This is a genomic window from Arthrobacter sp. Y3221087 (assembly GCF_059089905.1).
On the sequence record NZ_JBNHFE010000003.1, the window covers coordinates 110,627 to 225,095 of the forward strand.

General features: G+C 65.0%; 104 protein-coding genes and 3 tRNA genes (2 of these 107 cut by a window edge). 62 read left to right on the top strand and 45 right to left on the bottom strand.

Going from position 1 to position 114,469, the window contains the following annotated elements; genetic code table 11:
- Positions 1-7, top strand: partial view of a DUF6919 domain-containing protein gene (locus AC5RUO_RS12350; protein WP_494011369.1) — the 3' portion only. The gene continues 596 nt to the left of window position 1, outside the view; the window shows 7 of its 603 coding nt (coding positions 597-603); the start codon falls outside the window, past its left edge; the stop codon is at positions 5-7.
- Between the two features lie 53 nt (positions 8-60).
- Here AC5RUO_RS12350 and AC5RUO_RS12355 read toward each other — a convergent pair whose 3' ends face one another.
- A complete protein-coding gene (locus AC5RUO_RS12355) occupies positions 61-543 on the bottom strand; it encodes a pyridoxamine 5'-phosphate oxidase family protein (protein WP_494103671.1) in 483 nt (160 codons plus the stop codon).
- 69 nt (positions 544-612) lie between these two features.
- Positions 613-2,001, bottom strand: a complete 1,389-nt coding sequence (locus AC5RUO_RS12360) for a flavin monoamine oxidase family protein (protein WP_494103672.1) — start codon at positions 1,999-2,001, stop codon at positions 613-615.
- A 139-nt stretch (positions 2,002-2,140) separates the two neighbouring features.
- On the opposite strand from AC5RUO_RS12360, the gene AC5RUO_RS12365 reads away from it, so the two are divergent.
- Positions 2,141-2,836, top strand: a complete 696-nt coding sequence (locus AC5RUO_RS12365; protein WP_494103673.1) for a TetR/AcrR family transcriptional regulator — start codon at positions 2,141-2,143, stop codon at positions 2,834-2,836.
- A gap of 1 nt (position 2,837) precedes the next feature.
- Here the strand turns inward: AC5RUO_RS12365 and AC5RUO_RS12370 are convergent, their stop codons facing one another.
- On the bottom strand, positions 2,838-3,530 hold the full coding sequence (locus AC5RUO_RS12370) for a hypothetical protein (protein ID WP_494103674.1): 693 nt from the start codon (positions 3,528-3,530) through the stop codon (positions 2,838-2,840).
- 285 nt (positions 3,531-3,815) lie between these two features.
- Between AC5RUO_RS12370 and AC5RUO_RS12375 the strand changes: the two genes are divergently transcribed.
- A complete protein-coding gene (locus tag AC5RUO_RS12375; RefSeq protein WP_494011374.1) occupies positions 3,816-4,943 on the top strand; it encodes an L-talarate/galactarate dehydratase in 1,128 nt (375 codons plus the stop codon).
- Positions 4,944-4,953: 10 nt separating this feature from the next.
- Complete coding sequence (locus AC5RUO_RS12380) at positions 4,954-5,658, top strand: FadR/GntR family transcriptional regulator (RefSeq protein ID WP_494103675.1); 705 nt, start codon at positions 4,954-4,956, stop codon at positions 5,656-5,658.
- 192 nt (positions 5,659-5,850) lie between these two features.
- On the opposite strand, the gene AC5RUO_RS12385 is transcribed toward AC5RUO_RS12380, so the two are convergent.
- Positions 5,851-5,933: transfer RNA gene (locus tag AC5RUO_RS12385), tRNA-Leu, on the bottom strand.
- Between the two features lie 375 nt (positions 5,934-6,308).
- Here AC5RUO_RS12385 and AC5RUO_RS12390 point away from each other — a divergent pair.
- Genes AC5RUO_RS12390 through pknB form a run of 7 tightly spaced genes read left to right on the top strand, consistent with a single transcriptional unit; the run spans position 6,309 to position 15,761 of the window.
- Entirely contained in the window at positions 6,309-7,052 is a 744-nt protein-coding gene (locus tag AC5RUO_RS12390) for an FHA domain-containing protein (RefSeq protein WP_494051995.1), read from the top strand.
- Positions 7,049-7,531, top strand: a complete 483-nt coding sequence (locus AC5RUO_RS12395; RefSeq protein ID WP_494011377.1) for an FHA domain-containing protein FhaB/FipA — start codon at positions 7,049-7,051, stop codon at positions 7,529-7,531. Before AC5RUO_RS12390 ends, AC5RUO_RS12395 begins: the two co-directional genes overlap by 4 nt.
- A gap of 2 nt (positions 7,532-7,533) precedes the next feature.
- The gene (locus AC5RUO_RS12400) at positions 7,534-9,237 is read left to right on the top strand and encodes a PP2C family protein-serine/threonine phosphatase (RefSeq protein WP_494103676.1); all 1,704 of its coding nucleotides are present in this window, start codon (positions 7,534-7,536) and stop codon (positions 9,235-9,237) included.
- The gene (locus tag AC5RUO_RS12405; RefSeq protein ID WP_494051993.1) at positions 9,234-10,631 is read left to right on the top strand and encodes an FtsW/RodA/SpoVE family cell cycle protein; all 1,398 of its coding nucleotides are present in this window, start codon (positions 9,234-9,236) and stop codon (positions 10,629-10,631) included. Before AC5RUO_RS12400 ends, AC5RUO_RS12405 begins: the two co-directional genes overlap by 4 nt.
- Complete coding sequence (locus AC5RUO_RS12410; RefSeq protein WP_494103677.1) at positions 10,628-12,088, top strand: peptidoglycan D,D-transpeptidase FtsI family protein; 1,461 nt, start codon at positions 10,628-10,630, stop codon at positions 12,086-12,088. Before AC5RUO_RS12405 ends, AC5RUO_RS12410 begins: the two co-directional genes overlap by 4 nt.
- Positions 12,085-13,794 carry a protein kinase domain-containing protein gene (locus AC5RUO_RS12415; protein ID WP_494011381.1) on the top strand — a complete coding sequence of 570 codons (1,710 nt, stop codon included), beginning with the start codon at positions 12,085-12,087 and terminating at the stop codon, positions 13,792-13,794. The genes AC5RUO_RS12410 and AC5RUO_RS12415 overlap by 4 nt, the downstream gene beginning before the upstream one ends.
- Positions 13,795-13,832: 38 nt before the next feature.
- Entirely contained in the window at positions 13,833-15,761 is a 1,929-nt protein-coding gene (gene pknB / locus AC5RUO_RS12420) for a Stk1 family PASTA domain-containing Ser/Thr kinase (protein WP_494103787.1), read from the top strand.
- A 16-nt stretch (positions 15,762-15,777) separates the two neighbouring features.
- Here the strand turns inward: pknB and AC5RUO_RS12425 are convergent, their stop codons facing one another.
- The 3 genes from AC5RUO_RS12425 to AC5RUO_RS12435 are packed head-to-tail and all read right to left on the bottom strand — an operon-like array spanning position 15,778 to position 17,380.
- On the bottom strand, positions 15,778-16,419 hold the full coding sequence (locus tag AC5RUO_RS12425) for an aminodeoxychorismate/anthranilate synthase component II (protein WP_494103678.1): 642 nt from the start codon (positions 16,417-16,419) through the stop codon (positions 15,778-15,780).
- Positions 16,416-16,586, bottom strand: coding sequence for a hypothetical protein (locus AC5RUO_RS12430; protein WP_494011383.1), 171 nt, complete (start codon positions 16,584-16,586; stop codon positions 16,416-16,418). Before AC5RUO_RS12430 ends, AC5RUO_RS12425 begins: the two co-directional genes overlap by 4 nt.
- A 2-nt stretch (positions 16,587-16,588) precedes the next feature.
- A complete protein-coding gene (locus AC5RUO_RS12435) occupies positions 16,589-17,380 on the bottom strand; it encodes a class E sortase (RefSeq protein ID WP_494011384.1) in 792 nt (263 codons plus the stop codon).
- A gap of 172 nt (positions 17,381-17,552) precedes the next feature.
- Between AC5RUO_RS12435 and AC5RUO_RS12440 the strand changes: the two genes are divergently transcribed.
- Together AC5RUO_RS12440 and AC5RUO_RS12445 are read left to right on the top strand one after the other, a co-directional pair.
- Entirely contained in the window at positions 17,553-17,804 is a 252-nt protein-coding gene (locus AC5RUO_RS12440; protein WP_494011385.1) for a cell division protein CrgA, read from the top strand.
- A 42-nt stretch (positions 17,805-17,846) separates the two neighbouring features.
- The gene (locus tag AC5RUO_RS12445) at positions 17,847-18,464 is read left to right on the top strand and encodes a DNA-3-methyladenine glycosylase I (RefSeq protein WP_494103679.1); all 618 of its coding nucleotides are present in this window, start codon (positions 17,847-17,849) and stop codon (positions 18,462-18,464) included.
- Positions 18,465-18,642: 178 nt separating this feature from the next.
- Here the strand turns inward: AC5RUO_RS12445 and AC5RUO_RS12450 are convergent, their stop codons facing one another.
- The 3 genes from AC5RUO_RS12450 to AC5RUO_RS12460 form a co-directional block, all read right to left on the bottom strand.
- Positions 18,643-19,116, bottom strand: a complete 474-nt coding sequence (locus AC5RUO_RS12450) for a carboxymuconolactone decarboxylase family protein (protein WP_494103680.1) — start codon at positions 19,114-19,116, stop codon at positions 18,643-18,645.
- Between the two features lie 525 nt (positions 19,117-19,641).
- Entirely contained in the window at positions 19,642-20,520 is an 879-nt protein-coding gene (locus tag AC5RUO_RS12455) for a rhomboid family intramembrane serine protease (protein ID WP_494103681.1), read from the bottom strand.
- A gap of 9 nt (positions 20,521-20,529) precedes the next feature.
- A complete protein-coding gene (locus AC5RUO_RS12460; RefSeq protein ID WP_494103682.1) occupies positions 20,530-21,075 on the bottom strand; it encodes a peptidylprolyl isomerase in 546 nt (181 codons plus the stop codon).
- A gap of 154 nt (positions 21,076-21,229) precedes the next feature.
- Here AC5RUO_RS12460 and AC5RUO_RS12465 point away from each other — a divergent pair, with 154 nt between their 5' ends.
- Together AC5RUO_RS12465 and AC5RUO_RS12470 are read left to right on the top strand one after the other, a co-directional pair.
- Positions 21,230-22,222 carry a hypothetical protein gene (locus AC5RUO_RS12465; protein WP_494103683.1) on the top strand — a complete coding sequence of 331 codons (993 nt, stop codon included), beginning with the start codon at positions 21,230-21,232 and terminating at the stop codon, positions 22,220-22,222.
- Between the two features lie 128 nt (positions 22,223-22,350).
- The gene (locus AC5RUO_RS12470; RefSeq protein ID WP_494103684.1) at positions 22,351-23,226 is read left to right on the top strand and encodes a glycosyltransferase family 2 protein; all 876 of its coding nucleotides are present in this window, start codon (positions 22,351-22,353) and stop codon (positions 23,224-23,226) included.
- Here the strand turns inward: AC5RUO_RS12470 and AC5RUO_RS12475 are convergent, their stop codons facing one another.
- The 12 genes from AC5RUO_RS12475 to dnaA all read right to left on the bottom strand — a co-directional run bounded on the left by AC5RUO_RS12475 (position 23,227) and on the right by dnaA (position 36,579).
- A complete protein-coding gene (locus tag AC5RUO_RS12475) occupies positions 23,227-24,165 on the bottom strand; it encodes a DMT family transporter (protein WP_494103685.1) in 939 nt (312 codons plus the stop codon).
- A 119-nt stretch (positions 24,166-24,284) separates the two neighbouring features.
- Positions 24,285-24,360, bottom strand: a tRNA-Ala gene (locus AC5RUO_RS12480).
- Between the two features lie 72 nt (positions 24,361-24,432).
- Positions 24,433-24,549 carry a DLW-39 family protein gene (locus AC5RUO_RS12485; protein ID WP_235047105.1) on the bottom strand — a complete coding sequence of 39 codons (117 nt, stop codon included), beginning with the start codon at positions 24,547-24,549 and terminating at the stop codon, positions 24,433-24,435.
- Positions 24,550-24,619: 70 nt separating this feature from the next.
- A tRNA-Ile gene (locus tag AC5RUO_RS12490) sits at positions 24,620-24,693 on the bottom strand.
- A 96-nt stretch (positions 24,694-24,789) separates the two neighbouring features.
- Positions 24,790-25,458 (bottom strand): DUF3566 domain-containing protein, encoded by a 669-nt coding sequence (locus AC5RUO_RS12495; RefSeq protein ID WP_494011393.1) that lies wholly within the window; start codon positions 25,456-25,458, stop codon positions 24,790-24,792.
- Positions 25,451-28,129, bottom strand: coding sequence for a DNA gyrase subunit A (gene gyrA / locus AC5RUO_RS12500; protein ID WP_494103686.1), 2,679 nt, complete (start codon positions 28,127-28,129; stop codon positions 25,451-25,453). The genes AC5RUO_RS12495 and gyrA overlap by 8 nt, the downstream gene beginning before the upstream one ends.
- Positions 28,130-28,183: 54 nt before the next feature.
- On the bottom strand, positions 28,184-30,268 hold the full coding sequence (gene gyrB, locus AC5RUO_RS12505; RefSeq protein WP_494051987.1) for a DNA topoisomerase (ATP-hydrolyzing) subunit B: 2,085 nt from the start codon (positions 30,266-30,268) through the stop codon (positions 28,184-28,186).
- Between the two features lie 377 nt (positions 30,269-30,645).
- A complete protein-coding gene (locus AC5RUO_RS12510; RefSeq protein WP_494011396.1) occupies positions 30,646-31,206 on the bottom strand; it encodes a DciA family protein in 561 nt (186 codons plus the stop codon).
- Entirely contained in the window at positions 31,190-32,398 is a 1,209-nt protein-coding gene (recF, locus tag AC5RUO_RS12515) for a DNA replication/repair protein RecF (RefSeq protein WP_494011397.1), read from the bottom strand. The genes AC5RUO_RS12510 and recF overlap by 17 nt, the downstream gene beginning before the upstream one ends.
- Positions 32,399-32,443: 45 nt before the next feature.
- Positions 32,444-33,328, bottom strand: a complete 885-nt coding sequence (gene gnd, locus AC5RUO_RS12520) for a phosphogluconate dehydrogenase (NAD(+)-dependent, decarboxylating) (RefSeq protein WP_494103687.1) — start codon at positions 33,326-33,328, stop codon at positions 32,444-32,446.
- Positions 33,329-33,508: 180 nt separating this feature from the next.
- Positions 33,509-34,633 (bottom strand): DNA polymerase III subunit beta, encoded by a 1,125-nt coding sequence (gene dnaN / locus AC5RUO_RS12525; protein ID WP_009357111.1) that lies wholly within the window; start codon positions 34,631-34,633, stop codon positions 33,509-33,511.
- A 524-nt stretch (positions 34,634-35,157) separates the two neighbouring features.
- Positions 35,158-36,579 carry a chromosomal replication initiator protein DnaA gene (dnaA, locus tag AC5RUO_RS12530; RefSeq protein ID WP_009357110.1) on the bottom strand — a complete coding sequence of 474 codons (1,422 nt, stop codon included), beginning with the start codon at positions 36,577-36,579 and terminating at the stop codon, positions 35,158-35,160.
- Positions 36,580-37,047: 468 nt separating this feature from the next.
- On the opposite strand from dnaA, the gene rpmH reads away from it, so the two are divergent.
- The 8 genes from rpmH (at position 37,048) to AC5RUO_RS12570 (ending at position 42,773) form a co-directional block, all read left to right on the top strand.
- Positions 37,048-37,185, top strand: coding sequence for a 50S ribosomal protein L34 (gene rpmH / locus AC5RUO_RS12535; protein WP_003800212.1), 138 nt, complete (start codon positions 37,048-37,050; stop codon positions 37,183-37,185).
- A 41-nt stretch (positions 37,186-37,226) separates the two neighbouring features.
- Positions 37,227-37,637, top strand: a complete 411-nt coding sequence (gene rnpA / locus AC5RUO_RS12540; protein WP_494011400.1) for a ribonuclease P protein component — start codon at positions 37,227-37,229, stop codon at positions 37,635-37,637.
- On the top strand, positions 37,630-38,022 hold the full coding sequence (gene yidD / locus AC5RUO_RS12545; protein ID WP_494103688.1) for a membrane protein insertion efficiency factor YidD: 393 nt from the start codon (positions 37,630-37,632) through the stop codon (positions 38,020-38,022). The genes rnpA and yidD overlap by 8 nt, the downstream gene beginning before the upstream one ends.
- A gap of 15 nt (positions 38,023-38,037) precedes the next feature.
- Entirely contained in the window at positions 38,038-39,012 is a 975-nt protein-coding gene (yidC, locus tag AC5RUO_RS12550; RefSeq protein ID WP_494103689.1) for a membrane protein insertase YidC, read from the top strand.
- Positions 39,012-39,578, top strand: coding sequence for a Jag family protein (locus tag AC5RUO_RS12555; RefSeq protein WP_494103690.1), 567 nt, complete (start codon positions 39,012-39,014; stop codon positions 39,576-39,578). Before yidC ends, AC5RUO_RS12555 begins: the two co-directional genes overlap by 1 nt.
- A gap of 21 nt (positions 39,579-39,599) precedes the next feature.
- A complete protein-coding gene (rsmG, locus tag AC5RUO_RS12560; protein ID WP_494103691.1) occupies positions 39,600-40,250 on the top strand; it encodes a 16S rRNA (guanine(527)-N(7))-methyltransferase RsmG in 651 nt (216 codons plus the stop codon).
- Positions 40,251-40,339: 89 nt separating this feature from the next.
- Positions 40,340-41,407 carry a ParA family protein gene (locus tag AC5RUO_RS12565; protein ID WP_494103692.1) on the top strand — a complete coding sequence of 356 codons (1,068 nt, stop codon included), beginning with the start codon at positions 40,340-40,342 and terminating at the stop codon, positions 41,405-41,407.
- Positions 41,408-41,471: 64 nt separating this feature from the next.
- Positions 41,472-42,773, top strand: a complete 1,302-nt coding sequence (locus AC5RUO_RS12570; RefSeq protein WP_494103693.1) for a ParB/RepB/Spo0J family partition protein — start codon at positions 41,472-41,474, stop codon at positions 42,771-42,773.
- 4,526 nt (positions 42,774-47,299) lie between these two features.
- Here the strand turns inward: AC5RUO_RS12570 and trxA are convergent.
- The 5 genes from trxA to AC5RUO_RS12595 form a co-directional block, all read right to left on the bottom strand.
- Complete coding sequence (gene trxA, locus AC5RUO_RS12575; protein WP_138137210.1) at positions 47,300-47,626, bottom strand: thioredoxin; 327 nt, start codon at positions 47,624-47,626, stop codon at positions 47,300-47,302.
- Positions 47,627-47,661: 35 nt separating this feature from the next.
- Positions 47,662-48,618 carry a thioredoxin-disulfide reductase gene (gene trxB / locus AC5RUO_RS12580; protein WP_494103694.1) on the bottom strand — a complete coding sequence of 319 codons (957 nt, stop codon included), beginning with the start codon at positions 48,616-48,618 and terminating at the stop codon, positions 47,662-47,664.
- Between the two features lie 318 nt (positions 48,619-48,936).
- Positions 48,937-50,514, bottom strand: a complete 1,578-nt coding sequence (locus AC5RUO_RS12585) for an ABC transporter substrate-binding protein (RefSeq protein ID WP_494103695.1) — start codon at positions 50,512-50,514, stop codon at positions 48,937-48,939.
- 166 nt (positions 50,515-50,680) lie between these two features.
- Positions 50,681-52,867 carry a murein biosynthesis integral membrane protein MurJ gene (murJ, locus tag AC5RUO_RS12590; protein WP_494103696.1) on the bottom strand — a complete coding sequence of 729 codons (2,187 nt, stop codon included), beginning with the start codon at positions 52,865-52,867 and terminating at the stop codon, positions 50,681-50,683.
- Positions 52,868-52,958: 91 nt separating this feature from the next.
- Positions 52,959-53,459, bottom strand: coding sequence for an NUDIX hydrolase (locus tag AC5RUO_RS12595; protein ID WP_058269716.1), 501 nt, complete (start codon positions 53,457-53,459; stop codon positions 52,959-52,961).
- Between the two features lie 207 nt (positions 53,460-53,666).
- Here AC5RUO_RS12595 and AC5RUO_RS12600 point away from each other — a divergent pair, with 207 nt between their 5' ends.
- From AC5RUO_RS12600 to AC5RUO_RS12610, 3 genes are all read left to right on the top strand, one after another.
- The gene (locus tag AC5RUO_RS12600; protein ID WP_494103697.1) at positions 53,667-55,175 is read left to right on the top strand and encodes a CCA tRNA nucleotidyltransferase; all 1,509 of its coding nucleotides are present in this window, start codon (positions 53,667-53,669) and stop codon (positions 55,173-55,175) included.
- A complete protein-coding gene (locus AC5RUO_RS12605) occupies positions 55,172-55,756 on the top strand; it encodes a histidine phosphatase family protein (RefSeq protein WP_009357099.1) in 585 nt (194 codons plus the stop codon). Before AC5RUO_RS12600 ends, AC5RUO_RS12605 begins: the two co-directional genes overlap by 4 nt.
- Before the next feature lie 591 nt (positions 55,757-56,347).
- The gene (locus tag AC5RUO_RS12610) at positions 56,348-56,482 is read left to right on the top strand and encodes a hypothetical protein (RefSeq protein WP_494103698.1); all 135 of its coding nucleotides are present in this window, start codon (positions 56,348-56,350) and stop codon (positions 56,480-56,482) included.
- Between the two features lie 23 nt (positions 56,483-56,505).
- Here AC5RUO_RS12610 and AC5RUO_RS12615 read toward each other — a convergent pair whose 3' ends face one another.
- Positions 56,506-57,936, bottom strand: coding sequence for a glycosyltransferase family 39 protein (locus tag AC5RUO_RS12615; RefSeq protein WP_494103699.1), 1,431 nt, complete (start codon positions 57,934-57,936; stop codon positions 56,506-56,508).
- Between the two features lie 264 nt (positions 57,937-58,200).
- Between AC5RUO_RS12615 and AC5RUO_RS12620 the strand changes: the two genes are divergently transcribed.
- From AC5RUO_RS12620 to AC5RUO_RS12680, 13 genes are all read left to right on the top strand, one after another.
- A complete protein-coding gene (locus AC5RUO_RS12620; RefSeq protein ID WP_494103700.1) occupies positions 58,201-59,661 on the top strand; it encodes a glycosyltransferase family 87 protein in 1,461 nt (486 codons plus the stop codon).
- Positions 59,654-61,111: a phytoene desaturase family protein gene (locus AC5RUO_RS12625; RefSeq protein WP_494103701.1), complete on the top strand. Its 1,458-nt coding sequence runs from the start codon at positions 59,654-59,656 to the stop codon at positions 61,109-61,111. The genes AC5RUO_RS12620 and AC5RUO_RS12625 overlap by 8 nt, the downstream gene beginning before the upstream one ends.
- A 60-nt stretch (positions 61,112-61,171) precedes the next feature.
- Positions 61,172-63,160, top strand: coding sequence for a penicillin-binding transpeptidase domain-containing protein (locus tag AC5RUO_RS12630; protein WP_494103702.1), 1,989 nt, complete (start codon positions 61,172-61,174; stop codon positions 63,158-63,160).
- 91 nt (positions 63,161-63,251) lie between these two features.
- Positions 63,252-64,934 (top strand): ABC-F family ATP-binding cassette domain-containing protein, encoded by a 1,683-nt coding sequence (locus tag AC5RUO_RS12635; RefSeq protein WP_494103788.1) that lies wholly within the window; start codon positions 63,252-63,254, stop codon positions 64,932-64,934.
- Positions 64,935-64,990: 56 nt separating this feature from the next.
- Positions 64,991-65,764, top strand: coding sequence for a DeoR/GlpR family DNA-binding transcription regulator (locus tag AC5RUO_RS12640; RefSeq protein WP_494103703.1), 774 nt, complete (start codon positions 64,991-64,993; stop codon positions 65,762-65,764).
- Positions 65,761-66,966: an MFS transporter gene (locus AC5RUO_RS12645; protein ID WP_494103704.1), complete on the top strand. Its 1,206-nt coding sequence runs from the start codon at positions 65,761-65,763 to the stop codon at positions 66,964-66,966. Before AC5RUO_RS12640 ends, AC5RUO_RS12645 begins: the two co-directional genes overlap by 4 nt.
- A 48-nt stretch (positions 66,967-67,014) precedes the next feature.
- Positions 67,015-68,511 carry a bifunctional phosphatase PAP2/diacylglycerol kinase family protein gene (locus tag AC5RUO_RS12650; protein WP_494103705.1) on the top strand — a complete coding sequence of 499 codons (1,497 nt, stop codon included), beginning with the start codon at positions 67,015-67,017 and terminating at the stop codon, positions 68,509-68,511.
- Positions 68,512-68,676: 165 nt separating this feature from the next.
- Positions 68,677-69,624 (top strand): ABC transporter ATP-binding protein, encoded by a 948-nt coding sequence (locus AC5RUO_RS12655; protein WP_494103706.1) that lies wholly within the window; start codon positions 68,677-68,679, stop codon positions 69,622-69,624.
- Between the two features lie 5 nt (positions 69,625-69,629).
- The gene (locus tag AC5RUO_RS12660; protein ID WP_494103707.1) at positions 69,630-70,526 is read left to right on the top strand and encodes an ABC transporter permease; all 897 of its coding nucleotides are present in this window, start codon (positions 69,630-69,632) and stop codon (positions 70,524-70,526) included.
- A gap of 13 nt (positions 70,527-70,539) precedes the next feature.
- Positions 70,540-71,889 (top strand): sensor histidine kinase, encoded by a 1,350-nt coding sequence (locus tag AC5RUO_RS12665; RefSeq protein ID WP_494103708.1) that lies wholly within the window; start codon positions 70,540-70,542, stop codon positions 71,887-71,889.
- Positions 71,886-72,578 carry a response regulator gene (locus tag AC5RUO_RS12670; protein ID WP_494051972.1) on the top strand — a complete coding sequence of 231 codons (693 nt, stop codon included), beginning with the start codon at positions 71,886-71,888 and terminating at the stop codon, positions 72,576-72,578. The genes AC5RUO_RS12665 and AC5RUO_RS12670 overlap by 4 nt, the downstream gene beginning before the upstream one ends.
- A gap of 38 nt (positions 72,579-72,616) precedes the next feature.
- Positions 72,617-73,537 (top strand): intradiol ring-cleavage dioxygenase, encoded by a 921-nt coding sequence (locus AC5RUO_RS12675; protein WP_494103709.1) that lies wholly within the window; start codon positions 72,617-72,619, stop codon positions 73,535-73,537.
- Between the two features lie 10 nt (positions 73,538-73,547).
- The gene (locus tag AC5RUO_RS12680; protein ID WP_494103710.1) at positions 73,548-74,852 is read left to right on the top strand and encodes a M18 family aminopeptidase; all 1,305 of its coding nucleotides are present in this window, start codon (positions 73,548-73,550) and stop codon (positions 74,850-74,852) included.
- A gap of 28 nt (positions 74,853-74,880) precedes the next feature.
- On the opposite strand, the gene AC5RUO_RS12685 is transcribed toward AC5RUO_RS12680, so the two are convergent.
- Positions 74,881-77,574 (bottom strand): AAA family ATPase, encoded by a 2,694-nt coding sequence (locus AC5RUO_RS12685; RefSeq protein WP_494103711.1) that lies wholly within the window; start codon positions 77,572-77,574, stop codon positions 74,881-74,883.
- Positions 77,575-78,046: 472 nt separating this feature from the next.
- Between AC5RUO_RS12685 and AC5RUO_RS12690 the strand changes: the two genes are divergently transcribed.
- The 8 genes from AC5RUO_RS12690 (at position 78,047) to AC5RUO_RS12725 (ending at position 83,638) form a co-directional block, all read left to right on the top strand.
- Entirely contained in the window at positions 78,047-79,465 is a 1,419-nt protein-coding gene (locus AC5RUO_RS12690; protein WP_494051968.1) for an amino acid permease, read from the top strand.
- 280 nt (positions 79,466-79,745) lie between these two features.
- Positions 79,746-80,051, top strand: a complete 306-nt coding sequence (gene rpsF / locus AC5RUO_RS12695; RefSeq protein ID WP_015939036.1) for a 30S ribosomal protein S6 — start codon at positions 79,746-79,748, stop codon at positions 80,049-80,051.
- Positions 80,052-80,125: 74 nt separating this feature from the next.
- Positions 80,126-80,698, top strand: a complete 573-nt coding sequence (locus AC5RUO_RS12700) for a single-stranded DNA-binding protein (RefSeq protein WP_009357084.1) — start codon at positions 80,126-80,128, stop codon at positions 80,696-80,698.
- Positions 80,699-80,823: 125 nt separating this feature from the next.
- The gene (gene rpsR / locus AC5RUO_RS12705; RefSeq protein ID WP_003800144.1) at positions 80,824-81,063 is read left to right on the top strand and encodes a 30S ribosomal protein S18; all 240 of its coding nucleotides are present in this window, start codon (positions 80,824-80,826) and stop codon (positions 81,061-81,063) included.
- 17 nt (positions 81,064-81,080) lie between these two features.
- Positions 81,081-81,533 (top strand): 50S ribosomal protein L9, encoded by a 453-nt coding sequence (rplI, locus tag AC5RUO_RS12710; RefSeq protein WP_009357083.1) that lies wholly within the window; start codon positions 81,081-81,083, stop codon positions 81,531-81,533.
- 137 nt (positions 81,534-81,670) lie between these two features.
- Positions 81,671-82,522, top strand: coding sequence for a PhzF family phenazine biosynthesis protein (locus AC5RUO_RS12715; protein ID WP_494103712.1), 852 nt, complete (start codon positions 81,671-81,673; stop codon positions 82,520-82,522).
- Positions 82,523-82,628: 106 nt separating this feature from the next.
- Positions 82,629-83,255 carry an FMN reductase gene (locus tag AC5RUO_RS12720; protein ID WP_494103713.1) on the top strand — a complete coding sequence of 209 codons (627 nt, stop codon included), beginning with the start codon at positions 82,629-82,631 and terminating at the stop codon, positions 83,253-83,255.
- Positions 83,256-83,314: 59 nt separating this feature from the next.
- Complete coding sequence (locus AC5RUO_RS12725; RefSeq protein WP_494103714.1) at positions 83,315-83,638, top strand: TFIIB-type zinc ribbon-containing protein; 324 nt, start codon at positions 83,315-83,317, stop codon at positions 83,636-83,638.
- 9 nt (positions 83,639-83,647) lie between these two features.
- Here the strand turns inward: AC5RUO_RS12725 and AC5RUO_RS12730 are convergent, their stop codons facing one another.
- Positions 83,648-84,220, bottom strand: coding sequence for a hypothetical protein (locus AC5RUO_RS12730; protein ID WP_494103715.1), 573 nt, complete (start codon positions 84,218-84,220; stop codon positions 83,648-83,650).
- Between the two features lie 14 nt (positions 84,221-84,234).
- Positions 84,235-84,507 carry a hypothetical protein gene (locus AC5RUO_RS12735; protein WP_494011442.1) on the bottom strand — a complete coding sequence of 91 codons (273 nt, stop codon included), beginning with the start codon at positions 84,505-84,507 and terminating at the stop codon, positions 84,235-84,237.
- 658 nt (positions 84,508-85,165) lie between these two features.
- On the opposite strand from AC5RUO_RS12735, the gene dnaB reads away from it, so the two are divergent.
- Positions 85,166-86,548 (top strand): replicative DNA helicase, encoded by a 1,383-nt coding sequence (gene dnaB / locus AC5RUO_RS12740; protein WP_494103716.1) that lies wholly within the window; start codon positions 85,166-85,168, stop codon positions 86,546-86,548.
- 8 nt (positions 86,549-86,556) lie between these two features.
- On the opposite strand, the gene AC5RUO_RS12745 is transcribed toward dnaB, so the two are convergent.
- The 3 genes from AC5RUO_RS12745 to AC5RUO_RS12755 form a co-directional block, all read right to left on the bottom strand.
- Complete coding sequence (locus AC5RUO_RS12745; RefSeq protein ID WP_494103717.1) at positions 86,557-87,576, bottom strand: acyl-CoA thioesterase; 1,020 nt, start codon at positions 87,574-87,576, stop codon at positions 86,557-86,559.
- A 101-nt stretch (positions 87,577-87,677) separates the two neighbouring features.
- Positions 87,678-92,072 (bottom strand): rhamnogalacturonan lyase family protein, encoded by a 4,395-nt coding sequence (locus AC5RUO_RS12750; RefSeq protein WP_494103718.1) that lies wholly within the window; start codon positions 92,070-92,072, stop codon positions 87,678-87,680.
- A 354-nt stretch (positions 92,073-92,426) separates the two neighbouring features.
- A complete protein-coding gene (locus AC5RUO_RS12755; protein WP_494103719.1) occupies positions 92,427-92,861 on the bottom strand; it encodes a DoxX family protein in 435 nt (144 codons plus the stop codon).
- 117 nt (positions 92,862-92,978) lie between these two features.
- Between AC5RUO_RS12755 and AC5RUO_RS12760 the strand changes: the two genes are divergently transcribed.
- The 3 genes from AC5RUO_RS12760 (at position 92,979) to AC5RUO_RS12770 (ending at position 95,440) form a co-directional block, all read left to right on the top strand.
- Complete coding sequence (locus tag AC5RUO_RS12760; protein ID WP_494103720.1) at positions 92,979-94,331, top strand: MATE family efflux transporter; 1,353 nt, start codon at positions 92,979-92,981, stop codon at positions 94,329-94,331.
- A 54-nt stretch (positions 94,332-94,385) separates the two neighbouring features.
- Positions 94,386-94,976: a DUF308 domain-containing protein gene (locus AC5RUO_RS12765; RefSeq protein WP_494011447.1), complete on the top strand. Its 591-nt coding sequence runs from the start codon at positions 94,386-94,388 to the stop codon at positions 94,974-94,976.
- A 104-nt stretch (positions 94,977-95,080) separates the two neighbouring features.
- Positions 95,081-95,440, top strand: coding sequence for a hypothetical protein (locus AC5RUO_RS12770; protein WP_494011448.1), 360 nt, complete (start codon positions 95,081-95,083; stop codon positions 95,438-95,440).
- A gap of 28 nt (positions 95,441-95,468) precedes the next feature.
- On the opposite strand, the gene AC5RUO_RS12775 is transcribed toward AC5RUO_RS12770, so the two are convergent.
- The gene (locus AC5RUO_RS12775) at positions 95,469-96,014 is read right to left on the bottom strand and encodes a CGNR zinc finger domain-containing protein (protein ID WP_494011449.1); all 546 of its coding nucleotides are present in this window, start codon (positions 96,012-96,014) and stop codon (positions 95,469-95,471) included.
- 71 nt (positions 96,015-96,085) lie between these two features.
- On the opposite strand from AC5RUO_RS12775, the gene AC5RUO_RS12780 reads away from it, so the two are divergent.
- Entirely contained in the window at positions 96,086-97,135 is a 1,050-nt protein-coding gene (locus tag AC5RUO_RS12780; protein ID WP_494103721.1) for an EamA family transporter, read from the top strand.
- A 97-nt stretch (positions 97,136-97,232) separates the two neighbouring features.
- On the opposite strand, the gene AC5RUO_RS12785 is transcribed toward AC5RUO_RS12780, so the two are convergent.
- Complete coding sequence (locus AC5RUO_RS12785; RefSeq protein WP_494011451.1) at positions 97,233-97,496, bottom strand: WXG100 family type VII secretion target; 264 nt, start codon at positions 97,494-97,496, stop codon at positions 97,233-97,235.
- Between the two features lie 211 nt (positions 97,497-97,707).
- Between AC5RUO_RS12785 and AC5RUO_RS12790 the strand changes: the two genes are divergently transcribed.
- The gene (locus tag AC5RUO_RS12790) at positions 97,708-97,980 is read left to right on the top strand and encodes a DUF2277 domain-containing protein (protein ID WP_494011452.1); all 273 of its coding nucleotides are present in this window, start codon (positions 97,708-97,710) and stop codon (positions 97,978-97,980) included.
- A gap of 35 nt (positions 97,981-98,015) precedes the next feature.
- Here AC5RUO_RS12790 and AC5RUO_RS12795 read toward each other — a convergent pair whose 3' ends face one another.
- The 6 genes from AC5RUO_RS12795 to AC5RUO_RS12820 all read right to left on the bottom strand — a co-directional run bounded on the left by AC5RUO_RS12795 (position 98,016) and on the right by AC5RUO_RS12820 (position 103,525).
- Positions 98,016-100,337 (bottom strand): heavy metal translocating P-type ATPase, encoded by a 2,322-nt coding sequence (locus AC5RUO_RS12795; RefSeq protein ID WP_494103722.1) that lies wholly within the window; start codon positions 100,335-100,337, stop codon positions 98,016-98,018.
- A 20-nt stretch (positions 100,338-100,357) separates the two neighbouring features.
- Entirely contained in the window at positions 100,358-100,597 is a 240-nt protein-coding gene (locus AC5RUO_RS12800) for a heavy-metal-associated domain-containing protein (RefSeq protein WP_494011454.1), read from the bottom strand.
- A 54-nt stretch (positions 100,598-100,651) separates the two neighbouring features.
- A complete protein-coding gene (locus AC5RUO_RS12805) occupies positions 100,652-100,996 on the bottom strand; it encodes a metal-sensitive transcriptional regulator (protein WP_494011455.1) in 345 nt (114 codons plus the stop codon).
- A 276-nt stretch (positions 100,997-101,272) separates the two neighbouring features.
- Complete coding sequence (locus AC5RUO_RS12810) at positions 101,273-101,791, bottom strand: universal stress protein (RefSeq protein WP_494011456.1); 519 nt, start codon at positions 101,789-101,791, stop codon at positions 101,273-101,275.
- 46 nt (positions 101,792-101,837) lie between these two features.
- Positions 101,838-102,566, bottom strand: coding sequence for a class F sortase (locus tag AC5RUO_RS12815; protein ID WP_494011457.1), 729 nt, complete (start codon positions 102,564-102,566; stop codon positions 101,838-101,840).
- Between the two features lie 107 nt (positions 102,567-102,673).
- The gene (locus AC5RUO_RS12820) at positions 102,674-103,525 is read right to left on the bottom strand and encodes a hypothetical protein (protein ID WP_494103723.1); all 852 of its coding nucleotides are present in this window, start codon (positions 103,523-103,525) and stop codon (positions 102,674-102,676) included.
- A gap of 296 nt (positions 103,526-103,821) precedes the next feature.
- Here AC5RUO_RS12820 and AC5RUO_RS12825 point away from each other — a divergent pair, with 296 nt between their 5' ends.
- The 9 genes from AC5RUO_RS12825 (at position 103,822) to AC5RUO_RS12865 (ending at position 111,689) form a co-directional block, all read left to right on the top strand.
- Positions 103,822-104,022 carry a hypothetical protein gene (locus AC5RUO_RS12825; protein WP_009357062.1) on the top strand — a complete coding sequence of 67 codons (201 nt, stop codon included), beginning with the start codon at positions 103,822-103,824 and terminating at the stop codon, positions 104,020-104,022.
- 63 nt (positions 104,023-104,085) lie between these two features.
- Positions 104,086-105,192 carry a WD40/YVTN/BNR-like repeat-containing protein gene (locus AC5RUO_RS12830; protein WP_494103724.1) on the top strand — a complete coding sequence of 369 codons (1,107 nt, stop codon included), beginning with the start codon at positions 104,086-104,088 and terminating at the stop codon, positions 105,190-105,192.
- Complete coding sequence (locus AC5RUO_RS12835) at positions 105,185-105,472, top strand: MoaD/ThiS family protein (protein ID WP_494103725.1); 288 nt, start codon at positions 105,185-105,187, stop codon at positions 105,470-105,472. Before AC5RUO_RS12830 ends, AC5RUO_RS12835 begins: the two co-directional genes overlap by 8 nt.
- 39 nt (positions 105,473-105,511) lie before the next feature.
- The gene (locus AC5RUO_RS12840; protein ID WP_494103726.1) at positions 105,512-106,867 is read left to right on the top strand and encodes an aminomethyl transferase family protein; all 1,356 of its coding nucleotides are present in this window, start codon (positions 105,512-105,514) and stop codon (positions 106,865-106,867) included.
- A gap of 123 nt (positions 106,868-106,990) precedes the next feature.
- Entirely contained in the window at positions 106,991-107,773 is a 783-nt protein-coding gene (locus tag AC5RUO_RS12845) for an ABC transporter ATP-binding protein (protein WP_494011462.1), read from the top strand.
- A complete protein-coding gene (locus AC5RUO_RS12850; RefSeq protein ID WP_494103727.1) occupies positions 107,760-108,470 on the top strand; it encodes an ABC transporter ATP-binding protein in 711 nt (236 codons plus the stop codon). Before AC5RUO_RS12845 ends, AC5RUO_RS12850 begins: the two co-directional genes overlap by 14 nt.
- A gap of 5 nt (positions 108,471-108,475) precedes the next feature.
- Positions 108,476-109,357 (top strand): branched-chain amino acid ABC transporter permease, encoded by an 882-nt coding sequence (locus AC5RUO_RS12855; protein WP_494103728.1) that lies wholly within the window; start codon positions 108,476-108,478, stop codon positions 109,355-109,357.
- Positions 109,357-110,436 carry a branched-chain amino acid ABC transporter permease gene (locus AC5RUO_RS12860; RefSeq protein WP_494011465.1) on the top strand — a complete coding sequence of 360 codons (1,080 nt, stop codon included), beginning with the start codon at positions 109,357-109,359 and terminating at the stop codon, positions 110,434-110,436. Before AC5RUO_RS12855 ends, AC5RUO_RS12860 begins: the two co-directional genes overlap by 1 nt.
- 11 nt (positions 110,437-110,447) lie before the next feature.
- Positions 110,448-111,689, top strand: a complete 1,242-nt coding sequence (locus tag AC5RUO_RS12865; RefSeq protein ID WP_494011466.1) for an ABC transporter substrate-binding protein — start codon at positions 110,448-110,450, stop codon at positions 111,687-111,689.
- A gap of 62 nt (positions 111,690-111,751) precedes the next feature.
- Here AC5RUO_RS12865 and AC5RUO_RS12870 read toward each other — a convergent pair whose 3' ends face one another.
- The 3 genes from AC5RUO_RS12870 to purU all read right to left on the bottom strand — a co-directional run.
- Positions 111,752-112,360, bottom strand: a complete 609-nt coding sequence (locus AC5RUO_RS12870; RefSeq protein ID WP_494011467.1) for a PadR family transcriptional regulator — start codon at positions 112,358-112,360, stop codon at positions 111,752-111,754.
- Positions 112,361-112,430: 70 nt separating this feature from the next.
- The gene (gene ligM, locus AC5RUO_RS12875) at positions 112,431-113,843 is read right to left on the bottom strand and encodes a vanillate/3-O-methylgallate O-demethylase (RefSeq protein WP_494011468.1); all 1,413 of its coding nucleotides are present in this window, start codon (positions 113,841-113,843) and stop codon (positions 112,431-112,433) included.
- Between the two features lie 36 nt (positions 113,844-113,879).
- Positions 113,880-114,469: the 3' portion of a formyltetrahydrofolate deformylase gene (purU, locus tag AC5RUO_RS12880; protein WP_494103729.1), read on the bottom strand. It continues 283 nt past the right edge of the window; 590 of the gene's 873 nt are visible here — the last part of the coding sequence; its start codon lies beyond the right edge, outside the window; it ends in the stop codon at positions 113,880-113,882.

A 114,469-nucleotide genomic window follows, 5' to 3' on the forward strand; every position in this document is an offset into this window, starting at 1 on the left:
GGACTAACGGGGGAAAAGAAAAGGCGGGGCTGCCGCCCCGCCTTTACCGTTTCAGGAAACTTACAGTTCCACTGTGTCGCTTTCGCCGACGCTCATGCGGCTGTTGGTGACCTTGGACTTCACCCACTGCAGCGCCGTGGCGGCAGTGCCGCCCGGGCTGGTCCAGTACTCCGCGGAGTCTGAATCGACGTGCAGCAGGCATACCTCCGGGGTGTCCGGCCCGTCCGGGAACCAGGCCTCGACCGCCTCGTTCCACAGCTCGTGGATCTTGGCCCGGTCGGTCACAACCTGGGCGGTCCCGGCCACAGAAACCCACTCGGTGTTCTTGCCGAAGGCGACGTTGACGCGCGCGTCGGCCCGGACGTGGGCGACCTGCGACGTGCCCAGGCCGGTGAAGAACCACATGTCGCCGTCGTCCTTAACCTCCTGGACGGCCAACGGCCGGCTCACAAGGGCGCCCTTTTCGTTGATGGTGGTCAACATCCCGATCTTGGAATCGTTGATGATGTCCGTAACCTTGCTGATGCCCTGGGCGTCAGTCATGTCTCACCTCGCTTGTCTGCATAGGGGACGCTCCCCACTGGCAAGCCTATTAGTAAGCATGCTTATTGGCTATCCGACGGCGACGGCCACCCTTGCCACTTCGGCGATCCGGGCGGCGGTCTGGCGGCCGATCCGGATGGCGCCGTCCACGTGCTGGTAGCCTTCGGCGGCGAGGTCGGAGGAGGCCCAGTAGATGGGGCCGACGGGGGTCAGCTGGTCCTTGCCGTAGCGGTGCAGGCCGCCCAGGTCGTAGCTGGCGGCGTAGGCGCCGCGGGTCCATTCCTCGGATCCCCAGTCGGACTCGTAGTAGACCTCGGGCGTGAGTGCCTCGTCGCCGAGGAAACCGGCGATGGAGGCCAGGATTGCCTTCTTGCGGTCCTCGGCATCAAGTTCGAAGACGGCATCGGCCTTCTCGTCCGAGACGAAGCCCACCAGGGTGCCGCGGGTGTCGCCGTGGTTGGTGTTGTCGTAGACCTCCTGCACCAGGGCGTTGGCGCCGAAGCCGGTACCTGACAGGCCCTTGTCCCGCCAGAAGGGGCGGTCGTAGACGGCGTGGACCTTGATGACCAGGCCCAGGGACTGGTGCTGGTGCATCTGGTGCTGCCGGCGGGGCAGCGGCGGGTTGAAGGAGACGCGCGAGTACAGGTTGGGCGGGACGGCCATGATCACGAAGCGGGCGTTGACTGTGGCGCGGTCGGATTCGACGGTGACGCAGTGGCCGCCGTCGGCGTCCGGCTCCCAGTTGATGGTGCGCACCGGGGTGTTGAGGACGACGTCGTCGCCCAGCTCCTGCGCGAGCAGCAGCGATACCTGCTGCATGCCGCCCACTACGCGGCGGTCGAGGATGAAGTCCTCGTCCGTCAGGTGGGTGAATGAGCCGGCCGAGGCGGCCATCAGCACGGCCTGCAAGGCGGAGAAGGCGTGGGCGGGCTTGGTGAGCATGCCGCCGGCGATGAAGAGGCCGATGTTCTTGCAGGCTTCCTCATTGGCGGAGTTTTGCCGCAACCAGTGGTGGAAGGAGATGGTGTCCAACTCCCGCGCTTTGGGGTGGGCCCAGGGCTCGGTGGCGCCGATTTCCGCGGCGAGCCCGTCCAGCAATGCGACCAGGCGGTCCATTTCGGCTTTGGTGTTGGGATCCACCGGGAAGGTGTCGCCCGTGTAGCGGACGGGAATGCCGTCGGAGCCGATGTAGACGGATTCGCCCTGGCGGTAGCGGGAGTAGGTCTGCAGGCCGAGCTCGCCGAGGAGGTCCAGGAGCACGGTCTGGTCCGGGGAGACCCACTGGCCGCCGATTTCGAGCATGGCGCCGTCCACGGTATCGGTCCAGGTGCGGCCGCCCACGCGGTCGCGGGCCTCGAGCACGGCGACAGATAGCCCCGCCTTTTTCAGCTCCCGGGCTGCGGTGAGCCCGGAGGGACCGGCCCCAACGACGACGACGTCGCGGTTCAGGTTCAGCATGATGTCCTCTCTGCCTCCCGCGAAGTGACCGGGAGCACTAAATGAATGCCGTTCATTTATTAGAACTATAGCTGCTTGTGGCCGGGACGGGAAGTGCCCGGGTGGAATAATGCTGGGGACCACCAAAGAAAGGGCAGGAATGCCGGCAGTATCAGCCGAAGAAGGACACACCACGGGAACCGGGGCGGGGACGGGGCGCCGGCGGGCCGGCCGGCCATCGGCGGCGGTGCTGGACAAGGCAGGCATCACGACGGCGGCCCTGGACCTGGTCAGCCGGAAGGGCTATGACGGGCTCACCATGGCAGCGCTGGCGAAGCAGCTGGAGGTGGCGCCGTCGGCCCTGTATAACCACGTGGCGTCCAAGCGCGACGTGCTGCTGCTGGTGGAGGACCACCTGACGTCACTGGTGGACGTCTCGGCGTTCGGCTCGAAGTCCTGGGAGGATGCCGTGCGCACCTGGGCTTGGAGCTACCGGGACGTCTTTGCCGAGCACACGCCCCTGATTCCCGTCATCGCCGTGCTGCCGGTCACGGACGCCCCGCAGACCCTGGCGATGTACGAGACGGTGAGCAAGGGGTTCCTGGACGCAGGCTTCCCGGAGGAGCGGATTGTGTCCGCGATCGTAGCCCTGGAGTCCTTTATCTTCGGGTCCGCCTATGACGTGACCGCCCCCGGGGACATTTTCGAGCCAGGGTCCATGGCGGAGGCGAACCCGCATTTCACCGCCGCCGTGCGCAGTTCCGCCGGCCCCGGACGCCCCGCCGACACGGCGTTCGGCCTGGGGCTGGAGGCGCTCATCTCGGGGCTGGGGGCGCTGCGGGGGCATGCGGGCTGACCTAGCGCCCGGCGGTCCCGCTGCCATCCGTGATGTTGCAGCTGACGTCCCCGAGGAGACCCGCATCCGGATCAGCGTTTTCATCCAACAGGCCACCGATCACCGCTCCAACCTCCGTCAGGGCTTGGAGGCACGTGGCGTCGCCCGTTCCTGCGTCCTGCCCGGCGGATCCTGTGCCGGTCGGCTGCGTGGCGCTAGTGCCCGCTGCCGGTGCACTCCGGGGGGTGGGCGCGGGGGACGGCGCAGCCGGCTGGCCGGTCGCCACCGGCGCCGCTGATACCGGAGCAGGGGAAGCGGCGGCCGCTTCGCCGCCGGCACCGGGAGGTGTCCCCTCGACGTGGGGTACCTGCCCGGCTGCAGCCGCTTCCTGCGCCTGACCGGCGGCGGCCTGCGCCTTGGCCGCGGCTTCTGCCCTCGCCTCAGCTTCGGCCTTCGCCTCAGCTTCTGCTTTCGCTTCGGCTTCTGCTTTCGCTTTGGCGGCAGCCTCTTCCGCAGCCTTCCTATCGGCCGCAGCCCTGGCCCTCTCGGCCGCCGCCAATTGGCTAGTGCCCACCGCAGCGGAAGGGGCGGCGGTGCTGGCTGTGGCCTTGGCTTGAGCCGGGTCTGCGGTTGCCATGGGGTCGGGGGCGGTGCACGCGGTTGTCACGAACAAAGCAACAAGCGTACCGGTGGCCAGCAGATGATTCCTGCGCATGGAAAACGAAGCCTCTTCATGGGAGTGCGGAGCGGCAGACCTCGAGAGGTTCCCTGCCTGGAACGGTTTCCGGCCTGGGAACGCAGGGGCACCCCCGTGGGGGACATAGCACGCAGAAGCAGCATGGATGCTTCGCCGGGCGTGTGCTCCGACCGGTGACCTAAACGTTACATTGCACTGCCGGACGTGGCCAATCGACCCACGGCTATACTTGTAGTACAAGTTAGTTACTTGTATCCTAGGAAGGTGGGCGATGGCGCCCAGCAACCCCCACTAGGAGAATCCATGAGCACTATCGACCTGATCCGGCACGTCAAACTGTCCACCGCCCGCCTTCCGCTCGCTGTGCCCATCAGCGATGCCAAAGTGTTCACCGGCCGCCAAAAGCCGATGACGGAAGTGGTCTTCCTCTTCGCCGAAATCACCACCGAACAGGGCCACACCGGCCTCGGCTTCAGCTACTCCAAGCGGGCAGGCGGCCCGGCCCAGTACGCCCACGCCAAGGAAGTCGCCGAGGGCATCGTCGGCGAGGACCCCAACGACATCGGCAAGCTCTACACCAAGCTCCTGTGGGCCGGCGCCTCGGTGGGCCGGTCCGGCGTCGCCACCCAGGCCCTCGCCGCCATCGACATCGCCCTGTACGACCTCAAGGCCAAGCGCGCCGGGCTTCCCCTGGCCAAGCTCCTCGGCTCCTACCGCGACTCCGTCCAGACCTACAACACCTCCGGCGGCTTCCTGAACGCCACCCTCGAGGAGGTAAAAGCCCGCGCCACCCAGTCCATCGAGGAAGGCATCGGCGGCATCAAGATCAAGGTGGGCCTGCCGGACAGCAAGGAGGACCTCCGCCGCGTGGCGGGCATCCGCGAACACATCGGCTGGGACGTCCCCCTCATGGTGGACGCCAACCAGCAGTGGGACCGCGCCACCGCACTGCGCCTGGGCCGCCAGCTTGAGGAATTCAACCTCGTCTGGATCGAGGAACCCCTGGACGCCTACGATTTCGAAGGCCACGCCCACCTCGCGCAGGTGCTGGACACGCCCATCGCCACCGGCGAGATGCTCGCCTCCGTGGCCGAGCACAAGGGCCTGATCGCCGCTAACGGCTGCGACATCATCCAGCCCGACGCCCCGCGCGTCGGCGGCATCACCCAATTCCTGCGCCTCGCCGCCCTCGCGGACGAACGCGGACTGGGGCTCGCCCCGCACTTCGCCATGGAGATCCACCTGCACCTGGCTGCGGCCTACCCGCGGGAACCGTGGGTGGAGCACTTCGACTGGCTGGACCCGCTGTTCAACGAACGCCTGGAAACCAAGGACGGCCGGATGATTGTTCCAGACCGCCCGGGACTCGGCGTCACCCTCAGCGACCAGGCCCGCGCCTGGACCACCGAATCCGTGGAGTTCGGCGCGTAACCTTGAAGCCATGAGCCGGAACCTCACCGCGGACCTTGCCGCCGACCTTCGCAACCGCATCGTTGACGGCATCATCCAGCCCGGTGAGAAGCTCCCCAGCGAAAACACGCTCATCAGCGATTTCGGCGTCAGCCGCACGGTAGTGCGTGCCGCCCTCACCCGGCTCCAGGCGGAGGGGCTGGTGGAAACCGAGCGCGGCCGCGGCAGCTTCGCCCTTACTCCGCCCTCGGACGGGCCCGCGGCCGCGCCGGGGGCCCGTCCGGTGGCCACCACCGAGGACCGGCTGCACCTGCTGGCGTTCCGCATGGGGGTCGAATCGGAAGCGGCCGCCCTAGCTGCACGGAACCATACCGGCCGCCAGCTCCGGGCTGTCCAGGCGGCACTCGAGGAGTTCACCGCCAGCGCCGGGCACCCGGCCCACGCCATGAAATCAGACTTCGAATTCCACCGGGCGGTGGCCGCCGCCTCCGGAAACCCGTACTACTCCGACTGCCTCGCTGCCCTGGGGCAGACCATGATCGCGATGCCGCGCACCCGCCTGATGACCGGCGTCGAGCATTACGCCCGCGATCATTTCGACCAAGTGGTGCAGGAGCACCGTTCCATCGCCGACGCCATCGGCGATGGCGACGAGGCCGCGGCCGCCGCCGCCATGCGCAGCCACCTGGCCAACTCACGACGCCGGTTCAAGGCTTCCGCACGCGCGTCCGGCTAAGCCGGGGCAGCGCCTGAGCGGGCGCAGGCACCGTGGAGGCCTCCCGTCGTCGCGCCGCCCTATCACCGCCGCACCTAAGCGTGTTCGCGCATCGGAATCCGAAGGTACTGATGCGCGAACAAGCACGGGTATCAACACCAGAAGACAACGCAAAAGAACCCCGGTCCTAAGACCGGGGCTCTTCCATTTGCGTGCGCGAGGGGGGATTTGAACCCCCACGCCCTTTCGGACACTGGCACCTGAAGCCAGCGCGTCTGCCGTTCCGCCACTCGCGCGCAACTTCTTCCACCGGACCACTCCGGTTTCCCGGATTCGCAGTCTTGTAAAAGCAGCGAGATCAAGCATAACGGACAGATGCCGCAAAACACCAATTGGCCTGCCGGAGGCTGTGTGGAACCCCATACGGACAGCCGGGATTCCCTGTCCTGCCGCAGGTGAAACGACCGTCAGGAACGGCTTCCGGGATCCCGGGGCACGAACTTTTCCGGGCGGCGGGCCGTTGTGGATTAAGGTCATTCACAGGCCTGCCCAGTAGTATCGGATGTAGAGGCGGCTGCGTCCTGCAGGTGCACTGCCGGGTTGTGAACTGCACGCAAAGAGAAGTTCCGGAACTAGGACTGCCCCGTATCCGGGGGGAAAGGAGAAGAACCATGGGCCTGCTGGACAAAGTTGAACGCGGCATTGAAAAGGCTGTCCGGGGCGTCTTCTCCACCGGATCCAAAGCCCAGGTTGAGCCAGTGGAAATCGCCAGCCGGCTGCGCCGGGAAGTGGACCACAGGTCCCTGACCGTCACCGCCGGGAGGACACTGGCACCCAACGTCTTCGACGTGCAGCTCAGCGACGATGACTTCCGGCGGGCCCAGGAATGGGGCACCCCGCTAGCAGAGGAACTCTGTGACGTTGTCATCAACCATGTCCGCGGCCAGGGCTACACACTGCAGGGCCCGGTGCGGATCTCCTTCCGCCGGGACACGGAACTTCGGGCCGGAGACTTCGAGATCGTCTCCTCCACGGAGAAATCAGGCGCCGCTCCGGCCGCTCCTCCCGCGCGGCCCAACGTTCCGGCCGCGCCCAGCCGCCAGCCGGTCCGGCTCCAGCCCGTCCTGGACATCGACGGCCAGCGCTATTCCCTCAATGCCCCGTCCATCGTGCTCGGCAGGTCGTCCGATGCCGATATCCATGTAGAGGACACGGGCGTCTCGCGCCGCCACCTCGAGATCCGCACCGCGAACGGCGTCTCCACGGCGGTGGACATGGGCTCCACCAACGGAAGCTACGTCAACGGCCAAAAGGTTTCCGGAAGCACCGAACTCACCGACGGCTCCACCATCACGATGGGACGGACAAAGATTATCTTCCGCCTGCTTCCAGCCAGCCCGGGTGGCCCCGCATGAGCGACCTCACCATCACCGCGCTGCGGTTTGGCTTCCTCCTGCTCCTGTGGGTGCTCATTTTCAGCATCGTCTCTGCCATGCGCCGTGACCTTATGGTGGGGCGCAAGGCAGCGTCCGGGGCGCCCACTGCCCGGCAGGTCCGCAAAAACCCGGATCTTGCCGATACCCCGCCGGCACCCGCCAAGCAGCAGGCCCGGCAGCTGGTGGTAGTCGAGGGACCGCTGAAGGGGACCTCGGTGCCGCTTGCCGCCAGCCCCATCCTCTTGGGACGCGCCCAGGAGGCAACACTGGTCCTCGAGGACGACTATGCCTCGGGCCGTCACGCCAGGCTGTTCCCCCAGGGCAGCCGCTGGTTCATCGAGGACCTGGGTTCCACCAACGGAACCTACCTCGCGGACCAGCAACTGACCCGTGCCCTCCCCGTTGAGCCAGGCGTACCTGTGAGAATCGGCAAGACGGTCATCGAATTGAGGCCATAGCCGTGGCCGTCCCAGAGAACACCGCAGACGGGCAGAAGCCCGCGGAGCGGCCCCTCATCATGCGCTTCGCCGCGCGCTCCGATGTGGGCCGGATCCGGTCTAAGAACGACGACTCGGCGTACGCGGGACGCCACCTGGCTGTCGTGGCTGACGGCATGGGCGGCCATGCGGGCGGCGACGTCGCCTCTGCCGCCACCGTCCTGGACATGATCCACCTGGACCGCTCGGACTACGACGGCGATGCGGGCACCATCCTCGCGGACGAGATCCAGACCGCGAACTCCCTGCTCTCCGAGCTGGTGCACATCAACCCGAAGCTGGCCGGGATGGGCACCACGGTCACGGCATTGCTGCTCGCCGAGGGCAAGCTGCACTTCGCCCACATCGGCGACTCCCGCGCCTACCGCCTCCGCGACGGCGAGTTCAAGCAGGTCAGCGTGGACCACACGTTCGTCCAGCGGCTCATCGACGAAGGCCGGCTCAAGCCCGAGGAAGCGGAAAGCCATCCGCACAAGAACGTGCTCATGCGGGTCCTTGGCGACGTGGACGCGAGCCCCGAACTGGACCTTGGCACTCTCGATGTTAAGGCTGGCGACCGCTGGCTGCTCTGCTCCGACGGCCTTAACTACGTGGCGGGACATGCCGTGGAGCGCACGGTCAAGGAAACCAGGGACCTCCGCGAGTGCGTGGAAACCCTCGTTGATTTGACCCTCGAGGCGGGCTCCCCGGACAACGTCACCGTTGTGATGGTGGAGATCGTGGAAGAAACGCCCGACGACGTCAGCACCGCCGCCGTCGACGTCATCCCTCCCGTTGTGGGCACCAAGCCCGCTGCCGCCACGGATGACCCTGGTGCGCCTACCGGCAAAACCCCTCCGCCAAAGGGGTCCGGCATCCCTGGAACCGGAGCCAGGCGTTCGGACGCCGGCAAGGATGACGATTCCCAAGGAGAGGGCGAAGATAAGCCCGACGGCGAACATTCCGGGTCGGGCGTGGTGGAGCCCGGTTCCACGGATCCGCACCTCGGCGAGCACCTGACCGCCGAGGTTCTCCGCGAAGAACTTTCCAGCAGGCCGCATGAGCTTGTCGGCGCCGCAGCGGCTGCCGCGGAGTCCGGTTCCATCCCCACTATCGGCGGACGGACTGTCGCCCGGCGCGCCGCAACCCTCCTCACCCACAAGGCAGAGCCGCTCACAGGCGACGAGGACGAAACCCTCGTTCCGCTGAAGCCGCGCCGATGGGTCACGTGGACCATCGCGGCCGCCCTCCTGGTGGTCCTGACCGTGGGCTTATGGCTGGGCTATGCCTGGACTCAGACCCGCTACTACATCGGCGAGCACGATTCCCGGGTCGCGATCTTCAACGGGGTTTCCCAGCGGCTGGGGCCCATCCAGCTGTCCAGCCTCGAAACGGTCACTGAGATCCGGATGGACTCACTACCGCCCTTCTCCCAGCAACGGGTCCGCCAGACGGTGCCCGCCAACGACCTCTACGACGCACAGCGCATCGTTAAGAACCTCGAGCTGACGGGCAGCACGTCCCCCGAAGACGAGTGCCCGTCCCCTTCGGCCAGCGCCGCGCCCTCAACACCCGCACCGGCACCCACGGCTTCCGCGTCGCCGGCCGCCACCGAGCCCGCCGCGCCGGCTCCGGCCAGCCCGTCCCCCTCACCCACACCCACTGTTACCTGCGAGGTGGGCCAATGAGCCAGCTCAGCACCACTCCCAAACCGCGCCGCAACGTTGAACTCGCCCTGCTTCTGCTGGCCCTGGCCGTAGGCATCGGCGCCAACATGCTGGTCGGCGTTGACCAGGAAAAGGCCTTCGACTCCGACTTCTGGTTCCAGTCCAGCCTCCTGGCAGTGGCGGCCCTGGTTTTCCATGGCGTCCTTCGATTCCGCGCCAAATATGCCGATCCGGTAATACTTCCGATCGTGGTCGCCCTGAACGGGATCGGCCTGGCAATGATCCACCGCCTGGACGCACCGGGCGAGGACACCGGGAACAACCAGTTGCGCTGGACCCTGATTGCCATGGCCGTAGCCATCGCCGTGATCTGGTTCCTCAAGGACCACCGGATCCTCCGCCGCTTTACGTTCATCTCCCTGGCAGCCAGTGCACTCCTGCTGATCCTGCCCCTAGTGCCCGGCATCAGCGCCGGCGAGATCCTTGGCGCCCGGGTATGGATCCGGCTCGGCCCCATGACATTCCAGCCAGGCGAGGTTGCCAAGATCACCCTTGCCATATTCTTCGCCGGTTATCTGTCCTCCAACCGTGACCTCATCCTGCTGGCAGGCCGTAAGGTTGGCCCGCTGCAGTTCCCGCGGTTCAAGGACATGGGCCCAATGATCACTGCCTGGCTGGTCAGCATCGGCGTGCTCATTTTCCAGCGCGACCTGGGCTCCTCGATCCTCTTCTTCGGCCTGTTCATCGTGATGATCTACGTGGCCACCAGCCGGATCAGCTGGGTGGTGATCGGCCTGGCCCTCATCGCCGGCGGCGGGTTCGTTGCGGCCCAGGTGTTCTCCCATGTGGAGCTCCGGATCTACGGCTGGCTCAACGCCTTCACCGAGGAGGTCTACGGACGCTCCCCGGGAGGCAGCCTGCAGATCGTCCAGGGCCTCTTCGGGATGGCCAACGGCGGCCTGGTGGGCACCGGACTGGGGCAGGGACGGCCGGACCTGGTCCCGTTCGCCAACAGCGACATGATCATCGCCTCCCTGGGTGAGGAGCTGGGGCTCATCGGCCTGTTCGCCGTCGTCCTGATGTACCTCCTGCTGTTCACCCGCGGCTTCCGTGCCGCACTAGGCACCAGGGACGCGTTCGGAAAGCTCCTCGCCTGCGGCCTGTCCTTCGCCGTGGCGCTGCAATGCTTCGTGGTGATCGGCGGCGTGACACGCCTGATCCCCCTGACCGGCCTGACCACGCCCTTCCTGGCTGCGGGCGGGTCGTCACTGCTGGCCAACTGGATCATCGTTGGCCTGCTCCTGATGATTTCGCACACCGCCCGCGGCCCCGTGGACACCACACCCCTGCCGCCGGCCAAGGGAGCCGAAGCAACCGGCATTGACACTCCTACCGAGGCGGTGAAGCACCTGTGAACCAGGCAATTCGGCATTCGTGGGTGGCGGCCGTCGCCATGTTCGCCCTTATATTCGGCGCTATCAGCTACGTCCAGGTGATCGGCGCTGACGAACTCAAGGCAAACCCTTGGAACCAGCGCGCTGTCCTGCAAAGTTTCTGCAACGACCGCGGGGCCATCGTTGTTGGCGGTTCCCCGGTTGCGGAGTCCGTGGAAAGCGGCTCGGAGACCTGTGCTTTCCAGCGCACGTACCCGCAGCCGGAGCTGTACGCAGGCATCACCGGGTACTTCTCCCAGAACTTCGGCGCCACCGGCCTGGAGCAGTCCATGGGCGGCGAACTGGCGGGCAACTCGGACCAGCTGTTCCTGGACCGGGTGGGACAACTGTTCCTCGGCAACCAGCCCAAGGGGGCATCGGTGGAGCTCACCATCGATCCTGAGCTCCAGCAGCTCGCCTACAGCCTGATCCCGGACGGTCAGCGGGGATCCATCGTGGTCACCAACCCCAAGACCGGCGCCATCCTGGCCATGGTGTCCAAGCCCTCCTACAACCCCAACCTCGTGGCCACCCAGGACCTCACCGCTGCCGCTTCCAGCATGAATGAACTGGTCAAGGTGCCCGGAATCAACCTGAACCCCAACGTCAGCGGCCCCACCGGTGAACTGCTCGCCCCCGGCTCCGTGTTCAAGCTGGTGGATACCGCCGCGGCCCTGGCATCCGGGAAGTACAACAAGGACAGCGAACTTCCCAATCCGGCAGAACTGCCGTTCGAAGGTATCCAGTACCGCCTGCCCAACTATGCGGGCGGCAACTGCTACACCCGGGACACGGCCAGCTTCGCTTTCGCCCTGCAGCAGTCCTGCAACACGCCCTTCGCAAGCATCGCTTTGGATATTGGCCGGGACGCCATCGCCGAGCAGGCCGAGAAGTTCGGCTTCGGCCAGGACATGGGTGACCAGCTGAAGCTCAACTACGCGAGCGGCAACACTTTCCCGGATGACCTGGACGGCCCCGGCCTGGCACAGTCCGTCATCGGCCAGAAGGATGTCCGCGCCACGCCGCTGCAGGTGGCCATGATGACCGCGGCCATCGCAAATGACGGCGTGCAGATGCAGCCCAACCTCATTAAGGCCCTGCGCTCCCCGGACCTGCGGGTCATCGATGAACCGCAGCCGAAGCAGCTCCGCACGTCCACCACCCCCGCCATCGCCAACCAGATCACGGACTGGATGGTCAGCGCGGTCAGCGAAGGCATTGCAAACCGCGCAGGCGTCCCGGGCGTCCAGGTGGCGGGCAAGACCGGAACGGCGGAGCTCGGCAACGGAACCAACAACTCATGGTTTACGGGATTTGCCCCCGCAAACAATCCGCAGGTGGGTGTCACCATCGTCATGGAGGGCGTAGACATCAACACCGGCGCACAGCTGACCAGTCCGAACGCGAAGAGAATTTTTGAGGCGGTGTTGAATAAGTGAGGCCTACAACCGGAATCACCCTCGGCGGCAGATTCCAGCTGACCACGCGGATCGCGATTGGCGGCATGGGGGAAGTCTGGAAGGCGAAAGACCTCGTCCTGGGCCGCATCGTCGCGATCAAGGTACTCAAGGAGGAATACACCGGTGACCCCGGGTTCCTCCAGCGGTTCCGCGCGGAGGCCCGCCACACCGCACTCCTGAACCACGTAGGCATCGCCAACGTCTTCGATTACGGCGAGGAGGAGGGATCGGCCTACCTGGTCATGGAGCTCGTTCCCGGACAGCCTTTGAGCACCATCATCGAGCGCGAGCAGGTGCTCTCCCCGGACCGCACGCTGTCCATCATCGCCCAGACCGCCCGTGCCCTGGCCGTTGCCCACGCCCAGGGCCTGGTGCACCGCGACGTCAAGCCCGGAAACCTCCTGATCACCCCTGACGGGCGGGTAAAGGTCACGGACTTCGGCATTGCCCGGCTCGCGGACCAGGTTCCGCTCACACAGACCGGCCAGGTCATGGGCACGGCCCAATACCTGGCGCCGGAGCAGGCAACCGGCCAGACCGCAACCGGTTCATCGGACATCTACTCCCTGGGAGTGATCGGCTACGAGTGCCTCAGCGGGCACCGGCCCTTTTCCGGGGAGTCCCAGATCGCGATCGCCCTGGCCCAGGTCAACGACGCGCCGCCGCCCCTGCCGGAGAGCCTGCCTGCACCGGTCCGCGCACTGCTGATGTCCATGCTGGCCAAGGATCCCAAGGACCGCCCGGCCAACGCCATCAAGCTGGCGGAGGCCGCCGAGGCCATCCGCAACGGTGACATCAATGCAGCACGCGCCGCCGTACCTGGCATGCTTCTTTTCGATGCGTCAACCGGCCCCATCACCGCCCCCGTCGATACCGCTACCGCACCCACAGGCGTCATCGGCGCTTCGCGGGACTCGTCCCCGACGCCCACCTCCGCCCTACCGGTTCTTGGAGCGGCCGCGGCGGGTGCCGCCGCCGGGGCTGCCGGGGCATCCGCCGCCGATACGGAGGGCCCGCAGGGTCCGCTGGCCCGCGCCAATGCGCTGGCTGCCGAGCGCAACTGGGTGCCGGAAGAGACAACGTACGACGACGAGCCCGCCGATGAGCCCGAGCGGAAGGGCCGCAGCCCCTGGACCTGGCCCCTCATCGCCCTGATCCTGCTGGTGCTGTTCGCGTTGGTGGGGTTCTTCCTGAACCAGCGGGGGATCCTGTTCCCGTCCGACGGCGCAACGTCCAGCCCGCCGTCGTCCAGCCCACAAACCACCACCGCCAGCCCCACCCCGACAAGGGCCTCGCCCACGCCCACCGTCACGAGGAACACACCGACGCCCACCCAGGAGCCCCAGCCGGCTACTGTCAACGTGATTCCGGCGGCATACCTCGGCAAGGACTACCGCCAGGTCCAGTCGGAACTTTCCAACCTGGGCCTCGCAGTGACGGTCCAGCCGCAGCAGACCAATGAGGCCGCACCGGGAAGGGTAGTGGGACTGAACCCGACCGGACCGTTGCCGGTGGGATCGCCCATCACTGTCACCTACGCCGTCGCCCCGCCGGCCCCAACACCCACCCAGACACCCACGCCGGCTCCCACCACGTCGTCGGTGGCAGCGCCCACCGCGACATCGCTGCTGCCTGACTGCGCAGACGGTGAACTTCCGGGTGCCCCGCCAACCTGCAAGCCGTAGCCCCAGGACAGCCAGTGAATGAGTCACCGCGCACCCCGATGCACCGGGAGGACAGCCTCCCGGTGGACAACCAGCGTGTCCTGAACGGCCGCTATGAACTGGGCGGCCTGATCGGCCGCGGTGGCATGGCTGACGTCTACCGTGGCACCGATACCCGGCTGGGGCGCACAGTCGCCATCAAGCTGCTGCGCCCCGACCTGGCCCGGGACCCCCAGTTCCAGGCCCGGTTCAGGCGCGAGGCCCAGGCGGTAGCGGCGCTGAACCACTCGTCCATTGTTGCCATCTATGACACCGGGGAACACCTGGTGCCGGACGGATCCGCCGAATCCGTCCGCGTGCCCTACATCGTGATGGAATTCGTGGAGGGCAAGACCATCCGCGAGCTCATCCGCGCCAACCGCGTCACCATCGACCAGGCCATCGACTATTGCCTGGGCGTCCTGGCCGCACTGGAATACAGTCACAAGGCCGGAATTGTGCACCGTGACATCAAACCGGCCAACGTCATGTACTGCGAGGGCTCCGACTCGGTGAAGGTGATGGATTTCGGCATCGCCCGTGCCATCGCCGATTCCTCAGCCACCATGACGCAGACGCAGGCCGTGGTGGGCACGGCCCAGTATTTGTCGCCGGAGCAGGCCCGGGGCGAAACAGTGGATGCGCGCAGCGACCTGTACTCCGCTGCCTGCCTGCTCTATGAAATGCTCACGTCCCGGCCGCCCTTCATCGGCGACAGCCCGGTCTCCGTGGCCTACCAGCACGTCAGGGAGATACCGGAGCCCGCCAGCAGCGTGAACCCCGACGTGTCCGCGGCACTGGACTCCGTGCTGGCAAAGGCCCTGCAGAAAAACCGGGATGACAGGTTCCAGGACGCCGCCGCCTTCCGGCGCGCCCTTCGCGCGGCGAGGTCCGGAATTCCGGTCATGGCAGTCCCCGCCTCGGAAGCCCCCACGGACCCCAACGACTATGTGCCTGCAGCGGCGCCGGCAACCCAGGCCTTCGCTGCCACCGGTGCGAGTTTCCTGGAGGACGCTCCCACCGGCCGGCTGGCCGCCACCTCCGCATACTCCCACCGCGGCACCGCTGCCCTGCCCGCCCCTGAGGAGGAGAACCCGTCCGCCGCGCCCCTGCCGCTGGGGTTTGCCCCCGAGCGGGATCGGACCGCGCGTCAGACGTCCCGCCGTCGTGCGTGGATAGCCACCCTGGTGGTGGTCACCCTGCTGGTCCTGGCCGGCGGTAGCCTGTGGCTGTACAACACGGTGAACCGGCCCGCGCCCATCGTGCAGGTGCAAATCCCGGCGGTAGCCGGGATGACGGAGTCCGCCGCCCTGCAGGAACTTTACAAGGCCGGCCTCCCGCCCAGGATTGTCCGGCTGCAGCATGACACCGTGGCCAAGGGAACCGCCATCGGCACCGAACCGGCGTCCGGAGCCCTGAACCCGGGCACGGAGGTGGTCCTGAACATCTCGGAAGGCCCCAGCGCCGTCAAGATTCCGGAGAGCCTTCCCGGCAAGACGGAGGCTGCTGCCCGGGACATTCTGCGCCAAAGCGGGCTGGTGGGCGCCCCGTCCACCACCACCGCCAACAGCGCCACCGTCCCGGCGGGAATCGTCATCACCACCAGCCCTGCGCCCGGCCAGATGGTGGGCGTTGGAACCACTGTTGAACTGGTGGTCTCCACGGGCAAGGTGGCAGTCCCCGAACTGCGCGGCCGCACCCGGGAGGAGGCCGAGTCTGCCCTCAAGGAACTGGGCCTGGTCCCGAATGCCATCGAGGTGGAAAACGGGCAGGTGGAGGCCGGGCGCGTGACGGACCAGAGCGATCCCGTCAACGCCGCCGTGGAGCAGGGCAAGACGGTCAGCATCGTGGTGGCCAAGGCGCCGCCTCCACCCCCGCCGTCGCCCACCGCAACCCCGACGCCGACGGCGACGGCGACGGCGACGCCCAGCAAGAAGGGCCTGCTCTAGGCCAGCGGCGGGTGCGTCAGTGCTGGATGAGCGGGCTCAGCTTGGCAGCCCGTGCGGCCGCACCCTTCATGCCCAGCGACTCGAGCCAGTTGCCGAGCATCTGGTAGCCGCCCTCAGTCAGGACCGATTCCGGGTGGAACTGGACACCGCACAGCGGAGCGGTACGGTGCTGGAGTCCCATGACCACACCGGAGGCAGTTTGTGCGGTGACTTCCAGGACATCCGGAATCGTCTCCCGCACTGCAGCCAGGGAGTGGTAGCGGGTGGCCGTGACCGGGGAGGGGAGTCCCGCGAAGACGCTGGTGCCAATGTGTTCCACCTGTGACGTCTTGCCGTGCATCAACTCCGGGGCATGCGTCACCTTGCCGCCGAAGGCCTCCGCCAGGGCCTGGTGTCCCAGGCACACGCCGAACATCGGGACGCTGTTCTCCCCGCACCACCGGATCAGCTCGATGCAGACACCGGCCTCGGCCGGGTTGCCCGGACCGGGGGAGATCAGGACGCCGTCGCGCGTGCCGGCCAGTTCGATGGCCTCGGCGAGGGTGACGTCGTCGTTGCGGACCACGGTGGTCTCGGCGCCGAGTTCCTGGAGGTAGCCCACCAGGGTGTAGACGAAGCTGTCGTAGTTATCCACCACGAGGATCTTGGTTGTGGTCATGGCTGGCTTGCTGCACCAATCGTTGAGTCAGTGAACTGGGTGTACTCGGACATCCACGGAAAAAGGAACTGGACCATCAATACCAGTGCAACGGCAATGAGCACCAGCGAGGTGACCATCCGCAGCCACAAGGGCCCGGGAAGGTGGCGGAAAATCCATCCGTACATGCTCAGCCCTTTCCTATCGCTGCCGCCACCTGCGCGGCGATTTCGGCGGGCGGACCGGCGGAGGCCGGCCGCCAGCTGTCCAGCAGGGCGTAGGCGATGATGCGCTCTTCCGCCCCGAAACGCGGGTTGCAGCTGGTCATGGTGAGGTAGCTTTCCGTGGGTGTGACGCCGGGAAGGGTTGGCACCGGCTCCAGGACGTCGGTGCGGCTGGGCATCACGATCTGGTTGTTGCGGAAGACGTACACGTAGTAGCCGTCCTTGGTTTGCACATAGATCTTGTCGCCTGGAACCAGGGTATGGATGTTGTCCAGCACTGCGCCGTGCGTCTGCCGGTGGCCGGCGACGGCGAAGTTTCCCACCGCCCCGGGCATGGCCGTGGTGGCGTAATGGCCAAGGCCAAGAGTGTCCAGGACGTCGCTGGTGGTGCCCTGCACGATGGGCCGGGTGTAGCTGGTGCCGAACCGGGGGATGTACATGATGCCGATGGTTCCGGCGTGGCCGGGGGCGGCTCCCACCACCGGTGGTCCGAAATCCTCGGCGGGCGCGGGTCCGCCTGCTTCCTGCGGGGCGGGGGCCGGCGGCGGGTTGCCGAGGTCCTGGGCGAACTCCTTGATGACTTCGCTCTGCCGCGCATCCGATTCCACGTTGGTCCACCACAGCTGCCAGGCAACGAACAACAGGAGGATGATGCCTGCGGTGATGAGGAGTTCGCCGAGTACCTGGATGGTCATGCGTACTATTCCGACGCCGGCAGCCGGGGCAGCGGCGGGCCTCGCCTTCTCCTGCAATACCACGCGTTCTCCTCGGGGCGGTTCCGCTGGGCACCGGGGGCCCAGGAAGTCCGGCTAGAATTGGCTGCTAGTAAGAATCCAGATTTGTCCAAGATCGCGCAGACCGCTGGCAATTTCCTTCTTGCAGGATATCAAGCCCGGCACGCCGAGCTTGCCCAGCCGCCAAGGAGACCCAGTGCCCGAGTCAAAGCCGCGAAAGAAGACCGACAGCACCGTCCAGCCGGCTTCCCCGCAGGCGTACAAGCCGAACCCCGTATGGTTCAAGCCCGTCATGTTCGGGCTGATGATCATTGGGTTGTTCTGGATCATCACGTACTACATCAGCGAAGGTCTCTTTCCGGTCCAGGCATGGGGATCCTGGAACATCGTGGCCGGCTTCGGCATTGCCATCATTGGCTTCCTGATGACCACGCGCTGGCGCTCCTAGGCCTTCTTCTCCAACAATCCGACGGACGCCAGGAGGAACCGGATGGCTGCCGACACTGCCGGCTCGGTGATAGTCGGCGACGACGGCCTGGCCCGCCCGGCCTGGGCATCGTCGGATCCACTGCTCAGGGAGTACTACGACCAGGAGTGGGGCCTTCCCGTTACCGACGAGCAGGGCCTCTACGAACGGATCTGCCTGGAGGGTTTCCAGTCAGGGCTGTCCTGGGCAACCATCCTGCGCAAGCGGCCGGCGTTCCGTTCCGTTTTTGAGGGCTTTAATCCGGACGCGGTGGCACTGTTCACTGCCGCCGACGTGGAGCGGCTGATGCAGGATGCCGGCATCGTCAGGAACCGCATGAAGATCCTCGCCGCCATCAAGAATGCCCAGGCCACCATTGCCCTGCGGCAGGAGGGCGGCCTGGTGGACTTCGTGTGGCAGTTTCGTCCCGCTGCCACGCCGCGCCCGGTTGTGCACACCGATATTCCCACCCAGTCCGAGGAGTCGGTGGCACTCTCAAAAGCCCTCCGTAAGAAGGGCTTCGCCTTCGTGGGGCCCACCACCATGTTCGCCCTGATGGAAGCAATCGGAATGGTAGATACCCACCTCCTGGGCAGCCACCGCCGGGGTTCCTCCGGCGTATGGCCGGAACCAGGCCGCTAGGACGTTCTCCCCAGCTGTTGGGAAAGTTATCCACAATGTTGAAAAACCTGCGGATAACGCTGCCTGTTATCGACCGTCCGTCGCCCGACTGGGGGCCAGCCGGCAAAACATGCCCATGCCATGCGGTTATTAACAGTGTGGAATACCCTGTGGATAATCCCCGCTGGCGGAGGTGCAGCTAGCCTTCCTGGCGGTCACGCCGGACCGGATGGTGGCTCACGATCGAGATGCGGTTGAAGGCGTTCATGCTGACCGCCACCCAGCTGACCACCGAGAATTCCTCCTCCGTCAGGGACTTCCTGGCCGTGCCCTCCTCCTGCTCGCGGAGCTGCTGGCCGGGGAGTTCCGTAATGCTTTCCACAAGGGCAAGCGCGGCACGTTCCTTCTCGGTGAACAGCGCCGTATCGCGCCATGCCGGCAACACCGCCAAGCGCTGCGACGTTTCCCCGGCCTTGAGTGCTTCCCGGACGTGGAGGTCCAGGCAATAGGCGCAGCCGTTGATCTGGGAGATACGCACGTTGAGGAGCTCCAGGGTCCTGGCGTCTATCCCGGCCTCCTCCGCCGCTTCTTTGACCTTCAGGGCCAGCCCGTTGATAGCGCGCCAGACAGCAGGGTGCTGCTTGTCGAGGAAGATGTGCTGGGTGGCGGTCAAGGAAGGTCCTCCTAGGGCGGGATGGGCAAGCGGCACTTGAAGCTTATCCACTTACCAACACTCCAATACCCACAAGTTATCCACAGCTGTGGAAACCGATTGGGGATTATTTGCCTGCCAGGGCCTGTGTGTTGGGATCCGGGCGGTAAAGCGTCCCGAACTGCACGGGCGGAAGTTATTAACAGTGTGCATAAGACTGTTGAAAGGACCGCTTTCCGTGATCTCCCGCGCCTTGCAACCGACAGCGCGTAGCGACTTATCCACAAACCTTCGCGAATTGGACGTTTTGTCCACTTAAGCACATGCCTATCCCCAAGAGTTATCCACAAGTGTGGAGAAAGGCGTCCCGCCGACTGGAAAGATCCCGGAAAGCGGACGCTGGCGCACTAAGCGGCTATGAATGACACGCATGTAAGTTATTAACACTGTGGATAAGGGCTGTGGAAAAACAGAATCCCCGGCACCTGCGGGTGCCGGGGATCTTGGGGCTTATTCTTCGTGTGGGCGGGGCGGGGGTGGGTTTGGCTATAGCGTGACGCGTACCCAGGCCGCGAGGGCAAGGAGGACCAATACGGCTGCCAGCCCGGCCGCCTGGAGCATACCTTGGCGAGGACCGCGGGGAGTATAAGCAAGTACTGCCGCGCACAGCCCGCCTGCAACCAGGCCGCCGAGGTGGGCCTGCCAGGCGATCTGGGGGATAACGAAACCGATCACGCCGTTGATCGCGATCAGCACCCACAGCTGGCGGGTGTCACCCCCACGGTGGCGCTGTACCAGCAGCATAGCCCCGAAGAGCCCGAAGATGGCTCCCGAGGCGCCCACTACACCATAGAGAGGCCTGCCGGGTTCGTAGAGGGGGGTCAGCAGAAGGTAGCCGATCGAGCCGCCGATGGCCGAGATCAGGTACAGCGCCAGGAACCGTGCCCGTCCCAGCAGGGGCTCCAGCGCCTGCCCGAAGGCCCACAGCATGTACATATTCAGCACAATGTGCAGGATGAACCCCTGCGAGTGGAGGAACGCCGCGGTGAGCATCCGCCACGGCTCAAACTGGCCGTACCGGGGCTCGGCGTAGATGTTGGCAAAGCCAAGGGTCTGGTAAATGGCGTCATTGGGGATCAGCCACTGCAGGACGTACAGGACGGCGCACACGGCGATGATCCCGAACGTCACCCTTGGCTTGCCGGCCGCGACGGCGCCGCCGTAAACAGTCCGTACCTCCGGGGTCGTACGCTTTGCCTCGTTGACGCAGTCGACGCATTGGAATCCGACGGCGGCCGCCCTCTGGCAGTCGGGGCATGCGGGGCGCCCGCACCGCTGGCAGCGTACATAGGACGGCCGGTCAGGGTGCCGGGGGCATACCGGGACCTGGGCGGACGGCTCAGCCGACGGAATTCCGTAACTCATGGTCTGGTGTTACAGCTGCTCGATATCGATGCTGGTGATGGTTACGTCCTCCACGGGGCGGTCGCCCATGCCGGTGCGGACACCTTCGATGGCGTCGACAACCTTCTTGGATTCCTCGTCAGCCACTTCACCGAAGATGCTGTGCTTGCCCTGCAGCCAGTCGGTGGGGATGGTGGTGATGAAGAACTGGGAACCGTTGGTGCCCTTGCCCATCTGGATGCCGGCGTTCGCCATGGCCAGCTTGTAGGGCTGGTTGAAGCTGAGCTCGGGGTGGATCTCGTCGTCGAACCGGTAGCCCGGTCCGCCGGTGCCGCGGCCCAGCGGGTCGCCGGCCTGGATCATGAAGTCCTTGATGATGCGGTGGAAAATCGTCCCGTTGTACAGCGGAGTGCCGGTCTTGTCCTCACCGGTCTCCGGGTGGGTCCACGCCTGCTCGCCGGTGGCGAGGCCGATGAAGTTCTTGACGGTCTTGGGCGCGTGGTTGCCGAAGAGGTTAACAACGATGTCGCCGAGGCTCGTGTGGATGGTTGCTTTTGCGGTTGCGATTGCAGTCATAGGGCCCATTCTTCCACGCCGGTCCCTGCCGGTTGCGGCTGCTGCAGCAGTTCCGCGCTGGGTGAAATCGCCCTGAAATCCGCGGTGGGAATAGCAGGTGAAGATCAAGCCACGTAGGCTAACCACAGACCGTCACATTAATCGGGAGGTAGTTGTGAAGAAATCGGATCGTATTGCCCGTGACCTTGAGCTGTCAGTCATCGGGGCAGTTGAGAATGCCAAGGATTGGGCCGCCCCCCGCGTGGAAGCAGCTGTGGACTGGGCGGTTCCCCGCCTCCAGCACAGCCTGGATACCGCCTCTCCCAAAATCCAGGAAGGGCTGAAGACGGCGGCGCACAACCTGGCGGACGGGGTTGCCACCGTGACCCCCCGGATCCAGGACGGCCTGGCGCAGCTCGCCCCGAAAATCAACGACGCCGTCGAGGGCGCCTCACCGCGCCTGCACGAGGCACTGGACAGGGCCACCCCGGTGGTCCTGAACGCGCGCGACCGCGTTGTGGTGGAGTACCTTCCACGGCTCTCGGACCAGATCGGCCACGCGTCCGACGCCGTCCACCGCACCCTGGAGGGCACTCCGGCCCGTGTGGATGCAGTCGCCCAGAAGCTCGGTGACGTTGGAATCATCCACGCCCTGCAGGAGCAGGCCCAGGCTACCGGCACCCAGCTGAAGGCGGCCGCAACGGAAGCCGGACGTACGGTGGGAATCCAGCTGGCCCAGCCGGAACCGCCCAAGAAGCAGCGCGGCTGGCTGGTCTTCGGCGTCATCGCTGCGGCTGTGGCTGCTGGCGTTGCCGCCTGGAAGGCCTCCAAGCCCGTTGAGGACCCGTGGAAGACGCCCTCACCCGTGACTCCAGCTCCTACGCCTGCACCGGTTTCAGCCTCCACTGTCAACGAGGTCAAGGAAACCACGGCTGACGCTGCGGACAAGGCCGGCGACGCTTCGGCTTCGGTTGCCGCTGCAGGTGCGGGCACAGTGTCCGAGGGTGCGGACACCGTCAAGGACAAGTCCGGGGATGTGGCGGACAAGGCCAAGCACGTGGCGGATGATGCTGCCGAAACCACGGCCAAGATTGCCACTGACGCGAAGACGGCCACCAAGAATATCGCTGCCAACATGAACGGGGACAAGGGCGCCAGCCAGGCCTAGTCACCGCCCACACCGCGAAGGGGTTCCGTCTCATGACGGTGCCCCTTCTGCTGTTTGCGGACGCGGCGGGTCCAGGACGCTGGTTCCGGTCCCGGGCGCAGCAGCGCTGCGGTGCTAGATTTGGAGTGATGTCAGCCGATCAATCCCTTGGGGATGCCTTGAACGACGCAGCCGAGCTGCCCCGCGTGTCCATCGTCATCCCGGCGTATAACGAGGAGGGCGTCATCCGGCAGTGCCTCATCGCTGCCATTTACCAGTCCGTCCCGGCGCACGAGATCATCGTGGTGGACAACCTCTCGAAGGACCGGACCGCCGACATTGTCCGGCAAATGCAGCTTGAGTATCCGGAAAGCCCTGTCATCCTGCTGAGCCAGGACCGCGAGCAGGGTCTGATTCCCACCCGCAACTTCGGACTGGACCACGCCACCGGCGACATCCTGGGACGGATCGACGCTGACTCCGTCCTGGAACCGGACTGGGTGGAGCAGGTGCAGAAGGCGTTCCTTGACCCGTCGGTGCAGGCAGCCACAGGCCCCGTGGTCTACTACGACATGCCGATGCGCCGTTTCGGGCTGAAGGCGGACGACAAGATGCGCCAGCTGATGCTCAAGCTGGCCAAGCACCAGTACCACTTCCTGTTCGGCTCCAACATGGCGCTGCGGGCCTCCGCGTGGGAGACCATCCGGGCCGAGACGTGCAGGGACGAGAAAGACGAGATGCACGAGGACATCGACCTGTCCCTGCATCTGGCCGACCACGAGCTCAAAGTGCAGTACTGCGCCCAGATGGTGTCCGGGATGTCGGCCCGCCGGCTGGAGGATTCACCGCGGGATTACCGCTATTACGTCACCCGGTTCGACCGCACATACAAGGCACACAACGTCAAGAAAATGGCCTTGAAGGCCCCGATGGTGGTCTTCTTCTCCGTCTACTTCCCGGCCAAGCTCCTGCGCGCCATCCACACCGTGAACACGGCGCAGCCGGTCCGCCGCGGCGGCCAGTAGCTAGTCCTTCCCCAGCTCCGCCAGCCGTTCCGACGGCGGCTCCTCCCCGCGTGCCGTGGGGCGCCTGCCGGTCGTTCCGGGCTTCTGCCCCAGGACGACGACGGCGAGCCCCGCCAGGATCAGTCCCAGCCCCGCATACGTGCCGGCCGGCAAGGTCTCCCCGAGGAACAACGCCGCAAGCAGCGCAGCACCCGGTATTTCGAGAAGGATGATCATCGATACCAGGAGGGGGCTCATGGTGGCGAGCAGGTGGTTGAACGCCGTGTGCCCTACCAGCTGCGCGCAGACGGTGATGGCTGCGATGCCAAGCCAGCCCGCGGCCTCGAAGCCAGCCAGCGGCTGTCCGGCCACCAGCGCCATTAGCGCCACGAGGGCGGCGCAGACCCCATAGCACAGCGTGGTGTAGCTGCTGGTGGTCATGTTCTGCCGCGCTTTGCCGCCGGCCAGTGTGTAAAGGCCGGCCAGTGCGCCCCCGGCCACCGCGAGCAGGTCGCCCAGCAGGGCCTGCGGCGACGATCCCATGTCGAAGCCTGTGATGGCCACGACGCCAGCAAACGCACTGCCGAGCCCAGCGAGGACCTGCCAGCGATGCCGGACGCCGCGGAACAGCTGGAACACCGCGATCCAGGCCGACTGCAGGCAGACCAGGGCCGTGGCCGCGGCAACCGACGTCAGCTGGAGCGAGGTGATGAAGCAGGCGAAGTGCAGGGCCAGGGCGGCGGCCGCCACCAGGGACCAGGTGAAGTCCCGGCGGGTTATTGTGCGGAACTGGCGGGGTTCCCGGATGAGGGTGGGTGCGGCCATCACGGCGGCGGCAATGGCGTTCCGCCAGAAGGCGATGGCGAGGGCGCTGACGCTGGTGGCACCGAGGGTGGCCGCGATCAGCGGGCCGGAGGAGGCAACGCCCAGGACGCCCATGGCCGCGAGGAAGAAGGTCACTGGACAACCCTAATGGGCGCTCTGACGGTTAACTGCCGGTGCTGTCCGGACTCGTCGATATGGTTGCCGGGAGAAAGCAAAAGTCCCGGACCGCGTTTCCGCGGACCGGGACTTTCCTATGGTGGAGGCACGGGGACTCGAACCCCGAACCCCCTGCTTGCAAAGCAGGTGCGCTACCAATTGCGCCATGCCCCCATAAGAAGCAACCCGTCAATCATACCCTAGAACCGGAGAGCCATTTACCGGCTTCCATTCCAGGCTCCCTGGCTAGTCAACCGAATCGGTGGACTCGCTCCAGACAGTTTTCCGGGCTTCGGATTCCTGTGCCTTGCGGTAGACCAGAATGCCTGCGATTGCAGCTGCAAGTACCAGCAACTTCTTCACATGCTCCCCGTTCCGGTCCGGCTCCGGGCTAGCCCGAACCAAACCTCCACTTGAACCTGCACAGGTTCCGTGGGCGTACCAGGACTTGAACCTGGGACCTCTTCGTTATCAGCGAAGCGCTCTAACCGCCTGAGCTATACGCCCCGATGCCTCATCGGGCCGAGACATGACTTTACAGCACATCCCGGCCCGATCTCAAATCGGGTGTTTCCGCCGGTCCCGGACCGGCGGAAACGGGTCCTAATCGTCGGTGAGGGTGACGCCGATGCCGCCCACCAGGGTGGCCGAAATGTTGTAAAGCACGGCGGACAACATGGAGAGTGCGGTCAGCAGGACCACGTTCACCACGGCGATAATGGTGGCGAAGGACGCCACCTGGCCCAGGGAAGCGACCTTCTTCAGTTCGAAGCCGCCGCCTTCAGAGCCGGCCAGGGTGCCGAGCAGGCTGTCCACCTGGTCGAAGATGCCGGTGAGGTCCAAAACGGTCCACAGGACAATGGCAGCCACCACGGTGACAATGCCCAGGGCTACGGACAGCAGGAAGGCCATCTTCAGGACGGACCAGGGGTCAACCTTGCTGATCAGCAGCCGGGCACGCCGCACCTTGGCCTTCGGGGCGGGCTTGACCAGGCCGGGAGTGCCCTGCGCCGGAGCGCCTGCGGGACGCTGGCCCACTGTGGCAGGGCGGGCGCCTTGTGCTGGCCGCTGGCCCGGCTGGGCCGGTTGCCCCTGTGCGGGACCCTGGGCTGGACGCTGGCCGGGAACGGCCGGGCGCTGGCCTGGGGCGGCGGCAGGCGCTGCCGGCCGCTGCTGCGGACGAACCGGGGCGTTCACGCGGGGTGCCGCTGAGGGCCGGCTTCCGTCGGGAACAGTGCTGCTCGGCTTGGGAAATGAGTCGGGATTACTCACTCGTTACCTCCGTGGTGTCTTCGTTCGGCTCAGCGTCGCCCGAGGCGTCCTCTGACTCAACGGCCGGTGATTCGTCTGCCATTCCTGACCCGGCGGACTCCCCAGGAGCCCCGCCATCTTCAGCCAACGTTACGTCATCCTCAGGCGATTCCTCGCCCTCAAGGCCCCGTTCACTGTTGCGTGCCACTTCGATGATCCGGTCGTTCTTGTCCGGCTTGGCAAAGATAACGCCCATAGTGTCGCGCCCCTTGGCGGGAACACCGGCCACCGAAGACCGGACAACCTTGCCGCCCTCCATGACCACCAGCACTTCATCCTCCTCTTGGACGATGAGCGCTCCCACCAGGTCGCCGCGTTCCTCGGCAAGTTTGGCCACCTTGATGCCCAGGCCGCCGCGGCCCTGGAGCCGGTATTCCTCGACGGCGGTGCGCTTGGCATAGCCGCCCTCGGTCACGATGAAGACGAAGGAGCCGTCCGTGACCACATTGGCGGCCAGGAGTTCGTCGTCTTCACGGAACTTCATGCCGGTGACACCGGACGTTGCCCGGCCCATTGGCCGGAGCGCGTCCTCGGTGGCGGTGAACCGGATCGATTGTCCCTTTCGGGAGACCAGGAGCAGGTCGTCTGTCTCCGAGACGAGCTGCGCGGACACCAGTTCATCTTCGTCCCGCAGGTTGATGGCGATGACGCCGGCGGACCGGTTGGTGTCGTAGTCCTCGAGCCTGGTCTTCTTCACCAGGCCGCGCTTGGTGGCCAGCACCAGGTACGGCGCCTGCTGGTAGTCCTTCAGGTCCAGCACTTGGGCGATGTGTTCGTCCGGCTGGAAGGCCAGCAGGTTGGCCACATGCTGGCCCTTGGCGTCCCGGCCGGCTTCCATCAGCTCATAGGCCTTGGCGCGGTACACCCGGCCCAGGTTAGTGAAGAACAGCAGCCAGTGGTGCGTGGTGGTGACGAAGAAGTGTTCCACCACATCGTCGCCGCGGAGCTGGGCACCCTTGATGCCCTTGCCGCCCCGCTGCTGCGAGCGGTAGTTGTCGCTGCGGGTCCGCTTGACGTACCCGCCGCGGGTGATGGTGACCACCATCTCCTCTTCGGGGATGAGGTCCTCCATGGACATGTCGCCGTCGTAACCCATGAGGATCTTGGTACGGCGCTCATCGCCGTGCTTGTCCACGATCTCGCCGAGTTCGGTGCTGATGATCTCGCGCTGGCGCTGTTCGGAGCCGAGGATCTCGTTGTATTCGGCGATCAGTGCTTCGAGTTCTGCGTGCCGGTCCTGGATTTTCTGGCGTTCCAAGGCGGCGAGGCGGCGCAGCTGCATGTCCAGGATGGCTCGGGCTTGAAGCTCGTCGATGTCCAGCAGTTCCATCAGGCCGTCGCGCGCTGCTTCGGTGGTGTTGGAGGCACGGATGAGGGCGATGACCTCATCGAGCATGTCCAGTGCCTTGAGCAAAGCGCGCAGGATGTGTGCTTCCTCCTCCGCCTTCCGCAGCCGGTAGCGGGTGCGCCGGGCGATGACGTCCAGCTGGTGCGTCACCCAGTGCCGGATGAAGGCGTCCAAGCTGAGAGTGCGCGGTACACCGTCAACGATGGCAAGCATGTTGGCGGAGAAGTTGCTCTGCAGTTCGGTGTGCTTGTAGAGGTTGTTCAGCACAACCTTGGGCACGGCATCCCGCTTGAGGACAATCACCAGGCGCTGGCCGGTGCGGCCCGACGTTTCGTCGCGGAGGTCGGCGATGCCCTGGATCTTGCCGTCCTTGACCAGTTCGGCGATCTTGATGGCCAGGTTGTCCGGGTTGGCCTGGTACGGCAGTTCGGTGACCACCAGGCAGGTGCGGCCCTGTAGTTCCTCGACGTTCACCACCGCGCGCATGGTGATGGAGCCGCGGCCCGTGCGGTAGGCGTCCTCGATGCCCTTGTGGCCCAGGATGGTGGCGCCGGTGGGGAAATCGGGTCCCTTGACGCGCAGCAGGAGCTGCTCCAGCAGGTCCTCGCGGCTGGCGCCGGGGTTGGCCAGGTACCACTGGACGCCGTCGGCCACTTCGCGGAGGTTGTGCGGCGGAATGTTGGTGGCCATGCCGACGGCGATGCCGGACGAACCGTTGACCAGCAGGTTGGGGAACCGGGCCGGCAGGATGGTGGGTTCCTGGTTCTTGCCGTCGTAGTTGTCCTGGAAATCGACGGTTTCCTCGTCGATGTCGCGGACCATTTCCATAGCCAGCGGTGCCATCTTGGTTTCGGTGTAACGCGGAGCGGCCGCGCCGTCATTGCCCGGAGAACCGAAGTTTCCCTGGCCCAGCGCCAGCGGGTACCGCATGGTCCAGTCCTGGATCAGGCGGACCAGGGCGTCGTAGATCGCCGTGTCGCCATGGGGGTGGTACTGGCCCATGACCTCGCCCACCACGCGGGCGCACTTGTTGAAGGAACGGTCGGGGCGGTAGCCGCCATCGAACATTGCGTACAGGACGCGGCGGTGGACGGGCTTGAGCCCGTCACGGACATCGGGAAGGGCACGGCCCACGATGACGGCCATGGCGTAGTCCAGGTAGGACCGCTGCATTTCCGTCTGCAGGTCCACCTGCTCCACACGGTCAATCAGCACGTCGCCCTCAAGAACGGTGTCCGGGGTTCCGGCGTCAGGAGCCGGGTTCTCGGGTGTTTCGTCGCTCATCTATTAATTTCCGTTTCAGGTATATGTCGAAGTCCGAATATCTTGGGCGGTGCCCTAGATATCCAGGAACCTGACGTCCTTGGCGTTCTGCTGAATGAAGTTTCGGCGGGACTCCACGTCTTCACCCATAAGGACGGAGAAGATCTGGTCGGCGGCGAGGGCGTCATCCATGGTGACCTGCAAAAGCGTCCGGTTGTCCGGGTCCATGGTGGTGTCCCACAGCTCGGTGTAGTCCATCTCGCCGAGGCCCTTGTAGCGCTGGATGCCGTTGTCCTTGGGGATCCTGCGGCCAGCGGCCTGGCCGGCCACGAGCTTGGCGTCGCGTTCGCGGTCGCTGTACACGTAATCGTGCGCCGCGTTGGACCACTTGATGCGGTACAGCGGCGGCTGTGCCAGGTACACGTAGCCGTTCTCGATCAGGGGACGCATGTAGCGGAACAACAGCGTCATCAGGAGGGTGGTGATGTGCTGGCCGTCCACGTCGGCATCGGCCATCAGAACAATCTTGTGGTACCGGAGCTTGGAGAGGTCGAAGTCCTCGCCTATGCCGGTGCCGAAGGCTGTGATCATGGACTGTACTTCGGCGTTGCCCAGGGCTTTGTCCAGGCGTGCGCGCTCCACATTCAGGATCTTTCCGCGCAGCGGCAGGATCGCCTGGGTTTCGGGGTTGCGCCCGCGCTTGGCGGAACCGCCTGCCGAGTCACCCTCCACGATGTAGACCTCGCACTTCTCCGGATCCTTGGAGGAGCAGTCCGAGAGCTTGCCGGGCATGCCGAATGATTCCAGCGGGCTCTTCCGGCGCGCGTTGTCACGTGCCTTCCGCGCCGCCATGCGGGCCTGCGCGGCGGAAATGGCCTTCCGGATCACGTCACGGGCCGGGCCGGGGTTGCGTTCCAGCCAGTCACCCAGGCCGTCGGTGACCACGCGCTGGACGAAGCCCTTCACTTCGGAGTTGCCGAGCTTGGTCTTGGTCTGGCCTTCGAACTGGGGCTCGGACAGTTTGACGGAGATGACGGCCGTCAGGCCCTCGCGGATGTCGTCACCGGTGAGGTTGTCGTCCTTTTCCTTGATGATGCTCTTTTCGCGCGCATAGCGGTTGATCAGGGACGTCAAGGCTGCACGGAAACCCTCTTCGTGGGTTCCGCCCTCGTGGGTGTTGATGGTGTTGGCGTAGGTGTGCACGCTTTCGGAGTATGCGCTGGTCCACTGCATCGCCATTTCCACAGCGATCTTGCGCTCGGTGTCCTCGGTTTCGAAGGCGATGACATCCTCGTGGACCACGTCCACTTTCTTGCCGGAGTTCAGGTGCTTGACGTAGTCCAGCAGGCCGTCGTCGTACTGGTACACCACGGTCCTGTGCTCCGCGCTGACCTCGCCCTCGGTGGCGATGGCATCGAGGTCCAGGTCGGCGTCGGCGTCTTCAGCGGTGGGCGTGCGCTCGTCCGTCAGCGTGATGCGCAGGCCCTTGTTGAGGAAGGCCATCTGCTGGAAGCGGGCACGGAGGGTCTCAAAGTCGAACTCGGTGGACTCGAAGATTTCCGGGTCCGGGTAGAACGTCTGGCTGGTGCCGGTGACGTCCGTTTCCTCGCCCTTGACCAGGCTGCCCTGGGGCTTGCCGCCATTGGCGAAGGACATGCGCCAGACGTGGCCCTGCCGGCGGACCTCTGTATCCACCCGGCTGGACAGCGCGTTGACAACGGAAATGCCCACGCCGTGAAGACCGCCGGACACGGCGTAGCCGCCGCCGCCGAACTTGCCGCCGGCGTGCAGGATGGTCATGACAACTTCGACCGTGGGCTTGTGCTCAGTGGGGTGCATGTCCACGGGAATGCCGCGGCCGTCATCCACAACCTTGACACCGCCGTCGGCCTGCAGGACCACCTCGATGTGCGTGCAGTAGCCCGCGAGGGCTTCGTCGACGGAGTTATCCACCACTTCGTAGACCAGGTGGTGGAGACCGCGCGGCCCGGTGGAGCCGATGTACATGCCGGGACGTTTCCGGACGGCTTCCAAACCCTCAAGGACAGTGATGTCGCTGGCCCCGTATTCGCGCGGCTTCGCGGATTCCGCAGGAGTGTCAGGCGTACGGGCATCCTCGACTGCGGGTTCAACTGCCAGATCTGTATTGTCGTTAGCCACAGGCGCTGTCGACTCCTCTGTTCTCGATGATGGCCGGCTGATTCCTCCTCCATCCGGAAAAGGCACCCGCCAACAGGCACAAACTTATGGCGCGGGTGGCTTGCTGACGGTGGGGGTCCGCACCCGCGTGCCGAAAGCACCCGGAGAACGGACTCAGTCAACGTTTCACCCGCGCCCAGTTATCTACAACGATTCTACCGGGAAACAGCCCATATTCCCGCATTCCGGAGCCGTGGACGGGAAGCTGCATGGCTATGCACGGCCGCTGGCCGCGCCTAGGGCGCTCCAAAAGGACCGTGCCCGGGGGCCTATACACCCACCGGCCCTTCCAGCGCTCTACACGGCGTTGGGAGCATTTTCAATAGTCCGGCCGGAGGCTACCCGTAGGTGTCCCGTGGTCCACGGCCGTTGACGGTCCGGCCGCCCTTGCGCCAGCTGGGCGCGGAAGGGCCCAGGACCTGGATGCTGGTGACCACACCGTCGCCGAGTTCCATGCGGAATTTCTCCAGCAGGCTGGTGCTGAGCAGCCGGAGCTGGGTGGCCCACGCCGTGGAGTCACACCGGACGTGCAGGGTTGTGTCCGTAAAGCTCTCCGGGGTGCAGTGTGCGGAGATCTCCGGCCCCACCAGGGCCGGCCATTCCGCCATGACGGAGCCCACTGCCACCGGTGACGTCCAGCCGCGTTCAGCCACGAGGCGTCCCACCACCTTGCCAAGGCCCAGGGGATCACGGCCGGTGGAATGGAACTGGCTGAAGCCGCGGGTATCCCGGATTCCGCCCCTGGCTTTCTGGGAGCCAGGCCGAACGGCCTTCCTGCGGACTTCGCCCCGGGCAGCGGCGGCCTCCCGCATCCGGTTCAGTGCCGCCTGCGGCGCATCGATGTTGTCGGGATCGCGGCCGGGCTGCAGTCCGCCTCCGTTGTCACCGGCCCTGCTCATCAATACCTCCCGGGATGACCTTCACGCGCCGGCCGGACAGCTCTTCCGGGATATCGGCGTCGACGGCGGCGGTCACCAGGACCTGTTCCGCGCCGGAGACTATTGCCGCCAGTTTACGCCTGCGCTGGACGTCCAGCTCGGCAAAAACGTCGTCAAGGATCAGGATCGGCGCAGAGCCGCCGGTGCGGGCGTCGTCGAGCATCACGTAGTAGGAAGCAAGGCGCAGGGACAGGCACATGGACCAGGTTTCGCCGTGTGAGGCGTAGCCCTTGGCCGGGGCCGGCCCCAGGATGAGTTCCAGTTCATCGCGGTGCGGTCCCACCAGCGAAATGCCCCGTTCCAGTTCTTTCTTCCGGGACTCCGCAAAGGCGCGCACGTACCGTTCCGTGAGCTGTTCCACGGAAAGCCTGCGCAGGTCCTCCGTCCCGACGGCGTCCCCAGGCAGGTCGCGCGGCGCATCCGGCAGGGGGGCGCCGTCGTCGTCCATCTGGTTCTGGAGCGTGGAACGGTACGTGGCATCGGCGGGCTTGGATGCGTCAGTCAACTCCGCATAGGCGCGGGCAAGGTGGGGCCGGAGGCGTTCCACCAGCTCAAGGCGGGCGTGGAGGAGCTCGGCACCGGCCCGGGCCATGTGCTGGTCCCAGACATCCATGGTTGCCTCGTGCCCGGACGTGAACTTTCCGGACCGCGCCGATTTGAGCAGGGCGTTGCGCTGTTTCAGCACACGGTCGTAGTCGCTGCGCGTTGCGGCGTGGTGCGGAACGAGGCTGGCCAGCAGTTCGTCCAGGAACCGCCGGCGGTTAGCTGGATCGCCCTTCACCAGGGCCAGGTCTTCGGGAGCAAACAGGACCGTCTGGCAAATCCCCAGCAGGTCCCTGGCCCGGACGGGATTGCTGCGGTTGATCCGCCCGCGGTTGGCGCGGCCGGCATTGATCTCAAGTTCCAGGATGGTGGTCTGGTCCCCGCGGACCAGCCGTGCACGGACCAGCGCCCGGTCGGTTCCGAATCGCAGGAGGGGGGCGTCGGAACTGACCCGGTGGGAACTGAGCGTGGCGAGGTACCCGATGGCTTCCATCAGGTTGGTCTTGCCGATGCCGTTGTATCCCACCAGGACGGTGACGCCCGGCTCCAGGGCAAGGTCAACCTGGGCGTAACTGCGGAAATCGGTCAGTGAGAGGTGTTCCAGGTACACGCGGGCTTCGACAATTCTGGGGACGACGGCGGTCCCCGGTGGGTGCTACTTGGCGGGACGGGTTGCGTGGCCGCCGAATTGATGACGGAGGGCGGAGACCATCTTCATGGCAGGTGAACTGTCCTCCCTGGACTCAAAGCGGGCGAACAGCGCCGCGGTGATGGCCGGGGCGGGAATTGCGTTGGCAATGGCTTCCTCCACCGTCCAGCGCCCTTCCCCGGAATCCTCCACGTAGTCATCGATATTCTGCAGGCCCGGGTCTTCCTCCAGCGCCTTGACCAGCAGGTCAAGCAGCCAGGACCGTACCACAGTGCCTTTTTGCCATGCCCGGAAAGTGCCGGGCAGGTCGTTGATGATGTCCTTGGATGCAAGCAGCTGGTAGCCCTCGGCGTACGCCTGCATCAGGCCGTACTCGATTCCGTTGTGGACCATCTTGGCGTAGTGCCCGGCGCCGATCCCGCCGACGTGGACGAAGCTGTCCGCGCGTTCGCCCTCGGGACGCAGGGCATCGAATACCGGCAGTGCGCGTTCGATGTCCGCCGCATCCCCGCCGGCCATCAGGCCGTAGCCGTTCTGCAGGCCCCAGACTCCGCCGGACACTCCGCAGTCGGCGAAGCGGATGCCCTTGGCGGCAAGGAGTTCGCCGTGCTTCTGGTCCTCGGTGAAGCGGGAGTTCCCGCCGTCGATCACCAGGTCACCCTGGTCCAGCTTGTTCGAAAGCTCCGTGATGACCGCATCCGTAATCGCGCCGGCGGGGACCATCACCCAGATCAGCCTGGGAGCAGGAACTGCGGCGAGCAGCTCATCCACGGAGGCAACATCGGTGACGTCCGGGTTGCGGTCGTAGCCGGTGACGTCCAGCCCGCCCTTGCGCAGCCGCTCGCGCATGTTGAATCCCATTTTGCCAAGGCCAATCAGTCCAATGTGCATCAGGAACTCTTTTCTGCGCGAGGGGGCGGGCTTCATTATGGGCGGCCCGGAACGACAACAATTCTGGGCCCACGCCGCCAGGGTTCCCTGGCCGTGGAGCCCCATCGGCGAGGGGCCCTGCCTGAGCTTGCGAAGGCTGGGAGCCGATGGGGACTTGCGAGGCGAGGGTGGCGGTGGGGACTAGTTGGGGAGGCGGACCGGCATCACCAGGTAGCGGTAGTCGTCCTGGTCCTCGCCATCGGCGTCTGCCTGGGCCGTGATCATTGCCGGCTTCGGCGCTGAAGTGAAAGAGAAGCGGACGAACTTGGTTTCGATCACGCTCAGGCCCTCCACCAGGTAGTGCGGGTTGAAGGCAACGGTGATGTCGTCCCCGGAAAGCTGCGCTTCCAGTTCTTCCGAGGCCTGGGCGTCCTCGCCGGTGCCGGCGTCGAGGTTCAGCTGGCCTTCGGTGAAGGCAAGCCGTACCGGGGTGTTCCGCTCGGCCACGAGTGAAACACGGCGGACCGCCTCAACCAGTTCCTGGGTTTGCACGGTGGCGTGGATGGGAGTGGATTCCGGGAAAAGCGAACGGATCTTCGGGTAGTCGCCATCCACAAGCAATGAAGTGGTGGTGCGTCCGCCGCTTTCGAAGCCGATCAGGCGGCTGTCGTCGTCAGAGAGTGCGAGGTTGATGTCCCCGCTGTTGCCGAGTGTCTTGGCTACCTCGTTGAGGGTCTTTGCCTTGACCAGGGCGCTGGTGGAGATGCCGGGCGTCACAGGCTTCCACGGCACTTCGCGCATAGCCAGCCGGTACCGGTCCGTGGCCAGGAGGGTGATGAGGTCGTCCTCGATCTCCATCCGGACCCCCGTGAGGATGGGGAGGGTGTCGTCCTTGCTTGCGGCGATGATCACCTGGGAAACGGCCTGGGCGAAGGCATCGCCGGGAACCGTGCCGCTGATGGCGGGAAGTGCGGGCAGGGGCGGGTATTCGGCTTCGGGCATGGTGGCCAGGTGGAAGCTGCTTCGGCGACAGGTGAGTGTCACCTTGTTGCCGTCGGTTTCGACGTCGACCGGAGCGGAGGGAAGGCTGCGGCAGATATCCGCCAAGAGCCGGCCTGATACCAGAATGGTGCCTTCGTCCCGGATGTCCGCGGCAATTTCCAGCCGTGCGGAGGTCTCGTAGTCAAAGCTCGAGAGGCTGACGGTGCCGGCTTCGGCCTTCAGGAGGAGGCCGGACAGGACGGGTACGGGCGGCCGCGGAGACAAGGACCGGGCTGTCCAGGTGACGGCTTCTGCCAGGACGTCCCGATCGACTCTGAACTTCACGGAAGGGTGCCGCCTTTCATTGCTGCTGCGTTTGGGTTCCGGCACTCCCGCGGTAGGAGTCCCTGAAAAGTGTTGTCTCCGCCCTGTTTGGCGCATGGTTTGCACTGGGCGGACCACGCACGGACCCAGGGATGGGAGCGCTGCTGACAGCTTAGCCGGAACATCCGGGATTAACCCATCCCCCAGTCCGGCCCCAAGGGGCCCGGGCCGCCTGGCCCGCCCGGCAGAGGTGTGCGGATCGATCTTGTTGTTTGAGGGACTTCGATTTTTAGGGATTAGTAGTGTTAATAACTGCTGTGGAAACTGTGGATAACCGTGCTTCGGCCCGGGTTCGAGCGGTTAAGCCCTGTTCATGGACTGTGGGTGGAGCAGGTTTTAAACAGGGTGTGGATGGGGATAGAAATTTTCGCCATTTTCGCGATCCACAGGCGGCTTAAGGGTTTTAAGCCCATTAACCGCGGTTGTCCCCTTAACTATCCACAGGCTTATCCACATGCGCCTGTTAATAAGGTATAGGTGGCGGGTCAGGAATCGCGCTGCTGTTGCTTAATCCGGTTGGTCAGCTCTGTCACCTGGTTGTAAATCACACGGCGCTCGGCCATGAGTTCACGGATCTTGCGGTCCGCGTGGATGACCGTGGTGTGGTCGCGGCCACCGAGCTCCTGGCCGATCTTGGGCAGGGACATGTCGGTGAGCTCCCGGCACAGGTACATCGCGATCTGCCGCGCCGTCACCAGCGTGCGCGTACGCGACTTGCTGCACAGCTCTTCCATGCTGAGCTTGAAGTAGTCAGCTGTCTGCTGGAGGATCTGGCTGGACGTGATTTCCTGGGCGCCGTCGTCCGTGATGAGGTCCTTGAGGACCATTTCCGCCAGGGCCACGTCCACCGGCTGCCGGTTGAGGCTGGCGAACGCCGTGACGCGGATCAGGGCGCCTTCGAGTTCGCGGATGTTGCTGGAAATCTTGGAGGCGATGTACTCGAGGGCGTCATCCGGTGCCGAAAGTCCTTCGCTGAGGGCCTTCTTCCGGAGGATGGCGATGCGGGTTTCCAGTTCCGGCGGCTGGATGTCCGTCAGCAGGCCCCACTCAAAGCGGGATTTCATCCGGTCCTCGAAGCCCGCCAGCAGCTTGGGCGGCTGGTCCGAGGTGATGACCACCTGCTTGTTGTTGTTGTGCAGCGAGTTGAATGTGTGGAAGAACTCCTCCAGCGTCCGGTCCTTGCCGGCCAGGAACTGGATGTCGTCGATGAGCAGCACGTCCACGTTGCGGTACGTGGTCTTGAAGCTGGCGCCTTCATCGTCCCGGATGGAGTTGATGAAGTCGTTGGTGAATTCTTCCGAGTTGACGTAGCGGACGCGGATTCCGCTGTAGAGGCGCCGGGCGTAATGGCCGATCGCGTGCAGCAGGTGCGTCTTGCCCAGCCCGGAATCGCCGTAGATGAACAACGGGTTGTAGGCCTTGGCCGGCGCTTCGGCAACTGCCACTGCCGCAGCGTGCGCGAAGCGGTTGGACGAGCCGATCACGAACGTGTCGAAAACGTACTTGGGATTCAACCGGCCGAACTCGTGTGACGTACTGGGCAGCATGGGCTGCGGCTTCTGCTCCACCAGCTGGTCCGAGACGAAGGACGGTTCGACGACGGGTTCGGGCTCTTCGTGCACGGGCACCAGATCGGTGTCGACGTCGATGGCGCACCGGATATCTTCCGAGAAGACGCTGTGCAGGGCATCGTCGAGGGCATCTTTCACCTGAGTCTGGAGCACTTCGCGGGTGAGTTCGTTGGGTACGGCCACCAGGAGGGTGGAACCGATCAGGCCCTGGGCCTGGGCGAGGATGACAAAGCCGCGCTGCCGCGGGGAAACGCGGTGGTCCTGCTCCAGCAGGCTGACAACGCGGCGCCAGGAACTTCCGACAGTATTGGCGTGGTTGGCTTCATCTACTGTCATCAATGGGTTCCCTCAAAACTTGCTTTGCCTGCAATACCTGCAGCCCAAAGTCCGGAACCAGGATGCTGGCCCAGCTTAATCCACAGGGTTATGCACAGTACGTGGATAATCGGCTACTGGGCCACTCTAGGGGATGAAAAGCCTAGAAGATAGCTGGCCAGTTGCTTGTGGATAATTACACGGGTGTGGTTCCCAAATGGGGGCTGTGAGCCACTTCATCCACAGGCTTTGAGGGGTAGTTAGGAACAGCTGGGGACAGCGCCCGGGGGCGGTCCCGGTTTGACGCCAGGGCTCGAATTGCCCTAACGTTGTGAAGTCCTTTGTGTCCGCTTTTTGGCCCCATTGAATCTCCCAGACGCTCCGCGTTTGGGCAGCCGGGGGAAGCGTGCATATACAAAACTTAGCGTCGGCCAGTTCTTCCCCATACTGATCGGGTGGGCGCACCTTTGATCCACTGGAGTAACTAACGTGAGCAAGCGGACTTTTCAGCCGAATAACCGCCGTCGAGCCAAGAAGCACGGCTTCCGCCTTCGTATGCGTACCCGTGCCGGCCGTGCCATCCTGGCAGCCCGCCGTGGCAAGGGCCGCACCGAGCTGTCGGCCTAAATAACCTGACTTGTCGGTAGACATTCCTTTGCGAGTTTAAGGTGCTGGCCGCCCGCAACCGCCTGAGGACCGCTACCGATTTTTCAACAACTGTACGTTCCGGTGTCCGCAATGGGCGCCGGAACGTAGTGTTATATGCGGCAGCCATCGCTGCCGACGAACCCAGCCGGATCGGGTTCATCGTTTCCAAGAGTGTAGGGAACGCTGTGGTCAGGAACCTCGTTAAGCGGAGACTGAGGGAAGCGGGTGCCGCCTCGCTGCGCGAGCATGGCACCGGTTTCGCCATAGTGGTCCGGGCGCTTCCCGCGTCCGCCTCTGCCAGCTGGGACCAGCTGCTGAAGGACTACAACGCTGCACTGGAATCGACGCTGACCCGGCTGGCCGGCCGCCCCGCGAAGGCGGCCGCGAACGGTTCGGCTGGTACAACACAGGAGGGGACATCGCGTGCGTAACGCCACCGCCGTCGTCGCCCGTATCCGACCTGTATCCGCCGCCGTCGGAATGTTCCTGTGGAACATTCCCCGGAACATCCTCATTGTGTTGCTCAAGGCTTACCGCAAGGTGGTTTCACCCTTGTATGGGCAGGTCTGCCGTTTTTTCCCTTCATGCTCGGCCTATGCCCTTGAAGCGGTCACTGTCCATGGCGCCGTCAAGGGAAGCTGGCTCGCAGTCCGGCGCCTCGGCCGCTGCCATCCATGGAACGCCGGCGGTGTGGACCACGTCCCCGCCGGGAAGCGGGACTGGCCGGAGAGCCAGGCCCCCACAATTGTTGTGCTGAACAACCCGGACAAGTACCTGGCTGCTCGGACTGATGGAGAAGGCCGCAGTGCGGCCTGACGAATAGGGATAAGTATGGACTTCTTTGAAACAATCATGTTTCCGTTCAAGTGGCTTGTGTCCATCATCATGGTGGGCTTCCACGAGGGCCTGACTGCCATCGGCCTGCCCGAGGCATCGGGCTGGACGTGGACTCTTTCCATCATCGGGCTGGTGCTCGTGATCCGCGCCGCCCTGATTCCCGTGTTCGTGAAGCAGATCAAGGCGCAGCGCGGCATGCAGCTCCTGCAGCCGGACCTGAAGAAGCTCCAGGACAAGTACAAGGGCAAGACCGACCAGCTGTCCCGCCAGGCCATGGCGCAGGAACAGATGGCTATGTACAAGAAGCACGGCACCAACCCGTTCTCGGCCTGCCTGCCCATGCTGATCCAGATGCCGTTCTTCTTCGCGCTGTTCACCGTCCTGTCCGGCATCTCGGGTGCCCGCGACAAGGGCGAAGGCATCGGTGCCATGAGTCACGACCAGGTAGTGCAGTTTGACGACTCCACCATCTTCGGGGCACCGCTGAATGCCACGCTGCTGCACGGTGGCGGTGGCGAGAACCAGATCACTGTTGCCATCCTCTCGATCCTGATGATCCTTGCAATGACGGCGTCGCAGTTCATCACCCAGAAGCAGATCATGGCCAAGAACATGTCCGAAGAGGCTATGGCCAGCCCGTTCATGCGCCAGCAGAAGATGATGCTGTACATCCTGCCCATCGTCTTCGGTGTGGGCGGCATCAACTTCCCCATCGGTGTCCTGATCTACTGGACCACCACCAACCTGTGGACCATGGGCCAGCAGTTCTTTGTCATCCGCCGAATGCCGACGCCGGGATCCCCCGCCGCCAAGGCCCTCGCCGAGCGCCGTGCCGCCAAGGGCCTGCCGGCCCTGTCCATCCTCAGCGGCAAGAAGGAAGACGAGGCCGATGCCGCCGCGGCGGCAGCCATCGCCGAACCCAAGGGCCAGCGTGTCCAGCCACAGCGCAAGAACAGGAAGAAGAAGTAATGTCAGCCGAGAGCACCGAACACGCCCTTTCTGAAGACATGATCGAAGACCAGGACGAGTCCTTGAACGAAGAGACTTCCTCCCCGAAGGTGTCCGCTGTCAGCCGTCTCGATGAAGAGGGCGACATCGCGGCGGACTACCTTGAGGAACTGCTGGACATCGCCGACATCGACGGTGATATCGACATCGAGGTCCGCAATGGCCGCACCTACATCTCGATCGTTGCCGAGGAAGAAACCGAAGGCCTGGAGAGCCTGGTGGGCGAAGACGGCGAGGTTCTGGAAGCACTCCAGGAGCTCACACGCCTTGCGGTGCTGTCCGCAACGGAGAACCGGTCGCGGCTGGTCCTTGATATCAACGGGTACCGCCAGGAGCGCACCGGCTACCTGCAGAAGATTGCTGAGGACGCCGCTGCTGCCGTGAAGGAAAGCGGCAAGCCGGTGGCATTGGAGCCGATGAGCGCCTACGAACGGAAGATCGTCCACGACGCCGTTGCAGATCTGGGGCTTGTCAGTGAGTCCGAGGGCGAAGGCAGCGGACGCCACATTGTTGTATCCGCAGACTAGAGAATTGCTGGCCCGCTGAACATGGTTGACATCACGGCAACTGAGCTTTTGGCCGCCGAAAAAATCTTCGGCGACCGCCTTGATCTGGCCAAGCGCTACGTTGAGCATCTTGCCACCTCGGGAACTGAACGTGGCCTTATCGGCCCGCGGGAAATCCCCCGGCTGTGGAGCAGGCATGTTCTCAACTGCGCCGTCATCGAGAGTGAGATTCCGCAGGGCAGCCATGTGGCCGACGTCGGCAGCGGGGCCGGCCTGCCCGGTCTCTGCCTCGCCATTGCCCGGCCCGACCTGGAACTGACCCTTATAGAGCCCCTGGAACGCAGGGTTATATGGCTCCAGGAGGTGGTGGACGATCTCGGGCTGGACAATGTCACCGTGATGCGAACGCGTGCAGAACTGGCTGTTGGGCATGTTGACGCCGACGTGGTGACGGCAAGGGCAGTCTCCGCACTGAGCAGCCTCGCCGGGCTGACCATTCCCCTCTTGAACGGCAAGGGCGAAGTTGTTGCGATCAAGGGACGAAGTGCCGGCGAAGAAATCGAAAAAGCCGCCAAGGTGATCCGCAAACTGGGCGGCGTTGAAACGTCAGTCCTGACCGTGGGTGACAACCTGCTTGAGGAACCCACCACGGTAGTGCGCATCGTTGTAAACAAGTCCCAAAAGAAGTCCTAGTCCTGGCCCGGTAGCCGTAGTCTGCCGGGCCGAGCAGTTAGGCTAGTCAACGGCAGCAAAAATGGCTGAACGAGAGTGAGTGTGCCCCAGTGACCAGTAGTGAAGCCTCCGCACAACGGATACCGCCGTTTGTGTCATTGGGGTCAGCTCGTTCCGTCACTGGGCCGGGCCTTGCCTCAGGCCGGGGCGGTAATCATCCCCAATCGGTAGCGAATTCGGGCTCGGCCTCCCTGGTTTCACGTGAAACAACTCCAGCCGGTAGGTCCAACATTATTGATGCAATTGATGATTCCAGCCCTATCGCCCGCGAACTCGCGCACGAGACCAAGCGCCGGGAGCGCCTCATGGGCCGTAAGCTTCCCCGGCCGGAGAAAACCCGGATCTTCACAGTTTCCAACCAGAAGGGTGGGGTGGGAAAGACCACCACCACCGTAAACATTGCGGCCGCACTGGCAGCAGCCGGACTGAACGTCCTGGTGATCGATATCGACCCGCAGGGCAACGCGTCCACAGCCTTGGGCATTGAGCACCACGCGGATGTCGACAGCATTTACGACGTCCTCATCAATGACGTGCCGATGGCAGATGTGGTGGCCCAGTGCCCCGACATTGAAAAGCTCATTTGCGCGCCGGCCACCATTCACCTTGCAGGCGCAGAGATCGAACTGGTGTCGCTGGTGGCGCGCGAGCAGCGGTTGCGCCGGGCCATTGATGTTTATGCCAAGACGCGTGAAAAGAACGCTGAGGAGCGGCTCGACTACATCTTCATCGATTGCCCGCCAAGCCTTGGCCTCCTTACGGTTAACGCGTTCTGTGCTGCCAACGAGGTCCTCATCCCCATTCAGTGTGAGTACTATGCGCTCGAGGGACTCAGCCAGCTCCTGAAGAACATTGAGATGATCCAGAAGCACCTCAATGACGAACTGGAAGTTTCCACGATTCTGCTCACCATGTATGACGGCCGCACCAACCTTGCTGCCCAGGTTGCTGCCGAAGTTCGCACGCATTTTCCGCAACAGGTGCTGTCCGCTGTAGTACCCCGCTCGGTCCGCATTTCGGAGGCGCCGAGCTACCAGCAGACCGTTATGACGTATGACCCATCCTCCAGTGGCGCTCTGTCTTACCTGGAAGCCGCTGCTGAAATAGCAGAACGCTAGAAATCTTCAAACTGCAACGACCGGAACCGGCATTGCCTGGTTCTACCACTGGAGGGATTTATCCATGAGCGAGAAGCGACGGGGCCTAGGCCGCGGTCTTGGCGCGCTGATTCCAAGTTCCGCCGCGTCCAACGGGCAGGGCAACGGTGCAGCAGTATCCCGCCCGGTTGACCTCTTCTTTCCCGAGGGACGGAAGAAAACTGATTCGCCGGATGATGCTGCGGGTTCTGCGCAGTCCGTTGCAGACAAGCTGATTGCCTCCCCTGCCCCCAGGTCCACGTCGAGGCCTTCCAAGAAGCAGGATGCTGATTCGCGGGATGCAGATACTTCTTCTTCCGCTTCCGATTCTGCCGGGACCAGGAAGCAGGCCGGTTCCCCCGCCGCTGCTGCTGCATCCAAGAGTACGGCGCGCAAGGGTTCGCCTGCCAAGGCAGATGTCCAGGATCCGGTCCAAGCAGAAGCCCGCGACGACGCATCCCCGGAGGAGTCGGCAGCTGAGCCGGTAGCTTCCCCTGCGGTGATCGACGACGGTGTAGAGCTCGTTGAGGTCCCGGGCGTCCGGTTCGCTGAAATACCGGTCACGGATATCCATCCGAACCGGAAACAGCCGCGAAACGTCTTCGATGAAGACGACATGGCGGAACTGGTCCACTCTGTACGTGAGATCGGCGTTTTGCAGCCAATTGTTGTCCGAAAATCAACGGAATCCGGTAGCGAGCCCTTCGAACTCGTCATGGGCGAACGCCGGTGGCGGGCAGTCCAAGCGGCCGGGCTGGACACCATTCCCGCTATCGTCCGGGATACCACCGACGATGACCTCCTTCGCGATGCTTTGCTCGAGAACCTCCACCGGAGTCAGCTCAACCCTTTGGAAGAGGCGGCGGCCTACCAGCAGCTTCTCGAGGATTTCGGCACGACCCACGAGCAGCTGGCAGACCGGATCGGGCGTTCACGCCCGCAGGTATCCAACACACTGCGCTTGCTGAAGCTTCCTCCCCTGGTCCAGCGCCGCGTTGCCGCCGGAGTCCTTTCTGCGGGGCATGCCCGTGCCCTGCTTGCCCTTCCGGATGCTGCGGCGATGGAACGGCTGGCCCAGAAGATCGTTGCTGAAGGCATGTCCGTGCGCGCCACGGAAGAGGCTGTCACGCTGTACCAGGATCCCGCCAAGCCAGTGAAGAACAACATCCCCCGTCCTGGTGCACGTCATGAGCGGCTGGACTACCTCGCGTCCTCCCTGTCTGACCGTCTGGATACTAACGTGAAAATCTCCCTGGGTGTCCGAAAGGGGAAGGTCAGCATCGAGTTTGCGAGCGTTGAGGACCTGAACCGCATTATGGATGTGTTGGCTCCTGGTTCGACGAATTAGTCCGCACTCTGAAGGGCCCGATTCACCGTGAATTGGGCCTTTTTTGCGTCTTCTGGGGCGCGTTGAACTGTCCCGCGCATCTCCGGCTTCGGCAATATCTGCGTCACGAACCAGACTTGAATTTGGACCGTCCCATCACCTGCTTTCGGTGTGCCACATTTTTTCTCTCTTCTCGCGGTTAGAAGGGCCAATCAGGTCTGATGCGCCTTTCCCCTACCATGCGCATCTCGGGCTTCAGCGACGTTTTGAGCTTTAGACCGGTGTCCCCTTCGTCCGTGGGAAGGAACCGTTTCACGTGAAACACCCCGGTTATCGCTGTAAGACGGGGCAGAAACGAGGGCCAAAGCAATGCCCTAATGCACTGTGGCTTTTGTTGTTTAGCAGTACGCCAGGAGCTTTAGCTGTTTGCCAGCGCCGGGCGAGTGAAGGAACACCAGCAATTCCCGGGCAGTTCCGAGCAGGACTTGATGAATCGTGAGCTGATGCCGATGGCATTGGCTAGCCCTAGGAGGCCCTCAGCAGCCCCGTTCGCGTGGATAACCGCGCGGCTACAGGAAACTCAATTTGTCATGAACTTGCGGTCCCCCTTGGTGCGGTGGTGTAAGGCGTGGCGAGAGTTCATTGGAGAATTCCATCTGTGATCCCGTTTCTCCCATGGGCCCGACAGTTGTTGACCCAGGGACATGTACGTCTGTAGACGCTCGCCCGGTGAAGTGCGGCCGACCATCTGGCGGTTCCGGGCAACTTCCTTGGCGCCCCTTTGTACCTCTGAGTATGAACAATGTAGCGGTGCGGACCGTCGTGCGCGCTTTATGTGAAACTGTGCCCAACTAGTCCGGGAAAATCGACCCCCAATGAACTTCTAAAACAAGGCAGGTCCCCCACCGGGGTGATCAAGAGTGGACACGAAGTCTGGGACCAAACGGGCGAGCATTGTGAGAACCGAAATGTCCGCTGCGGGAAGTTACGGGGCGTATCGAACTCCTGCTACTAGATACATCCTTCTAGCAGTCAGGGCGCTTGCCGCGCGCTTGCACGGACTCTCTAATACGACTTGAGCGAAGCATCGCGACAAGCGCAAGGATCCATACACCAATACGCCAAGTTCGCAGCTCATGTGCCGGAGCTGCCGCTGCCGCTGGCTCACTAGTGTTTCACGTGAAACAGGTGGTTGGCTGGCTGGGCCATCACCAGAATATGTACAGTCAGGCAATAGGTACCTAAACCAGCAGCACTCCTATCCTGCGGGGGCTTACTTAGGAAGGCAGAGACCTTTCACCCCAGCGATGTGTTGTACAGACTCCTACTGACCGGTCCAATCTCGATTGTCCCCATACCGACGGACTTATCACGTTCCGGTGCGCGCGGAGCTAAAGCCTCAAACCTCTATTCGAGCTGCCCGCGGCGTCGCGCCGCAACACTGCGGCTCGCGAATCCACCAGAGGAGTCTGGCTCGTTGAACGACCACCCAGGGCTGGCACATCCATCTGGACTCAGTAATGGGGCTCAGTGGAAGACTGCTGTCCCCCGCCGCGTTGCGTTGCTCGCCGTGCAGTCCAAGGCCACGACATCGGTGCACCATTGATGTCCTCCACGCCGGCAGACCGCGGGAACGGACTACATGTGGTTCGGCCTGTCCGGAACACAATGATGGGCACCGTGTAAGCCTTGGGGTCATCCTTGCCAGCAGGAGGAGCCGCGGCCCACCATCCCGCTGGCACCATACGAGGTGCTGAATGCTGCACGTGGGTGTCTAGAATGATCGCCTGCCTGACTCCCAGGTGAACATCCCACTGACGGGTAACATGTGACGTGCACGTGTCCCACGGTCGCTCGCCTGGGCCCGGTGATGACCCTTAGTGAGTCAGGCCGTCGCTGGTGCCGGCCGTATGCAGGTCCAGAAGCATAGATTTCGTCGGTGGATATTGTTGTGGATAACTCGGTGGATACCTTGTCCCCTCTCGTTCGTTTCCGGAGGGAAACGCCGCCCGTGCCGGTCGGCATGTGCCGGTCACCCCCAGTCGACTTGCTCCATGGAGCTGTTTCGCCGTTGCCATGTGTTTCACGTGAAACACTGCCAGCCTGCTGGAAGGGGCACTAGGACCCCGATTGAACACGTCGTGCAGACGCCGCCGGTTGATTTCGCGCCTATTTAGAGCGGCTGCTGGGACACCGAAGGGCGCGCGCATCGAGCAATAACTACTCCTGGTCGAGCTGAGGGCGAGCCCAGCACGGGAAGCCCCATGAGTACGACCGCTACTGCGGCTCCCCGGACATCCACACCTCATCCCTAGGCCTGTGGATAACAGTGTGCATAAAATCGCTAGGTGGCTGTGGATAAGTTGTGGACGGTAGGGAGAGCTGATGCGAAAGAACTGCACAATAGCAGGTTCTGCACCTTAGGCGGAACACCTAAGGAGAGCACGATACGAGCGACGCAGTGGCAACCTGCGGCAACTCGGTCAGCCCTAAGCTACCGATCTCTCACACGCCGAAGCTGCAATTGATGATCAAGGCGACATCCCACTGTGCCCATGTGCTCGCAGCTAGCCAAAGGTACTGGTTGGTGGACCGGAATCCCCAATGGTTGGAGGATCGTGCCCAAGGGCTGAATCCCGGTTTTCCTTTGCAAAGGCTGGTAAGCGCAGTCCGGATTAGCACAGTCTGAGTGAGCATAGTCGCGGTGAGCTCCTTGTACCCGCGGGGCACGCCAACTGTTCCTGCAAAGGGAAGCAGAGGCAGCGGCGCTGGCCTACGTCGCCGCCGGTGATTGCATCGCACGATGCCCTGAACGGGTAACCTCACCGGCAGCCAGAGGCTGCGGGGCGGCTGCGGCTGCAAGCTCTTGGACGAATAGCACAATGGGTCTGCTGGTAATGGGGCCCCAGCGGATAGGTCCGGGGCAGGTTCCGAGGTCTGTTTCAGGAAGTGCGTGTTCCTTCCTGGTGCTGCTGGCATCCTCGTGCTCCTGCCTCCAATTACAGTGTGCATTGGATTGGCACTACTGAATGCCTTGCCTGGCTAACCTCACAGCACCGGGAATGCGGCCTGTTTCACGTGAAACAGAACATAGGCCCCCGAAGGGGACCACTAACCACTGCTGCATGTCCAGGTGTGGCCGGCCGTAGGATCCAGCGGCCAAACGATGAACGGTCACGTTGTCGGGCCTGCTATTTGAGGTGAGCGGCCCCTTTGGACGATCCTGCCAGGTGGAGCGACCGTGGCGGAACGATGCCAGCTGGTTGCACTTAAAGACACGCTAGTAGGCTCACTTAAGGGCACACCATCACACCAGTAGGCTGATGTCCCAGGCAGCCCTCGCGTTTTCAGTCATACAGCTCTCCACCTTTAGGCTGCTTGCTCGATGGTACGTTTTCGTCTGCACAGCAAGCTCTATGGTCCGGCGCAGACTCTCATTTCGCAATTGACGCCCCTTTGCTTCCGGAGCCGTTGAGGATTCGTGCTTACCGGGACAGACTACATAGGTCTAATGGACTGACCCGATAAGCATTTGGGGCCGTTGCCCATATGGTACCCGCATCCACGTGGCCCCCTGCGCTGAATGCGATCCCGCACGCTTTGTTGAGGTGGAACGCAGACCGCCGACTGGCAGAGCAGATCGGAAATTGCCGGCACACGGAACTGTCGCGAGGAATGAGCTAGCTCTTTCTGCGACTGGTCTCCGACGCGCCGCCGTCGGGGCAGGTTTGGCCCTTCAAAGCGGTCCATCCGCAAAACCCTACGCTCCGCAGCGGCGCGCCCCGTACTGCGTCGCGTCGTTTGACCAGGAGGAGCGCGGCGCTAGGCGTTGTAGCAGCACGCTGGTCCTTCTGCGCTACGATAACAACTCATTTTGTATTAGGGGAGCAGGGAGAATAGCCTGGTGACGTGCAGCTGGCCCGCCCGTGCCGTTGCTGCCTGGGTTAGGAGCGGAGGGTATTGCCTAGACGGTGTGCCCCAAGATGGACGCGATGATCTCTGTTTCACGTGAAACGCTGGACATTAGTGCTGGCGCGTTCTTGTGTCAGCTGTGGCTCTCAAGAGTGGCACGGGTCTTGCAGCCGAGCGCCAAGGGGACCGATCTTGGAACAAGACTTCGTGTTGCTGCTCAACGTTGAGTCGACATTGCGGATGACTCGTGACTGTGCTTGCATGGGCGGCGAAGCCACAGGGCTAGGAAAACATCATTTCCCGACGGGGCGAAGATCACGCAGGCAGTACCTCTGAGGCGGTCAGCATGAGTGCGTTTCACGTGAAACAAGGCTCCTGTCAAACAGGAGCGACAAGAGCAGTCGCATGAATCAGGTTGGTGGGGCAACCTGGGCTCCGGAGAAGTCTTCTATGGGTGACCATTGGCGTGCATCGAATGTGAGCCGCTTAATTGAACGTTTCACGTGAAACCGCCACCGAGGTGCTGCTGGCCGCCGGCGTCTGCAAGCACGTAGACAGCCAAATCGAGGAACACAAAAAAGTGGTCATCACCCGGAGGCGATGACCACTTCTATGCTTCGCTGCGGAGGAGCGAACTAGGACAGGACGTCCGAGAATTCCTTCTCAAAGAACTGCTTCGGCTTTGCACCGATGACCGTGCTCTTCACTTCTCCGCCCTGGAACAGGTAGACGGCGGGAATCGAGGTAATGCCGTACTCCGCAGCAATGGAGGGGTTGTCGTCGACGTTCACCTTTACGACATCGACCTTCTCGCTGTATTCCACGGAGATTTCGTCGAGGATCGGACCGAGCTTACGGCAGGGGCCGCACCATTCAGCCCAGAAATCGACAATTACCGGCTTTTCAGAGGACAGGACGTCCGTTCCAAAACTTGCGTCAGTTACATCTTTTGCGTTGCTCATTGCCTTCTCTTTCTCCTCGGTTCGTATTTGCAAACTTATGCAGGCACGTTAGCCAGGTAGTGTTCCACATCGATAGCCGCCACACATCCCGAGCCGGAAGCCGTTATGGCCTGGCGGTAGGTGGGGTCGATGACGTCTCCGGCAGCAAAAACGCCGGGAATGCTGGTTTTGGAGCTCCGGCCCTGTACGGCGATGGTTCCTTCGGGCGTCAGGTCCAGGACGCCCTTGATCAGATCAGTTCGGGGATCGTTGCCGATGGCGACGAACACCCCGGTGACAGCAAGATGCGACTCCGTACCATCAAGGGCGTTCTTCAACCTGAGGCCGGTGACTTTGTCTTCACCGAGGACATCCTCCACGGTGCTGTTCCAGATAAAGTTGATCTTCTCGCTGGCCAGCGCGCGGTCTGCCATGATCTTGGATGCCTTAAGTGAGTCACGGCGGTGCACTACCGTGACTGATTTCGCGAACTTGGTGAGGAACAGGGCCTCCTCCATCGCGGAGTCACCGCCACCAATCACGGAAATATCCTGGTCTTTGAAAAAGAAACCATCGCAGGTTGCACACCAGCTCACGCCATGGCCGGAAAGCCGCTTCTCGTTGGGCAGCCCCAACTCGCGGTAGGCGGACCCGGTGGAAAGGATGACTGCCTTCGTCCGGAAGGTCTCCCCCGTTGCAATGGTTACCCTCTTAACGGGGCCCTGAAGATCGAGCGCCGTTACATCCTCAAACTGGATTTCAGTGCCGAAACGTGCGGCCTGCTTCTCTAAGTTCTCCATGAGGTCCGGACCCATGATGCCGTCGGGGAAACCCGGGTAGTTCTCGACGTCGGTGGTGTTCATCAGTTCACCGCCTGCGGTCACCGATCCTGCCAGCAGCAGCGGCTTCAGGTTGGCGCGGGCCGTGTAGACGGCGGCTGTGTAGCCAGCCGGTCCGGAGCCGACAATGATGACATCACGCACTTCGGACGCGGTGTTTTCTGCGATGGTCACTGAACGGTGAACCTCTTCCTTACTTGACGCGCCTCGCGGTGGAGGCCGACCACATGGCACAACTGCTACTGGATGCTGAATATTCCGGCGCTGGAAATGGGATGACAGCCGGCGAACGGCAAAGTACAGCCCCTCCAGGCGTTCTTTCCAGATTACCGTCCCCCCACAGCGCGGGACGACAGGATGCCACGCCGCCGGGCCGAACATGACGCGATGCGACACCTCGGCCGGGCACCATCGGCAGTGTGGACAAAAGGAACGGCCCTCCCCCGAAGGAAAGGGCCGTTACCTGAAAACTACCGGACGCTCATGGAGCCGCTACTGGATCTTGATCTCCGCCAGGCGGATACCGTACCCATAACGGGTCTTTGGCGCCGCCAGCTTGGGAACGGAGTTAATCGACACGATGACGTACTGTGCCTCGGCAGGTTCTGCCAGCGGCATGTTGAGGTCAGTCGACGTGAAGCTGCTGGTTCCTACAGCCTTTGCCCCGTCCAGGGATGGGCGGTCATTGGTGTAGACGGTGATGTTTCCGCCGGAGCCACCCAGCTGGGACAGGGTGACGGAGGATACGGTAGCGGGCTTCTCGAGTTTGACCACGAGCGGCACACCCTGGGGTGCCAGGCCACCCCAGTTTTCGGTGGCGAATTCCATGTCTGACCAGTAGCTGGCGGCATTCCCGTCGTAGGCCTTCACCAGGTCGCCGTCGAAGGTCGCGGCAAAGTCGAAATTGCCCTGGCGCGAAACACTTTCGATTGCGGGCGGTTCGGCAGGTGGAGCAGAGTTGGGTGCCTGGGTTGCCGCGGCTGATGCTTCAGGAGCACTGGTGGTGGCCACGGGTGCGGGGTTGTTTGCCTGCGGCTGGGAGAAGAGGCTGCCCAGGCCGGTCAGCGCCCAAACGAGGCCGGCAATGAGGACGACGGCAAGCAGCCCGCCCACAAGCCAACGCATGGATCGGGGTTCCCGGTCAGGCTCGTCCCGGTCACCGTCGTAATCCCCCGGGTCCGCGAAGGAGACGCCTGCAGCCGCAGGCGCTGCAGCACGGGCGAACATGGCCGGCTTTTTGTTGACCGGCTGGGGTTCATCTTCCGGCTCTGAGTCATCGTGGTATTGCCCCTGCTGGTCCGCCTGGGCGTAATCGTCGTCGGACCAGAGCGACACCTTGGGCTTGCCGGTACCGGCATCCGTGGCATCCTTGCCCGGGGCTGTGGCGGGAGTTGGAGCCGAACCGCTGGATGCTGCCTGCACCGGCTGGGCGGCGGTGGCATCCGGATCAGCGTGGCCCGCTGCTGCTTTGCCGGCAGCGGACCCTGCGACCGCAGCTGCCCCGCCCGCAGCAGCCCCGCCCATAACCGAAGCTCCGCTTCGGCCGCTTCCCGGTGCAGCGGCGGGACGAGCGGGAGGCTTGGGCGGCACAACAGGTGCGGTCCGGTAGGGGTCCACCTGGCTCTGGTGGCTGTCGCCGTAGTTGATGTACCCGGCGTCGACGTGGTCTTCCTCGTCGTAGGGCTCAGGCTCACGGGAGCGGGGCTGGCCGAAGATCTCGCTGCCCAGCGTGTCCGTGAAGAAGGGCTCCACGTAGGGCGGGTTCGAGGCGACAACAAGGTCCAGCAGGTCCGCCGCGGATGTGTGGTTGGTAATAAGGTATGTGGCGGCATCACTCACGCCGAGGTCCAGCACCTGGACGGTGCCCGGCCGTTCACCCGTTGCTACCTCGCGGGCGCTCTGCGCAACCTGCTCCGTGTTCTGCGGACCGGCAACCAGGATGCTGACCGGCCGGTTCAGGACCTGGTCCACACCGTCCAGCACCAGATCGTGGTCGTGGGAGGCCAATACAGTGGCTGTGACCTTGTAGCGGCCGCCCAGTACTGATCCGACATCGATCGGGTTGGACACGTGTTCCTCCTAGACTGTCCGGGGTCGCCGGCATAGATGATGCAACCCCCGTTCAGGGACCCGCCGAGTGGCTTGCCCCCGAATGCAACTCCCCCTGTACCTTTCCGATCCTAGCGGATTGCGTCCGGCACGCCGTGGACAACGGCCTTCGGGAGCGGCCGGAAACTCACTTTTTACGCCGCCGCCGCTGCTTGAAGTAGGGGTTCTCGCCGGCCTTCCCCTGGAAGGTGCGGCGCCCGGGCAGCGGGATCTGCTCGCGGAGCAGCCCTCCCCGTGCGGTGCCGGGCTGGTCCTCGCCGGGCAGGTACCCGTCGTCGGACTTATCCTGGCCGCCGCCGTGACGGTCGCCGTCGTAAGTTCCCGCGCCGCCGGTCGTCCGCTCCGGCTCCGGTCCTGCTCGGAAGGAAACCGCATCAAATTCACCCGAGATCCTCGGGATTAGGCCGGTGTCCACGGACGTGGTGGCGCGCTCGGGGCGGTGCAAGGCTGCCTCGGCGGACGCGCCTTCCACGAACGGGGTCCCCTCCGGAGCGGACGACGGCGGAGCCCCGCCTTCCGCGGCAGGTGCAGCGGGGGTGCCGCGGCCCAGACGGCCCAGCAGCGGGCGGAGCAGGTCGCGCAGCTCCGCAACCCGGAACAGCTTGAGCAGGAAGAAGTAGGCCACCAGCATGACGGGGCCCACCACCACCACCGTGATCAGTGCGGTCAGGCGGTTTTGCCAGGCAAAGCCATCGGGACTGTAGCTGCCCATGAGCCAGAGTGCCCCGGCGCCGGCGATCGCCGAGCCCAGCGCCGCGTAACCCATCCGGATATACGAATTGGCAATCCGTGGCCCGTCCAGATGGCCCAAAAGCCGGCGCAGGAAGTAGGCGCTGATGACCACGGAGAGGATGTTTCCCACCATATAAAGGATGGCGATGGCATAGATGATCTGGTTCACCGGCAGGAACTGGATGGCAAACGCGCCCGCCACATAGACCACCGCCAGCAGCAGCTGGATGTAGAACGGGGTCCGGGCGTCCTCGTTGGCGTAAAACACGCGCGACATCATGAAGTTGGCGCTCATGAACGGCGTGCTGAGGGCAAGGATAGTGAGCGTCTGGGCCAGCATCACGCCGTCTTGCCGGGAGCCGCCGGAGAAGAACATGCCCAGCGGGCCGGCCAATGCGAACAGTGCCAGGGCGCCGAAGACGGTGGCGACGGCCATGGTCCGCAGTCCGTGCGAGAGGGCGTCGCGCAGCTCGTCCCGGTTGCCGTCCTGCGATGCCCGGGTCATCCGGTTGAACAGCACGGTGGCGAGGGACAAGGCGATGATGGAGTGCGGCAGCAGGTATAGCTGGCTGGCCACCTCCAGGACGGCGTTGCCGGGCAGCAGCTCCGCGGCGGGGTCGCCGGCCTGCTGCAGCCGGAGCCGCTCCGCGCCCGGGATGGTGGCAATGCGCATGACGTACAGGAAAGCGAGCTGTCCGACGGCGGCCGTCAGCAGCGTCCAAACGCTCAGCTTGGCTGCCTGGCCCAGTCCCACGCCGCGCCAGCCGAATCGCGGCCGCAGGCCCAGCCGCAGCCGGAAGACGGGAATCAGCAGGATGGCGGTCTGGGAGACGACGCCGATGGTTGAGAAGCCCGCCACGAAGAAGGTCTGCGTGTCCCCCCAGTTGGCCAGGGTGTGGGGACTGAACTCATTGGTGCCGAAGATCCAGATAAACATCCCAAGGCCGGCGATGGCCACGATGTTGTTGAGGATGGGCGCCCACATGGCCGGCCCGAACGCGCCATTGGCGTTGAGGACCTGGGTGAGGAGGGCGTAGAGGCCATAGAAGAAAATCTGCGGCAGGCACCAGAAAGCGAAGGTGACCGCCAGTGCCTTTTGCTGAGGTGAATAGCCCTGGGTGGTCAGGTCGATGACCCACGGGGCGGCCAGGGTGACCATGGCCGTCAGGCCCAGCAGGAGCAGGACAGCCAGCGTGAGCAGCCGGCTGATGTAGTCGGCTCCCCTGTCCGGCGCTTTACTGGCCTTGATGATCTGCGGTACCAGGACGGCGTTGAACACGCCGCCGGCGACCAACAGGAAGATCAGGTTGGGAAGATTGTTGGCATTGATGAACGTGTCATTGACCGTTGAGCCAAGCCCCAGGGCCGTACCGAGCATCCAGGTCTTGCCGAATCCCAGGAAACGCGAAACCAGGGTCCCGGCGGCCATGATGGCGCTGGACCGGGTTTCGCTGGCACCCGCCGCGACCTGCGGGTTATCCGGCCCGGCAAGGTCCGGTCCGCCCGCTTCCGGGGGCACGCCTTCGGGAACCGCATCGCCCGGGCGGCCGCCGTTATCGGAAGGAGAGTTGGTAGCTGACATCGAGTTCATCGTCTCACCCGCGGGGGCTTATCGCCGCAACGCCCGGGCGCCAGCGCGGCAGGCACATTGCGGGACGGCCACGCGGGCCCTCCTATAGGTGTCCGGGCAGGACCTCACGGGCGAGGTCGGCGATGCGCCGCTCGTTGGGAAAGGAGAGTTTCCGGGCCAGTTCCTGGATGGGCACCCATGCCACGTCCACGGCTTCCTGGTCGGGATCGTTTTCGATGGTGAGTTCGCCGCCCGTGGCGCGCAGGAGGTAGTGGTGCACGGTCTTGTGGACGCGGTGGCCGCTGACGGTGAACCAGTAGTCGATGCTTCCCAGCGGGGCCAGGATGCTGCCCTCGATGCCGGTTTCTTCGGCGATCTCCCGGACCGCCGCCTCTTCATTGTTTTCCTTGCCCTCCGGATGGCCCTTGGGCAGGCACCACTCGAGGCGTCCGCCCCTGTTAAGGCGGGCGATGATCGCAACCCTCAACTCGGCGTCGGACGTATCCACCACCACGCCGCCGGCCGAGACTTCCTCCACCGTGGGCAGCGAGGCCGGTGCCGAATGCTGGGCAGGGGCAACGTGCGCACCGATCGCCGACGGCAATGGTGCGTTTGTCCTCCTGCCTGGAGCGCTCGGTACTGGATGGGCCATGGAGTCCACTCTAACGACTGTTGCCCGTTCGTGATGACCGGAACATGACAACAACATGGACGGCATATGACGCAGTTTCCTGCCAGCAGGTGGAATCCTCCGGATCTTGACAGTATTTTGGCCTGCCGGGCCGCCGGTTTCTGCCAAGCTTAAGTAACTATGGCGCACGCACATCACAAGACTGAATCCCACACCGTCGACTTCAAGGTGGACCCGGTGGTCCTGGAGCTGGGCCAGCGCTTTGTGGACGCCGGGCATGAACTGTCGCTGGTGGGCGGCCCGGTGCGGGACCTGTTCCTGGGGCGGAAATCCCCCGACCTTGATTTCACCACGGACGCCACACCGGACCAGACGGTTGCCCTGATCAAGAAGTGGGCGGACAACTTCTGGGACATCGGCCGCGCCTTCGGAACCATCGGCATGCGCAAGGACGGGTTCCAGATCGAAATCACCACCTACCGGGCCGAAGCCTACGATCCGCAGTCCCGCAAGCCCGTGGTGGCGTTCGGGTCGTCGCTGACCGATGACCTGCTCCGCCGGGATTTCACCATTAACGCCATGGCGCTGAAACTGCCCTCCATGGAGCTGGTGGATCCGTTCGGGGGCGTCCGGGACCTGCACGCGTCGGTTCTGGCCACCCCCGGTGCCCCCGAGCTGTCTTTTTCCGACGACCCGCTGCGGATGATGCGGGCCGCCAGGTTCGCCGCGCAGCTGGGCGTGGCGGTGCACGACGACGTCCGCGAGGCCATGACCCGGATGGCCGAGCGCATCACCATCATTTCGGCCGAACGGGTCCGCGACGAGCTGGTCAAGCTCATCTGCGGCTCCCGCCCCCGCGTGGGGGTGGACCTGCTGGTGGATACCGGCCTGGCCGAGTACGTGCTCCCGGAAGTCTCGGCCCTGCGCCTTGAATCCGACGAGCACCACCGGCACAAGGACGTCTACCAGCACTCCCTCCAGGTGCTGGAGCAGGCGGCCGAGCTGGAAACGGATGCGGACGGCCCTGTCCCCGGCCCCGACTTTGTGCTGCGCTTCGCCGCATTGATGCACGACGTCGGCAAGCCGGCTACGCGGCGCTTCGAACCGGGCGGTGCGGTCAGCTTCCGCCATCACGACATGGTGGGTGCCAAGCTCACCGCCAAGCGGATGAAGACCCTCCGGTTCGACAAGGACACTACCAAGGCCGTTGCCCGGCTGGTGGAGCTGCACATGCGCTTCTACGGCTACGGTGACGCCGGCTGGACCGATTCAGCCGTCCGCCGGTATGTCACCGACGCCGGACCGCTGCTGGAGCGCCTGCACCGGCTGACGCGGTCCGACGTCACTACCCGGAACCAGCGCAAGGCCGAGCGGCTCGCCTTCGCCTATGACGACCTCGAAGCACGCATTGTTGCCCTGAAGGAACAGGAATCCCTGGATGCCGTGCGGCCGGACCTCGACGGGGCCCGGATCATGGCGGTGCTCGGCCTCAAGCCCGGGCCCGTCGTGGGCAGGGCCTACAAGTTCCTCCTTAACGAGCGGATGGAACACGGACCCCTTCCAACAGAGGAAGCGGAGGCCCGGTTGCTGCGCTGGTGGGCCGGGCAGCCCGAATCGGCACCTGCTGCAGCGGATCCCGCAGGGTCTCCCGCCGTCGTCGAACCTTCCCCCTCTGAGGAGACCAAGTGACATATCCCGCCCTTGCCCCCCGCCCCCAGCTCTGGATCCTGCGCCACGGCGAGACCGAATGGTCCAAGAGCGGCCAGTACACCGGACTGACGGACCTCCCGCTCACGGTTGAAGGCGAACAGCAGGCCGTAGAGGCCCGGAAGGTGCTCGACGCCGTGGACTTCGACCTGGTGCTCACCTCGCCCCTGCGGCGGGCCCGGCGCACTGCCGAACTTGCGGGCTTTCCGGACGCGCAGCACGAACCGCTGGCCGTGGAATGGAACTACGGCGACTACGAGGGCATCAGCTCCGACCTGATCCGCAAGGACAATCCCGACTACCTCATCTGGACGCACGGCGTTCCCAACGGCGAGACGCTCGACGAGGTGGCGGCAAGGGCAGACAAGATCATTGGCCGGATCCTGGAATCGGGGATGGACAACGTGCTCATTGTGGCGCACGGACACTTTTCCCGGATCCTGACCGCCCGCTGGCTCGAATTGCCGCCCACCGAGGGCCGGCATTTCATTCTTGGAACGGCGAAAGTCTGCACCCTTGGCTGGGACAAGAAGACTCCGGCAATTGTGCGCTGGGGCCTCTAGCATTCCCCTTTTCGAATTTCTTTTGCCGGTTTCCGGAATTAGGTAGTCAACTGCGGATTAGTGGTGTACTTTTATTCCTGTCCCAAGGCAATTAGCCCGGGGTCAGCGCCCCGGCTGCACGCTTTCATTGCGGCAAACAGGAGAAAAGGAGGTTGGGAGAAATGATGACTTTGACTGGCGGACGGAAGACCACCATCAATGCCGCCCCGGCCTCGGCGCATAATGCGCACCTGTCCTGGGGCTTTCCAGGCTGCTAGCGGCTAGCCGTTCCGCCGCCTGCTGATCTCCGACGGCGGCGAAGCCCGCGGGGATAAGCAGCGGCATCCGCGGCTCCCGCTTGCTCCGGTGGCTTTTCGGTATCCCGCCTTCTGCCCCCGCAGCCCTTGCCTGCCAGCACCCACTGTGGACCTGCCCCCGCCTGCGGTGCGCAGCCTGTCCGGCACTTTTCTGACGCCCGGAAATCCCTAATTACTTTCCTGGTATTTCCGGCATCAATTGTTGCCGCAATTTCCTCATTATCACCGGTCAATTTGCTGCGCCCTTCTTCGGGCTGCCTTTTGGCCGGCATACCTGTAATAGGAGGTGAAAACCATGGTCCGGAAGATCCGGAAACTCCTGTCCGCTGTACGGCGGCCCGCCAGGAAGCAGTTCAACAGGAACCTGCTGGAACAGCAGCGGGAAGACGTCTTCGTCCTGATGCACCAGCAAATTGGCGGCCTCCGCTGAGGCTTCAGGCCGGCCTTCGGTTCTCAGGAGCAGGCGAAGGAGATAAGGACCAGGCGCTGGAAGGGCTGGCTGCGGGTTTCCCTGCATTCTGCGGCAGCGAAGGCGGAAAGATCATGGAAAGTGCCTTCACCCAGCCCGACGAACAAGACGTTCCCGCGGCCTTTCAGTTCGGCGGCTGTGACGGGAGCATCCACACCCCAGAGGGTCCCCGACTCTGCCGGATTTTCCTCAAGGGACAGGTCCTCCATGCCTTCAAACCCGTCCGGATAGGCGAGGACCATGTCCCGGAGGTAGGGCTCGTCGAACACCAGGGCGGCGGGTTGCGGTTCCTGCTGGTCCAGCAGGGCAGCGATCCGCCGTTCGGTGTCCGCGGGTTCGTTGACCAGGCTCTTGAGCGTGAGTTGCGGGACCAGGCTGCACCCAACCACCGCGGCCATCGCAAGGGGCCTCAGCCACCTTCGGGCAGCCGGAAGGCGCGTGATACCCAGTCCCACCAGCAGGGCGAATGCCGGCGCTGTGAACGTCAGGTACCGTGCAACGTAGACGGGCTGGGCTATGACGCTGACCAGCAGGAGCCCCGCGACGGGCACGCCCACGCCGGCCAGGCCCAGCCAAACCAGAGGACGAAGTGCTGCGTCTCCGCGCGCCCTCCACAGGCCCCGTGCCACCAGCGCAACCTCCACAACACCCAACAGCACCACGAATGCCAGGATCCATGTGGGAGGCATGTTGCCGGTGGGCCGGTCATCGCCGTAGAAGTACTGCTTAACTGCGGCAGTCATCAGGTTTTGGGCCAGGGACCGGTTCTGGATCCAGTCCACCTGGGCCTTCTGCCCCAGGGCATAGACAAGGAACGGCAGCACGCAGATGCCCGCCGCCGATGCAGCCACCAACGTGGCCACCATGCGCCGCCGCAGGATGATGGCGGCTGCCGCGTGGGCAGCGACGGCAAGGGCAAAGAACATGAACATCCAGACACCCACCACCGCGGTGAGGGCGTACAGAGCCCAGTCAAGAACCCGGTTGGACTTCCAGGCCCGGAGCAGCAGGAGGGTGAGGGCGACGGCGATCAGGGCGGTGAAGGCTGACTGGCGCGCCTCCGTTCCCGCCCAGACCATGCGCGGAAGGACTGCCAGGACCAGGCCGGCCGCGAACCCCACCGCTTCCGATCCCAGCTTCCGTCCAATGACTGCCGTTCCAGCACAGGCAAGACCCACTGCCATAGCCGATGGCAGCCTCATGGACACCTCGGAGAAACCGAAGACGGACGTCCAGAAATGCATGATCAGGTAATAGAGCCCATGGACGGCATCCACGGACTGCAGCAGCAGCAGCAGGTCGCCGGGAGACCGTCCGGCGGCAGAAATGGTGGCGATCTCGTCATCCCAAAAGGACGGGATCCACGAGCCCAGAAACGCAGCACAGAATCCCAGCAGCCCAATAAAGGCCGGCATGCGCCACATTGGGATGGCGCCATCTGGTGCAGAGCCGAGCCCGGACCCCTGCCAGGCTGTTTGGCCGCGGACCCTCTGGCTTTCCACCTGTTACCTCCTGGAGACTGCCGGTTGCACCGAAGTCATGTCTTGCATGTCATAAGGACGGATGACGGGACGAAGCTTCGCGGCACAGCGTACGGCCTTTCCCGGCACCCCTTGCGACGATACAGGCCCGCAGGAATTGGGACATCATCCTTGAGGCATCCCGGTAACCTCGACTGCATGGAGGAAAGCCAGCCTGCGGGGAGCCGGGCACGGTCCCGGCTGGTGGTTCCCAGCCGCAGCGATGTCCTGTTGCGGAACTTCACCGAGGTAGCCGGTGGACCCATGGGGCGCAGGGCGGAGCCGGGCGTGATTTCCCCGGCTCCTTTCACCGTGGAGCGGGTCCTGGTGCTCCTGGCCGTTCTCGCAGCCTTGATCGGCGTCCTGCTCAAGGGATACTGCCGCGCCAACGGCTGGGAGCCGCCCACCCAGTTCTACGCCACTTGCTATTCGGACTTCCCGGAGCTGTTCCGGAACCGCGGCCTGGCAGACGGCGCCTTCCCCATCCTGGGCAGCCAGTTCGAGTACCCGGTACTGATAGCCCTTATTGCAGGGCTTGCCGCCTGGCTGGTGCCAGGCACGGGCGCCTCCGAAGGACGCATCCTGGCGTACTTCGACGTCAACGCAGCACTACTGGCCGCGGCGGCTGTGGTCACGGTCCTGGCAACAGCGAGGACCTCGGCCCGCCGGCCCTGGGATGCCGCGATGGTGGCCCTGGCACCGGGCATCATCCTCGCAGGAACCGTGAACTGGGACCTGTGGACGGCGTGCCTGGTGGCGGTGGGAATGTATTTTTTCGCGTCTCAGCGGCTGGTGCCCGCCGGCATCCTGCTCGGACTCGCCACCGCCACCAACCTCTATCCCCTGCTGGTCCTGGTTGCCATCCTGCTGCTGAGCCTGCGGACAAACCGGTTCCGTCCCCTGCTGGTGACCGGCGCGGCCGCAGCTGTGACCTGGACAGCGGTCAACCTGCCGTTCGCGGCGGCCAACTTCAGCGGCTGGGCCTACTATTTCCAGTTCACCGCTGACCGCGATGCGGGGTACGGGTCGCCATGGTTTGCCTACAATCTGCTGGCCGGCAGGCTCCGCTGGCCGGGTCTAAGTCCGGTGGCGGTCGACCTGCTCGCACCGGCATTCCTTGTGCTGCTTTGTGCCGGGATTGCCTATGTGGCGCTGACGGCACCCCGCCGTCCCCGCCTTGCCCAGCTGGCCTTCCTCCTGGTGGCGGCCTTCATCCTCACCAACAAGGCCTACTCCCCGCAATACGTGGTGTGGCTGATCCCGCTCCTTGCCCTTGCCCGGCCACGCTGGCGGGACTTCCTGGTGTGGCAGGGCATCGAAGGCCTCCACTGGGCCGCGGTGTGGATGTACCTTGGTCAGGTGACCAGCGCAGGCTCCTCCCAGCACAACCTGGACATGCCGTATTACGTTCTGGCGGTGGCCGCCCACCTGGTGGCCGTGGCGTATTTGATGGCGAGGGTCACCTGGGATGTCTACGACCCCACCTACGACCCCATCCGGCGCCACCATCTTGATGACCCGCATGGCGGGCCGTTCTCCGGTGCTCCGGACCGCTTCAGCTTCAGCCTGCGCCGCGCCGAACATCCTGTTCTTCCCGGAAAGGACTCCACGCATGCCTGACGTAGTAGTAGTGGGCGCCGGCCCCAACGGCCTGGCCGCAGCAGCTGTCATGGCCCGTGCCGGACTGTCCGTGGAAGTCTTCGAGGCCGCTTCCTCCATTGGCGGCGGGACGCGGACCTCCGAACTGATGCAGCCCGGACACTTCCATGATGTCTGCTCCGCAGTGCATCCCATGGCGCTTGCCTCCCCGTTCTTCCGGGCTTTTGAGCTGGCCCGCCGGGTGAAGCTGGTCAGCCCGGACATTTCCTATGGTTCCCCGCTGGATGGTGGACGCGCAGCCCTCGCCTACCGGTCACTGGACCGGACAGCAGCGGAGCTCGGCAGGGACGGTGCAGCGTACCGCCGGCTGATGGCGCCCTTGGTCAGGAACATCGACGGCGTCATGGACTTCACGCAAAACCAGCTGTACCGGATTCCCGGGGACCCCTTCACGGCGGCGATGTTTGGCCTGCGCACCCTGGAACAGGGGACACGGGCATGGAACGCGAGGTTCCGTGAGGAGTACGCACCTGCCCTCCTCAGCGGTGTGGCCTCTCATGCCATAACGCATCAGCCATCCCTGGCCGGGGCCGGGGCGGGGCTCATGCTCAGCGCCCTGGGGCATGCCCAGGGATGGCCCATCCCGATCGGCGGTTCCGCCGCCATTTCAGCGGCGCTTGCGGAGGACCTCACCGCCCACGGGGGTGTCATCCGCACGGGCACACCAGTGGACAGGCTGGTGGACCTGCCTGAGGCACGCGCAGCCCTGCTGAATGTGTCGCCGCGGGGCCTGCTGGAGATGGCCGGGGATTCCCTGCCGGCCCGCTACCGATCCTCCCTGGAGTCATTCCGCTACGGCAACGGTTCCTGCAAGGTCGACTTCATCCTGTCCGGACCCGTTCCCTGGCAGGCCCCTGAGCTGGCGGACGCCGGCACCGTGCACCTGGGCGGCACGCGGGAGGAGCTTGCGCAGTCTGAAAACGACGTCGACGCGGGCCGGCATCCGGAGAGACCCTATGTCCTGGTGGCCCAGCCGTCCCGGTTCGACCCGGGCAGGGCGCCGTCGGGACGCCACACATTGTGGACCTACTGCCATGTCCCCGCTAATTCAACGAGGGACATGACGGAAACGGTCACCGCCCAGCTGGAGCGCTTTGCACCCGCGTTCCGCGACCTCGTGGTGCAGTCGAATGCAGTTACCGCTGCCGGGCTGGCCGAGTACAACCGCAACTACATCGGCGGCGACTTCAGCGTGGGAACGATGGACCTGCGGGGCCTGTTACGGCGGCCGGTAGTGTCACGCGTCCCGTGGCGCACTCCCCTGCCCGGTGTCTACCTGTGTTCATCCGCCACGCCGCCAGGCCCCGGGGTCACGGGAATGCCTGGCCTGCATTCCGCAACACATGCCTTACGGGACATATTCCGTCTGCCGGTCCCCGCGCTGGGGCTGAATACAGGCGGCGGAAGCTAAGCGTCCGCCGCTGACGTAATGCAGGCCAAACCGGCGGCAAAAGCAGGGGATAATGGCGCGATGGGGAAAAATTCGAGATTGTCTATTGCTGTTGCCGCGCTCATCCTGGGAACGTCGCTCGCTGGCTGCGATGACGGCCGCAGTGGAGCGGAAGCCGCAGCTGCTGAGCTCGCCATTGCCGTTTCCGGCCTGGACATCAGCTCCGTGGCCTTTGACGGCAAGGACGCTGCTGCCGCCAATGACCAGCTCAAGTCCGTCTTCGCGGCCCTCGATCCCCAAAAGCCTTCTGTGGCAGCCGGTGAGCTCACCCTCGACGGGGACAACGCCTCCGCGCCGCTGAACTACACCTGGACCTTCGGCGGAACGGAATGGAAATACTCCGTCTCAGCCAAGTTCAGGAAGTCCGGCGATAAATGGCTGACGGTATGGGACCCCGCCACGCTGGTGCCCGGCCTGGCTGATTCAGAGGTCCTGAGCAAGGGTGCCCAGTCGCCGCCCCGCGCCGATATCCTCGGTGCCGGGGACGTCCCCCTGGTCACCTATCGCCCCGTGGTCAACGTCGGCATCGACAAGCCCCAGCTCGGTTCCGCCGATCCTGCTGACTCGGCCGGCAAGCTCGCCGCGCTGGTGGGCGTCGATCCCGCGGCGTATACGGAGCAGGTCAAGGCCTCCGGCGCAGAAGCCTTCGTTCCGGCGATCACGCTGCGGGAAGAAGGCCGCACCATTACCAACGAGCAGATCGCCGCCATTCCCGGCGCCCGCGCCATTCCGGCCACGATGCCCTTGGCACCCACCCGGAATTTTGCCCGCGCCGTACTCGGCTCCGTGGGCGAGGCCACGGCCGAGCAGATCGAAGCATCCGAAGGGGCCCTGGCTGCCGGCGACCTGACCGGCATCAGCGGGCTCCAGCAGCAGTACGACGAACAGCTTCGCGGGTCTGACGCCGTCGTCATCCGTGCCCAGCGCGCCGACCTGACCCGTGAACAGATCCAATCTTCGGCAACCGACCCCCGCCGGGTGCTGTTCGAGGTGGAGCCGGAACCCGGTACAGCGCTGAAGACCACGCTGGATCCCCGGCTGCAGGCGCTTGCCGAAGACACCCTGGCGGAGGTGGGTCCTGCCTCCGCCATCGTCGCCCTCCGGCCCTCGACAGGTGCCGTGCTGGCTGTCGCATCCGGTCCGGGCAGCAACGGCTACAACACTGCCATGCTGGGCCAGTATGCACCGGGGTCGATCTTCAAAATGGTTGATTCCCTGGCGATGTTCCGTAACGGCCTCACGCCCGAATCCAAGGTTGAGTGCACTCCCACGCTCACGGTGGATGGCCGGACATTCAAGAATGCGGAGGGGTATCCGGAAGGTTCCCTGGGCTCGGTTGCCCTACGGGACGCGTTTGCCCACTCCTGCAATACGGCGTTCATTGCCGCCCGGGACAAAGTCTCGCAGGGCCAGCTCGAGTCTGCCGCCATGGCCATGGGACTGGCCGTGGAGGCGCCCACCCTTGGAGCGGAGGCCTTCCTGGGCTCTGTCCCCGGCGAGGCTTCGGGCACCGAACATGCCGCATCCATGATCGGCCAGGGCAAGATCCTGCTGTCACCCTTGGCTGCCGCCATGATGGCGGGATCCGTGGCGAAGGGCGCGCCAGTTGCGCCGCAGCTCGTTTTGAATCCCGACGGCGGCGAAGCGCCTGCCGGGACCACCAGCGGATCCACTGCTCCCGCCGCGCAGCCCTCGGCCACGGCAACTGCCGAAGCTCCTTCACCAGCTTCCGGTCAGCCGATCAACGCGGAGGAGGCGGCTTCCCTGGCGGACATGATGCGTGCCGTCGTCACCAGCGGCCATGCCGGTTTCCTGTCCTCGGTTCCGGGAGCTCCGGTTGGCGCCAAGACCGGTACCGCTGAATTCGGCAATGAAGTACCGCCGAAGACCCACGCATGGATCGTGGCCGTGCACGGCGACCTTGCCGTGGCCGTCTTCGTGGAGGACGGCGGGCTGGGGGCAACCACTTCCGGTCCGCTGCTCAAGGAATTCCTGACCGCCGCCGGCTAGAGTTTCTGTCCGGATATGGCGACTTCCAAACCCGTCAAGCCGCCATATCTGGACAAAAACTCGTGGGATGGGGCGTGGGAAGATGGACTACGTGGCCCATATTGACGTTTCCGGTATCGATTACTTCCTCTCTGACGGCACGCAGCTGCTGAATGGGGTTACCTTCAAGGTTCCGGACGGCACCAAGACTGCGCTGATCGGACCCAACGGGACGGGCAAGACGACGCTGTTCCGGATCATCGCCGGAGACCTCACCCCGGATGAGGGCGTCATCGGTCGGTCCGGAAGCATGGGCATCATGCGCCAGTTCGTGGGCCAGGTCAGGGACGAATCCACCGTGCGGGACCTGCTGGTTTCCGCTGCCCCGCCGGCGCTGGCTGCCGCCGCCCGCGAGGTGGACGAGGCGGAACTGGCCATGATGGAGCACGACGACGAGCCCACCCAGATGCGGTACGCCCAGGCCATCGTCGATTGGGGCGACGCCGGCGGATATGACGTGGAAACCGTCTGGGATGAGGTTTGCATGGCCGCGCTGGGACTCCCCTACGACCGTGCCCAGCACCGCCCGGCGTCGAGCCTTTCCGGCGGTGAGCAAAAGCGGCTTGTCCTCGAGGCGCTGTTCGCCGGACCGGATGAGCTGCTGCTGCTGGACGAACCTGACAACTACCTCGATGTGCCCGGCAAACGCTGGCTCGAGGAGAGGCTCAACGAATCCAGGAAAACTGTCTTCTTCATCAGCCACGACCGTGAGCTGCTGAACAATGCCGCCGGACGCATCGTAACGCTGGAGCCCGGCATAAACGGGGCTGCTGCGTGGATCCACGGCGGTGGATTCGGTTCCTACGTGGAAGCGCGGGCAGACCGGAACGCCCGCTTCGAGGAACTCCGCAAACGCTGGGACGAGGAGCACATCAAGCTCAAGGAACTCGTCAACATGTACAAAAACAAGGCAGCCTTCCGCTCCGACATGGCCAACCGCTACCACGCAGCCCAGACTCGGCTGGCCAAGTTCCTCGAGGCCGGGCCGCCGGAGGCACTGCCCATCGAGCAGAACGTGCAGATGCGGCTCAAGGGCGGCCGCACCGCCAAGCGCGCCATTGTTGCGGAGCGGCTGGAACTGACCGGCCTGATGAAGCCGTTCTCCACGGAGGTCTGGTTCGGTGACCGGGTGGGCGTCCTGGGCTCCAACGGGTCCGGCAAGTCGCACTTCCTGCGGCTGCTGGCCACCGGCGGCACCGACCCGGAGCGGGAGCACCTGCCCGTATCCGACGTGGACATCGCGGAGGTGCCGCACGAAGGAACCGTCAAACTGGGGGCCCGCATCCGCCCCGGCTTCTTCGCGCAGACCCATGTGCGGCCCGACCTTCTGGGTAAGACACTGCTGGACATCCTGCACCGGGGGGACGAGCACCGCTCGGGGCTGGGCCGTGAAGCCGCAGCCGGCGCTTTGGACGGCTACGGCCTGGCCGGACAGTCGGAGCAGAAGTACGAGTCCCTGTCGGGCGGGCAGCAGGCACGGTTCCAGATCCTGCTGCTCCAGCTCAGCGGTGCCACCCTGCTGCTGCTCGACGAGCCCACGGACAACCTTGACCTGCACTCGGCCGAAGCACTGGAACGGGCTATCGACCACTTCGAAGGGACCGTCCTGGCGGTGACCCACGACCGCTGGTTCGCTCGGACCTTTGACCGCTTCCTCGTGTTCGGCTCTGACGGCAAAGTGTATGAATCGGCGGAGCCGGTTTGGGACGAGAAGCGGGTCGAACGCGCCCGCTGATCGACCGGGATGATCATCCTGATGATCACTTGCTCAAGAGTTGCTATCATTTGAGCATGAAGACGGATGACCGGCACCGCGCCATCGCAGACCTTCTGCGCGAGCGGGCGGAAGTCCGCGTCGAGGAGCTCACCCTGGCCTGCAAAGCGTCAGGGGCAACCATCCGCCGCGACCTCGAGGTGCTGGCAGCCAACGGGGTGCTCCGGCGGGTGCATGGTGGGGCCCGCAGCCTGCTGGGCCCCGGCGACAACCCCGGTTACGGACAGCGCGAACTGGAGGACCAGGACGTCAAACGGCGTATCGCGGCTGCCGTTGCCGGCCTGCTGCGGGACCGGGAACATGTGTGGCTGGACAGCGGGAGCACCGCCACGGAAGTGGCCCGTGCTCTGGCCGGCCGGGACCTGACATTGATGCCCATGTCCTTGCGCGCACTGAACGCCGCAGCCGGTGAAGACACCGCCGCGGGCGGCCGGCCCGCGCTCCTGGTCCCCGGCGGAAACGTGGTGCCCGGCGAATTGTGCTTCCGCGGCCCCCTGGCCGAGGCCAACATACGGTCCCTGCGGTTCGATACGGCCATCATCACCCCCTGCGCCGTGAGCACCGGGGACGGACTGCTGGCCCATGACCTCGAAGATTCAGCCGTAAAGCGGGCGGGGCTGGAATCTGGCGCGCGGGTGGTCCTCGCCGCTGCCGCCGCGAAGTGGCACAGCAACGCGCGGGTGCTGGTTGCCGGCCTTGAGCGGGTGGATGTGATGGTGACAGACAAGGTTTTCAGCGCCGGAGAGCGCGCCCAACTCGATGAATACTCTGTGGAAGTAGTGAATGTATGAGCACAAATACGGGCATGAAGCAGGACGCTGGACTCAATGCAGCAGCAGCGGCCACTTTCCTGGTCTTCGGCATCAACGGCCTGGTCTTTGCCAGCTGGGCTGCCCGCATCCCGGCGGTGACCGAAACACTGAACATCACCTCGGGGCAAATGGGCACGCTGCTGCTGTGCACCGCCGTCGGTTCCCTGCTGGCCCTGCCCACTGCCGGCCTGGTGGTCGGCCGGATTGGAACGGCAAATACCGTTCGGTTTGGCGGCTTGCTGGCGGCGGCGGCCGGAGCGGGGATTGCCCTGTCCCTGTCCCTTGAATCCATTCCCGGCACGGCAATCGCGCTCTTCTTCTTCGGAATCGCCATTGGCCTCTGGGACGTTTCGCAGAACATCGAAGGCGCCGACGTGGAGCACAAGCTCCGGCGCACCATCATGCCGCAGTTCCACGCGGCATTCAGCGGCGGTGCTTTTGTGGGTGCGCTGATCGGGGCAGGACTGTCCAACCTGGGAGTCGACCTGCCCCTGCACCTCCTGGTGATCGTGGGTGTGGTGGTGCTGGTGACGATGATCGCCCCGCGCTACTTCCTCCCCCATATCCCCGCGGTGGCTCCCGAAGGGGACGCAAAGCAGGCGAAGGGTCCGTCCGCGTGGCGGGACAGCCGCACGCTGCTCATTGGCGTGGTGGTCCTCGGGGCTACCCTCACGGAGGGTGCGGGCAATGACTGGATTGCCAAGGCCTCCGTTGACGGACTGGGGACCTCCGAGTCCACCGGCGCCCTCATGTTCGCCCTCTTTGTCCTGGCCATGACGGCAATGCGGTTCCTTGGCGGACGGGTGATCGACAAATACGGGCGGGTTGTGGTCCTGCGGGCCAGCATGGCGGCCGCGGCAGCCGGCCTGGGATTGTTCGTCCTCGCCGGGAACGTGTGGCTGGCGGCTGTTGGTGCCGCATTGTGGGGCGTGGGAGCCGCGCTGGCCTTCCCGATGGGGATGTCCGCTGCCGCGGACGACCCGAAGCACGCTGCAGCCCGCGTCTCCGTAGTATCCACTCTCGGTTATATATCGTTCCTCGCCGGCCCGCCCCTCCTGGGCTACCTCGGCGACCTCACGGGGATCCACCTCGCGCTACTGGCCATCATGGCCCCCATCGTGCTGGCACTCCTGCTGGCGGGAGCGGCAAAACCGCTGCCGGCCAAAGCGGAAGGCAACTAGCCGGAGCGTGCCGGAGGATGCCCCGCCTGCTGGGGGTAGTCTGGGGGCATGGGGAGCTCATGGCGTCACAGCCACCGGGTCATCGGCCGGTTCGATAGATATCTGGTGCGGCATGTATCCGACCTGCCGGGTGGAAACCACGACGACTTCTTCCGCAGGCTTTCTGCCTCCGCCAACCACGGGAAGCTCTGGATGGCAGCCGCAGCCGTGATGGCCGCTTTCCCCGGCAGGACCCGCCGGGCAGCACTGCATGGCCTGCTGGCCCAGGCGGTAGCGTCCGCCGTGACCAACGGAGTCTTCAAGACCCTGCTCCCCCGGACCCGGCCCCTGCCGGAGCATCTGCCCGTCTTCCGCTTTGTGCATCCACAGCCCACCAGCTCCTCCATGCCCTCGGGGCATTCTGCATCGGCCATAGCCTTTGCCGTGGGAGCCGGCCTGGTGCGGCCAGCCATCGGTGCCGCGTTGGCACCGGCGGCACTTGGAGTGGCCTATTCCCGCGTGCACACAGGTGCGCACTGGCCGTCCGATGTTTTCTTCGGATCGGCCCTCGGCGCGGGGGCGGCCCTTGTTACCCGGCGCTGGTGGCCGGTGCGGCCGCCCTTCCCTGAGGTTTCGAGGACCTGGACCGAGGCACCTGGACTGCCGGGCGGGAAAGGCCTCAGCATCGTGGTGAACACGCTGGGAGGCTCTTTTCGTGAAGAAACGGCTGCAGCACTCCGCGATGTATTCCCTGAAGCGCATATCATCACGGTGCCGCCTGAGGAGGATCTTCTCAAGTCCATCAACGCCGCCGCCGACTGGCCCGGTACCCTCGCCCTCGGGGTGTGGGGCGGCGACGGAACCGTAGGAGCAGCAGCCGCGGCCGCCGTCGAACGTTCCCTGCCCCTCCTGGTCCTGCCCGGCGGTACCCTGAACCACTTTGCCCGCGACGCCGGCACCGGCAGCCTGAAGGAAGCAGTTGCCGCCGCATCGAAGGGCGAAGCTGCCCTGGCGGACATCGGCATTGTGCGGGCGGAGCGGGGGCTCCCGGGACAGCCGGAGGTGACGGAACTGCTCATGCTGAACACATCCAGCGTCGGCCTGTACCCCAACTTTGTGCGGCGGCGGGAGCATTTGCAGGCGGCTTTGGGCAAGCCCCTCGCCGGGGTGATCGCCATGTTCCGGACCTTTGCCACGGGAACCCCCGTCACGCTTACGGTGGACGGCGTGCTGCACCGGGTCTGGATCGCCTATGTGGGCCGGGGCCGGTATTACCCCCGGGACCATGCTCCGTTGCTCCGGCCCGTCATGGATGACGGCGTGCTGGACGTCCGGCTTATAACCGCTGATGAACCGTTTGCCAGGTTGCGGCTGCTGTGGTCCGTCTTGACGGGGACGGTGGCCGGCTCCAAAATCACCCACCTGAGGGAAGCCACGGAAGTCCGCATCGAGGCGGGCGGGGCGCCCATAACACTGGCTGTCGACGGCGAGGCCCTGGCAGGAGTGCGCGCCGTGGAGTACAGGGTGCTCCCCAGGGCCCTGGCCTACTACTCGCGCCGCTCCTGACCCACTGCATCCCCAGGCTGCCGGTCATCCAGGGGGACTACCCTGGTTCTCCCCTGAATCATCCCTGAGGAAGGCGAAAAGGGGCCGCGGCCTCAGTAGCGTAAGGGGTACACCACCGAACTGAACCCATCCGCAGCCCTGCGCTGCCGACCGGAGGAACATCGAATGATTGAGGCACACGACCTGGCCAAGGTCTATGGCGCGAAGACCGCCGTGGCCGGGGTCAGTTTTACCGTCAGGGCGGGGCAGGTCACGGGGTTCCTGGGGCCAAACGGTGCCGGAAAGTCCACCACCATGCGCATGATCATGGGACTCGACCGGCCCACGTCCGGCGCCGTCACCATCAACGGCCTGCCGTACGCGGAGCACAAGGCGCCGCTGCACGAGGTGGGGGCCCTGTTGGACGCCAAGGCCGTGCACACCGGACGCAGCGCCTACAACCACCTGCTGGCCATGGCCGCCACCCACAGCATCCCCAAGAAGCGGGTACACGAAGTCATCGAGATGACGGGCCTGGAAGCCGTGGCCCGCAAGAAGGCGGGCGGATTCTCCCTGGGCATGGGACAGCGCCTCGGCATCGCCGCAGCCCTGCTGGGGGACCCGCAGACGCTCATCCTGGACGAGCCGGTCAACGGCCTGGACCCGGAGGGCGTCCTCTGGGTCCGCAACCTGGTGCGCTACCTCGCCAACCAGGGCAAGACCGTCTTCCTCTCCTCGCACCTCATGAGCGAGATGGCGCAAACCGCCGACCACCTGATCGTCATCGGCCGTGGCCGCATCATTGCTGACGCCCCGGTCAAGGAAATTATTGCCGGCACCCGCCAGGCCAGGACCCTGGTCCGCACGGACTCGGCTCGGCAGCTGGCGTCCCTGTTGGCGGGCAACGGCGTCACGGTGGACCAGAGCGAGCCGGAAACCCTGACGGTGACGGGGCTGGAACCCCGCCAGATAGCCCAAGTCGCGTTGAGCAGCGGCGTCCTGGTCTACGAGCTCACCCCGCAGCTGTCCTCCCTGGAGGACGCCTACTTCGACCTCACCAAGGACGAAGTGGAATACCATTCGCACCTGACCGGCGGACCCGCAGTGGCAGCCCCGGCAACGGCAGGAAAGTAAGGACGATGAGCACCCAGACAGCAACCCCTGCCAGGCCGGCCCGTTCCTCCGCGGGGACCCGCGGGGTCACCTTTGGCGGCGTCCTGCGCTCCGAATGGATCAAACTCTGGTCCCTGATGTCCACCCGCATCCTGCTGCTCCTCACCCTGGTGGCAATCGTTGGCGTGGGCGCACTGGCCGTCCTGATCCGCTACACATACCTGGATGAGATGATCCGCAACGCCAGGGACCAGGGCCAGACCCTGACACCGGAAATGATGGAACAGACCTTTCCGCCAGGATCCGGGTTCGACCTCTACAACCTGCCCAACGCCGGCCTGCAGATCGGCATCCTGGTCCTTGGCTCGCTGGCGGTCCTGTTCATGGCTTCCGAATACGCCACCGGCATGATCCGTTCCACCATGAACGCTGTTCCGCGCCGTACTCCGGCATTCGTGGCCAAGGCCATCATCCTGGCCGTGATCTCCTACGTCATCACCACCATCGCGGGCGTGGCCACCTTCCTGATCGCCATGCCGGTCTTCCAGGGCATCGGGTTCGACCTCGACTGGTCCACGGACGGCGTGCTGTACAGCGTCTTCACCGGCGGGCTTTATGTTGCCGGGGTGGCACTGATCGGGCTTTCGCTTGGGACGCTGCTCCGAAACTCTGCCGGCGGGATCACCGTCCTGGTGGGCATCTTCTTCGTGCTGTCCATCGCGGCCAGTTTCCTGACGCTCATTCCGGGTGAGTTCTGGAAGTACGTTCCGCAGTACATTCCCAGTGACGCCGGCGGCCGCTTCCTCTCCATTGGCCACACGGACGGTGTCATTGATCCGTGGCAGGGCGGCCTGATTTTCCTGGGCTACGTGCTGGTGTTCCTGGTGCCGGCGCTGATCGTGCTCAAGAAACGCGACGTCTGACCTGCCCGGAAGCATGAACCTGGAAGGACCGGCCAAGGACGCGGCAGCCGGACAGGCTGACGCGTCCTTCGCCGAGCTCACGGCCCGGCGCCGGGGGCTCATCCGGCGCTACCTCCACCAGCACCCGCGGATCATGGATGCCGTGGTGGCTTCCAGCTATGCACTGCTGGTGGCGCCTACCGTGGTTGACGCCATCGTCTCCGGCTCATGGCTCGCGGCAGCCCTGCTGGTGGCGGTGGCGGCAGCCATGTTCCTGCGGCGCTCCCATCCGGTGGGGCTGGTGGCGTTCGTGGCTGTGGTGGAGGTTGCGGTCACCCTGCTGCACCCGTGGGGCTCCAATGCGTCCGCGGGGCTGTGGTTTTCGCTCTATGCCGTTGCTGTGGTGCACACCCGCCGCTTCGCCCTGATCACCATGGCAGTGGCCACGGCGCCGCTGGCCCTCCTGTACCTGCTGGCCGCCGTCGGGCCCATGGAGAACTCGTTCGTCCAGGACCACGGGGTCAACCCGGGGGATTTCCACCTCCTGACCAGCATTGCCACCGGAGCCACCATCGCGCTGTCGAACGTCATCGCCACCGGCATCGGCATCGGCGTCAAGCAGCGGCGGGAACACGAACAGGAGGTGGCGGCGTGGGCCGCCCGCACAGCGCAGCTGGCCTCCGTGAACGAACGCAACCGGATCGCCCGGGAAATGCATGACGTCGTTGCCCACTCGCTCACCGTCATGGTCAGCCTCTCGGACGGTGCCGCCGTCGTGGTCCGGAAAAGCCCCGAGCGTGCCGGGGAGGTGCTGGGCGAACTGTCCCGGACGGGACGGACCGCCCTCGCGGACATGCGGCGCGTCCTGGGCGTCCTCCGCGATGACGCCAAGGCGGCGGCACCCCTCCTGCCGCTGGCCGCCGGCGACAGCCTGGCCAAGTTACTGGAAGGGTTCCGGACGGCCGGACTGCCGCTGCACTATTCGCACACCGGCCCTGCATTGCCCGATGACGCCGCCTTCCAGCTCACGGTGTACCGGATCGTGCAGGAATCGCTCACGAATGTGCTCCGCTACGGACGGTCCCTGGCCCGGGTGGATGTCAGCATCGCCGTATCCGGCGGCACCGTGACCATCGAGGTGCTCGACGACGGCGCGGGAGTTCCGGGGCAGGCGGCCGATGACGGGGGCGGCGGCCCGCACGGCGGCTCCTACGGCACCGGCCAGGGGCTGGCGGGCATGGCCGAGCGCGCCCGCATCTACGCCGGAACCGTGGAGGCCGGCCGGACCGGACGCGGCTGGCGGGTCCAAGCAGTCCTGTCCTGGCCGGGGGACGGCAACACCGACACACGAATCCATCCGTACGAACTGCAAGGCAAGGCATGACAGAGAACGCGCCCATCACCGTCCTGCTGGTGGATGACCAGCCCCTGCTGCGGATGGGATTCCGCCTGATCCTTGAGGGTGAAGAGGACCTCCAGATCGCAGGTGAAGCATCCGATGGCGCGGAGGCCGTGAAACTGGCCAAGGAGCTGCAGCCCGACGTGGTGCTGATGGACGTGCGGATGCCCGTCCTGGACGGTATCGAGGCGACCCGTGCGATGACAGCCGCCGGTTCCGGCGCCCGGGTCATCATTCTCACCACGTTCGACGTGGACGAGTACGCCTTCGCCGGGCTGCAGGCGGGAGCGTCCGCCTTCCTCCTCAAGGACGCGGCACCGCAGGACCTCATCCACGCCGTCCGGGTGGTGGCCAGCGGCGATGCCGTTGTGGCTCCCCGTGTGACGCAGCGGCTGCTTGAAACGTATGTACGCGGCGCCGGCCGTCCGGCGCCTGCTGCCCCCGCGCCCGATCCCCTGCTGGCCGAGCTGACGCCGCGGGAAACGGAAATGCTCGGGGCAATGGCCGAGGGCCTCTCCAACGCCGAAATTGCCCACCGCTACTTCCTCTCCGAGGCCACCGTAAAGACGCACGTCCGGAGGATCCTCACCAAGCTGCACCTCCGGGACCGGGTCCAGGCCGTGGTCTACGCCTATGAGACGGGCCTTGTGGTCCCCAGCAACCCGGACTACTGATCTAGGCAAGGCCGGGGCGGGTGGCCTTTGATGGAGTCATGACAACCCTTGGCACGCCGGGAAGTCCCGGCACGGACGGCCGGAAGCCGCACCCGAACCATGACCGCGGCCTCGAGTTCGACCTGTCCACGATCATGAGCCGCCGCGCGCTGGGCAGGTTCCTCGGCGCAGGCGGTGCCGCAGCCGCCCTTGCCGCGTGCACGCCCGGCGGGGGCAGCCAGGCGGGCCCGCCGTCGCCGTCGGCCGTCACATTGCCGGCACCCGCGGCGCCGGCCACCGGCTCCTCCCCCGGCAGCCCGAATCCCACGCTGACCCGCGCACTGGCCGAATGCGGCGTCGAGATCCCGCGCGAGACGGCAGGTCCTTTCCCGGGAGACGGCTCGAATGGCCCGGATGCGCTCACGGCGTCGGGGGTGGTGCGCCGGGACATCACCGCCAGCTTCGGCACCGCGTCGGGCCGGGCGGAGGGCGTTCCGCTGGCGTTCACCCTGACGCTCCTGGACAACGCGAACGGCTGCGTTCCGCTGGCCGGTGCGGCAGTGTACGCCTGGCACTGTGACCGGCAGGGCCGGTATTCGCTGTACGATCCGGGCGTGGAGGGCGAAAACTACCTGCGTGGCGTGCAGGAGGCGGACGCCAACGGGCAGGTCACCTTCACATCCATCTTCCCGGGCGCCTACCCGGGCCGCTGGCCGCACATCCATTTCGAGGTGTTCGAGTCGATGCGCAATGCCACGACGGCCGGGCGCGTACTGGCAGTGTCACAGATTGCGCTCACCCAGGCGGCCTGTGAGGACGTCTACGCCACGGCGGGATATGAGGGGAGCGTGGCGTCGATGCGGCGCACCACCTTGCGGACAGACAGCGTGTTCCGGAACGACGGCGGTATCTACCAGCTCGCCACCATGACCGGATCGTCGGCGGAGGGGTACACGGCGGGGCTCAACGTCACCCTCTAGACTCGAGACCATGCCTTTCGAATCCACCGCCACAGAGCACATCCAGGACCTTGGCGCCTACGTCAGCGCATCGCCGTCGAGCTTCCACGCGGCGCACGAGGCGGGCCGGCGGCTGGAGGATGCTGGATTTACGCGGCTGGGCGAGCAGGAACCGTGGGAGGGCAGGCCCGGCTCGTTCTTCATCATCCGGGACGGCGCGCTGATCGCCTGGGTGGTTCCGGAGAGTGCCAAACCTACTACCGGCTTCAACATCCTCGGCGCCCACACCGACTCGCCGACCTTCAAGCTCAAGCCCAAGCCCACCACCGGCGCCCATGGCTGGCTCCAGGCCGGGGTGGAGGTGTACGGCGGTCCCCTCCTGAACTCCTGGCTGGACCGGGAGCTGCAGCTGGCGGGGCGGCTGGTGATGCTGGACGGCACGGAGCACCTCACCGCCACAGGTCCCCTGCTGCGGTTCCCGCAGCTGGCGATCCACTTGGACCGGGCGGTCAATGAGGGGCTGGCCCTGGACAAGCAGCGGCACATGAACCCGGTGTGGGGACTGGGGAATTCAGCAGACTTCGACCTGCTGGCAGTTTTGGCTTCGTCCGTGCCCGGCGCGTCCGCGGACCCGGCACGGATCGGCGGGTACGACGTCGTCATTGCCGACACGCAGGCCCCCGCGGTTTTCGGGAGCAAGGGGGAGTTCTTCGCGTCCGGGCGGCTGGACAATCTTTCTTCCACCCACGCGGGGCTTGCCGCACTCATTGCCCACGCTTCCGGCGGGGCCGCCCCGGGGGCGCCGATCGCGGTCCTTGCAGCGTTTGACCATGAAGAGATCGGCTCCAACTCCCGCTCCGGTGCGTGTGGGCCCATCCTTGAGGACGTCCTGGTGCGCATCTCCGACGGCCTCGGTGCCTCGGCGAGCCAACGGCGGCAGGCGATCGCGGCGTCGTTCTGCCTGTCAGCCGATGCCGGCCACGCCGTCCACCCGAATTACGCGGAGCGCCACGATCCGGCCAACCTGCCGGCGCTCAACGGCGGTCCGCTGCTGAAGATCAATGCGAACCAGCGGTATGCCACTGATGCTTTCGGAGCCGCCTTCTGGGCGCGGATGTGTTCCGAATCCGGAGTGCCGTACCAGGAGTTCGTGTCCAACAACGCGATTCCGTGCGGTTCCACCATCGGTCCGCTGACGGCCACCCGGCTTGGCATCCGCACTGTGGATGTGGGGGTGCCGCTGCTTTCCATGCATTCCGCCCGAGAGCTGTGCGGCGTGGAGGACCCGCACCGGCTCGCCACCGTGACGGAGCTGTTCTTCCGGACTGCCGCCTAGCTTTCCGGGCTTCTTCCTGGAGAGTCCGTTACAGGACCGGCAGCACATAGGGTGCTGCCGCACCGTCGTCCCTGGCGGCGGCAAGGGCAGTCAGTTGCGCACGCGACTCCACCCCAAGTTTCCGGTAGATGGAGGTCAGGCGAACCTCAACGGTGCGCACCGAAACGTAGAGCGTGGCTGCGATGTCCTTATTGCGCATCCCGCGTGCCACCATCTTGGCCAAAGCACGTTCATGGTCCGCAAGCATGAGCATGGCAGGGTTGTCCTGCCGCCGTGCGGGTTCCAGGAGCTCGTGGAAAAGGAACGCGTCCACGTGCTGGCTCCATGCCGCAGCCCCCTTCTCCTCGAACATCACCTTGGCGTGGGCCAGGGCGTCGCGTGCGGCCCGGACCCGGCCAAAGGCGTTCAACCGTTCCGCGTAGCACAGCAGCGTCCGTGCCCGTTCCAGCACGGAATCATGCCCGCCCCTGCCCTCCAGCGCCTGGCTGAACAACTGCAGTGACTGCTCGCCGTCGGCCAGCATGGCACGGCTCCGCGCCACCGCCAGGATGAGCCAGGGCGACCTCAGTCCCACGGAGCGGCTTTCCAGGCGCAGCAATGCCTGCGTTGCCTCCCGGTGGCGGCCAAGCCTGATCAGGACCTCCACCAGGTCCGCCTCGCACCGCAGCAGGGCGGGGTTGCCGAAAGCCTTTCCGATCTCTGCCGCCCGGGACAGCTGGGCGAAGGACTCGGCCAGGTCGCCACGGAGCAGGGCAAAGTGGCCCTGCCAGGCGGCCAGCTGGGCGGTAATGGCCGGATGGCTTTCAGAGCCTGCATAGCGGAGTGCCTCAGAAGCGGCTGCCTGTGCCGCCGCCTCGTCTCCCAAGGCATGGGCCCGCCAGACCCGGAAAATATGCCGCATTCCGCGGTGGTACTTGTTCTCTGGCTCGTGGCGTTCCAGATCGTCGATGAGCGTGACCGCGGCCCGGACGTTCCCGGCCCGGATTTCATTGTCCACTGCCAGGAACACTGCGGTTTCGCGCCAGTTGACGCTGCCGGCGTCCACTGAGCTCCGCACCAGGGCGAACGCCTCCTGCGCGTGGTCGTAGCGTTCCGCGTAGGTGAGGGCCCGCCCCTGTACCAGCAGACTGAGCATCTTGACGCTTCCCGCCGGTTCGTGCTTCCGGCTGAGTGTGCCCGTGTCCCCGCTGGTGGAGGCAACGAGTATCCTCGCGCGCTCGATGATTGCGAGGCATTCAGCAGTTGCAGATTCCTGGAACCCGGTGGCCTGCTCCAGCAGCTCGGCGGCATCGCCCAGCTCCCACCGCTCGGCGAAGTAGAGCGCGGCCAGCGCCAGCAGGTGTGCCGCGTACCCCGGATCATGGCAGCCAAATTCCTTCACCAGGCGCAGCACCATGCTTGACCGGACACTGCCGCCCTGGATGAACTCGATTTCGAACGACAGGCCTGTCAGCCGCAGGACCAGGGCAGGGTTCCGCGTCACCCGTTGCGCCCACTCCAGGTAGCGCCTGGCGTACACGAACTCGCCCCGATTGAACATGAGCCCGGCCACGGTGGTGAGGCGGGCAGCGGTTTCCGCTTCCCAGGGATTGATGGCGAGGGCCCGCTCGATGCATTCCACCGCAAATGGGACCTCCCCTTCCGCGATGAGGTCCACAGCGCTGCGAAGAAGGCCGAAGGGAGTCTGCCGCTCCACCGCGGTAAAGCTCAGGTGCCAGCGGCGGCCGTGGGGATCCGTTGCCCCTGACGCCTGTGCGAGTGCAAGGTGGCCCGCCGTGCGCACGGCGGGCGTCAAGGCCGAGAACACGTAACCGCGCAGCAACTGGTCAGGGATTCCCAGGTGCGGCCCAAACCGGGTCACCAGGCCGCCGGCAAGGAGTTCGTCCACACCGGCCCACAATTCCGGGACGACGCCTTCCAAGGCGGTGATGTCACTTCGGCGGGACAGGGCGAGGAGGTCCAGGACGTGGCGCGCACCAGGCGTCAACGTGGCGACGGCGGAGGCGGCTTCCGCTTCCAGGCTGCCGCAGCAGGGGAGCGGAACGGGCATAGCGTACTTCCCCTCCGCCTGGCGGTCCAGGAGGCGGCGGTAAAGCTCGACGGCGGCCAGCGGGTTTCCCTGGCTGGCTGCGGCAACTGCGTGTGCCGCCGCCGTCGTGCCGTGGCGCGAGGGGATGGCCTCCAGCATGCGTACCGTGTCGCTGTAGCTCAAAGGAACAAGGTGGAGAACGGCCGGCCCGCCGAGGGGGCTTTCGGATACGTCCCCGCGCACGCTTATGATCAGCGCTATGTCCGTTCCGGCGAGCCGCCGGCTGATGAATCCGATGACCGCCTGGCTGCCGGCATCCAATTGGTCCGCGTCATCGATGACGATAACCGTCCGGGCGGAGGACCGCTGGTGCAGGCCCTTGAGCAGCATAGTGCCCACCGTGGGGATGCTGAGTGCTCCTGCAGCATCGTGCAGGACTTCATCGGCGATCCCGTTGAGTACGGGATCGTCCATGCCGTTGAGGAGCGCCGTAAGGCCGGAGAATGGCCAGTCCGACTCGGCGGCGCTGGCGGCGAGGAAGACCGTGCGGTGCCCGGAGAGGGCGGGGACTTCGGCAAGCAGGGCAGATTTGCCCGCGCCACGCGGGCCACTGATGGTGAGGGCGGTCTCCTTGGGACCCCGGATTGCCGAACGGATCCGGTCCAGCTCCTTGTTGCGGCCAATTAAGCACATGGGTCCCCATCCCTGAAGAAGGAGACCACTTTCTTTCGCTTCAATTCGTTCCAACAATGACCGCCGCACTGCCGGTTACGGGGCCGCAACCGGAGGTCCGGCAAGCTGCAGGCCCAACGCCTCCAGCACGGTACCCAGCCGTAAAAGGAAATATAACGCCGCGCCGTCAGGGGCACCATTCAAATACCCGCTGGATTGGCTCAAGATTGACGCCGTGTGATTTCCGCTGCGTTTCAACGTTTCCTGGGAAATACCTTTTGATTACTCCTGCTGCTCGCACCTGTGAGAAGATCTGAATCCGGTTCCGGCCATCTGTGCGGGTGCACATGACGCCCTTTCCCGCGACCCGCTTAGGGTTGGAAAAACCCTGTGACCCACCGCACTGGATGCAGCGTTGAACGCAACCGGCCAGCTCCCTGACATCGGCGTCCGGCTTCCATCCATTCCGCAATGACCCAAAGGACGGCGCTCCATGCCCGCTGACCAGCAGTTAGCCAAGTCGCTCAAGCCGCGGCACCTTTCCATGATCGCGATCGCCGGCGTCATCGGCGCAGGCCTCTTTGTGGGTTCCGGTGCCGCCATCCAGCAGGCCGGTCCCGGAATCCTGGTGGCCTACATGGCAGCAGGCATCGTGGTGGTCCTGGTGATGCGCATGCTCGGGGAAATGGCCGCGGCCAACCCGGAGACCGGTTCCTTTTCCACCTATGCGGACAAGGCGCTCGGCCGCTGGGCGGGATTCAGCATCGGCTGGCTCTACGCCTGGTTCTGGATCATCGTGCTTGGGATTGAGGCCACCGCCGGTGCGGCCATCATGCACCGCTGGGTGCCGGGCATCGACCAGTGGATCTGGGCGCTGATCCTGATGGTCCTGCTGACGTTGACCAACCTTGGCTCGGTGAAGTCCTATGGCGAGTTCGAGTTCTGGTTCGCCTCCATCAAGGTCGCCGCGATCGTGCTGTTCCTGCTCTTCGGCGCCGCTGCCATCCTTGGGCTGGTCCCGGGCGTCCCCGCCCCCGGCCTGAGCAACCTCGTGGATAACGGCGGGTTCATGCCCAACGGCGCAGGTGCTGTCCTGGCCGGCATCCTGGTTGTGGTCTTCTCCTTCTTCGGTGCCGAGATTGCCACCATCGCCGCCGGCGAATCCGAGAACCCGGTGGATGCGGTCAAGAAAGCTGTGAAGTCCACCGTGTGGCGCATCCTGGTCTTCTACATCGGCTCCATCGCCATCGTGGTCACCCTGCTGCCCTGGAACGATGCCAGTGTCGCGAAAAGCCCCTACGTTGCCGTGATCGAACTTTTCGGCATTCCCGGCGCCGGCACCATCATGGACGTCGTGGTCCTTACCTCAGTGCTGTCTTGCCTGAATTCCGGCCTTTATACAGCCAGCCGCATGCTCTTCTCGCTGTCGAAGCGCGGCGACGCACCTGCATCCTGGACGAAGATCTCACGCCGCGGGGTGCCCGCCTCTGCCGTGCTGGCCTCCACCGTGGTCGGGTTCGTGACGGTGGGCCTGAACTACATCGCGCCGGACACTGTCTTCCTCTTCCTGGTCAACACCTCCGGCGCCATTGCCTTGTTCGTGTGGCTGGTCATCGCGTCCTCGCAGCTGATCCTCCGCAAGCGGATGGGTGCTGCAGGCAAGGACCTGGCGCTGAAGATGTGGCTCTTCCCGTACCTGACCTGGCTGGCCATCGCCAGCATCGTGGCTCTCGTGGTGGGCATGGTCATCCTGGAATCCACCCGCGAGTCCCTGCTGTTGTCCGTGGCGCTGGCCGCCGTGGTGGTGGCCGTGGGCGTGTGGCGCTACCGCAAGTCCGGCCCGGCTTCCGCCGAATCCTCGGACGCAGGTGAACCCCGTGATGTCCCCGTTACGGTGGGCCCGGCGTCGTAATTCCTGCCCCTCCTGTTCAACCAACCGCCCGCCCGGAAGCCGCCTTGGCTCCCGGGCGGGCGGTTTTCCACATAGGAGCATCCGTGCTGCGGCCTGCAGGACACCGGCACTAGTCTGGAAGTCAAGGGTGAATCGCCTATCCGTTCCAAATGCACTAAGATATTGAAGTCTGTGCTGCGTCCCGCCCCGTTCCGGTGGCTGGCCACGGCACGGCATCGCAAATGAACCTCCTGTTACGGAAATGCCGTAACCGCTTAGCCCAAAGGAGGTGGGTTCACATATGCGTCCTTACGAATTGATGGTAATCATCGACCCCGAGGTCGAAGAGCGTACCGTTGAGCCGTCGCTTCAGAAGTTCCTGAACGTCATCACCAACGATGGTGGAACCATCGAAAAGGTTGACATCTGGGGCCGTCGCCGTCTGGCTTACGACATCAAGAAGAAGTCCGAAGGTATCTACGCCGTGGTGAACTTCACCGCCAAGCCGGAAACCGCCAAGGAACTTGACCGCCAGCTGTCTCTTAACGAGACCATCATGCGCACCAAGATCACCCGCCCCGAAGAGCAGAAGGTTGTTGCTGAATAATTTCAGCACCGATTTTCATTCTTTACCCCGCAGGAAACGAACTCTTCACTCAGGATCGAACAAGGAGGCAGTAGATGGCAGGCGAAACCACCATTACGGTCATCGGTAACCTCACCAATGACCCGGAATTGCGGTTCACACCGTCCGGTTCGGCAGTAGCGAACTTCACCATCGCTTCCACCCCGCGCACCTTTGATCGCCAGTCCAACGAGTGGAAGGACGGGGAAACCCTGTTCCTCCGCGCCGCCGTCTGGCGTGAAGCAGCCGAAAACGTTGCCGAGTCCCTTACCAAGGGCATGCGCGTCATCGTTACCGGCCGTTTGAAGAGCCGTTCCTACGAAACCAAAGAAGGCGAAAAGCGCACCGTTATTGAGCTTGAGGTCGACGAAATCGGCCCCAGCCTGCGCTATGCCAATGCCAAGGTCAACCGCACCCAGCGCTCCGGCGGTCAGGGCGGCGGCTTTGGTGGCGGCAACAGCGGCGGTGGCTTCGGAGGCGGCAACTCTGGTGGAAGCCAGGGCGGCAACTCCGGTGGAGGCTGGGGCGGCGGCAACCAGCAGGCTGCGCAGGATGACCCCTGGGCTACGCCCGGCGTCTCCAACGCGGGCGGCTGGGGCAACGGCCCCGATTCCGAACCTCCCTTCTAACAACCAATAAAGGCCCGACGCCGGGACCGCAGAAAGTGCCTTCGGCACCTGTGCGAATGCCGCCGCCGGACCACCACCATCCCGTGGATCAACATCCACGGGCTCCCTAGAATAGGAGCTCCACGATGGCTAAGGCTGAACTCCGTAAGCCCAAACCAAAGTCCAACCCCTTGAAGGCCGCTGACATCACTGTCATCGACTACAAGGACGTAGCATTGCTGCGCAAGTTCATCTCCGACCGCGGAAAGATCCGCGCCCGTCGCGTCACCGGCGTCACGGTCCAGGAACAGCGCAAGATCGCACAGGCAATCAAGAACGCCCGCGAAGTTGCTCTGCTGCCTTACTCCGGCGCTGGCCGCGGCTAAGGAAGGGATTAACTAACATGGCAAAGCTCATTCTGACCCACGAAGTAACCGGTCTCGGTGCTGCTGGCGACGTTGTCGAGGTCAAGGACGGTTACGCACGTAACTACCTGCTGCCCCGTAACTTCGCCCTGACCTGGTCGAAGGGTGGCGAGAAGCAGGTTGAGTCCATCAAGGCTGCCCGCGCTGCCCGCGAGCACGCTTCCCTGGAAGACGCTCAGAAGCAGGCCGCTGCACTTCAGTCCAAGCCGGTTCAGCTCGTCGTCAAGGCCGGCGAAACCGGACGCCTGTTCGGCACGGTCAAGCAGGCCGACGTCGCCAACGCTGTTGAGGCCGCAGGCCTGGGCAGCATCGACAAGCGCAAGGTTGAACTGCCCGTCCACATCAAGTCGGTCGGTTCCTACCAGGCGAACGTCCGTCTGCACGACGACGTTGCCGCTGTGATTGAACTCGACGTAGTTGCGGGGAAGTAGTCCCTGACTGCACCTGGAGGACCCCCGCCGCCGGATTCCGGCGGTGGGGGTCTTTTGCTTTGTTTCAATGGCTGTGCAGTTCGGCCATGACGTGGCGGTCGCCAGTGCCCTGCCAGCACTGCTGCTAGCATGCAGCGGTGACTATCGAAACCATGCGGCCGCGCCCCTTCCACCAGGTTGATGTCTTCTCTGACCGGGCGTACCGGGGCAATCCGCTGGCCGTTGTCCTTGACGCCGAGGGCCTCACCGGAAGCCAGATGCAGCACTTTGCCAACTGGACCAACCTGTCCGAGACCACCTTCCTGCTGCCCCCGACGGATCCCCGGGCGGACTACCGGGTACGGATCTTCACCGGCAGCGAGGAGTTTCCCTTCGCCGGGCACCCGACGCTGGGCTCGGCCCACGCCTGGCTGGAGGCCGGTGGAGTGCCGAAGTCGCCCGGCAGTTTGGTGCAGGAGTGTGGGGCGGGTTTGGTCCGGATAAAGAACGACGGCGGCCGGCTGGCTTTTGCCGCTCCGCCCCTGACCCGCTTCGGGCCGGTAGATGGACCCACCAGGCAGCAGTTGGCGGCGGCACTGCGCCTGGCGCCCGAAGACATCCTCGATGCTTCCTGGCTGGTGAACGGGCCGGAATGGATCGGCGTGCTGCTGGCTTCTGCAGCCCAGGTGCTTGCGCTGGAGCCCGATCTGGCGCTGATGGGTGATTTGAAGGTGGGCGTGGTGGCGCCGCACCGGCCGGGCGCGGACGTGGACTTTGAAGTCCGTACCTTCATTCCCGGGGACGCCATGGTGGAGGATCCCGTTACCGGCAGCTTCAATGCGGGTGCGGCGCAATGGTTGATCGCCAGTGGCCGGGCAGCGGAGGAATACGTGGCCGCACAGGGGACCGTCCTGGGCCGTGCCGGACGCATCCATGTCACGGCCGGAGGCGGAGAAACCTGGATCGGGGGCAACTCCAGCACCTGCATCCGCGGCTCGGTACTCCTGTAGCCCCGCGGCCAGAAGGGGCTGCGGGAATATGCGCGGAAATCCCACGGTTCACCATTTAGATGCAAATGCATGTATGGTGAATGAACGAAGCAACAGGAGAAATGCCATGGAAACCCGCCGCATCACAGTTCTTTCCGCGGGACTCGGCGTCCCGTCGTCGAGCCGCCTGCTTGCTGACCAGCTGGCAGCTTCGGCCGAGCGGCAGCTCTCGGCGGCCGGCTACGACGTGACGGTGGAGGTCGTGGAACTCCGCGACCTGGCGGTGGACATCGCCAACAACTTCGTGACCGGTTACCCCGCTCCGCGCCTGGCGGAAGTCATTGCGGGCGTGGAAGCATCTGATGGACTGATCGCAGTAAGCCCCGTATTCAGTGCGTCCTACAGTGGCCTGTTCAAGTCATTCATTGACGTTCTTGACCCCAAATCCCTGGACGGCAAGGCGGTCCTGCTGGGCGCCACCGGCGGCAGCGACCGCCACCAGATGGTCCTGGACTACGCCATGCGTCCGCTGTTCAGCTACCTGCGGACGCGGATTGCCGCCACGGGCGTCTTCGCCGGTCCGCAGGACTGGGGAACGGTGGACGACGGCGGCTCCTTCCTCGCGGAGCGGATTGACCGTGCTGCCGGCGAGTTCGCCGGACTGCTGACCGGCACCCAGCCCGGCGGCAAGCCCTCCCCGCTGCAGTCCCTCCCCTTCGAGCAGCTGCTGGCGCGCATTTCGGGCAACCGCTGAAACCGGACGCAGCGAACTTTCAGGGACAGCCGGTCGTTGTGCCGGATATGAAATGCCCTGTGGATTCCGTAGACCTGTTGATGACCGAGCGCAGCGGGGTGGAAATTGACTACTGTCCGCAGTGCCGTGGGGTCTGGCTGGACCGTGGCGAGCTGGACAAGATCCTGGACCGGGCCGCGGACCTGATGCCCGGCACGGCGCCTGCCCGGCCGGCACGCTCCGCCTCAGGCCCCACTCCGCCGCCGCTCTATCCCAACTTCGACCCGGGGCGTGAGCAGCCCCGATATGACGACCGGAGATACGGCAAGCAAGGGTATGACCGGGACTACGACCGCCGGCATAAGAAGAAGGAAGGCTGGCTGGGGGATCTGTTCGATTTCTAGGCCGGAGCCTTATTCGTCGAGCAGTTCGATGAACTCCCGGGCCTGCTTCATGGAGATATCCGAGTGGCGGGTCAATGCCATGGCAGCCGCCTCCGTATCACCGTTCCGTGCCAGGGTGCGGATCCTGCCGTAGATCTCGTCGTTAAGCATGTTGCTGCTGACCTCGCGGGTGACGTCGCCTTTGCTCACAATGGCGCGGTAGCGGTAGGGGAACCGCTGCGGCTCGTCGTCGTCGTCTTCGTCAGGCTCCTGGGCGGCGGCTTCCGGGCTCCGGTAGGGCTGCGGGTGTGCGGCCAGTGCACCCACCGCATCGCGGGAGGCGCGCAATCCGTCGCCGGTGGCCTCGTAGTACAGCTTGATGGCGGCCATGGCCTGCCCCTGGGCGATGAGGGCGTAGAGCCGCCGGTGCTCGTCCTCCGACAGCTTGGCTGCAGCTGCACGGGCAAGCTCGGCGGAGGACGCCGCGGGCTGCGGAGTGGCGGCCGGATGTGCTGCCTTGCGTTTCCCAAAAGCGCGCATGGCAAGAATGACTCCAGCCACTACTGCCAGGAGGATAAGGACAGGGACCACAAGCGATTCCATTGTTCTAAAGCCTTCTATGTGTTTCCTGGCCGGTGCCAGATCTGTTTGCCTGCATCCTGCTGTGCAGCGTTCTGGCCATGGCGCGTCTTCCCCTCCAGCCGGGCACGGGCAGCGGTGGCCGCTTCGACCTGTGCTGCATAGTGCCTGGCCGAACGTTCGGCAAGGTCGCGCTGATATTTTTCCGCGTCGGAGATGCCGGAGTCCCGGGGGCTCAGGGCGGTGAAAAGACCCCAAAGGAGCGCCACCAGGACAATTGCCGGCAGAAGCACCAGCAGCAGTTCGCCCATACCTAGAGCTTATGCCAGATCCACGTTATCCACAGCAATATTCACGCGGGGGCATACAGTGCGGCGAGGAGTTGCGGAAGGGGCCGGGAGGGGAATATGAGAAGCGCCACTTGCTGCCCGTGGCGAGTGTCACTGGAATCGTTTGTTCACCCCGGGCGCAGGCGAAGCGGCGGGGCCTGTGGATGAAATTCCACAGGAGAAATATTTACTCCACAGACTGAACGTAATGTTTTCGCAGGTCAGAGGCGCTTTGGGGGCAAAAGTTTTTTTCTTTCCACAGGGTTTCACACAGGCTGTGCACAAGCTATGCCCCTCAGTGCACAGGTTATCCACAGTCTGCCCGGCCTGCCGGCTTTGCCGCCGGGGCCCGGGGGGCTAGCGTAGCGGAGTACCTGTTGTGAGGGCAGGAAATGGTTCCGGCATTAGGGACGAGAGTCCAAACTGCGGCCAGTAACTGTCCTCAGGAGAGGCCTCTGTGGAAAACCTGTGGACAGTGGGGATAACTCCCAAACACCTGCTTTTCGGGTGGCGGCAGCATTGTCGGACCCCGCCGGTAGAACTGGACAGGTGGCCGGGCACGGACTTTTCCGGGTGAGCCTCAAACAGGACAGTAACCACCGGGCAACCCCTATCCCGGTACAGATGGAGGACGGCAGCTTTGTCAATCGCGCAACTGGACCCGGTAGAGACTACCCGCGGATCAGACTCCAGCCGAAAGCCTCCCCAGGACATCGCCGCCGAGCAGTCGGTTCTTGGCGGCATGATGCTGTCCAAAGATGCCATTGCTGACGTGGTGGAGATCCTCCGGGGCCAGGACTTCTACCGTCCGGCCCACGAAACCATTTACGAAGCCATCATCGACCTCTACGGCCGGGGTGAGCCCGCGGACGCAGTGACTGTCTCGGACGAGCTGACTAAGCGTGGCGAGATCAACAGGATTGGCGGCCCGGCCTACCTCCATGAACTGATCCAGACCGTTCCCACGGCGGCCAATGCCGGGTACTACGCCGAGATCGTGGCAGAACGCGCCGTCCTGCGGCGCCTCGTGAATGCCGGCACCAAGATCGTCCAGCTGGGCTACGGCTCCGATGGCGAGGTGGAGGAGCTGGTCAACCAGGCGCAGGCTGAGGTCTACGCGGTGGCTGAGCGCCGGACGGCCGAGGACTATGTGGTGCTCAAGGACGTCATGGAGTCCACCGTGGACGAGATTGAGGCGTCCGGCCACCGCGGTGAGGGCATGACCGGCGTCCCCACCGGATTCTATGAGCTTGACGAACTCACCCACGGCCTCCACCCCGGGCAGATGATCGTGATCGCTGCCAGGCCCGCCGTCGGTAAGTCCACCTTCGCGCTGGATTTCGCCCGTTCCGCGGCCATCAAGAACAACCTGGCAACGGTCATGTTCTCGCTCGAAATGGGCCGGAACGAGATCGCCATGCGACTCCTCTCGGCCGAAGCCACCATCGGCCTGCAGGACCTCCGAAAGGGGACCATCAAGGACGAGCAGTGGTCCAAGATCGCCACCACGATGGGCCGGATGAACGACGCACCACTTTTCATCGATGACAGCCCCAACATGTCCCTGATGGAAATCCGCGCCAAGTGCCGCCGCCTCAAGCAGCAGCACAACCTCAAGCTCGTCATCCTGGACTACCTGCAGCTCATGAGCTCCGGCAAGAAAGTGGAATCCCGCCAGCAGGAAGTGTCCGAATTCTCGCGTGCCCTCAAGCTGCTCGCCAAGGAACTCGAGGTCCCCGTCATTGCCCTGTCCCAGCTCAACCGTGGGTCTGAACAGCGGCAGGACAAGCGCCCCATGGTTTCGGATCTTCGAGAGTCAGGTTCCATTGAGCAGGATGCCGACATGGTGATCCTGCTCCACCGCGAGGACGTCTACGACAAGGAATCACCGCGCGCCGGCGAAGCGGACATCCTGGTGGCCAAGCACCGTAACGGCCCGACGAAGGACATTGTGGTCGCCTTCCAGGGCCACTACTCGCGGTTCGCGAACATGGCGGCCGACGCCGGCAGCGGCGGCTTCTAGCAAAGGCGTCAGGCCGGAGCGGCCTGCCCGGCATCCTGTCCGGCGAGGCGGCGCGCCTCAGCCTGCTCAAGCAGGTGGTTCGGCAGCCGGTTTCCAGGGGCGGTGCCCCGGATCTCCAGCAGCTCGAGCGCATGCGCGTGCAGCCTCTTGTCTTCCTCGCTGACCGGCACCCACGTGGGGACCGGCACGGAGTTGCCCTCGGCGTCGCGCGCCACCATGACGGTGAGGCAGTAGGTAGTGAGGTTCAGCTCGCCGCCCTTGGGGTCGCCGGACCTGACGTGGACGGCAACGTGCATGCCCTTGGTCCCGGTGTAGACCAGCCGGGCCTCCACCTCCACCACGTGTCCGATCAGCAGCGGCCGGTAGAAGCGCACGCCGCCGGAGAACACCGCCACAGTGTCCCTGCCGCAGTAGCGGGACGCGCAGACATAAGCGGCCTCGTCGATCCACTTCATCACGATGCCGCCGTGGACCTTGCCGCCCCAGTTCACGTCGGTGGGGGCCGCCATGAACCGCAGGGTCACCCGTTCGGCCGTACCGGCATCGGTATATTCCTGCCGGTTCATGGCTTCCACAATCTGTTCACGAACCTTGATGCGGGCCAGGGCGTGGTCGCGCTGCTCGATCTCGGCGGGTGTGGCGGGCTCGAACTGCCGCACGGGAATGGGTTTGCCGTCCTCGCCCACCGCCACGAAGATCACCATGCACTGGCTGCGCATGGTGGCGGGCCCGCCCTTGGGATCCCCGGAGGAAACCACGGTGCGGATATGCATGGAGGACCGGCCGGTGTACACGATGGTGGCTTCCACCTCCACCATATCGCCGCTGTTGACCGGGTCCGCGAAATGGATGTTTCCGACATAGGCGGTGACGCAGTAGGACTTGGCCCAACCCACCGCCGCAGCATAGGCGGCCTTGTCCACCCACTCCAGGACTGTCCCCGCATCCACCGAGCCGCTGTGGCCCACATCCATCGGGGCGGCCTGGAATCGCAGGGTCACGGAGTTCGAAGTGCCGGTCGCAGTCATGGTGCGATCATACTGACGCGCCCGGTTACCGGCGGGTTGGGGGCGAAAAACAACGCTGCCCCGCCCGCCGGAAAGGCGGACGGGGAAGCGTCGCGGAACCCCTAGCCGGCGCGGGTGTACACGATGTCCGGCTGGGCAGGAAGATCCATTCCTTCACCGATGAAGAAGCCCGGGTGCGGCGGCTGGTTGTAGGAGATGTTCTCCCGCGCCACGGACAGGCGGTACACCGGATCGTGCATCAGGGTCCGGAGCCGGATGTCCGTGCCCGCCGTGGTGGTGTAGATCCGCAATTCGGTGCTGTCAGCCGAAGGCCAGGCGATTTCCTCGCGCCAGTCACCCAGCAGGTCGGCCTGGATGGCAGGCGTGCCCTTGGTGCTGTTGTTCGACTTTGCACCTGTTGCGGTCAGCAGCCGCTCGCTTGTTGCGGCCTGCCAGTTCCACTTGGCGATGCTGGGCGTTCCGGTGCTTGTAGTGGCGTCCCAGTCGTGGTCGACGATCTCACGGAGCAGGTCCCCGTCCCACCATGCCAGGAAGTTGGCCGCAGGAATCTTCTCGGCGATCAGCTCACCCCTGGCGGAGCGGAGCTGGCCGACGGCCGAGTTCCACGCGGCGTCCCCGCCAATGGCCCAGCCCTCGGCGCCCGGGTGCCGGGGATCGATGTCGCCCATTGCCGCCCGGCCGGTGTCCTTGACCGCAGGGATGCTCCACAGGACAGCGCCGGTCTTGGAGTCGCGGAAGGTGGCGCCCCGGTTGCCGCTGGATCCCATGTCCTCGTGGGCTGCAAAGGTCTCCAGCCCCGGGCGGTACGGGTCGAAATCGCTGGTGTGGATGGCGTCGCCGTGGCCCAGGCCGGTGGTGTAGAGCGGCTTGCCGTTGTCGTCGATGGTCATGGAACCGAAGACGAACTCGTCCTTGCCGTCCGCGTCCACATCGGCAACGGACATATTGTGGTTGCCCTGTCCGCGGTACTGCGCCCCGCTGGCGTCAGAGTCGAAGATCCAGCGTTTGGTGATCTTGCCGCCCACAAGGTCGTAGGCGGCCAGGACTGCACGGGTGTAATAGCCGCGGCTGAACATCATGGACGGGCGTTCGCCGTCCAGGTAGGCCACGGCACCCAGGAACCGGTCCACGCGGTTGCCGTAGGTATCGCCCCATGCCCCCACATCCCCGCGCGGCGGGTCGTAGGCCACGGTGTCCAACACGGTGCCGGTGGCGCCATGGAAGACGGTGAGGAACTCCGGGCCGGTGAGCACATAGCCGCTGCTGTTCCGGTGGTCGGCGCCGCCGTTGCCGATGACCGTTCCGGCGCCGTCACGCGTTCCGTCCGCGGTCTTCATGGCCACTTCGGCCTTGCCGTCGCCGTCGAAGTCGTACGCCAGGAGCTGGGTGTAGTGCGCCCCGGCACGGATGTTCGGTCCCATGTTGATCCGCCAGAGCCTGGTGCCGTCCATCCGGTAGGCGTCCACGTAGACCGTGCCGGTGTAGCCCGCCTGCGAGTTGTCCTTGGAATTGGACGGGGACCACATCTGGATGATTTCGTACGTGCCGTCCCCGTCCAGGTCCGCGACGCTCGCGTCACCGGCGGAGTAGGTGTAGGGCTGCCCGTCCTTGGTGTAGTCGTCAGCCGGTTTGTCCAGCTTCACGGCAAGGTAGTCCTGCGCCAGCGGCGTGAACTCCGCGGTCAGCTGGTCCCCACCGGCGCCAACGGCCTTGATGGCGTAGCGGGAAGCGGCCGTCCCGGCCGGGTCAAGGAAGGTGGTGCTGTTGCGGATGGGCTCCTCGGTGAGCTGCACGCCATCGCGGATCACGTGGAACCCAATCTGCTCCGGGTCCAGGCCCAGCATGCGCCAGCCCACCCGTACACCGCCCTCGGTCAGGAGTGCCACGGGAGCACGGTCAATCTGCTCCATCTGCCGGTTGACCACCGTGACCTTTTCCGTGCCGATCACGGGGGAGGGGAGCGACTCGCCGCCCTTGTTGACGGTGGTCACCCGGTAGTAGTACCTGATGGTGGTCAGCACGGTGTAGTCCGTGAAGTTCACCTCGGACGCGCGGCCGACGTACTCGAAGGGCCCGTCCGGCGAGGTGGAGCGGTAGATCTGGTAGGCGGCGGCGTCGGCCACCTTCTGCCATTTGAGGGTGACGCTGGTCTTCTCCACTGCCTTGATGTCCACCTTGGCGGTGGCAGCCGGGACCGGGGTGGCCGGATCAACCAGCGCGGTCTCCGCGGTGTTGGAGCGGACCGACTCAAGGCCGGTGCTGTCCAGGGCGGTCACGAAGTACTTGTAGGGGAGCCCCGGGAAGGCGGTTGTGTCCTGGAAGGCCGGAGCCGCCACGTTTTCAGCCACCAACTGGGGCTCGGTCTCGAAGGAGGCCTGCCGGAACACCTTGTAGCTCGTGGCGTCGGCCACCGGATCCCAGGCAAGGTCCACGGTGGCGGGGTCTGCGGCGGCGTTCACTGCAGTGGTGCGCAGGTTGGTGGGCCCGACCAGCAGCGGGGTGACCTCCAGGCCGTTGAGCCGCTGGCCCGAGCCGCTGATGGCCAGGTTCAGCTGCCCGTCAGAGACCAGGACCTGGTTGATGATCTTGGTGGCGGAGGATTCCCTGCCGGAGGATACCTGCCCGAACGGGATGCCTTCGGCAGCAACGTCCGTCCGGGTGGAGCCGATCCAGTCGCTGTGGTACGTCTTCAGGGCGTAGGTGCCGTTGGGGACGTCCAGCCGGAACTCAAAGCTGCTGCCGCTCAGGACGAAGTCCCGGAGGAGGTTGCTGGTCACGGCACCTCGGTCGCGGTCGCTGAGGACGGAGGTGTCCTTGAAGCCGAACGTCCGCTCCGGGGTGTAGGCCATGGTCCGGTTCACCTCGGTGTAGCCTGCTTCCACTGGTGCCCCCACCGGGCCGAAGTCGAACTTGTACTTCGCCTTTTTGGTGGTCAGGGCCAGTGCGTCGCTGGGCTCGGACAGGCCCTTGCCGTTCATCGCGGCCACCCGGACGCTGTAGGCCGTGCCTTCGGCAAGTCCGGCCAGGTTGGCGGTGGGAACGGTGGCGGTGGTGGTGAGCTTGTACGAGCTGTCGGGTTCGTCGGCCAGCTTGCGGTACACCTTGTAGATGTCGGCACCTTCCACCGGCTGCCACTTGAGCAGTGCCCCGGCATTGGAGATGCTTCCCGCCACCAGTCCCTGCGGCTTCGCGGGAACGGACGACGGCGGCGCCACCTCCCGGACGCGCGTGGCCAGGGGCAGGTTCAGGCTCTTCACGCCGCCTGCCACCAGGCGGGCGATCTGGATGGCGCCATATTCCTGGAAGTGAGTGTTGTCCACAGTGCCGGTGGGCCGGTTGGGGTATACGCCGGCATCAACATGGAGGAAGACGGACTTGGTGTCCTCGGGGCCGATCTGGTCGTAGTACGCACGGCTTGAGGCGGAGAGGTCCACCAGGGCCACGTTTTCCTCGGCCGCAAGCTCCTGCATCTTGGCAACGTATTCGGGGAAGCTGACGCGGAACTTGCCCGTGGCCTCGTCGTAGTCGCGGCGGCCCACCGGCGTCACCAGGATGGGGGTTGCACCGCGCTGGCGGGCGCCATGGACGTAGGTGCGGAGGTATTCCTTGTAGTCGGCGGGAGACGCATACCGGTCATCCACGCCGATGGTGGCGTCATTGTGGCCGAACTGGACCATCAGGTAGTCGCCGGGGTTGATGACGCGGAGGATTTCGTCCAGGCGTCCCTGGCTGATGAAGTTCTTCGAGCTCCTGCCGCCGATGGCGTGGTTGCGGAAGGTCACGGCGCCGTCGAAGTAGCGGTCGATCATCTGGCCCCAGCCCGCCTGCGGGACGTAGCCGGGATCGTAGGTCTGGACCGTTGAGTCGCCGGCAAGGTAGACGCCAGGATCGCTGGTGGCGGTGCGGGGGGCCCGCGCGGCGATGACCAGCGAGTTGATTTTGGCCGCGGTGCCGCTGAAGTCGAGGTTCAGCTGGCCGTCCACCAGTGAAATGGGGAACTCCATCTCCAGGTACTGGCCGGCAGGCTTGTCCGTGAGCTGGACCTTGGCCATTTTCTCCGCTGTGATGGCGATGTTGGTTGCTTCCACGGCGTCGCCGGCTATCAGTTTGACCGTGTAATCGCCGTTCGGAATGTCCACGAGGAAGGTGCTGCCCTGGGCCTGCACGAAGTCGGAACGGAGGGCGTCGCCAGTGCCGCGGTCCGCGCCGGAGGTGGCGGCAGTGTCCGCAAAGCCGAACTTTCCTGCTGCGGAGTACTGCGTGCCGGCATCCACATGCGTATAGCCGGCCGCCGTTGCCCCGGGACCGAAGTCGAACTTGAACCCGCTTCCCACAGGCGGCAGGGCGGTGTTCGCATGGACAGGGGGAAGGCCGGTGAAGGCTATGGCAGCCGAGGCGATGGCTGCGGTGGCGGCCTTGGCGCCGGAAGCGGCAAGGCGTCGTCGCCGTGGCGGGCCTTCCAGGGTTTGGAGGATAGGTTGCGGGGGTTGGTTCACGGACATCTCCTTCGATGAGCGGTAGCAACGCAGCCCGGTCGGTTGGAACGATTCAAAAGCAGTGCGCTCCAGAGGGTGCACGTTGCATTTGAGGGTGGATCCCGAAGGGGGAGCCGGGGTAAAGAGGCTGAGACCTGGGTGCGGGTGATGCAGCTCGCACGCTGCACTCACCATGGTCTATCAGCTTGCCGCGCGGCAAGGCAAGCGTTTTCCCGATCTTTCCCGCGCGAAAAGTGATATTTGCTGTTCGAACTTGTTGGCCAATGATGCCCGGCTTGGTGGTTAAATGCCCGACGGCGGCCGAGGCACCTGGGTGCGCGGCCGCCGTCGGGCGTTAGCCTTCCTGGTTCCTATTTAGGCGAGGACGGCCAGCCTGGAGTTGTTGCGGCCGAAGAGGGCCCGGTCCACCGAGAGGCGGCCGGCGCCGGTAAGCGCCAGCGCGAAGGCTGCCGCTGCCAACAGCAGCACCAGTTCGTAGCCGCCGTTCGCAGCGAAGACACCTGCGGAGGCGTGGACCAGGAAGAGGGCGCCGAGCATGTCGAGGGCCAGAAGTACGGCTATGACCCGGGTGAGGATGCCCAGGATGAGGGCAATGCCGCCGGCGAGTTCGAGGACGGCTACCGCCGGGGCCGCGATCTCCGCTGCGGGCACGCCCATCTTGGCGAAGGAGGCCTGGGTGCCGGCGATGGTCCACTCGGAGAACTTCTGCCAGCCGTGGGCTGCAAAGAGGAAGCTGAGGACGATGCGCAGGGCGGTGAGGGCGGTGGTGGTAAGTCGGGACTGGTTCATGTCTTCCAGTCTTCAGCAGAAATAGTTGAACTGTCAACTATCCTGCCTGAAGTGTGAACTTTGTCATGAATGTCTATCCCAAGGCGCGGCTAGGGGTCTCCCCGTTAAGCTGGCACGGTGCCCCAACCATCAACCCCCCTTCGCGTGGCAGCCCGCCGGAGCCACGGCCGGGAAATCCTGCGCCTCGCCGTCCCCGCCTTCGGCGCGCTGGTGGCCGAACCCCTGTTCCTGCTCGCGGACTCGGCCATCGTGGGGCACCTGGGGGTGGAGCAGCTGGCCGGGGTCGGACTGGCATCGGCGGTGCTGCACACCGCCGTCGGGCTCATGGTGTTCCTGGCCTACTCAACAACCCCGGCGGTGGCACGTGCCATCGGCGAGGGGCAGCTGGGTAAGGCCCTGGCGGCGGGGCGCGACGGCGTCTGGCTGGCACTGCTGCTAGGCGTCGTCCTTGCGGTGGCCGGCTTCGCGGCAGCTGAGCCGCTGATCGGGCTGATGGGCGCGGAGGGGGAAGTCCGCACCTTCGCCGTGGACTACCTGCGCTGGTCCATGCCGGGACTGGTGGCCATGCTCCTGGTCTTTGCCGGGACCGGGGTCCTCCGTGGCCTGCAGGACACGCGGACGCCGCTGGTGGTTGCCACCGCCGGCTTCGGAATAAACATTGTCCTGAACCTGTGGCTGGTTTACGGTCTCGGCTTGTCGGTCACCGGCTCCGCGGTCGGGACCAGCCTGGCGCAGTGGGCCATGGCCTGCGTGTATGTGTCAATGGTCCGGCGCAACGCCGTCCGCCACGGCGTCAGCCTCCTCCCCAGCTGGCGGGGGATCCGGAGCATGAGCAGGGTGGGGTCGTGGCTCATGCTGCGCACCCTGAGCCTGCGCGCAGCCATCCTGGTGACGGTGCTGGTGGTGACCGGGCAGGGTGCCGTGAACCTTGCAGCGCACCAGCTGGCGATGACAATCTTTTCGTTCCTGGCTTTTGCCCTGGATGCGCTGGCAATTGCCGCCCAGGCGCTGATCGGCAAGGAGTTGGGGGCCTCCAATGCCGCCAAGGCGCGCGCGCTTACGCGGACGATGATCCGCTGGGGCATCAGCTTCGGCGTGCTGACCGGCCTGCTGCTGGCGGCGGCGGCGCCCTGGGTGGGGGCACTCTTTACGGCCGACCGGGAGGTGCAGTCCGTCCTGGCTGTTGCCCTGTGGATCCTTGCCGCAGGCCAGCCCGTTGCCGGGTATGTCTTCGTCCTGGACGGTGTGCTGATTGGCGCCGGGGATGCCAGGTACCTGGCGCTGGCCGGACTGGTGAACCTCGCCGTCTATCTGCCCCTGCTGGCCGCCGTCGCCTGGTCCGGCGCCGCCGGGGCGGCGGGCCTGGGCTGGCTTTGGGCCGCCTTCGCGGTGGGTTATATGGCCGCCCGGGCAGTGACTTTGGGCCTCCGCGCCGCGGCGGACCGGTGGATGGTCCTGGGCTCGGCCTGACTGTTGCGCCCACCCCTCGATACACGGCGAAGCGCTCCCCACTAAACTGGTCCGGTGACGCAACCACTTACCCCCGCAGGCGCCGCTCCCAAAGCCGCTCCCCGGTCCGACCTCTGGAAGCCGGTCCTGCTCCGCTCGGCGGCTGCACTGGTGTTCGGTGCCGTGACCATCTTCTGGCCCTCGCCCTCCATTGAAGTCATGGGCTGGGCCGGCGGGTTGTACCTGCTGGCCACGGGCGTGGTAACCCTTTGGGGTGCGCCGGCCACGGGTTTCCCGCGGGAGTCCGTGCCCGGCAAACTGCTCTCCGCCGCGGGCTCGGTGCTGACCGGCGCCGGTTTCGCGCTGGTGCTGCTGCACGGCGACCTGCTGTTCGCCGTCGTAGCGGCCCTTGGCCTGGGCGCCGCCGGGGCGCTTGAGCTGTGGTGCGGCCTCCGCCACCGCGGCAGGCACGTCCTGGCCCGGGACTGGATCGCGTCCGGCATTATTGGCCTCGGAACCGCCGCCGTCCTGCCCTTCTTCATCAGCCTTGGCGCCCACGCCCTGCTGGGGGTGGCAGGTGGCGGCGCCATCATTTCCGGCGTGTTGTGGGTGCTCTCCGGCCTGACGCTCCGGCACGATGCCCGGACCGGCGCCCGCAAGCCGTAAACTAGGAGGGCGCGGTTCTACTTCTCGTAGAAAATTGGGCCGGGCGCACCAGCACATCACCTAAACCAGGACGGCCGGCATGCCGCCTGCAGGGAGGACTTACAGTGGCAGACCAGCATCCAGGAAAACCGCGCAGGCTGCGGACCTCGGTGAAGGGGCCGCTGATGTTCTCCGCGTTCTGGGCCGTCGTCACCTTCATGGCGGTACTGATCTTCGCCTCAGGAGGCAGTGCCAAGACGCCCCGCTTCGACCTCGCGTTCACCGGCGCCGGCATCGCCTTCATCGTCACCCTGGTCATCGCGGCCATGCTTTCAATGAGCTACAAGGAAAACGCCGAGCACCTGGGCAAGGGATCCGGCATCAACCTCAGCTCAGCCAAGAAGTCCTCCCATGGCTTCGGCGCTCCGGGTGCCTCCAATCCGCCCGCTTCCGACGCCGGCCCTGAAGGACCAGCGGAGCGCTGACCCGCCTGCGGGCAGGCTTTCCGCCTGGTCAGCCCGCCGCCGCCTGCCGTGCCCGGTAGGCGGCCACGTGTGCACGGTTGGCGCAGTTCCCGGTATCGCAGTAGCGCTTGGACCTGTTCCGGGTGAGGTCAAGGACAACGGCGTCGCAGTCCTCCGCCTCGCACGTGCGCAGCCGGTCCATCTCCTTGCCGCGGATCACGTCCGCGAGAGCCATGGCCGCTTCCGTGCTCATCCGGTCAGCCAGCGGGGCTTCGGGCGCCGACGCATGCAGGTGCCAGTCCCAGCCGTCGTGCTTGACCAGCTGCGGCAGGGCGTTGGCCTCGCGCAGCAGCCGGTTTACAATGCCCACCGCCGTGTCCTCATCCGCGGTCCAGAGCCGGGCAAGTTCGCGGCGCAGTGCGCGGACGCTGTCCAGTTCCGCGGCGTCCCTGGTCCTTGATCCGGTAAATCCCTCGGCTTCCAGGAAGGCGTCAAGGTCCGCCTGGCTGGCCAGCTCCTCCCGGCCGTTCGCCGCTGAATTGATCAGGTCCACCACGGAGCGCAGCGCCACCTCAGTGTCAGGGGCAAAAACCATCTTGACTCCTTACAGCGCAGACGGGTACTGTCATGACCAATACCCCACTTTACTCCTGACAGGAGGCAACGGTGCCTGCCGCCAACAACCACCCCCAGAGCCGTGTGGCCCAGGCGGCCGGCCGGGGATTCCTGGCGTCCGGACTTGGCATCGCGCTGTTTTCCTCCGCCGTCTTCGGAACCTCCGGCTCGTTCGCCAAAGCACTGCTGGAAACCGGCTGGTCCACGGGAGCGGCCGTGACGCTCCGGCTGACCGGCGCCGCCCTGATCCTCGCCATCCCGGCCATCCTTGCACTGCGCGGACGCTGGCACCAGCTGCGGGACAACTGGCTGACCATCCTCCTGTTTGGCCTGATCGGGGTGGCAGCATGCCAGTTGTTCTACTTCAATGCGGTGGCCCGCCTGTCCGTGGGCGTCGCCCTGCTCCTGGAGTATCTGGCGCCCGTCCTGATTGTGCTGTGGCTCTGGGCCGCCAGCCGGAGGCGGCCGCGGGCGCTGACGCTCGGCGGTACCCTGCTCTCCCTGGCCGGCCTGGTGCTGGTCCTGGACCTCACCGGCGCGGTGAAGGTGGATCCCGTGGGCGTCCTTTGGGGGATTGCCGCAGCGGTCTGCCTGGCCATGTACTTCTTCATCACCGCCAGGGAGAACGACACCCTGCCACCCATCGTGCTGGCCTCCGGCGGCCTGATGGTGGGGGCAGCGGTCATGTGGCTGGCCGGTGCAACCGGCCTCCTGCCTATGACCTTCAGCACAGCGGACACGAAGCTCGGGGGGTGGGTTGCCCCGTGGTGGGTTTCCCTCGCGGGCCTGGTGGTCCTGGCGACAGTCCTCGCCTATGTCTCCGGCATCGTGGCCGCCCGGGCCTTGGGTTCCAAGGTGGCGTCCTTCGTCTCGCTCACCGAGGTTCTTTTCGCGGTGGTCTGGGCCTGGCTGCTGCTGGGCGAACTGCCGGGTGCCATCCAGCTGCTGGGCGGTGTGCTGATCGTAGGCGGCGTCATCCTGGTGCGGCTCGATGAACTGCGCGCCCCGGCCGCGGAAACAGCAGCAGGGCCTGGCAAGGAAGCCGAACCGAAGGCGCCGTCCCCGCTGGAGCACGCGAACGACGTCGAACCCGTCCCCTAGGCCGGGCAGCAGCAGCGGCAGTCGCAAGGCTTAAACCGCAGGGCCCGGACACCGTGTGGTGTCCGGGCCCTGCTGCAAAGCCTTCGCGACCGGAAGGTTAGCGGGAAGCCTGGCTCTGCTCTTCAGCGTTCCGCTTGGCCTGGCTGCCGGCATCCTTGAGTGCCTCGGCAACCTTGGTCAGCATGGCGGTGTGGGTTCCGGACCACTCGTTGCGGAACTTCTCCGCGTCCGGGCCCTCCCAGTTGGTGCTGCTCAGAACCTTGGTGAGAGTGGACTTCTGCGTCTCGATCTCGGACGCACCTGCCTGAAGCTTGCTGCCGAGCTGGCGAAGCTGCTCAACGTCTGCACCCCAAATAGCCATCAGTTTCTCCTCTTGGTTAGTGGATCCGAATATGGGTCGGCATCCCCCGGCCTCCCGGCTCATCCGGAAGATCCATTGCCTAAAACCTATCCCGGCCGCTCAAACAGTGTCGATGGGCACCCCTGCCCATGCCGGACTCCCCATGGACGGACGCCCGCCACCCCGGACGGAAGGGGTCGATCCCAGGCGCTCCAGAGCCTAGCATGGCCTTATGTGCCGGAATATCCGAACCCTCCACAACTTCGAGCCGCACGCCACCTCCGAGGAAGTGCACGCCGCCGCGCTGCAGTACGTGCGCAAGATCAGCGGCAGCACCAAGCCCTCGAAGGCCAACCAGGAAGCCTTCGATGAGGCGGTCCACGAGATCGCGCACATCACCCAGCACCTCCTCGATTCGCTGGTGACGCAGGCTCCGCCCAAGGACCGGGACACCGAGGCTGCCAAGGCAAAGGCCCGCGCCGCCGTCCGGTACGGCGCGGCCTGAACCGGCCCTGGATTCCCGGCAGCGGGCCGGCAAGGTTACTTGCCGAAGCTGCGCAGCCGCAGCGAGTTGGCCACCACCAGGACTGAGCTCGCAGCCATCGCGGCGCCGGCGATCATGGGATTGAGCAGCCCCAGCGCGGCCACCGGAATCCCAACGGCGTTGTAGAAGAAGGCCCAGAACAGGTTCGTCTTGATCGTCGACAGGGTCTTCCGGGACAGCTCGATGGCCTGGGCCACCTGGGCGAGGTCGTTGCCCATGACGGTCAGGTCCGCGGCCTCGATGGCCACGTCGGTACCGGAGCCCATGGCAATCCCGAGGTCCGCCTGCGCCAGGGCCGCAGCGTCGTTGACGCCGTCGCCGGCCATGGCCACCGTTGCCCCGCCGGCCTGCAGCCGGCGGACCGCCTCCACCTTTCCTTCCGGCAGGACGCCGGCATAGACGTCCGCTGCATCAATGCCGACGGCGGCAGCCACCTGGGCGGCCACGGCGGCATTGTCACCGGTCAGCAGGATGGGCCGCAGCCCCAGGTGCTTCAGCCTGGCAACAGCCGCGGCGGATCCTTCCTTGACGGTGTCCCGCAGGCTGATCACGCCGGCCGGGGCACCGTCCACGGCAACCCAGATGGCCGTGGCGCCGCCCGCCTCGGCCGCCGCCAGCAACGCCTGCTGGTCTTCTGCAAGTGAAATGCCGTTGTCCTCAAGCCACCCCGTACGGCCGGCCACCACCAGCCTGCCCTCCACGGTGCCCAGGACTCCGCCGCCGGGCGCGGAACGGAAGGCCTGGACGGCAGGCAAAGCGGCGCCGTCGTGCATGGCCGCCCTTGCCGCTGCGGCGATGGCGTGCGCTACGGGGTGCTCGGACGCCGCCTCCACGGCCCCGGCCAGCCGGAGCACGTCGTCCTCCGTGAAGCCGCCGAAGGCCGCGGTGGCGTCCACGGCCAGGACGCCGGAGGTCACCGTCCCGGTCTTGTCGAGCAGGATGGTGTCCACGGTGCGGGTGTCCTCGAGGACCTGCGGGCCCTTGATGAGGATGCCCAGTTGCGCTCCGCGGCCGGTGCCTGTCAGCAGGCCAACCGGCGTGGCCAGGCCCAGCGCGCAGGGGCAGGCAATGACCAGGACCGCGACGGCGGCCGTGAAGGCCGGGCGCAGCTCGCCGCCCGCCACGTCCGGGCCGGAGAACAGGAGCCACAGCACGAAAGTGGCCGCCGCAATGGCCAGAACCACCGGCACGAAGACAGCGCTGATGCGGTCAGCCAGCCGGGCGATGGGCGCCTTGCCCGTCTGCGCCTGCGACACCAGGCGGGCCATCTGCGCCAGGGTGGTTTCGGAGCCGACCCTTGCCGCCTTGACCAGCAGCCTTCCGGAGGTGTTGATGGTGGCGCCGGTGACGGCCGAACCGGGTCCCACTTCCACGGGAACGGACTCGCCGGTGACCAGGGAGGCGTCCACCGCTGAGCTGCCCTCCACCACTACACCGTCGGTGGCGATCTTCTCGCCCGGGCGGACCACCAGGATGTGGCCCACCTGCAGACGGTCCGCGGGGATCCGCTGCTCGGCGCCGTCGTGAAGGATGGTGGCGTCCTTGGCGCCGAGGTTGAGGAGCGCCTGCAGGGCATCGCCTGCCTTCTTCTTGGCATTCGCCTCCAGGTACCTGCCCAGGAGCAGGAAGGTGGTGACTACCGCCGCCACCTCGAAGTAGAGGCCGCCGGTTTCCATCCCCTCCATGCCGGGGTGTTCGGTCATGCGGGGGTCGGCCGCGAGCTGCCAGGCGGAGAACAAGTACGCTGCGGCTACCCCCAGGGATACCAGGGTGTCCATGGTGGACGCGAAGTGCCGCGCGTTGATGGCCGCGGCCCGGTGGAACGGCCAGGCGGCCCAGGTCACCACCGGCAGTGCCAGCGCGGCAGCAACCCAGCCCCAGTTGGCGAACTGGAATGCCGGAACCATCGAGACCAGGAACACGGGCACCGTCAGGACGGCCGCCACAAGAAGGCGGGGTTTCAGCTGCCCGGCGGTTCCGCCATGGGCCAGATGGTCATGTTCGACGACGGCGCCCGCGGGTTGCGCCGCCTCCCCGCTTTCGCTGCCGTCCGGCGCAATGGGGTCCGGCGCTGGGGCGTGCCGGAGCGTTGCCTTGTATCCGGCTGCGTTGACGGTGTCCACCAGCTGCTCATCGCTGATCCCTGGGGGCACCGTGACGTGGGCCGATTCGAGCGGGAGGTTGACTGTTGCCTCCACGCCCTCGAGCTTGCCGAGCTTCTTCTCCACGCGGTTGACGCAGGAGGCGCAGGTCATGCCCTCGATATCGAGTTCCACCACGCGGGTGTCCGGCGGGCGGAGCAGATCCTGGTGACTCATGTTTTGTCCCCGTTGGCCCTTCAGGCTTCGTTGGCGACGACCAGGTACCCGGCCTCCGCCACTGCTTCGCCGATTTCCGAGGGCGACAGCTTTTGCGTGGACGTGATGGTTACGGTGGAAATGCCGCCGGCGTTGAGTTCGACGTCCACGGCCTCCACCCCCGTGAGGGCTTCGAGTTCTTCGCTGACCGCGGAGACGCAGTGGCCGCAGGTCATGCCGGAAACGTTGACGGTTGTGATGGTGGGGGAGGTGGTGCTCATGGCTGTCTCCTGATGGTTTGGCCGGCGGTGGCCGGCAAATGGGTGCAGTTGGGTTTAGCGAAGCAGCCGGCCGATGGCGTCGGCCGCTTCCTTGACCTTTGCATCGATGGCTTCGGCCCGCGCTTCCGGGTCGGGTTCCGCGGCGGCCCCCACCACGCAGTGGCCGATGTGCTCCTCCACCAGTCCCAGGCTCACGGCGTGCAGGGCTTTGGTCACGGCGGAAACCTGGGTGAGGATGTCGATGCAGTACTTGTCCTCATCTACCATCCGCGCAATGCCGCGAACCTGGCCTTCAATGCGCTTGAGCCGGCGGAGGTAGGCGTCCTTGTTTCCCGTGTACCCGTGTTCCGGAACGTGCTGCACTGCGGACCCGGCGGTTGCCTCTTCAATGGTCTTCATAAATCCACCGTATACCCCTGAGGGGTATTAAATCAAGTACCCCCTAGGGGTATAAAGGGACATCGCAGAGCAGGGCACAAAAAAGCTCCGGAGTGCGTTATTGGGGGATACGCACTCCGGAGCAGCTCTTGGGCAAAACCGGTGTCCACTTGCGTGGATCGGTCTGCTTGAATCAGCTTACTGGCTGGTATTGGCGTCCGCCAGCACCGCGAATAACTACTTTCGCTTTATTTTCAGCGTGCCGTTTCCGTCCCCTGTCGGCTGCCCGCGGACGGGTCATGGCTTGTCCTGGTGCGCCGGCATCCGGTAAGGCACCACCAGGACGGGCTTGCTCTGGTGGTGGGTCAGCCACGCTCCCACGGAACCATTCAGTGCCTCTGAAAGCCGGTGCGAGAAGCCGCGTTCGGACGTGCCCACAATAATGATGGGCACGTTGGCTTCGGCCGCCAGCCGGCCCAGCGCACGGGCGGGATCACCGGCAAGGGTGCGAAGCGTCCAGTCCACCACGCCGCTGCCGGGCGGCACCTTGTCCACGGCTGACTGGATGTCTGCTTTCAGTTCCGCCGTGAGGCTCCGGATGTCCTCGTCGTCGGCGTCCGGATGAAGCGACAGGCGGTGGGCCGAGCGGGCAGGGTCCCACTCCACCAGGTAGCTGGCCTCGTCCACATACGCGCACACAAGGGGCGTGCCCAGCCGTGCGGCCAGGGTGGCCGCGGTCTGCAGGACTTCCGGATGCTGCTTGGGCATGATTCCAACCAGCAGGGGGGCAGTTCCACTGAACCGTTCCGATGTCATAGCTCATTGTGCGCCCGGGCAACTGCCTTGAACAGGTCCCGCCGGATCACATAAGCGCAGGTGAGGCCGTTATCACGACGTTCTTGCCCCACGGGTCCTCCGTGTAGCAGGAGATGAGGACCAGCCGGTTGGGCACGATGTCCCAGATGGGGCTGTCCTTCAAGCTGGACTTGACGTAGGTCGTCACGCTGTCCACCTGGTAGGGCAGGGTTCCCGCGGCGGTGTCCACCTCAAAGCGGTCACCCACCCGCGAGGCGGAGCTCAAGTGGTTAAACGGCGCCTCCGCTCCGTCCCAGCTGTGGCCGATCACGTACGTCGTGTTGGCTGAGCCCTCCCCGGGAGTCCCGAACGGAACCAGCCAGTAGCCGTCCTTGGTTTCCGGCGGCACGATGGTCCCGCTGTCCTGCGCGGCGCCGTCGAGGTCCAGCGGGTGTACCGGCACGTCAAAACCTGCCGCCCCGTACCGGATGCGCACCGGAGCCGCCGCCTCCGGCAGGGCGGAGGCGGGTGACGGCGGGGCAGCCGCGGTGGGCGCCGTCGTCGGGCCTTGTATATCCGGAGTGCTGCCCGCCAGCGGTGCGGCGCTTGCCGGTGCAAGGATTGCCGTTTCAACGCTTCCGACGGCGGCCGGCTGCGGCTGGTGGAGCAAAGGGCCGCCGAACGTAATGGCCAGGAATGCCAGGATTCCGGACAGGAGGATAGCGAGGTCGCCGCGGTTCCAGCGGCGCCACCGGCGGCCGGTCCGGGCGGCCTGCCGGCTGCGTTCCTGGGACATCTGTACTCCTCACCTGGCGGGGGATGATGGGAAGGAAGGCGCCCCGCCGGGCACTGGCGGGACGCCTTCCTTGTCAGTGGCCGCGGAAAGCGGCTCGGGCCGCGGGCTTAGCCTGCTGCGGTGGCGTCGGACCTGCGGCGTACGGCCACTGCGGCTCCTGCTGCCACCAGTGCGCCCAATCCGGCGACCCAGGCGGGGGAGTACTCAGCCCCGCCAACGGCCGTCTGTGCGTTGTAGCCCTTGTTGGTGCCGAGGTTGGTGGTAGCGGTAGCGGTGGCGGCAGCACCGGTCCGTGCCGGCACCTGCGGCGTGGCGGCGGCAGGTTGCGCGGGAACCAGGGCACCGGCTTTGGCTTCGACGGCTGCAGATTCGAGGTTGGTCTGGGTTCCGTCGGTTTCCCCGCCGGTGGTCCCGTCGGTTTCTCCGTCGGTTTCCCCGCCGGTGGTCCCGTCGGTTTCTCCGCCGGTTTCTCCGCCGGTGGTCCCGTCGGTTTCTCCGCCGGTGGTCCCGTCGGTTTCTCCGCCGGTGGTCCCGTCGGTTTCTCCGCCGGTGGTCCCGTCGGTTTCCCCGCCGGTTTCCCCACCGGTGGTCCCGTCGGTTTCCCCGCCGGTTTCCCCGCCGGAGTCTCCTCCATCGGCTCCCCCGCCAGTTGTGTCACCACCGGCGGGCGGGTAGACCGGCGGAGTTTCGCCCGGCGGCAGTTCGTCGCAGTTGGCGATGTAGGCGATCTTTCCCGAATTGGTCCAATTCAACCCCTCGGGCATTTTCGGCGTCGGCGGGATGATGTCGTCGGCGTGCTGGCGGTGGCCGCCGATCCCGTTGGCATCAAACTCCAGCGGAATCCAGGTTCCGCCCTCGTCGTGGCAGACGACGACCCTGTCTGATGCGGCCATGGCCGGCGCAGTGAGGCTGATCAGTCCAAGCCCTACCACCCCCAGAGTGGCAAAGGTACGTTTCATTTTTTCTCCCCAGATATATGTAGCGGTCCATGCGCGCGGGGAGTGCCAGCGTTGACGCCGTATGCCCCAGCAGCACGGTCAGCTTGCTTGAAGTTTCAGGCTAGGAGCGGCGGCAGGGGCGGGTCGCGAGTAGGAGGTACTCGACTTTATGGGGCGCTGACGTGGGGCGATACCTGCTCCTACGCGGAAATGGGGGAGTGCTACTTGTTCTGAGGAGGAAAGCGGCCGACTCTATGATCATCCCTTGTCCGCGGTTGGCGCCCCGCCTAACGTTGAAGCATACGAAAGGTGTGGACATGGAAATCTACATGTGGTGGCTGGACCTGGACCTCGACACCAAGGAGTGGCTGCGGGAGAACCTTCGTGCCGAGGAGCTGCCGCTTCCCGTGCTCCAGGGCATCGCGGAAGCGGGCGGACCGCACCCCGATAACCCTGCAGCAGTCCTGAGCGATGCCGACTGGGATTTCATCGAGACCCAGTCGGAGTTTGTCGACTAGCCCCAGGAACCGGAGGCTTCTGCCGCCAGAAAACCGTTGCGGGCCGCCGGCAGCGATGGTTGCATGGGGGGCATGGCATCCGCAGAGAGTTTTGTCTTAGCGATCGGGACCAAAAAAGGACTGTGGCTGGCCACCAGCCAGGACAGGAGTACCTGGTCCTTCACCGGCCCCCATTTCCTGATGAGCGAGATCCCCAGCATCGGGATCGATACCCGGAACGGCCGCACCCGGGTCATGGTGGGCGTCCGCAATGAGCACTGGGGACCAACGGTTGCCCATTCCGATGATCTCGGCGCCACCTGGTCCGAGCCGGAGCAGGGGGCCATTAAGTTTCCGGAGGACACCGGCGCTGCGGTAGAGCGGGTATGGCAGATCTATCCAGATGCCGAATCCCGGCCGGGGGTGGTCTGGGCCGGTGCGGAGCCCATCTCCGTGTGGAAATCCACCGACGGCGGCGAACATTTCGAATTGAACCGGGGGCTGTGGGACCACCCGCACCGGAGCGAGTGGGGTGCCGGCTACGGTGGTGCGGCGGCGCATTCCATCGTGGTCCATCCCGCCGGCGACACTGTCCACGTGGCCATGAGCACCGGGGGTGTTTACCGGTCGGTGGACGGCGGCACCTCCTGGGAGCCCCGCAACAAGGGAATCTCAGCCTACTTTCTGCCCGACCCCAACCCTGAATTCGGCCAGTGCGTTCACAAGATCGCCGCGGATCCTGCCGTTGACGGCCGTCTCTATGCCCAGAACCATCACGGCGTCTACCGCACGGACGACAATGCCGACACCTGGACCTCCATTGCGGAGGGCCTGCCCGCAGACTTCGGGTTCGTGATGCTCACCCACCCCCGGCGCGGCGGGACGGCCTGGGTGGTGCCGCTGAAAGCGGACGGCGAACGCATTCCGCCCGATGGCGAACTGGCGGTGCACCGCACTGACGATACCGGCTCCACCTGGAAGCGGCTGGCGTCCGGCCTGCCCACCGGCGAATACAACAGCGTGCTGCGCGACGCCGCCTGGGTTGACACGGCGGAACCCGCGGGCGTGTACTTCGGCACGCGCGGCGGCGCTGTCTATGCCAGCGCGGACGAGGGTGAGACCTTTACGGAAGTAGCGACACACCTGCCCGATGTGCTGTGTGTCCGGGCGGCAGTGATGGCGGGTGCCTGACATCGCAGTTGTCCTGCCGAGCGTCCTGCAGCCCCTCGCCGGTGGGCAGTCCGTACTGACTGCGCCCTCCGACCGGCCGGTGACGGTGGGAGAGCTGCTCGATGCGGTGACATCAAACTATGCGGTACTCGCCAGGCGGCTCCGCGACGAGACGGGTGCCCTGCGCCGCTTCGTGAATATCTATGTGGACGGCGACGAGGTACGTCGCCTGCAGGGGCTGGAAACGGAGGTGGCGCCGGGCCAGGAGGTCCTGGTGATCCAGTCGGTGGCCGGCGGCTAGTTGTGCCGCCGGCCCAACACATCCCATGAAGGAATGATCATGACAAAGCAGAGCCTGCAGTCCGCTATCGACCAGCAGGGCGGCAGCGCCGTAGAAGTGTTGCGTAATGCAAAGTCCAGGCCGTTCACGTTTCCGGTGACGCCTGAATTCACCAACTGGCGAAGCGAACAGGCTTCCTGGCGTGACTCATGTGCCCTGCTCGACCAGTCGCACCACATGGCAGACCTCTTTGTCGCCGGTCCCGACGCCACGAAGTTCTTCACCTGGATCGGCACAAACTCCGCCGCCGCCTACCGGGTGGGCCGGGCGAAGCAACTGGTCGCAGTCAATCAGGACGGCTACCTGATTGGCGACGGCATCCTCTTCCACCTCGGCGAAAACTCGTTCGACCTGGTGGCGCTTCCCATGCTGAGCGATTGGGTTGAATACAACATCTCCACCGGCGACTGGGATGTCACCCTCGACCGCGACGACCATTCACTGATCCGCAAAGGCGATCCCAAGGTCTTCCGGTACGAACTACAGGGACCCAACGCGCTTGCCATCATCGAGAAGGTCACGGGCAAGCCGGCACCGGAACTGAAGTTCTTCCACATGGGCGAGGTGGAGATCGAGGGGCGTCGGGTGGGTGTACTGCGCCACGGCATGGCGGGGCAGCCGGGCTTCGAACTGTGGGGTCCCTGGGCCGATGCCGCGGCGGTGCATGCCAAACTGCTGGCCGACGGCCAGGAATTCGGCATCACGCAGGTCGGCGCGAAGGGCTATTCCTCGGCCAACCTTGGGTCCGGCTGGGTGCCGTCCCCGCCGCCCGCCATCTTCCAGCCCGAGCTCAGGGCATACCGCGATTGGCTCGACCTGTCGAAGGCGGGCTCGCTGGGAGGCAGCTTCTACTCGACCGATGTAGCCGACTACTACGTCACTCCCTATGACATCGGACTGGGCCGCTCCGTGTCCTTCGACCACGAATTCCTCGGAAAGGAAGCGCTTCAGCGTCACTCGGAAAACCAGCGCCGCACCAAAGTAACGCTGGTGTGGAACAACGAGGACGTAGCCGCAGCCCTCGGGTCGATCCTGGGTGAGGGCATTCCGGCCAAGTACATTGAGCTGCCCAAATCACGCTACGCGCTCTACCAGACCGACCTGATCCTAAAGGACGGCGAGACCATCGGCATCTCGTTCGACGTCGGCTACCTCGCCAACGAGCAGGTCTTCCTATCACTGGCAACGCTCGACGTGGCACATGCGCAGACCGGAACGGAAGTGGTGGTGGTCTGGGGGGAGGAACCCAACTCCCGCAAGGGGCAGGTGGAGCGCCACCGACAGGTCGAAATCCGTGCCACCGTGGCTCCGGCGCCCTTCTCGGACTACGCCAGGAGCGGTTACCGCGCGCCATGATTGAGGTTGGCTAACGTTCGTTTCAAAATCGTTGACAATTAAGTATTCGATCCGTAGCGTCGGTCTCGAGCGGTCGTGACGGATCGCGCCGCCCGGAGCAATGACGCGACAGGAAGGTACAGGGTGGCCGCAAGCCTGAGCCTCAACGACGTGAACTTGCACTTCGGCGGCGTCAAGGTCCTGCAGGAAGTGAGCTTCGACGTGGAACCGGGCGTCATCTTCGGGCTCGTAGGACCCAACGGCGCCGGCAAGACCTCCCTATTCAACTGCATCAGCGGCCACTACAGGCCCAGTTCCGGTTCCATCACCATCGATGGCACCGAGGTCCTGGGAAATGCACCGTTCCGCCTTGCGCGCCTTGGGCTCGCACGTACCTTCCAGCATCCGGCCCTGTTGTTGCATGCCACAGTCCTGCAGAACGTGCTTCTTGGCGGGCACACCAGGCTTCCTGGCGGACCTGTTTCCTGGGCATCGCGGTTGCCCTATACCGCCCGTGCTGAGCGCGGGATGCGCGAGGAAGCGCTTGAGCTCCTTGACCACGCAGGGTTGGGCTGGGCCGCCCACCTGCCCGCCGACGAACTCGCCCACGGACTACACAAGGGCATCGAGTTGTGGCGTGCCTTGCTCTCCCACCCCTCGCTGCTGCTGCTCGATGAGCCGGCCGCCGGGCTGTCCCATGCTGAGGTGGAGCAATTTATCAAGACCGTGAAGCGGCTCCGCGCCGAGCAGGACGTCACGATCGTCATCGTCGAGCATCACATGGGGCTTATCTCCGCGCTCACCGACCGGGTGGTGGTGCTGGACCACGGACGCAAGCTCATGGAGGGCACCGCCGCCGAAGCCCAGTCCGACCCCCGTGTCATCGAGGCCTATATAGGGAAGGACGCGGTGGATGGCGCTGCTTGAACTTGCCGGCGTGACAGCGGCCTACGGGCCCGTGCAGGTACTGGACGGGGTGGATCTTACCGTGCCGGAGGGTGGGTCAGTCGGGATACTGGGCGCAAACGGGGCGGGCAAAACGACGACGCTGCGCGCCATCAGCGGTACGGTGCGCACCAGCGGACTGATCAGGTTCGAGGGACGCGATATCCGCGGCCTGCGCCCTGACCAGGTGGCGGCGCTGGGGGTCGCCCACGTTCCGGAGGGCCGCGGAACCCTCGGCCAGCTAAGCGTTCGGGAGAACCTCCTGGTGGGGGCCTACCTGCGCAAGGACCGGGCAGCGATCTCTGGCGATATCGATTATTGCCTTGACCTGTTCCCGCAGTTGCAGGACCGCGTCGGTTCGCGGGCGGCGTCACTCTCGGGGGGCGAGCAGCAGATGCTCGCCGTAGCCAGGGCATTTATGGCCCGGCCCAAGTTGCTGTTGCTCGACGAAGCATCCCTCGGACTTGCCCCGAGCACCTCAAAGGCGGTGTACCAGGCGATCAGGCGGCTGCGGCTCGAGTCCGGCATTGCCATGGTGGTGGTGGAGCAGAACGCAAACCTGGCGTTCTCGCTGGTGGACACTGCCACCGTGCTTGAAACTGGACGCAACGTGCTGACCGGATCTTCCACCGAACTTAGAGGCATGGACGAGATCCGCCGTGCTTACTTGGGGGGCTGAACCATATGGGCACCTTCATCCAACTCGTGGTGGACGGGCTCTCGACCGGCTCCATCTACGCTGCTTTGGCCCTCGCTATCGTGCTGGTGAACCAGGCGACGGGCCTGATCAACTTCGCCCAAGGCGGCATGGCCGTGCTGTCCGCTTACATCGCCTACGCCCTTACGCGGCTCGGCTTGCCCCTCGTCGTCGCCATCCTCATCGCAGTGGTGGTTTCGTTCCTCATCGGGGCAGTAATTGAGCGGTTTCTCATCCGCAGGTTCGAGGGAAGCGATACCCACACTGCGGTTGTGGTAACCATTGGCTTGCTCACCCTGGTCACCGGTATCTCCGCTGTTTTTTGGGGCTACAACAACCTGCCGTTCGAGTCGCTTTTCCCGCTAACCGGTGTGGAGATCTTTGGCGCGGTGGTGAGTGTCCGGTCCATCGCCACAACGGTCACGATCCTGGCGATCATGGTGCTTCTGCAGGTGCTCTTCCTGGGCACCAAGCTTGGACTCGCGCTCCGGGCTGTCGCAGATAACCCGGCCTCCGCTGCTTTTTCAGGCCTGCCTGTCGGCAGGCTGCTGATGGTGGGCTGGGGCCTGGCCGCGGTTCTGGGAGCGATCGCCGGCGTCCTCGTTGCCCCGCAGCTGACCCTCACCCCGGGCATGCTTGACACAGCGCTCGTCTACGCGCTCGCAGCGGTGATTTTGGGAGGCCTGAGCAGCCCGATCGGATGTGTTATTGCGGCGTGGGCCATTGGGGTCCTGGAGAACTTGGTGGCCGTTTACGTGCCGCTCGTGGGCCATGACCTCAAGATCGCAGTGCCGTTTGTACTGATCTTCGTCATCCTGGTCATCCGACCCCAAGGCCTGTTCGGGCGGAAGGTCGTGGTGAGGGTCTGATGCGTACGCTGTCCTCAATCTTTGCGAAGGGATCCATCCGCATCATCCTTATAGCAGTGGTGGCCATCGCGCTGATCATTGCCCCGCTCATCCTCCCGGCATTCACGAACCAAACGCTCGTGCGCATTGGCGTTTATGCCGTCGCAGTACTGGGGCTGAACATCGTGATGGGCTACACAGGGCAAGTGAACCTCGGGCAGATCTTTTTCCTCGGGCTCGGCGCTTATGTGACCGCCTACGGCGTCAAGGCGGACTGGAATATCATGCTGGTGTTCATTGCGGCCTGCGTCGTGCCGGGCCTTGTCGGGCTGCTTGTGGCGCTGGCGGCAGCCCGGCTCGGTGGCCTCGCAATCGCCATGGTCACCATCGCTTTGCCGATCGTGGGTGTTCCCCTGGCCAAGCGGCTCGACGAGTTCACGGGGGGCTCGCAGGGCATCTCGGCCCGCTTTACGGACGCTCCCGACTGGTCAGGGCTCTATAACGACCAGTGGCAGTACTACATCGTGCTGGTGGTCACCGTCGCCGCGTTCCTGCTGGGCCGCAACCTCGTGCGCGGCAAGTACGGCCGTGCCTTCACGGTGGTGCGGGAGAACGAAGCCGTTGCCGCGTCCATGGGTATCTCGCCGTACCGTACCAAGGTGCTCGCGTTCACAGTCGCCTCCATATTTGGTGGGGCGAGTGGCTTCCTTTACCTCGCGGCCGTGCAGTACACCTCGCCCGAGACCCTCAGTTTCGGCCACTCCATCGGTCTCGTCGCCGCGATGGTCATCGGCGGCGCGGGCAGCATCATTGGTGCGCTGATTGGTGGCGCCTACTACGTTTTCGTTCCCCAGTTGACGAACGCCATCGATCCCAACCTGACCACCATCAGCCAGGGCGCGATTCTCCTCGCGGTGCTCTTCCTGTTGCCCCATGGACTGGTGAGCCTTCCACGGGTGATCCGCCGTCTAAACCGCCGGCTCACCGCCCGCAGCACATCACCGGGGAATCCCCCGCAACATAACTCTCCCGTGCATCAACCGGCTTCTGAGGCCGCGCGGGAGGGACTCGAAAAAACAGAGAGGCAAGATCGATCATGAAAATCAGAAAAATGCCAGACGGGGTCCTCGGTATCGTCGCGACGGCGTCGATCATCGCGCTCTCCCTGTCAGGTTGTGCCCGTGACGGCGGTGGCCAGGGCGGCGGCTCCGGGGCCAGCCCCGGGATCACGGACACGTCCATTACGTTGGGCGTCACCACTCCCCTCAGCGGTCCTACAGCAGGACCTGGAACCTGCACCGTCGCGGGCCTTGCAGCCTACTTCGGCGCCGTCAACGCGGCAGGCGGCGTGGAGTTCGGTGACGGCAAGACGCGCACCGTCGAGATCAAGTCCTACGACGATGCATATGATCCGCAGAAGTCGTTGTCGAACTTCCAGCAGATGATGTCCGACGGCGTCTTTGCCGTCACGTCCGGCCTCGGTACCCCCACCAACCGCGCCTTCCGTGATGCCGCCATCAGCCAAGAGGTCCCCCAGGTGCTCGTGATGACCGGTGACCCCCTGTTCAGCGATCGGGAGGAGAGCCCATGGCAACTCGGCTTCGTTCCGATCTACCAGAACGAGGGAGCAGCCTTCGGTGAGTTGCTGGCGGAATCGCAGGGGGAGCACAAGGTCGCCATCCTGTCGCAGAACGATGACTACGGCAAAGGCTACGTAGAGGGCTTCAAGGAAGCCATCGAGGGTGCGGACAACGTCACGGTTGTCGGAGAACTGACGTACGAGGCTACCGATACGTCGGTCGACGCCCAGCTGACCCAGCTGGCGTCGTCCGGAGCGGATGTCTTCTTCAACGCCATGTCCATCACCCCGCTGGTGATCTCGTCGCTGCAAAAGGCCCAGCAGATCGGCTGGAAGCCAAGCTGGTTCCTTCCGTCCAATACGTCGAGTCCCACCGCCATCCTCCAGCCCGGCGGTGCGGATGCGTATCCGGGCATCTACTCGGTGTCGTTCTCCAAGGCCCCGCAGAGCCCGGCATTTGCAGAGGACGAAGACGTCGTCAAGTTTCTCGCCGACCTCAAGGAGTATGGCAACTACCCTGACATGCCGGCCTTCCCGCACTGCATGTGGAGTTACATGGTGGGAGCCACACTGGAAGGGGCTTTCAAGAATATGAGTGAGCCGACCCGTGACAGCTTCATGACGGCGCTGCGCGACATCAAGGGCCTGCAGGCGCCCCTGATGCTGGAGGGCACGGCGGTTGACACCACGGTCGACGGACAGCCGGCCGTGTCTTCGGTCCTGGTGCAGAAGTACAACGGCAGGGGTTACGACACGGCGGAAAGCTTCGGCTAAAAACCCGCCTTCACCGTTGCGGCAGCGCCGCCATCTCCGGAGTTCCGCCGGGAATGGCGGCGCTAAACGTGGGCTGCCCTGGCATCGGAAAGCATTTCCAGTTCGTCGATGAGCCTGAGCCCCCTCTGCGCCCAGGCGATCTCGACCCGTGCCCGGTCAACAAGTCCCTCATAGGTAAACCGTTTGAAGGCGATGGTGCGCTCGCGTTCAGCTGGCTCGGTTACTGCAAGGCGGCGGATCAGCATCGGGTTGGCAACTTCAGTGATCTGCAGGAGTTCGTGCTCCCACTGGGCGAGCTCGCTTTCCCACTGTGCAATGTGGGCCCGGAAGAACTCCCGTCCCACCCCGGGAGCCACCGACTCAAGGTAGGCAGCCCTTAGATGGGCGGGATCGCGGACCCTGGCATAGTCCAGCGGTGTCTGCATCCAGTCGAGGAAGGCCCGGTCCCCGGCGTCCGTCACGTGATACACCCGGCGGGTGGCGCGCTGGCCCCTGGGCTGCTCTTCGCCTTCGATAAGGCGCTCGGCCTCCATCTTGCGCAACTCTGGGTAGATCTGCGAGTCCGGAGCATGCCAGACATGCCCCACCGACAAGGAGAATTGCTTCTGCAGGTCGTAGCCTGAGAGCGGCCCCACGCGAAGCAACGCAAGCAGCGCGTACCGCAGGCTCATGGAGTAACTCCTTCGATGACCGGACGCGGGGTCAGGGGGCAAGCGCCCCCTGACAAACCCGGCTACCAGCCTAGGCGGATTTGTAGTTGGTGCGCCACCCGCCTTGGTAGGTTGCCCGGGCGACGGTGGAGTAGGGCACAGGACTGACGACGGCGCGCACCTCGGTCTGCACGTGCGGTTCGACGGCGGCCTTTGCGGTGCCGCCGTCGGGCTCGCCCCACACAACCCTCAGTTCCGTGCCTTCGGGTACGTCGGGGTTGATGGTGGCGAGCGAGAGGGCCCGGCGTTCGTTCGCGCTGTACCCGGTGAACATGGAGTATCCGACGACGGTGCCGTCCGCGTCGATGACGGAGTCGTAGTTCGCCGAGCCGTAGTTTGCGAGCGGCAGGTCAAAGAACTTGTAGCTCGGTCCCTCCACCTTGAACAGCGACGCGAAAATCGAGGTCACGTCCTCTCCGTCCCAAGCCAGGGTGACCTTCTTGCGCTGCGAGGCCGGGTCGATCCGCTCAAGGGCATCGCGGCCAATGAAGTCGTGATCGAACTTGACGAATGAACCGTAGCCCAGCTCATACGGAGTGAGGTAGTAATCTTCTATGTTCGCGGACACGAACGATCCGGCGAGCGTCCCCGTCGCCTCGTATCCATCCGCGGGGAGCCACTCGCGGTAGCCGCGCTCGGCTTCGCCGCTGTAGATCGCGGGCAACGGCGAGGGGATCCAGCCGGACTCGAGGGTGTTGGACGGGTAGGCGCGCGAACCGACAGGCACCAGGCCGAACTCGGCGCCCGCCTCAACGATGGCGTCCCGGATGCGTCCGTGGTCGGGATAGGGCCCCCAGATTTCAAGGCCCGGAGCGCCTGCCATGCCATGGCGCAGGGTGCGGACGCGTGTCCCCTCGATGGCCATTGTTGACATGTTGAAGAACTTTAGCTGTTCCACCGGCCCCCGGTTCAGCTTTTCGATCACCTGCCATGCATTGGGCCCTTGAATCTGGAAGCGGTAGTACTGGCGGTTGACCTGTTGGCCGTAGGGACGGGACGGTGAACGGCGGTCGACGGTAATTTCCAAATTTGGATAGCCGCCCTTGTCAGCGTGGTAGAGCAGCCAGTTGGCCGCCGGCGCACGGCCTACGTAGACATATTCGTCTTCGGCCTCCCGGAAAAGGATGCCGTCGCCGATAACGTGACCCGATTCGGTGGTGGGCACATACTGCTTTGCCCTGTTCACGGGGAATACGGCAGTAGAGTTGATGGCCGTTGAGGAGATGAGCTTGATCGCGTCCGGTCCTTTCATGAACAGGTTGTCCATGTGGTGGGACTGGTCGTACAGCACAGCCGTCTGGCGCCAGGCGGTCTGTTCCTTGATCCAGTTCTGGAAGTCGGCCGGGACCACCGGATAGATATACGAGCCGATCTGGGAATTGCGGAGCAGGTCCACCGCGCCGCGGGACGAATCAAGGACTTCCTGCAAATTCCTGGGTGCCATGACGAACCTCTCGTTCTGTATTGGTTTGTTGTGTGGTCAAAAGACGATGGTCTGGTTGCCGTGCCGGATGACACGGTCTTCGGCGTGCCACTCGACAGCGCGGGAAAGCACGGCCCTTTCAACGTAAGCGCCGCGGGCCTGGAGATCGGCGGCACTGTGGACATGCGTCACCCGGGCTACGTCCTGCTCGATGATGGGGCCTTCGTCAAGGTCCTTGGTCACATAGTGTGAGGTCGCCCCGATCAGCTTGACGCCGCGTTGCTTCGCCTTGCGGTAGGGCGCCGCGCCTATGAAGGCGGGCAGGAATGAGTGGTGGATGTTGATGAGCGGCACCCCCACCGCGTCAAGGAAGCCCGGCGACAGGATCTGCATGTAGCGCGCGAGGACGACGAAATCCACATTGCCCGCCAGCAGCTTCAGGATCTGTTCCTCCGAATGCGTCTTGTCCGGACCGGACGAGGGCACGTGGAAGAAGGGAACGCCGAAGGACCGGACATCCTCGGCGGTGTTGGTGTGGTTGGAAATCACCATGGGGATGGTCACGGGCAGTTCACCGCGGCGGTGGCGCCACAACAGCTCGAGCAGGCAGTGGTCCGAGGTGGAAACCAGGATGGCCATTCTCTTGG

What these genes read in the sequence shown, in the direction of transcription:
- AC5RUO_RS12825 (WP_009357062.1), top strand. Translation starts at nt 103,822, where the DNA reads ATGGAAATCTACATGTGGTGGCTGGACCTGGACCTCGACACCAAGGAG.
- AC5RUO_RS12810 (WP_494011456.1), bottom strand. Translation starts at nt 101,791, where the DNA reads ATGACATCGGAACGGTTCAGTGGAACTGCCCCCCTGCTGGTTGGAATC.
- AC5RUO_RS12370 (WP_494103674.1), bottom strand. Translation starts at nt 3,530, where the DNA reads ATGCGCAGGAATCATCTGCTGGCCACCGGTACGCTTGTTGCTTTGTTC.
- AC5RUO_RS12855 (WP_494103728.1), top strand. Translation starts at nt 108,476, where the DNA reads ATGGGCACCTTCATCCAACTCGTGGTGGACGGGCTCTCGACCGGCTCC.
- rsmG (WP_494103691.1), top strand. Translation starts at nt 39,600, where the DNA reads ATGGTTGACATCACGGCAACTGAGCTTTTGGCCGCCGAAAAAATCTTC.
- AC5RUO_RS12425 (WP_494103678.1), bottom strand. Translation starts at nt 16,419, where the DNA reads ATGACCACAACCAAGATCCTCGTGGTGGATAACTACGACAGCTTCGTC.
- rpsF (WP_015939036.1), top strand. Translation starts at nt 79,746, where the DNA reads ATGCGTCCTTACGAATTGATGGTAATCATCGACCCCGAGGTCGAAGAG.
- AC5RUO_RS12670 (WP_494051972.1), top strand. Translation starts at nt 71,886, where the DNA reads ATGACAGAGAACGCGCCCATCACCGTCCTGCTGGTGGATGACCAGCCC.
- AC5RUO_RS12510 (WP_494011396.1), bottom strand. Translation starts at nt 31,206, where the DNA reads ATGAGCAGGGCCGGTGACAACGGAGGCGGACTGCAGCCCGGCCGCGAT.
- AC5RUO_RS12655 (WP_494103706.1), top strand. Translation starts at nt 68,677, where the DNA reads ATGATTGAGGCACACGACCTGGCCAAGGTCTATGGCGCGAAGACCGCC.
- gyrA (WP_494103686.1), bottom strand. Translation starts at nt 28,129, where the DNA reads ATGAGCGACGAAACACCCGAGAACCCGGCTCCTGACGCCGGAACCCCG.
- AC5RUO_RS12375 (WP_494011374.1), top strand. Translation starts at nt 3,816, where the DNA reads ATGAGCACTATCGACCTGATCCGGCACGTCAAACTGTCCACCGCCCGC.
- AC5RUO_RS12460 (WP_494103682.1), bottom strand. Translation starts at nt 21,075, where the DNA reads ATGACTGCAATCGCAACCGCAAAAGCAACCATCCACACGAGCCTCGGC.
- AC5RUO_RS12570 (WP_494103693.1), top strand. Translation starts at nt 41,472, where the DNA reads ATGAGCGAGAAGCGACGGGGCCTAGGCCGCGGTCTTGGCGCGCTGATT.
- AC5RUO_RS12390 (WP_494051995.1), top strand. Translation starts at nt 6,309, where the DNA reads ATGGGCCTGCTGGACAAAGTTGAACGCGGCATTGAAAAGGCTGTCCGG.
- AC5RUO_RS12615 (WP_494103699.1), bottom strand. Translation starts at nt 57,936, where the DNA reads ATGCCGGCCTTTATTGGGCTGCTGGGATTCTGTGCTGCGTTTCTGGGC.
- trxA (WP_138137210.1), bottom strand. Translation starts at nt 47,626, where the DNA reads ATGAGCAACGCAAAAGATGTAACTGACGCAAGTTTTGGAACGGACGTC.
- gnd (WP_494103687.1), bottom strand. Translation starts at nt 33,328, where the DNA reads ATGCACATTGGACTGATTGGCCTTGGCAAAATGGGATTCAACATGCGC.
- AC5RUO_RS12640 (WP_494103703.1), top strand. Translation starts at nt 64,991, where the DNA reads ATGAAGACGGATGACCGGCACCGCGCCATCGCAGACCTTCTGCGCGAG.
- AC5RUO_RS12860 (WP_494011465.1), top strand. Translation starts at nt 109,357, where the DNA reads ATGCGTACGCTGTCCTCAATCTTTGCGAAGGGATCCATCCGCATCATC.
- AC5RUO_RS12455 (WP_494103681.1), bottom strand. Translation starts at nt 20,520, where the DNA reads ATGAGTTACGGAATTCCGTCGGCTGAGCCGTCCGCCCAGGTCCCGGTA.
- AC5RUO_RS12720 (WP_494103713.1), top strand. Translation starts at nt 82,629, where the DNA reads ATGGAAACCCGCCGCATCACAGTTCTTTCCGCGGGACTCGGCGTCCCG.
- AC5RUO_RS12685 (WP_494103711.1), bottom strand. Translation starts at nt 77,574, where the DNA reads ATGTGCTTAATTGGCCGCAACAAGGAGCTGGACCGGATCCGTTCGGCA.
- AC5RUO_RS12775 (WP_494011449.1), bottom strand. Translation starts at nt 96,014, where the DNA reads ATGGTTTTTGCCCCTGACACTGAGGTGGCGCTGCGCTCCGTGGTGGAC.
- AC5RUO_RS12755 (WP_494103719.1), bottom strand. Translation starts at nt 92,861, where the DNA reads ATGAACCAGTCCCGACTTACCACCACCGCCCTCACCGCCCTGCGCATC.
- AC5RUO_RS12735 (WP_494011442.1), bottom strand. Translation starts at nt 84,507, where the DNA reads ATGGGCGAACTGCTGCTGGTGCTTCTGCCGGCAATTGTCCTGGTGGCG.
- rplI (WP_009357083.1), top strand. Translation starts at nt 81,081, where the DNA reads ATGGCAAAGCTCATTCTGACCCACGAAGTAACCGGTCTCGGTGCTGCT.
- AC5RUO_RS12430 (WP_494011383.1), bottom strand. Translation starts at nt 16,586, where the DNA reads ATGTACGGATGGATTTTCCGCCACCTTCCCGGGCCCTTGTGGCTGCGG.
- AC5RUO_RS12625 (WP_494103701.1), top strand. Translation starts at nt 59,654, where the DNA reads ATGCCTGACGTAGTAGTAGTGGGCGCCGGCCCCAACGGCCTGGCCGCA.
- AC5RUO_RS12805 (WP_494011455.1), bottom strand. Translation starts at nt 100,996, where the DNA reads ATGAAGACCATTGAAGAGGCAACCGCCGGGTCCGCAGTGCAGCACGTT.
- AC5RUO_RS12470 (WP_494103684.1), top strand. Translation starts at nt 22,351, where the DNA reads ATGTCAGCCGATCAATCCCTTGGGGATGCCTTGAACGACGCAGCCGAG.
- AC5RUO_RS12820 (WP_494103723.1), bottom strand. Translation starts at nt 103,525, where the DNA reads ATGAAACGTACCTTTGCCACTCTGGGGGTGGTAGGGCTTGGACTGATC.
- AC5RUO_RS12365 (WP_494103673.1), top strand. Translation starts at nt 2,141, where the DNA reads ATGCCGGCAGTATCAGCCGAAGAAGGACACACCACGGGAACCGGGGCG.
- AC5RUO_RS12850 (WP_494103727.1), top strand. Translation starts at nt 107,760, where the DNA reads ATGGCGCTGCTTGAACTTGCCGGCGTGACAGCGGCCTACGGGCCCGTG.
- AC5RUO_RS12380 (WP_494103675.1), top strand. Translation starts at nt 4,954, where the DNA reads ATGAGCCGGAACCTCACCGCGGACCTTGCCGCCGACCTTCGCAACCGC.
- rpsR (WP_003800144.1), top strand. Translation starts at nt 80,824, where the DNA reads ATGGCTAAGGCTGAACTCCGTAAGCCCAAACCAAAGTCCAACCCCTTG.
- AC5RUO_RS12870 (WP_494011467.1), bottom strand. Translation starts at nt 112,360, where the DNA reads ATGAGCCTGCGGTACGCGCTGCTTGCGTTGCTTCGCGTGGGGCCGCTC.
- AC5RUO_RS12730 (WP_494103715.1), bottom strand. Translation starts at nt 84,220, where the DNA reads ATGGAATCGCTTGTGGTCCCTGTCCTTATCCTCCTGGCAGTAGTGGCT.
- AC5RUO_RS12690 (WP_494051968.1), top strand. Translation starts at nt 78,047, where the DNA reads ATGCCCGCTGACCAGCAGTTAGCCAAGTCGCTCAAGCCGCGGCACCTT.
- AC5RUO_RS12360 (WP_494103672.1), bottom strand. Translation starts at nt 2,001, where the DNA reads ATGCTGAACCTGAACCGCGACGTCGTCGTCGTTGGGGCCGGTCCCTCC.
- pknB (WP_494103787.1), top strand. Translation starts at nt 13,833, where the DNA reads ATGCACCGGGAGGACAGCCTCCCGGTGGACAACCAGCGTGTCCTGAAC.
- AC5RUO_RS12610 (WP_494103698.1), top strand. Translation starts at nt 56,348, where the DNA reads ATGGTCCGGAAGATCCGGAAACTCCTGTCCGCTGTACGGCGGCCCGCC.
- yidC (WP_494103689.1), top strand. Translation starts at nt 38,038, where the DNA reads ATGGACTTCTTTGAAACAATCATGTTTCCGTTCAAGTGGCTTGTGTCC.
- AC5RUO_RS12680 (WP_494103710.1), top strand. Translation starts at nt 73,548, where the DNA reads ATGCCTTTCGAATCCACCGCCACAGAGCACATCCAGGACCTTGGCGCC.
- AC5RUO_RS12785 (WP_494011451.1), bottom strand. Translation starts at nt 97,496, where the DNA reads ATGGCTATTTGGGGTGCAGACGTTGAGCAGCTTCGCCAGCTCGGCAGC.
- AC5RUO_RS12620 (WP_494103700.1), top strand. Translation starts at nt 58,201, where the DNA reads ATGGAGGAAAGCCAGCCTGCGGGGAGCCGGGCACGGTCCCGGCTGGTG.
- AC5RUO_RS12830 (WP_494103724.1), top strand. Translation starts at nt 104,086, where the DNA reads ATGGGGGGCATGGCATCCGCAGAGAGTTTTGTCTTAGCGATCGGGACC.
- AC5RUO_RS12800 (WP_494011454.1), bottom strand. Translation starts at nt 100,597, where the DNA reads ATGAGCACCACCTCCCCCACCATCACAACCGTCAACGTTTCCGGCATG.
- AC5RUO_RS12675 (WP_494103709.1), top strand. Translation starts at nt 72,617, where the DNA reads ATGACAACCCTTGGCACGCCGGGAAGTCCCGGCACGGACGGCCGGAAG.
- AC5RUO_RS12395 (WP_494011377.1), top strand. Translation starts at nt 7,049, where the DNA reads ATGAGCGACCTCACCATCACCGCGCTGCGGTTTGGCTTCCTCCTGCTC.
- AC5RUO_RS12795 (WP_494103722.1), bottom strand. Translation starts at nt 100,337, where the DNA reads ATGAGTCACCAGGATCTGCTCCGCCCGCCGGACACCCGCGTGGTGGAA.
- AC5RUO_RS12865 (WP_494011466.1), top strand. Translation starts at nt 110,448, where the DNA reads ATGCCAGACGGGGTCCTCGGTATCGTCGCGACGGCGTCGATCATCGCG.
- AC5RUO_RS12660 (WP_494103707.1), top strand. Translation starts at nt 69,630, where the DNA reads ATGAGCACCCAGACAGCAACCCCTGCCAGGCCGGCCCGTTCCTCCGCG.
- AC5RUO_RS12600 (WP_494103697.1), top strand. Translation starts at nt 53,667, where the DNA reads ATGGCGCACGCACATCACAAGACTGAATCCCACACCGTCGACTTCAAG.
- murJ (WP_494103696.1), bottom strand. Translation starts at nt 52,867, where the DNA reads ATGTCAGCTACCAACTCTCCTTCCGATAACGGCGGCCGCCCGGGCGAT.
- AC5RUO_RS12790 (WP_494011452.1), top strand. Translation starts at nt 97,708, where the DNA reads ATGTGCCGGAATATCCGAACCCTCCACAACTTCGAGCCGCACGCCACC.
- AC5RUO_RS12355 (WP_494103671.1), bottom strand. Translation starts at nt 543, where the DNA reads ATGACTGACGCCCAGGGCATCAGCAAGGTTACGGACATCATCAACGAT.
- AC5RUO_RS12555 (WP_494103690.1), top strand. Translation starts at nt 39,012, where the DNA reads ATGTCAGCCGAGAGCACCGAACACGCCCTTTCTGAAGACATGATCGAA.
- AC5RUO_RS12700 (WP_009357084.1), top strand. Translation starts at nt 80,126, where the DNA reads ATGGCAGGCGAAACCACCATTACGGTCATCGGTAACCTCACCAATGAC.
- AC5RUO_RS12645 (WP_494103704.1), top strand. Translation starts at nt 65,761, where the DNA reads ATGAGCACAAATACGGGCATGAAGCAGGACGCTGGACTCAATGCAGCA.
- AC5RUO_RS12815 (WP_494011457.1), bottom strand. Translation starts at nt 102,566, where the DNA reads ATGTCCCAGGAACGCAGCCGGCAGGCCGCCCGGACCGGCCGCCGGTGG.
- AC5RUO_RS12650 (WP_494103705.1), top strand. Translation starts at nt 67,015, where the DNA reads ATGGGGAGCTCATGGCGTCACAGCCACCGGGTCATCGGCCGGTTCGAT.
- AC5RUO_RS12405 (WP_494051993.1), top strand. Translation starts at nt 9,234, where the DNA reads ATGAGCCAGCTCAGCACCACTCCCAAACCGCGCCGCAACGTTGAACTC.
- AC5RUO_RS12840 (WP_494103726.1), top strand. Translation starts at nt 105,512, where the DNA reads ATGACAAAGCAGAGCCTGCAGTCCGCTATCGACCAGCAGGGCGGCAGC.
- dnaA (WP_009357110.1), bottom strand. Translation starts at nt 36,579, where the DNA reads ATGACAGTAGATGAAGCCAACCACGCCAATACTGTCGGAAGTTCCTGG.
- ligM (WP_494011468.1), bottom strand. Translation starts at nt 113,843, where the DNA reads ATGGCACCCAGGAATTTGCAGGAAGTCCTTGATTCGTCCCGCGGCGCG.
- AC5RUO_RS12745 (WP_494103717.1), bottom strand. Translation starts at nt 87,576, where the DNA reads ATGACTGCGACCGGCACTTCGAACTCCGTGACCCTGCGATTCCAGGCC.
- AC5RUO_RS12665 (WP_494103708.1), top strand. Translation starts at nt 70,540, where the DNA reads ATGAACCTGGAAGGACCGGCCAAGGACGCGGCAGCCGGACAGGCTGAC.
- AC5RUO_RS12445 (WP_494103679.1), top strand. Translation starts at nt 17,847, where the DNA reads ATGGCTGCCGACACTGCCGGCTCGGTGATAGTCGGCGACGACGGCCTG.
- AC5RUO_RS12630 (WP_494103702.1), top strand. Translation starts at nt 61,172, where the DNA reads ATGGGGAAAAATTCGAGATTGTCTATTGCTGTTGCCGCGCTCATCCTG.